This is a genomic window from Chelatococcus sp. CO-6 (assembly GCF_001271345.1).
In the GTDB taxonomy this organism is placed as follows: domain Bacteria; phylum Pseudomonadota; class Alphaproteobacteria; order Rhizobiales; family Beijerinckiaceae; genus Chelatococcus_A; species Chelatococcus_A caeni.
This window is the reverse complement of sequence record NZ_CP012398.1, coordinates 2763976-2874000: the sequence shown is the minus strand read 5'-3', so window position 1 is coordinate 2874000 and position 110025 is coordinate 2763976. Positions and strand designations below refer to the sequence as shown.

The window sequence follows — 110025 nt, the reverse complement described above, 5'->3', positions numbered from 1 at the left end:
GCAATGGACGCTGCAGGCCCTCGCGACGCCCGGCCACACGGCCAATCACCTCGCCTTCGCCCTGCCGGAGGAGAACACCCTGTTCTCGGGCGACCACGTCATGGCGTGGTCCACGACCATCGTCGCGCCGCCGGACGGGTCGATGCAGGCCTACATGGCCTCGCTCGCGAAGCTGAGGGGGCGCGAGGAGGCGATCTACCGGCCCGGCCACGGCGGCCCCGTGCGCGAGCCGCAGCGTTTCCTGCGCGCGCTCGTCCACCACCGCCGCCAGCGCGAGGCGGCGATCCTCAACCGGCTCGCTGCCGGGGACGAGACCATCGCCGAGATCGTCCCGCCGCTCTACGAGGGGCTGGCGCCGGCGCTCTACGGCGCCGCGGGCCTCTCCGTCTTCGCCCATCTCGAAGACCTCGTGGCGCGCGGGCTCGTCGTCTCAGACAGCGCGCCGACGCTCACGGCCCGTTACAGGCCGGCCTGACGATCAGAACTGGGCCGCCCGCGCCTGCAGCTCGAACTCGGCGATGAAACGGGCGATGCGCTCGGCGTTGACGCCGAAATCGTGCACGCCGTAGCGCGAGACCGAGCGCACATCGACCTTCGTCCCCTCCGCGCGCGGCGTCACCCGGATCGCGATGTCGTCGGGAAAGCGCAGCAGCAGGGTGTGGTCGACGGCGTCGATCTGGCCGCGGCCGGTGCGCCCACCGGGCTGGCGCACCTCCGCGATCTCCCAGCCGAGCGTGCGCGCCGTCCTCTCGGCGACGGACAGCGCATCCTCGGGCGACAGTTCGGCATAGATCGGCACGACATCCGCATAGGCGTCGCGCTGCGGCAGGCGCTCGTCCGTCGCGATCTCGCGGGGCACGTGGCCCGCGCGGGCCGCGAGCACCTGCGCCGAGCGCGAGAAGGCCGGCGGGTCGACGACATCGGTGCTGATGTCGTTCATCCGCGGCAGGACGACGGCCTTGAAGCCGAGGAATGCCGGCCAGCCGAGCACGACGAGGGCGAGGACGCCGCCCCGCACGGCGAGCGCGAGCCCCTGCTGTCCCTCCTGCCAGATGAAGACGAGGGCCGTGACCGACAGGGCGAGGGCAAGGAGCGCCAGCGCGACGGCACTCGCGATGACCGACAGGCCGGCGAACCATTCGACGAGCTGAAGGCGCGTCAGCAGCACGCCCGCCGCCGCCACGAGCAGGGCGAACCATCCGAGCCTGCGGCTCCAGACGGCCGCTTGCGACAAAGGCTCCTCGACGATCAGGCGGCGCATGGGAAGGCTCGCGGCAGGGGAGACGACGGCGGGAACGGTCGGGACGACCGCGATGCCATGGATGGCATCGCACGGCGGCGGGCGCAACGGCATCGGCGCCGCGGCGGCATCATCGGCAGCCGCACGCCCGCGGTGTTTCCATTGCCGCGCAGATGGTTTAAGGCCTTGGTGCAAGCAAGGGGACGGGCCGACACTGATGACTGAAGGCGTTCAGCAGGGCGACGCGCTGATGCGAACCTGGCTGCGCTTCGTCCGCATGAACCAGCGGCTCTATGCGGCCATGAACCAGGAGCTGCGCCGGCTCGACCTGTCGATTCCCCAGTTCGACGTGCTGTCCACGCTGACCGAGCGCGAGGGCATCACGCAGCAGGAGCTGGCGGAGCGTCTCTACGTGACGAAGGGCAACGTCTCGGGCCTCGTCGACAGGCTCACGGCGAGCGGCCTCGTCGTGCGCCAGCCCATCGCCGGCGATCGCCGCTCCTATGCGCTCCACCTGACGGAGAAGGGGCGCGCGCTCGCCGAGCGCGGCATCGCCGCCCAGCGCGCCTATGTGGAGCGGACCCTGGGCGTTCTTCCGCACACCGATATCGCGGAATTGGAACGTGTGCTCCTCGCCTGGCGCGATATCCTGCGCCGTGACGAGGAGGACCGGAGCGGCCCTGCCGGCAGGCCGGGGCGCATCCGCTCGCCCGCGGCCGAATGAACGGACCGCAAGACAAGAACGCATGAACCCTGGGAGGGGCCGTGGATCTCCTGACGCAACCCGCGCATGCCATCCTCGCCTCCCTCCAGCGCGGCGAATTGTCGAGTGTCGCGCTGCTCGACATGACGCTCGCGCGCATCGCCGCCGAGAACCCGGCGCTGAACGCCATCGTGACGCTCGACACGATCGCGGCACGCGGCGCCGCCGAAGAAAGCGACGCCCGCAGGGCCGCGGGCGAGGCCCGCGCGCTCGACGGGCTCGTCATCACCATCAAGGATGCCTTCGACGTCGCCGGCATGGTCTCGACAGCGGGGGCGCCGAGCTTCCGCGACCGGATGCCCGAGACGGATGCGGCAGCCGTCGCCCGGCTGCGCGACGCGGGTTGCGTCATCCTCGGCAAGTCGAACGTGCCGCTGTTCTCCGGCGATTTCCAGACCTACAACCCGGTCCACGGCACCACCAACAATCCCTGGGACGTCACGCGCTCCACGGGAGGCTCGTCGGGCGGGGCGGCGGCCGCCGTCGCGACCGGCATGAGCGCCTTCGAGCTCGGGTCGGACCTCGGCGGCTCGCTGCGCTGGCCGGCGCATGCCTGCGGCGTCTTCGCCCTCAAGCCGACGTGGTCTCTCGTCTCGACGCTCGGCCACGTGCCGCCGGCGCCCGGCACGCCGAAGGAGGGCGACCTCGTCGTCGCCGGCCCCCTCGCCCGCTCGGCGGAAGACCTCGCGCTGATCCTGCCCGTCATCGCGCGCGACGGCCGGCCGATCGACGTGCCGCGTCTCGACGGGCGCGGCCTCAGGGTCGCCGTCTGGCTCGATGAGCCCCTGGCGCCGGTCGATGCCGAGGTGGCGGCCGGGGTCGCCCATGCCGCATCCCTGCTGGCCGAGGCCGGAGCCATCGTCGACGAGCGGGCACGGCCGGGCTTTTCCTTCGCCGAAGCCTTCGAGGTCTATGCGCTCCTCAACCACGCCATCGTGGCGGCCGGCCTGCCGCAGAAGGTGCGCGACAGGCTGGCGGCCGATGCCGCCAACTACGCTCCCGGCGACCTGTCGCACCGGGCCCTGCAGGCGCGCGGCGCGCGGCTCGACGTCGCCACCTGGCAGCGGCTGCTGGAGCGCCGGCGTGCCCTCAAGGAGCACTGGGCCGCTTTCTTCAGGGACTGGGACGTGGTGCTGATGCCGCCAGCGCCGGTGGCGGCCATCCCGCACGATCAGGCGCCGGACATCCATGCCCGCACGATCGCCGTCAACGGTACGGAGCGCCCCTACTTCGACTTCCTCCTGTGGTCCTCGCTCGCGAGCGCCGCGCACCTGCCGGCGGCGGTGGCGCCCGTCATGCGCACGGCCGCCGGCCTGCCGACCGGGGTGCAGATCATGGCGGCGGAATGGGCCGATGCGACGGCCATCGCGGTGGCGCGCCTCCTGGAGGAGCGCGGCTGCCGCTTCGTGCCGCCGGGGCGGACCGCCTGAAGGCAAGTTCCGGCCCGTCGGAGCGCCAGCGCACATCGCGCGAGGCGACGGTTCACTACCGTCCCAACCCGCACGGCTGTTAACCCTGTCGCGGAGTCGAGCGCGATATAACACGCCTTTGCCGCAGTGCCGCCAAGCGCCCGACGCGATCGGGCGCGATGGTGACGAACGTCGCGCCGCACGGCAGGCGGCGCACCCAGCCGGCCGGCCGCCGGCAGAGCCATGAGACCGAGCAGATGACCGAGATCCCTTCACGTTCCGAAGACAAGGCCGAGAAGACGGCCGTGGCCACCGCCCGGATCACCCCCGCTTGCCAAGGCAAGGCGGATGCGCCAACGTTTCGTGCCATCGGGATTCCGGCGGTGGCGGCCGCGGTGGAGCAATTCCGCCGTGGCAGGCAGAGGAAGGCCGAGCGGCTGCCCGACTATCTGCGCGACGGACCATTCGCCAGCTGACCGACAGGACCCTCCTGAAATATGCCGACCCGGCGAACTCTTCTCAAAGCATTCGCCGGGACGGTCCTTGCAGGTGCAGGGTTCGCCTCCTACGCCTTCGCGGTCGAGCCGGGCATGCGGCTCATCGTCAAGCGCTACTGGATCACGCCGCGCGGCTGGCCGTCCGACATGGAGCTGACGCTGGCCGCCCTCGCCGACCTGCACGTCTGCGAGCCGCACATGCCGGCCGCCCGCGTCGCCGAGATCGTCGCCGCGACCAATGCGCTCAAGCCGGACGTGACGGTGCTGCTCGGGGACTATATCGGCACGCACCGCTTCGTCACGCGGCGTCTCGCACCGCAGGAATGGGCCGAGCCCCTCGGCCGGCTCACGGCGCCGCTCGGCGTCTATTCCATCCTCGGCAACCACGACTGGTGGCACGCGATCGCGCCCGGCATACCGGCGGACGGGGCGCGTACCATGCGGCGCACGCTCCAGGGCGTCGGCATCCCGGTGCTGGAGAACGACGCCGTCAGGCTGAAGAAGGACGGCCGCGGCTTCTGGCTGATCGGCCTCGGCGACCAGATCGCCCACATCCTCGGGCCGGACAGGTTCCGCGGGGTCGACGACCTGCCGGCGGCCCTCGCCCAGGTCGACGACGCCGCGCCCGTGATCCTGCTGGCGCACGAGCCGGACATCTTCCCCACGGTGCCGGCACGCGTCAGCCTGACGCTGGCCGGCCATACCCATGGCGGCCAGGTGCGTATGATGGGCTATTCACCGGTGGTGCCGTCGGCCTACGGCAACCGCTACGCCTACGGCCTCGTGGCCGAGCGCGGCCGCACGATGATCGTCTCCGGCGGGCTCGGCACGAGCATCGTGCCCGTGCGCCTCGGCGTGCCGCCGGAGATCGTGCTCGTCCACCTCGGCGGCCAGCCGGGGCCGCTCACATGAGCGCCGTTACTTGACGACGACGCGCGCGCCGACCTTGGTGCGGTTGTAGAGGTCGATCACGTCGATGTTGCGCATGCGGATGCAGCCGGAGGACACCGCCTGGCCGATCTTCTCCGGCTCGTTGGTGCCGTGGATGCGGTAGAGCGTGTCGCGGCCGTTCTCGTAGAGATAGAGCGCGCGGGCGCCGAGCGGGTTGTTCGGGCCGCCTTCGGTGAAGCGCACGTGCGGCCAGCGTGCCTGCATCTCGGCCGGCGGGTGCCAGTTGGGCCACTCGGCCTTGCGGGCGACCTCGGCCGTCCCGGTCCAGCCATAGGCCTCGTCGCCGACGGCGACGCCGTAGCGGATCGCCTTGCGGTCGGGCAAAACGAAGTAAAGCAGGCGCGACTTCTGGTCGACGACGATGGTGCCGGGCGCTTCGCCGGTCGGATCGTCGATCATGTAGCGGCCGTATTGGGGATCGACATCCGCCTGGGGAACGAGGGACATCCACTCGCGGTCGCGCGTCGAGACGTCCGGGTCGGGCACACCCTTGAAATTGCAGCCGGCCAGCGAAAGGCCGATCACCACCACGGCCCCCAACATCCTCAAGAACATGCCAATCGCCCCCAAAACGATCATCAATCGGGCGTAAAATGCGACTCAATGGCCCGATTCGCCGTGCTGTATGGCACATGAGAATGGCGGAGCAACAGCCGCCGACAAGAAAACCGCCTCGCGTGGCAAATACTCGCCAAGCGTGACATAGACACAACGCCCGCCGCCTGCAAAGCTGCATCCTCTCCTGGGATATCGCCGTGACGACGCTCCTCATCTCCCACCCTTCCTCGATCGCCCACGCGACGCCACCGGGCCATCCGGAACGGCCCGAGCGCCTGCGCGCCATCGAGCAGGCGCTGGAGCAGGAGAAGTTCGCCGATCTCGTGCGCCTTCGCGACGCGCCGGCTGCCGATCGGGATGCCATCTGCCGCGCGCATCCGCCGGCGCACGTGGATGCGCTGATCGCCGCCGCGCCGCGCGAGGGGCTGGTCATGATCGACGCCGACACGACGATGTCGGCGGGCACGCTGGAGGCGGCCGTGCATGCCGCCGGCGCGGCCATCCTCGCGGTGGACGAGGTGGTGGGCGGCTCGGCCGCCAATGCCTTCTGCGCCGTGCGCCCGCCCGGCCATCACGCCGAGAAGGCGACGGCGATGGGCTTCTGCTTCTTCAACAATGCGGCCATCGCCGCGCGGCACGCGCAGAAGCGGCACGGCCTCGGGCGCATCGCCATCCTCGACTGGGACGTGCACCACGGCAACGGCACGCAGGACATCTTCTGGGACGACGCGAGCGTGCTCTACTGCTCCACGCACGAGATGCCGCTTTATCCGGGCACCGGCGCCGCCTCCGAGCGCGGGGCGCACGACAACATCGTCAATGCGGTGCTGCACGCGGGCGACGGCGGCGAGAGCTTCCGCGAGGCGCTCGAAGTCGCCATCTTCCCGCGCATCTCCGCCTTCCGGCCGGACCTCATCATCATCTCCGCCGGCTTCGACGCCCACTGGCGCGACCCGCTCGCCAACATCAACCTGACGGAAAACGACTTCGCCTGGGCGACGCGCGAGCTCATGGACATCGCCGACCGGCAATGCGGCGGGCGCATCGTCTCGCTGCTCGAGGGCGGCTACGACCTGCAGGGCCTCGCCGCCTCCGTGGCCGCCCACGTGCAGTGCCTGATGCGGGGGTGAGTTTCGCGATCGCAGGGGACGGCTGTCGGAGCGAGCTGCCTCCCCTCCCCCTCGTGGCGGGGAGGGAGAAGAGCGGTGCCAGGCCCCTTCCCGACGGTCACAGAAAGCAGGCCCGTCATGAGGCAGGCCCGTCATGCCCGCGCCTGTCGCGGGCATCCACGCGCTGACGTTACGCAAGGCGGAAAAGCGTGGATGGCCGGGACGAGCCCGGCCATGACGTAGGGGAACGGTGTGCCGTTATCGCCAATTCACGAGGATGGCGCGACGGAGCCCTGCCAGGCCCCTCACCCCTCCAGGATCACCGTATCCGCGATCTCGATGCCGAAGCCGCTGAGGCCGACGTAGGCGCGCGAGCTGGAAGCAAGGTTGCGGATCGACGTGACGCCGAGGTCGCGCAGGATCTGCGCGCCGAGGCCGACCTCCCGCCACTGCTGGGTGCGGGTGAATTCGGAGCCGGTCGCATCCTCGCTGACGACGGTGAGGGGCACGCCGGCCGTGCCGTCGCGCAGGTAGACGATCACGCCCCGCCCCTCCTGCGCAAACTGGCCGAGCACCTTGTTCAGCGTCTTGCCGCCGCCGAAGACATCGGCCACCACATTGGCCCGGTGCAGGCGCGCCGGCACGCCGCGACCGTCGCCGATGTTGCCGTAGACGAAGGCGAAGTGGTTCACCGTGTCGAACGGCGTCACATAGGCATGGCCGGTCAGCTCGCCGATCTCGGTCGACACGGGGAAGGTGGCGACGCGCTCGACAAGCTTTTCACGAGCCTGGCGATAGGCGATGAGGTCGGCCACCGAAATGCGCTTCAGGCCGTGCGCCTTGGCGAAATCGTCGATCTGCGGGCCCTTCATCACCGTGCCGTCGTCGTTGGCGAGCTCGCAGATGACGCCGACCTCGGGCAGCCCGGCGAGGCGGCAGAGATCCACCGCCGCCTCGGTATGGCCCGAGCGGATGAGCACGCCGCCGTCCTTGGCGATGAGCGGGAAGACATGGCCGGGGCGCACGAAATCGCCCGCTCCCATGTTGTTGTTGGCGAGGGCACGCACCGTGTTGCTGCGCTGCTCGGCCGAGATGCCGGTGGTGAGGCCGTGGCGCACGTCGACCGAGACCGTGAAGGCCGTGCCGAGCGGCGCGTCGTTGGCCGCGACCATGGGGTCGAGCCTGAGGCGCCGTGCGTCGGACCCGGTCAGCGGCGCGCAGACGATGCCGCAGGTGTGGCGGATGATGAAGGCCATCTTCTCCGGCGTGCAGAGCGAGGCGGCGACGACGAGGTCGCCCTCGTTCTCCCGGTCGTCGTCATCCGTCACGATGACGATCTCGCCGCGGGCGAAGGCCTCGATCGCCTCGGTCACCGTCTGGGTCATGAAAGCCTCCTCGCGCCCAGTCCGGGCGTCGATGAAATCGTTGGGGGTGACGGCGCCGCGGGTCACCTCGAGGATGAGGCGCGCCGTCTCGCGCGACAGCCAGGCGCCATCGTCGCGGCACAGCTGCGTGACCGCACCGGGCGTGACGCCGATGCGGCGCGCAAAATCCACGCGCGTCATGTTCTCGCGGATAAGCCAGTCGGCCAGTCTCATGAGGGCGACGCTAAACCCGGCGGGATTTTAGTTCAACTAAAATCGCCGAGTTGCAGGGTGGCGCCGACTTGGCTCCCGCCCCTGCTCGCCGTCCTGTCGGTTCTCGTCGCACGGCTGTTCGAGTACCGCGGAGCGCAACCTTCCCGCGTCATGGCCGGGCTTGTCCCGGCCATCCACGCCTTTCACCCCTGCGCGAGCGTCACGGCGTGGATGCCCGCGACGAGCGGGGGCATGACGTCGGGAAACGGGCCCGAACTATTTAGTTTCACTCAACCGCCCATCGGCCAGGGCGTCGTCTCGCCCACCTGGCCGCGGTGGCGCAGGAAATGGTCGGCGATGACGCAGGCGACCATGGCCTCGCCCACGGGGACGGCGCGGATGCCGACGCAGGGATCGTGCCGGCCCTTGGTCACCACATCCGTCTCCGCGCCGAAGCGGTCGACCGACAGGCGCGGCTGCAGGATCGAGGAGGTCGGCTTGACGGCGAAGCGCGCCACCACCGCCTGGCCCGTCGAGATGCCGCCGACGACGCCGCCGGCATGGTTGGAGAGGAAGAGCGGCTTGCCGTCATTGCCGAGGCGCATCTCGTCGGCGTTCTCCTCGCCCGTGAGGGAGGCCGCCTCGAAGCCGGCGCCGATCTCGACGCCCTTGACCGCGTTGATGCTCATCAGCGCCGCGGCGAGGTCGGCATCGAGCTTGCCGTAGATCGGCGCGCCGAGGCCGGGCGGCACGCCCTCGGCCACGATCTCGATGACGGCGCCGATGGAGGAGCCCTTCTTGCGGATGCCGTCGAGATAGTCGGCGAAGAAGGCCGCCGCCTCGGCGTCGGGGCAGAAGAAGGGATTGCGGCCGATCTCGTCCCAGTCCCAGCGGGACCGGTCGATCCTGTGCGGGCCCATCTGCACGAGCGCGCCGCGCACGACGAGCCCCGGCACGACCTTGCGGGCAACGGCGCCGGCGGCGACGCGCATCGCCGTCTCGCGCGCCGAGGAGCGGCCGCCGCCGCGATAGTCGCGGATGCCGTATTTCACGTCATAGGTGTAGTCGGCGTGGCCCGGTCGATACTTGTTCCGGATCTCGCCGTAATCCTTCGAGCGCTGGTCGACGTTCTCGATGAGGAGGCCGATGGGCGTGCCCGTCGTCATCTGCACGCCGGTCTTCTCGTCGGTGAAGACGCCGGAGAGGATGCGCACCTGGTCCGGCTCCTGCCGCTGCGTCGTATAGCGGGACTGGCCCGGCCGGCGGCGGTCGAGGTCGTGCTGGATATCGGTCTCGGTCAGCGGAATGCGCGGCGGGCAGCCGTCGACGACGCAGCCGATGGCAGGCCCGTGGCTCTCGCCGAAGGTGGTGACACGGAAGAGGTGGCCAAAGCTGTTGTGGGACATGATCTCGCCGCGCTGATGCTCGCCGCGTCTTACGCGCGCGGGGACGCATCGTCAAACGGCCCGGTCCGGACCACCGGCGCGGCCGGGCCTCCCCTCCCCCCGCCTGCGGCGGGGAGGGGTTGGGGGTGGGAGGCCTCGCCACGCTCGATGGCGTTTTGGATCTTTCGGCGGGCAACGCCTGAACGCCTGCCTGCGGCACCGCCCCCCACCCCTGCCCCTCCCCGCCACTTCGTGGGGGGAGGGAGAAGAGGGAGCCGACGGTTCATCGTTTCGCGGCTCATCGTTTCGCGACATGCCTAACCATCAGCAAGGCTTCAGACGCGTTGGCCTAGATGCCAGCCCGCTCAGACCGGCTCCCAGCGGTGGGCGCCGGCGTCGAAGACGAGGATGCGGCCCTGCCAGATGTCGATGTGCGGCGCCTCGTGGGTCGCGACGCGGGAGAGGAGCGTCAGCACGGCGCGGGCGACGCCGCCGTGCGAGACGACGAGCGTGTCGCGGGTCAGGCCCTCGAGGAGCGGGCGCACGCGCGCCGCGACCGCGGCGTAGCTCTCGCCGCCCGGGGGCGTGAAGTGCCAGCAGTCGCGCTTGCGGGCGGCATAGAGGTCGGGCTCGCTCGTGCGCAGCTCCTTCCACGTCCGCCCTTCCCATTCGCCGAAGGAGATCTCGGCGAGGCGCGGCTCGAGGTGGTAGCCCTGCCGCGGCAGGCCGATGGCGTGGCGCAGCAGCTCCATCGTCTCGCGCGTGCGGGCGAGCGGGCTCGCGATGAAGTCGAGGCCCTCGCAACCGGGCACGAGATCGCGCAGGAGGCGCCCCACCGTCTGCGCCTGGCCGCGGCCGGTGTCGTTGAGCGCCGTGTCGCGCTTGCCCTGCAGGCGCCCCTCGGCGTTCCAGTCCGTCTCGCCGTGGCGGACGAAGAAGAGACGCGGCCTTGCCGTCATTCCTTGCCGAGCACGATGTCGGGCGCGTCGGGGTTCTTCATGCCGACGACATGGTAGCCGGCGTCGACATGGTGGATCTCGCCGGTCACGCCGCGCGACATGTCGGACAGGAGATAGGCGGCCGTCTCGCCCACTTCCTCGATGGTCACCGTGCGGCGCAGCGGCGAGTTGTACTCGTTCCACTTGAGGATGTAGCGGAAGTCGCCGATGCCGGAGGCCGCGAGCGTCTTGATCGGCCCGGCCGAGATGGCGTTGACGCGGATGCCCTGCGGGCCGAGGTCGGCCGCGAGATAGCGCACGCTCGCCTCGAGCGCAGCCTTGGCGACGCCCATGACGTTGTAGTGCGGCATCCACTTCTCGGCGCCGTAATAGGTGAGCGTCAGCAGCGAGCCGCCGTCCTTCATCAGCTTCTCGGCGCGCTGGGCGATGGCCGTCAGCGAGTAGCAGGAGATGAGCAGGCTCTTGGAGAAGTTCTCCGGCGTCGTGTCGACATAGCGGCCGGTGAGCTCGTCCTTGTCCGAGAAGGCGATGGCGTGGACGAGGAAGTCGAGCTTGCCCCAGCGCTTCTCCACCTCGGCGAAGACGGCGTCGATGGTCGCCCCGTCGGTGACGTCGCAATGCCCGACGACCCCGGCGCCGAGTTCCGCCGCCAGCGGCTCGACGCGCTTCTTCAGCGCATCGCCCTGATAGGTGAAGGCGAGTTCGGCCCCATGGGCGTGCGCGGCCTTGGCGATGCCCCAGGCAATGGAGCGGTTGTTGGCCACTCCCATGATGAGCCCGCGCTTGCCGGACATGATGGACGGGCGTGTCGCTGAGTTGTCTGCCATGGCCGTTCGAAATCTGATCTGTCTGAAAGCCGGATGGTCCGGAGCGGACGCGCATCATTAGCCGAGAGCGACGGCGGACGGAAGCCTCGGCGCGCGACTTCGATGTGGCAAGCCTTTCGCCTGGGCATAAGCGGCAGAGCGACGGGCAGCGCGCGCCGGGCTGATTCGGGTGGGCAGGAGAAGTGGCGATGCCCTACGGGCATCGGGGTCTTGCGCTGGGTCCCGGCTCGCATTCCGCTTCGCTGCACGCGTCCGGGGAACGAGTTTCTTTCGACGAACACCCTCGTTTCCCGGCCCGCATGCGCGAAGCGCAGGCGAGAGCCGGGAACCAGCACAAGAAGCCGAGCCGCAGGCTCGCCCGTGCCGCTCAGCTCTTGGCCGAGGCCGCCTCGCGCCACTTGCGCATGAGCGCGTCGAGCGCCGGGTCGGCGGCATCCGGCAGGACGATGTCGAGCGTGACGATGATGTCGCCCGGCCCGTCCTTCTCCGGGATGCCCTTGCCGCGCAGGCGGAAGCTCTTGCCACCACTCGACATCGGCGGGATCGTCATGTTGACGGCGCCGTCGAGGGTCGGCACGCGCACCTTGGCGCCGAGCACCGCATCGGCCAGCGGCACCGGCAGGCGCAGGCGCAGGTTCTTGCCCTCCACCCGGAACTGCGGGTGCGGCGCCACGTGCACCGTGAGCAGGACGTCGCCCGGCTCGCCGCCGAAGGGGCTCGGCTCGCCGAGGCCGCGCAGGCGGATGGTCTTGCCGTCGCTGACGCCCTTGGGCAGGTTGACCTCGACCTCGCGGCCGGTGGTGAAGTTGATGCGCCGCTTGCCGCCGTGCACCGCCTCCTCGAGCGTGACGGTGATGTCGGCCTTCACGTCCTCGCCGCGCGGATGGTGGGCGCGGCCGCGACCGGTGTCCCCTGCCCGGCCGGCGTTGCGCATCGCCTCGCCGAAGAGATCCGAGAAGAAGTCCTGCGGGTCGAAGCCGGCGCCTGCGCCCGGCCCGGAGCGGCGGAAGTCGAAGCCGCCGTGCTGGCCACGCCCGGCGCCGGCGCCTGCACCCGAGAACCCGTCGAAGCCGTGGAAGCGCGGCTTGCCCTCGGCGTCGATCTCGCCGCGGTCGAACTGGGCGCGCTTCTCCTTGTCGCCGAGGATCTCGTAGGCGGCATTGACCTCGGCGAACTTCTCCTGGGCCTTGGGGTCATCCTTGTTCTGGTCGGGATGATAGGCCTTGGCGAGCTTGCGGAACGCCTTCTTGACGTCCGTGTCGCTCGCCGATCTGGCAATACCGAGAATGCTGTATGGATCGCGCATGGATATCCTGTCAGGGAGCGGGGTACCGCAACCAATCCCCTCCCATATGGGGCAACTGTTGCACGGCTGCAACGGTTATTGCGCGCTTCCGGGCAGCCTCAGGCAGGCTTGCGCCAGGGCTTCACCTCGGTGATGGACCAGCCGCCGCCGGACGGCCGGCAGGCGGTGCCCTGCATGGCCTGGGCCCCGACCTGCAGCGACAGGTCGGCGAGGAAGGCGCGGCACACGTCGCCGTCCTTCACATAGGGCTGTCCGAGCGGCAGGAAAGCGCCCTTGGCGCCGGTCTCCGGGTTGTCCCACGAGGCGCTCGTGCCGTTGCCGAACGGGTCGAGCGCGACCTCGAGGGCGCTCCTGGCGCGCCGCCAGTCCTCCGTCGTCAGCTCGGGCGACAGGGGCGAGGGAGCGGGCGAGACCGAACTCGTCGTCGCCACGTCGTCGCCGACGAGGGAGCCGAGCGGAAAGGAGATGCTGCAGCCGCCCGCAGCCAGCGCCGCCGCGAGCGCGGCAGCGAGTGCGACGCCACGACCTGCGTGAATGCCTTCGCACAACGACGCTGTTCTCTTATAAGAGCTGCGCATATCGCCCCGGGTCACGAGCCGCCTCGCCGATCCATCCGAATCCGTCAGGAATTTAAGCCGTGGAAGCGTTAACGAGCGGTGACTTCTCCAACGAAACCGATCCCTTCGGGCTCTTCGCCCGCTGGCTGGAGGACGCGACGGCGAGCGAGCCGAACGATCCCAACGCCATGGCGCTCGCCACGGTGGACGCGGACGGCCTGCCGGACGCGCGCATGGTGCTGCTGAAGGGCTTCGACGGGCAGGGCTTCGTCTTCTACACCAATGCCGAGAGCGCCAAGGGGCGCGAGCTCGCCGCCGTGCCGAAGGCCGCCCTCCTCTTCCACTGGAAGAGCCTGCGCCGGCAGGTGCGCGTGCGCGGCCCGGTGGAGAACGTCACCGATGCCGAGGCGGACGCCTATTTCGCCTCGCGCCCGCGCGGCAGCCGCATCGGCGCCTGGGCCTCGCAGCAGTCGCGGCCGCTCGAGAGCCGCTTCGCCCTCGAGAAGGCGGTTGCCGTCTATACGGCGAAGTTCGGCGTCAGCGAGATCCCGCGCCCCGCCTACTGGCGCGGCTTCCGGGTGCGGCCGGTCGCCATCGAGTTCTGGCACGACCGGCCGTTCCGCCTGCACGACCGCATCCGCTTCCACCGCCCGGCGCCGGATGGCGCGTGGCAGCGCGAGCGCCTATATCCCTGAGGGCCGAACCCCTTCGACGCCCCGATCATCACCAGGACGAACCGCCATGCCCCCATCCACCAATGCGACCCGGCGCGTGATGCTCCTGACCGGGGCGAGCCGCGGCATCGGCCATGCGACGGTCAAGCGCTTCTCGGCCGCCGGCTGGCGGGTCATCACCTGCTCGCGCCATTCCTTCCCGGAGGAATGCCCCTGGGAGATGGGCCCGGAAGACCACATCCAGGTCGATCTCGCCGATCCCGAGAACACCACGGAGGCGATCGAGGAGATCAAGCGCCGCCTCGAGCCCGAGGGCGCCGTGCTGCACGCGCTCGTCAACAATGCCGGCATCTCGCCGAAGGGCCCGGGCGGCTCGCGCCTCGGCACCATGGACACGCGCATCGAGGACTGGAAACAGGTCTTCCAGGTGAATTTCTTCGCCCCGATCATGCTCGCGCGGGGACTGGTGGAAGAACTCGCCCGCACGCGTGGCTCCGTCGTCAACGTCACCTCCATCGCCGGCTCGCGCGTCCACCCCTTCGCGGGCGCGGCCTACGCCACCTCCAAATCCGCGCTCGCCGGGCTGACGCGCGAGATGGCGGCGGATTTCGGCCAGCGCGGCATCCGCGTCAACGCCATCTCGCCGGGCGAGATCGACACCGCCATCCTGTCGCCGGGCACGGAGAAGCTCGTCGAGCAGATCCCGCTGCGCCGGCTCGGCACGCCCGACGAGGTGGCCAAGGCCATCTACTTCCTGTGCACGGAGGCCTCCTCCTACGTGAACGGCGCCGAGCTGCACATCAACGGCGGCCAGCACGTGTAGAGCGCTCGGCCATGTCCGACGACCGCCGCTATCCGGCCCGCCCCTTCCTCGCCGCGAGCGTCGCGACCTTCCGCGACGGGCGGGTGCTGATCGCGACGCGGGGCCGCCCGCCGATGGAGGCGTGCTGGAGCCTGCCGGGCGGGCTCGTCGAGCCGGGGGAGAACCTCCGCGAGGCCGCCCTCCGGGAACTGCGCGAGGAGGTGGGCGTCGAGGCCGAGATCGCCGCCTTCGTCGACCATGTCGAGATCATCGAGCGGGACGCGACCGGCGTCGTGCATCATTTCGTCATCGCCGCCTTCGCCGCCCGCTGGCGCGGCGGCGAGCCGGCCCCCGGTCCCGAAGCGATGGCCGTGCAATGGGCCCTGCCGGACGAGGTGGCGCAGTTGCGCACGACGCCGGGCCTTGCCGCCATCGTCGCCCGCGCCGCCGCCATGCTCGACGAGGGGCCACCATGAGACCGCTCCTCCTCGCTGCCTGCCTCGCCGCTGCGGCGGCCCTTGCCCCGGCCGCCCTCGCCCAGCCGCGCCCGCCCGCGGAGGCGCCGGAGAGCGGCGTGGAGGCACCGCCGCCCTACGAGGCCGACATGCAGCGCCTCGCCCGCGTGCTCGGCGTGCTCACCTTCATCGACGGGCTGTGCGAAGAGGCCGATGCGCAGCAATGGCGCGAGCGCATGGCGGACCTGCTCGATGCCGAAGGCGCGAGCCCGCAGCGGCGCGAGCGCCTCGCCGGCGCCTACAACCGCGGCTATCGCAGCTATGCCCTGACCTACCGGCGCTGCACCGATGCGGCGCGGGCGGCGCGCGCCCTGCACGTGGCCGAGGGCCAGCGCCTGACGCGCACCCTGGCGACCCGCTTCGGGCAGTGACGGCACCGTCCTGCGGCCGCGGCCAGGCGCCAATCGGGCGCCCCAGCCATGTGCCCTGTGGATTGCAGGCATTTTCCCCGCGCTGTTAACCTCGCGTAAAGAAGCCGCTAGAGTGCCGGCCCGGGGCTGCTAGAGTGAGTGGACCGGCGGCAGCGCGCCACGGGTTGCGTAACGGCAGGAACATGGACGAATTCAACCAGCACGACGACGACTTCCTCGGGGCCGCCGAGGAGAAGCGCGCTGCGCTCACCTATCTGAGCGAGGCCTTCGCCGAGGCGCAGCTCGACGGCCTCGACGGTGACTGCGTGGCCCATGCCGCGCTGTTCGCCGCCTTCCAGGAGCTCGTCAGCACCTATGGCGAGGAAGCGGTGGCGGATTTTGCGGAGCGCCTGCCGGAGCGCATCCGCGGCGGTGCCTTTTCCACCGCCAGCAAGCACTGACACATCCGGCCGGACGGACATCTCCTAGAAACCGGGTTGAGCGGCGCACGCCCTCCCCCTATCTCTCCAGCGAGATCGGACGGAGGGCTGAATGCCGAGGACTTTTCTGCCGGACAGGGGCGTCGTCAGGGTGGCGGGCGAGGACGCCCGCACCTTCCTCGACGGCATCGTCACCAGTGCCGTCGCGGAGCTTGCGCCCGGAACGGCCCGGTGGGCGGCGCTGCTGACGCCGCAGGGCAAGATCCTCTTCGACTTCCTCGTCCTCGCCGTGCCGGAGGGCGACGGCGGCGGCTATCTCCTCGAAGCGCCGCGAGCGCTCACGCAGGATCTCGTCAAGCGCCTCGCCTTCTACAAGCTGCGCGCCAAGGTGACGATCGCCGACGAGAGCGAGGCGCTCGCCGTCGCCGCCCTGTGGGGCGACGAGACGGCGGCGCCCGGCCAGGTCTACGAAGACCCGCGCCTCGCCGCCCTCGGCCGGCGTGTCATCGGCCCGCGGGCGGAAATCGAGGCCTTCGGCGAGACGGCGCTCGCCGACTACCACGCCATGCGCATCGCGGCGGGCGTGCCGGAGGGCGGCAAGGATTTCACCTATGGCGAAGCCTTCCCGCACGAGGTGCTGATGGACCAGCTCGGCGGCGTGTCCTTCGACAAGGGCTGCTACGTCGGCCAGGAGGTGGTGTCGCGCATGCAGCACCGCGGCACCGCCCGCACGCGCATCGTGCCTGTCGTCTTCACCGAGGGATTCGTGCCGGAGGACGGAGCGGCGGTCGTCGCGGGCGAGAAGACGCTCGGCCATGTCGGCTCCTGCGCCCGCGGGCGCGGCCTCGCCATGCTGCGGCTCGACCGCGTGGCGGATGCGCTCGCCGCGGGCCTGACGCCGACCGCCGGCGGCCTCGCCCTCACCCTCGAGAAGCCGGGATTCGCCACCTTCGCCTTCCCCGGCGAATCGGCTCCTGACACGGCGCGGGGATGACGGTGACGGAGGGGGCCATGAACGACGTGGTGAAGGCGGATCTCATCCTGCACGAGGACGGAAAATGGCGCTGCCGCTGGCCGGGCGTCGACCCGCTCTACGTCACCTACCACGACACCGAGTGGGGCGTGCCGGAGTATGACGACCGCGCGCTCTTCGAAAAGCTGATCCTCGACGGCTTCCAGGCCGGCCTGTCGTGGATCACCATCCTGCGCAAGCGTGACAATTTCCGCAGAGCCTTCGACGGCTTCGATCCCGCGGCCATCGTGCGCTACGACGAGGCGAAGCTCGCGGCGCTGATGCAGGACGCCGGCATCGTGCGCAACCGGGCCAAGATCGCCGGCACCGTGCAGAGCGCCCGCGCCTGGCTCACCATCATGGAGCACGACGGCTTCAGCAATTTCCTGTGGGGCTTCCTCGACGGACGGGCGCGGCAGAACAGCTTCTCCGCCATGGCGCAGGTGCCGGCCGAGACGGCGGAATCGCGCGCGATGTCGAAGGCGCTGAAACAGGCCGGCTTCAACTTCTGCGGCCCCACCATCGTCTATGCCTTCATGCAGGCGGTGGGCATGGTGAACGACCATCTCGTCGGCTGCTATCGTCGCGACGAATGCGCCGCGCTCGCCCGCGACACGCGGTGAACGGCCTGCCCGGCGCGCCGCGGGGACGGATCCCGGGCGCGCCGGGCGGCCTTTCCGCCTAGAATTCCCCCTGCAGGCCGACGCGCGCGGCGTGGGACTTGCCGCCGCCATAGGCATAGCCGGCGGTCAGGGCGATGGGGATCGGCGCATCGAAGCGATAGGCCAGCGAGCCGCCGAAGGCATATTCGCCCTTGAAGGTGGCGAGGTTCATCGCCCAGCTCATGCGCCCGGGCGCCGACGGCATGGGCGCGGTCGTCATGGCGATGGCGGCGGCGACGCCCTGGCGGGCTTCCTTGCGCGTCTCGAGCACGGTCCCCTGCAGGATGTTCATGCGCTCGTTCAGCGCACTTTCCACATCCCGCAACTGGCCGACATTGACGGCATCGGTGCGGTCGACGCCCGCGGCGACATTGACGATCCGCCGCTCGTTGCCGACAGAGCCGACCGACACGGTATTGGCCTGGTTGGCCACCGAGTTGGTCCCCAGCGCAACCGCCCCTGTCGCCGTCGCTTGCGCTCCGGAGCCCAGAGCCGTGCTTTCCGCCGCTGTCGCCGACGAATGATCACCAACGGCGACCGTGGCGTTGTGATCCGTGACCGCACCGGCACCTATCGCCGTCTGCCAGGAATATCCCCACCTCGTCTTGGCGTCCTGGCCGATCGCGACCATCCCGACGGCCCCGCCCTGGCCCCCGGCTGCAGCTCCCTGGCCGATGGCGATATTGCCGTTGCCGGGGCTGCTATCAGCTGTCGCCCCATTGCCGATGACGACATTCTGCGCATAGGCCGGGGTGGCGACGCACAAGCCGACGCCCACCAGCAGGGCGGCAGCAGAAGAATACCTCCGGTAAAAATTATCCGTTACTGCCCCACGAATTCCATGAAACATAACCACCCCCATAGCAATTCACTTGATTATGAAATCATCGGCCGCTTACACGCGCTTCATTTATGAAATATATCTCAGTACCGCGCAGAATGTTATGAACGCTGCGCTCCAATATTTCTGATTGACTTGGAAATATATACTTATGAAGTGAAATACTATGGATGGTTAACTATGCTTGTCGCTGCATTCAATGCACGCGGCGTCCGATGGCGTGCAATCGTGACGAAGCCCGGGAAGCCCCGCCCCTGGCACCCAACGCTGCCGAGCGGCAGTCCGACGGATCAATCCCTGATCATATTTCGCTCCCTGAAGCCGCAACGGCCGGGAGCGAACGGATCCTGTCGTGGCGAACCGGGGGATTGGCCCTCTCGCGGCGCATGCCCTGCGCTTGCCCGCGACACGCCGTGAACGGCCGACCGGCGCACCACGGGAGGACGGCCCCCGGGGCGCGCCGAGCGGCCTTTTCGCCTAGAACTCCCCCTGCAGGCCGACGCGTGCGGCGTGGGACTTGCCGCCGCCATAGGCGTAGCCGGCGGTCAGGGCGATGGGGGCGGGCGTGTCGAAGCGATAGGCCAGCGAGCCGCCGAAGGCATATTCGCCCTTGAAGCTGGCGAGGTTCATCGCCCAGCTCATGCGCCCCGGCGCCGACGGCATGGGCGCGGTCGTCATGGCGATGGCGGCCGCGACGCCCTGGCGGGCTTCCCTGCGCGTCTCGAGCACGGTCCCCTGCAGGATGGTCATGCGCTCGTTCAATGCACTTTCCACGTCCCGCAACTGGCCGACATTGACCGCGTCGGTGCGGTCGACGCCCGGAGCGACATTGACGACGCGCCGCTCGTCCCCGACCGCACCGACCGACACGGTATTGGCCTGGTCGGCCACCGAGCCGGCGCCGAGCGCGACCGCTCCTTCCGCCGTCGCTTGCGAGCCGGCGCCGAATGCCAGCGCATCGGCCTCGCTCGCCACCGCGCCCGGCCCGATGGCCGCCGCATTGGCGCCGGAGGCCGAGGTCGTGCTGTCACCGACAGCGAAGTGGTTGGCATAGATCGTCGTGGTCGAATCGGTGTGGCCGGCATCGCCGATCCAGACGTTCGACTGGTTGGCGTTGTCGGCATTGCCGACGAAATAGTTGCGCACCGGCTGACCCGCCACGCCACCGCCGCGCAATACCATGTTCTCATCGGCCACGATGGAATCGGGATTCGCCGTGAGCGTGAGGCCGTTCTTGGATGGCGGCTCGCATGAATAGTTTGCGCCGTTGGTGCAGGCGAGTTGCGCGCGGGATTCTCCTGGGCTCAAGCAAGATAAAACTGCGACCGACGCGACAAGATACCTGAGCGCGATAGCCGGAATCCCTATTCCCTCCCTTCTCGGCAGGAGCACCTGCATCGTCGGGACGAATTCGATCGTCCGCGGCGACGAGCCACGGAAACGCATCTCTGAAAGTTTCATTATGTTTCTCGCCTGATCGCTGCTTCTTCGCGCGACCCCGCTCTCCCCGAGAAGAGAAGAAAGGCACCATTGCTTATGGGAATTGAAGCATAGGCGCCACATCGAGCGGCCTTGACCGCCCTGATATATCAATTCTCGGGTTGATCAGGTTCATACGCAAAGTAGTGTCGCGACGATTACAATAATTTTCTATTCGCGCCTCGCAATGTGCGTCACGGTCGGTGGCAAACGGCGCCCTCTCGTTCGTCTTCAAGGCCGAGCGCCGCCGCCATGCCGCCGCCGGCGTCTTGCCCGCATGCTTCATGGTGCTAGGTAGGGAGCGAGCCGAGCGGCACCGCGTGTTTCGGCGGACCTGACGGGAACGAAGAGGAGAGCCCTGTTGCACGGATTGTCGCGAGCGTTCCCTCCGGCCGGCCCGACCGCGGAATGCGCACCCGCAGCACGTGGTGGGCGATGAGCGGCAAGCCAGCCAAGCCCCCGCGCGCCTGGCAGCGCATGCTGTCCGGGCGGCGGCTCGACCTGCTCGACCCCTCCCCGCTCGATGTCGAGATCGAGGACATCGCCCACGGCCTTGCCCGCGTCGCGCGCTGGAACGGGCAGACCGTCGGCCCGCACATCTTCTCGGTCGCGCAGCATTCGCTGCTGGTCGATGCGATCGCCGAGCACGTGCATCCGGAACTCGACGCCCGAGCGCGCCTCGTCGTGCTGCTGCACGACGCGGCGGAATATGTCATCGGCGACATGATCTCGCCGTTCAAGGCGGTGCTCGGCGGCAATTACAAGGACGTCGAGCACCGGCTGGCAGCGGCGATCCACCTGCGCTTCGGCCTGCCGGCGACCACGCCGGCCGCGCTCGTCAGGGCAACGAAGCGCGCCGACAGGATCGCCGCCTTCCTCGAGGCGACGCGGCTTGCCGGCTTTGCCCGCGAGGAAGCGCTGGCGTTCTTCGGCCGCCCGGCGCCGCTGCCGCCGACCATCGACCGGTTCCTCGCGCCCTGGTCGGCCGATGAGGCGCAGACGCGGTTTCTCGCCCGCTTCAACGCGCTCGCCGCCCGGCCCTGATCGGCCGCGCCGATCCACAGCTCAGAATCGCCGCCGTCATCGAATCGCCCCACTATCGTCATCGAGATCAGGGAGCGTTTGCGGAGGTTCGACGACGATGCCGGCCCTTCACGTGTGTCCCCTCTCGCGCCTTGCCGAAACGGTGGCTGCCGTGCGCGCGAGCCACGTGCTGACGCTGATCAATGCGGCCACGCCCGTGCCGCGGCCCGACGGAATCGGGCCGGAGCAGCACCTCTTCATCGGCGTCAGCGACATCATCGAGGCGATGGACGGACACATCCTGCCCGGCGAGGAGCACGCCCGGCAGGTCATCGGCTTCGTGCGCGGCTGGGACCGGGCAAGGCCCATGGTCGTGCACTGCTACGCGGGCATCAGCCGCTCCACCGCCGCGGCCTATATCGGCCTGTGCGCGCTGCGGCCCGACCTCGACGAGCTCCTCCTCGCCGAGCGCCTGCGCCAGGCGGCACCGAGCGCGACCCCCAATGCCCGGCTCGTGGCGGCGGCCGACAAGCTGCTCGGCCGGCGCGGCCGCATGAGCGAGGCCGTCGCCGCCATCGGCCGCGGCGTGGACGCCTTCGAGGGCACGCCCTTCGCCCTCCCTCTCGACCGCTGAACGGCCATGACGGAGGCCAGCCCGCCCCTCCCGCGGCCTGCCATCGAGATCGGCCTTGCCGCGGCCATCGTGGCCGTCGAGGGCGAGACGCCGCAGATCCTGGTCGCGCATCATCCGGACGCGGAGGTGCCGGCCCTGCCGGCGGGGCCGTTCGATCCGCTCGCCCACCGCACCTTCGAGGTCGGCCTGCGCGCCTGGGTGCGGGAGCAGACGGGCCTGGCGCTGGGCTATGTCGAGCAGCTCTACACCTTCGGCGACCGAGGGCGCGGCGCCGCCGCCGGCGACATCGGCCCGCACGTCGTCTCCGTCGGCTATCTCGCGCTCACGCGCGGGCTCGCCGGCGCGGCAGCCCCTGCAGGCGATGCCGGCTTCCTGCCGTGGTACGACTTCTTCCCCTGGGAGGACTGGCGCACGGGCCAGCCCGCCATCCTGCCGGCGCACATCCTGCCGCAGCTGAAGGAATGGGCCCGGACGCCGCATGCCGATGACGGCCAGCAGATTCGCGCGCTCACGCGCGAGGAGCGGCTGCGCCTGTGCTTCGGCTGCGACGGCAGCCCGTGGGACGAGGAAAAGGCGCTGGAGCGCTACGAACTCCTCTACGAGGCCGGGCTCGTCGCCGAGGCGGCGCGCGACGGCCGGCCGGCGGCGCTGGCGCGCGCCAGCCTGCCGCCGCTCGGCAAGCCGCTCGCCTACGACCACCGGCGCATCCTCGCGACGGCCATCAGCCGCCTCAGGGCCAAGCTCAAGTACCGCCCCGTCGTCTTCGAGCTGATGCCCGAGCGCTTCACCCTGACGGCCCTGCAGACGAGCGTCGAGGCCATCACCGGCCGCCACCTGCACAAGCAGAACTTCCGCCGCCTCGTCGAGGCGACCTCCCTCGTCGAGCCGACCGGGGAGATGATGCCGACGGCGGGGCGCCCCGCCGCGCTCTTCCGCTTCCGCCGGGAGGTGCTGCAGGAGCGGCCGGCGCCGGGCCTGCGCCTCGGCACGCGGGCCTGACCCAGGATCGGGGAGTACGCGCCGCGAGGCCTGAGGTGCGCCTGCGCACAGCGGGCGCCGCTTTGCATCGACGACCATCCCGCGGCAAAGTGCACCGATCTTTCTGGGGGGAACCGCCGTGGGCGACGATTCGGTCATTGCGCTCATCGTTCTGATCGCGCTCGCAGTGCCTGTCGCGGCGATAGCAGGCTTCTTCATGGCGCTCGGGCTGCGTGGCCGCACGTCGGCGCTCGAGGCGCGGCTCGGGGTGCTGGAACTGAAGCTCGCCGAAGCCGGCATCGTGGTGCCGGTTGTCTCCGGCGACGCCTTCTCCGGCGTGGAGCGGCCGGCCGCCGCCCCGGAAGAAGAGGCGCAAGCCGCGCCGCCTCCCGGGCCGGCGACCGAACCCGAAGGCCCGCTCCCGCCGGACGAGCCTGCGGAAGAGCCCGCACCCGACCTGGTGCCCGCGGCGGCTGCAACGGCTGCGCCGCAGGCCGGGCTCGAGGAGCGGCTCGGCTCGCGCTGGGCCGTGTGGGTCGGCGGCGTCGCCCTGGCGCTCGGCGGCGTCCTGCTCGTGCGCTATTCCATCGAGGAAGGCTATTTCGGCCCGGCCGCGCGCATCTTCGCCGGCCTCGCCACGGCGCTGGCGCTGATCGCCGGCGGCGAGTGGCTGCGGCGGCGCGAGCGGGGCGAGGAGGCGTCCGCCCTTTCCACCGCCGGCGTCTCCACCGCGCATGTGCCGAGCGTGCTGACGGCCGCCGGCACCATGACGGCCTTCGCCAGCGTCTACGCCGCCCATGCGCTCTACGGCTTCATCGGCCCGGCCTTCGCCTTCGTGCTGCTCGGCCTCATCGGCGTCGCGACCATGGTCGCGGCGGCCCTGCACGGGCCGGCGCTCGCCGCCCTCGGCCTTCTCGGCGCGCTCGCGGCGCCGCTCCTCGTCACGAGCGACGATCCGCAGCCATGGCCGGTGGTGATCTATCTCGTCGCCGTGGTCGCGGCGGCCTATGGCCTCGCGCGGCTGCGCCTGTGGCGGTGGCTGGCCTATTCGGCAGCCGGCGGCGCCCTGCTGTGGGGCTGGCTCGTGGTGACGAGCGTCGGGAGCGCCGACGCCCTGCCCGCCATGGTGCTGGTGCTGGCGCAGACGGTGCTCGCGGTCGTGTTCCTCGTCGCGCTGCCGCACGGCGGCGCTCTGCCCGTCACGGCGGACATGGCCGCGGCCGAGGCGGCGGGAGAGCCTACGGCCGAAACCGGCGAGGACGGCGGCGATGCCGAAGCGGCCGTGCCGGCCGAACCCAAGGCGGAGCCGCCCTTCTGGACCTGGCCGCTCGACATTCCGGCCCTCGCCGTGCTGAGCGCCTTCGGCGCGCTCGCCATCCTCGCGGGTGATCTCGCCGGCGGCGGCGGGCGGGCGACCTTCTCGGGTGCGATGGTCGCCATCCTCCTCGTCACCGGCTTCGCCTATGCCGCAGCGGCCGGCGCGGGCCTGATCGCGGCCCTCGTCGCGACGGGCTGCCTCGCCTTCTGGCCCGTCGCGCGCCTCGCCATGCTCGACCCGGGCGGCGCCTCCCTGCCCGGCGGCCCGGCGTTCGCGCCGGGCGAGCAGCCGGCGGCCCTCAGCCTCTATCTCGTTTTCGCCGTCGCGGCGGGGCTGGCGCTCCTCGCGGCAGCCGTGCGACGCCTGATGCGCGGCGAAGACCTGCCGCTCGTCTCGGCGGCGTGCCATGCGGCCGCCGGCACGACCGGCGTCCTCGCCCTGCTCGTCATCGCCTATTGGCGCGTCACCGCCTTCGATACGAGCGTGCCCTTCGCGCTTGCCGCGGCCGTCCTCGCGCTTCTCTTCACGGGTGCCGCCCGGCTGCTGCACGGGGATGACGGCGAAGCCCGGCCGGTCGCGGCGCTCGGCACGGGGGCGATGGCGGCGGCCGCGCTCGCGGCCCTCGCGCTCGGCCTCACCTTCGCGCTCGAAAAGGGCATGCTCACCGTCGCCTTCGCCCTGTCGGCGCTCGGCACGGCCTTCGTCTCCCAGCGCATCGCGGTGCCGGTGCTGCGCTATGCCGTCGGCGCCACCGGCCTCCTCGTCCTTGGGCGTATCGTCTGGGATCCGGCCATCGCGGGCGACGCCCTCGGCACCACGCCGATCTTCAACTGGCTGCTGTGGGGCTACGGCGTGCCCGCGCTCGCCTTCGCGCTGGCCGCCCGGGTGCTCGCCATGAGCGGGCGGGACCGGGTGACGCAGCTGTGCGAGAGCCTCGCCATCCTGTTCTCCGCCTTGCTGGTCTTCTTCGAGATCCGCCACGCGCTGCACGGCGGCGATCCCTTCGTGCCCGATTCCGGCTTCGTCGAGATGGGGCTGATGGCGACGGCGGGCCTTGCCTTCTCGATCGTGCTGATGCGGCTCGAGCTGCACCGTGCCGATCCGGTCTACCACTTCGCCGGGCTCGCCTTCGGCGTGCTGACGCTCATCGTCGCCGGCATCGGCCTCCTCCTCGGCGAAAATCCGCTGTTCACGGACGAGCCCATCCTCGGCGGCGCCGTCTTCAACACGCTCGTCCTCGCCTATCTCGTGCCGGCCGTCATGGCCGCCGGCCTCGCCTGGCTCGCGCGGGCGCACCGGCCGACCTGGTACGTGCGCAGCGCGCTGGCGCTGGCGCTGCTCCTGCACCTCGCCTTCACCGTCAACGTCATCCGCTTCCTCTTCCAGGGGCCGCAAATCGCGCTCTGGCGGCAGACGGGCGAGGCCGAGCTGTGGACCTATTCCGCCGCGCTCGTCGTCATCGGCGTCGCCATCCTCGCCGTCGGGCTGTGGCGCAACTGGCGCTTCGCGCGCCTCGCCTCGGCGCCCTACATCCTCATCGCGGTCGTCAAGGTCTTCGTCGTCGACCTGTCGAGCCTGGAGGGCGTGCTCCGGGCCCTGTCGTTCATCGGCCTCGGCCTCGTGCTCGTCGGCATCGGCCTCGCCTACCAGAAGCTGCTGCGCCGGAGCGGAGGCACGGCGCCGGCAGCCGACGGCACGGTTTCGTGACGCGCGCCGCAGGAGGAGCACCCACCTTCGACGTGCAACCTGCGGCTGCTTCAACCATGATGGGGTTGCCTCGCGCCGAAGGGAACGCGATAACCCTCATCTGGAGCACATGTCCCTTGAGGAATGCATGATGAGCGACCACGCGCCGTCCGATATCGCGTCCCTGCCTTTCGAGCGCGCGCTCAAGGAACTCGAGGAGATCGTCGACCGGCTCGAGAAGGGCAACGTGCCGCTCGACGAATCGATCGCGATCTACGAACGGGGCGAAGCGCTGAAGAAGCACTGCGAGGCGCTCCTGAAGAAGGCCGAGGCGCGCATCGACAAGATCACCATGGGGCCCGACGGCAAGCCCAGCAGCGAGCCGCTCGACGTCGAGGGCTGAGCCTTCAGGACAGGAGGGTGCGATGAGCTGGCTTCGTGGCAAGGACCCCGTGGCCGGCGACGCGCCGTCCTGCGATGCGGTGGACCTCGTGGTCGTGCCGCGGGTCTCCGACATCGGCGGCTTTGCCGTGCGCCGCGCCCTGCCGACCGTGCGGCGGCGCATGGTCGGCCCCTTCATCTTCTGGGACGAGATGGGGCCGGCCGATTTCGCCGTCGGCGACGGGCTCGACGTGCGGCCGCATCCGCACATCGGCCTCGCCACCCTCACCTATCTCTTCGAGGGGGCGATCGTGCACCGCGACAGCCTCGGCAGCGAGGAGATCATCCGCCCCGGCGCCGTCAACCTGATGTCGGCCGGCCGCGGCATCGTCCATTCCGAACGCACCGGCCTCGAGGAGCGCGTCCGCGGCGGGCGCCTCGCCGGCATCCAGAGCTGGGTCGCCCTGCCCGCCGAGCGGGAGGAGGATACCCCCGCCTTCAGCCATTACGACGAGAACGCCCTGCCCGACATCGTCGGCGAGGGCAAGCACGTGCGCATCGTCGCCGGCACGCTGTTCGGCTCCAGCTCGCCCGTCGCCACGGCGAGCGAGGCGGTCTATGCCGATGTCGCCCTCGCCGTGGGCGCGAGCATTCCCTTCGATCCGGTCGCCGAGGAGCGGGCGATCTACACCGTCTCCGGCGAGATCGACATCGCCGGCGACCGTTTCGAGGCGCACCGCCTGCTCGTCTTCAAGCCGGGCGACGCCATCACCATCAACGCGCTGACGCCGGCCCGCTTCCTCATGCTGGGCGGGGCGCCGATGGACGGCAAGCGCTACATCTGGTGGAACTTCGTCTCCTCGCGCAAGGAGCGCATCGAGGAGGCGAAGGAGGACTGGAAGCTGGGCCGCTTCGCCGGCGTGCCGGGCGACGACGAGTTCATTCCCCTGCCCGAGATGTGAGCGGCGCGGCAACGGCGCCTTTGACCCACGCCGGACAAGGCCCTATGTCCGGTTGCAGCCAACCCGCACCACCCGCGCGCGAGGACGATTGCCGTGCCCGTCGATACGCCGCTGCTCGATACCATCAAGACGCCCGCGGACCTGCGCCGCCTGTCCGAGGCGGACCTCTACCAGGTGGCGGACGAGTTGCGCGCCGAGACGATCGACGCCGTCTCGGTCACCGGCGGGCATCTCGGCGCCGGGCTCGGCGTGGTCGAGCTGACGGTGGCGCTGCACCACGTCTTCGACACGCCGCACGACCGGCTGATCTGGGACGTCGGCCACCAGGCCTATCCGCACAAGATCCTGACCGGGCGGCGCGAGCGCATCCGCACGCTGCGCAAGGGCGGCGGCCTCTCCGGCTTCACCAAGCGCGCCGAGAGCGAGTACGACCCCTTCGGCGCGGCCCATTCCTCCACCTCCATCTCCGCCGGGCTCGGCATGGCGGTGGCGCGCGACCTCAAGGGCGAGCGGCGCAATGTCGTCGCCGTCATCGGCGACGGGGCGATGTCGGCCGGCATGGCCTACGAGGCCATGAACAACGCCGGGGCGATGAACGAGCGGCTCATCGTCATCCTCAACGACAACGACATGTCCATCGCCCCGCCGGTCGGCGCCATGTCGGCCTATCTCGCCCGGCTCGTCTCGGGCGGCGCCTACCGCACGCTGCGCGAGGCGGGCAAGCAGCTCGCCAAGCGGCTGCCGAAGTTCTTCTACGAGAAGGCGCAGCGCGCCGAGGAATTCGCCCGCGGCTTCTGGACGGGCGGCACGCTCTTCGAGGAGCTCGGCTTCTACTATGTCGGGCCCATCGACGGCCACAACCTCGACCATCTGCTGCCGGTGCTGAAGAACGCGCGCGATGCCGAGGCGGGGCCGATCCTCGTCCATGTCGTGACGCAGAAGGGCAAGGGCTATGCCCCGGCCGAGGCCGCCGCCGACAAGTACCACGGCGTCGTCACCTTCGACGTCGTCACCGGCGCGCAGGCGAAGCCGAAGGCCAATGCACCGAGCTATACGAAGGTCTTCGCCGAGAGCCTCGTGCGCGAGGCCGAGGAGGACGAGCGCATCGTCGCCGTCACCGCGGCGATGCCCTCGGGCACGGGTCTCGACCTCTTCGGCAAGGCCTTTCCGCAACGCACCTTCGACGTCGGCATCGCCGAGCAGCACGCGGTGACCTTCGCGGCGGGGCTCGCGGCCGAGGGCTACAAGCCCTTCTGCGCCATCTATTCCACCTTCCTGCAGCGCGCCTACGACCAGATCGTGCACGACGTCGCCATCCAGAACCTGCCGGTGCGCTTCGCGCTCGACCGGGCCGGGCTCGTCGGCGCCGACGGCCCGACCCACGCCGGCTCCTTCGACATCGCCTTCCTCGGCTGCGTGCCGAACATGGTCATGATGGCCGCGGCGGACGAGGCCGAGCTCGTGCACATGGTGGCGACGGCCGCGGCCCATGACGAGGGCCCCATCGCCTTCCGCTACCCGCGCGGCGAGGGCGTCGGCACCGACATGCCCGAGCGCGGGGTGCCGCTCGCCATCGGCCGGGGCCGGATCCTGCGCGAGGGCGGGCGCGTCGCCCTGCTCTCCCTCGGCACGCGGCTCGCGGAATGCCTCAAGGCGGCGGAACAGCTCGAGGCACGGGGCCTTGCCACCACCGTGGCGGATGCGCGCTTCGCCAAGCCGATCGACACCGAACTCGTGCTGCGCCTCGCGCGCGAGCACGAATGCCTCGTCACGGTGGAGGAAGGCTCCATCGGCGGCTTCGGCACGCAGGTGCTGCATCTGCTCGCCCGCGCCGGCGCGCTCGACCACGGCCTCAAGGTGCGCCCGATGGTGCTGCCGGACAGCTTCATCGACCACGACAAGCCCGAGCGGATGTATGCCGAGGCCGGCCTCGACGCCGCCGGCATCGTGGCGACGGTCTTTTCCGCGCTCGGGACCGATGCGGCGGCGCTGAGGGCGTAAGACCGGGACGGCAGGAGCAGCCTCGTTCGCCGGACGCCTGAAGTGAAGCGAAAGGCGATCCGGCGTCCAGCGCAAGATGGCGCCGAAGGCGGCCGTCTGGCCGGGCTTGCCTGTGGCGACGGCGCCCGACCATGCGGGAGCACGCCCGACTTCCTTTCGCGTCCTGGCCGGGCTTGTCCCGGTCATCCACGTCTTCAATCTCGCGCGGGCGTCGCGGCGTGGGTGCCCGCGACGAGCGCGGGCAGGACGGTGAGGCGTCGGTGCGCATACGACGCGCGGGCATGACGCGCCGGCGTCGGTGCGCTCCCAAGGCGCAAGCCGGTCCTTGATCGCAAGCCGGTCCTTTTTCGCAAGCGCCGCTCGCCCTGCCGCGAAGGAAGAACCCTTGTAGCGTCTTCCTTGTGCGCCTATTCTTCCTATCCTGAGACAGGAAGAAACGGCCATGGCCCTCAACATCAAATCCGCCGAGACGGAGCGTCTCGCCCGCGAGGTCGCGGCGCTCACCGGCGAGACGATCACCGAAGCCGTGCGCAAGGCGCTCGAAATGCGCCTCGAACAGGCGCGGGAGGAGCGGGAGAAGGAAATCGCGCGCCAGATGGCCGCTTTGCGCGTGATTCAGGAGGATGTCCGGCGCCTCGGTCCGCTGCCGAAGATCACGAAACGTGATTTCGACGAGTTGTGGGGCGAACTTGACGACGGCGAGCAGGAATGATCGTCGTCGATACGTCGGCCTTCATCGCCATGCTCACCAATGAGCCGGAAGCCGAAGCGCTCGCTCTGGCGCTCTATGGCGCCGGCGCCCGCTACGTCTCGGCTGTAACGGTCTATGAAACACGGGTCGTCCTGCTGCGGCGAGGCGATGCTCGCTATTTCATCCCCTTCGGCAATCTGCTCACCAGCGCCAATCTCGTCCTGCACACCTTCGATACGGCTCAGTCCAATCTCGCGAGCGACGCCTACCGTCGCTTCGGCCGCGGCTCCGGCCATCCGGCACGGCTCAACCTCGGCGACTGTGCGTCCTATGCGCTCGCCATGTCGCTCGACGCGCCGCTGCTCTATAAGGGCAACGACTTCTCGCAGACGGACGTGCGCTCCGCGCTCGCCGCATAAGCTCAGCCCATGCGTAAACGCGCCGATCTTCTTCTCGTCGAACGTGGCTTCTTCGACAGCCGCGCCAAGGCGCAGGCGGCCATCGCCGCCGGGGGCGTGACGGCCGACGGGCGCCCCGTGCGCAAGGCGTCCGATGCCCTGCCGGTCGATGCGGCGATCGCGGCGGAGGCGCCGCACCCCTGGGTGTCGCGGGCCGGCGTCAAGCTCGCGGCGGCGCTCGATGCCTTCGCCATCGATCCCGCCGGGCTCGTCTGCCTCGACATCGGCGCCTCGACCGGCGGCTTCACCGAGGTGCTCGTCGCCCGCGGCGCAGCGAAGGTCTATGCGGTCGACGTGGGCCACGGCCAGTTGCACCCGCGCCTTGCCGCCGATCCGCGCGTCGTCTCGCTCGAAGGGGTCGATGCGCGGGCCCTGACGGCGGCCGAGGTGCCGGAAGCGGCCGGCCTCATGGTGGCTGATGTCAGCTTCATCTCGCTGAAGCTCGTCCTGCCGGCAGTGACGGGCCGTCTCGCCGACGGTGGGCATCTCGTCGCGCTCGTCAAGCCGCAGTTCGAGGCGGGCCGGGCGCATCTCAAGAAGGGCATCGTGCGCGAAGAGGCGGTGCGCCAGGCGGTGGTGGAGGATATCGCCACGCTCGTGCGCGATCTCGGGCTCACCGTCCTCGGCACCATGCCCTCCCCCATCGCCGGGGGAGACGGCAACGTGGAATATCTGATCGGGGCACGCCGTGGCTGAAACCTTGACCATCACCCGCCTCGGCGCCCGCGGCGACGGCGTCGCCGAGGGGCCGCACGGCCCGGTCTATGTGCCCTTCGCGCTGCCCGGAGAGGTCGTCACGGCTGAAGTGGACGGCGAGCGCGGCCGGCTCGTCAGCGTCGAGACCGCATCGCCCGACCGGCAGACGGCCGAATGCCCGCTCTTCGGCCATTGCGGCGGCTGCGCGGCGCAGCACGTGGCGCCGCAGCTCTATGGGGCGTGGAAGCGCGACATCGTCGTGCAGGCCCTCGCCCATGCCGGCATCGAGACCGACGTTTCGCCACTCGTCGATGCGCATGGCGCCGGGCGGCGGCGCGTGACCTTCCATGCCCGCCTGATCGAGGGGAAGGCCGCCGTCGGCTTCATGGCGGCGCGCAGCCATGCGCTCGTTCCCATCGCCCAATGCCCGGTGCTGGCGCCCGGCCTCGCCGCGGCGCCGGACAAGGCCCGGGCGCTCGCCGCCCTCATCCTGCCGCGCGGCAAGCCGCTCGACATCCAGGCCACCGAGACGCTCGGCGGGCTCGACATGGACATCCGCGGTCTCGGCAAGGCCGACGACAGGCTGCGCATGGCGCTCGTCGAGGCGGCCCGCACGCTCGACCTCGCGCGCCTTTCGCTGCACGGCGAGATCCTCATCGAGCGCCGCCCGCCCGCCGTCGCGATGGGGCCGGCCGCCGTGGTGCCGCCGCCGGGCGGCTTCCTGCAGGCGACAGCCGCCGGCGAGGAGGCGCTCGCCGCCCTCGTGACGGAGGCCTGTGCCGGCGCGCGCCATGTGGCCGACCTTTTCGCGGGCTGCGGCCCCTTCGCCCTGCGCCTCGCGCGGCAGGCCAAGGTGCACGCCGTGGAGAACGGCGCCGAGGCCCTTGCCGCGCTGCAGCGCGCCGCGCGCAACACGCAGGGGCTGAAGCCGGTCACCACGGAGGTGCGCGACCTCTTCCGCCGCCCGCTGCTGCCGCTGGAGCTCGAGCGCTTCGACGCCGTCGTCCTCGATCCGCCCCGCGCGGGGGCGGAGGCGCAGGCGCGGCAGATCGCGCTCGCCAAGGTGCCGCTCGCCGTCTCCGTCTCGTGCGATCCCGGCACCTTCGCGCGCGATGCCCGCATCCTGGTCGAGGCGGGCATGCAGCTGACCCGGGTCGTGCCGGTCGACCAGTTCCGCTACACCCATCATGTGGAGGTCGTCGGCGTCTTCACGCGCCCGGCGAAGCACAAGAACAAAGGCAAGGGAGGGCGTCCGTGAGCAAGGGGACCAACGAGGATTTTCTGGCGGGGCTCGCCGCCGTCACCGGCCCGGGCAACGTGCTCACCGCCCCTGACGACATCCTGCCCTTCCTGCGCGAGCCGCGCGACCTCTTCCGCGGCGAGGCGCTCGCCGTCGTCCGGCCCGGCACGACGCAGGAGGTGGCCGAGGTGGTGCGCCACGCCCGCGCGGCCGGCATCGCGGTGGTGCCGCAGGGCGGCAACACCGGCCTCGTCGGCGGGCAGATCCCGGATGCGAGCCGGCCGATGGTGGTGCTCAACCTGCAGAAGCTCGACCGGATCCGCGAGGTCGACGCGCTGACCGACACGATGACGGTGGAGGCGGGCGTCACCCTGCTCAGGGCGCAGGAGGCGGCGGAGGCTGCCGACCGGCTCTTTCCCCTGTCGCTCGCCTCGGAAGGCTCCTGCACGATCGGCGGCAACATCGCCAGCAATGCCGGCGGCACCGCCGTCATCGCCTATGGCAACACGCGCGACCTCGTCATCGGGCTTGAGGTGGTGCTGGCGGACGGCCGCATCTGGAACGGCCTCGGCAAGCTGCGCAAGGACAACACCGGCTACGACCTGAAGAACCTCTTCATCGGGTCCGAAGGCACGCTCGGCATCGTCACCGCCGCGGTGCTCAAGCTCTTTCCCCGCCCGCAGGGGCGGGCCACCGCCTTCTGCGGACTTTCTTCGCCGCAGGCGGCGCTCGATCTCCTCGCCCTCGCCAAGGCGGAGGCCGGCGGCGCCGTGACCACTTTCGAGTTCCTGCCCCGCCTCGGGCTCGAATTCGTGCTGCGGCACGCGCCCGGCACGCGCGACCCGCTCGGCGAGCCGCACGCCTGGTATGTGCTGATGGAATTGTCCTCGGCCGCCGAAGCCGGGCTCGACGACGCGATGGAGCGCATCCTGACGGCGGCGCTCGAGCGCGGCCTCGTCGACGACGCGGCGATCGCGGCGAGCCTCGACCAGCGCAACGCCTTCTGGAAGCTGCGCGAGGCGCTCTCCGAGGTGCAGCGGCACGAGGGCGGCTCGATCAAGCACGACATCTCCGTGCCGGTGGCCCTGGTGCCGCAGTTCCTCGAGGAAGCGGCGGCGGCCGCCGAGGCGCTGGTGCCGGGCTGCCGCCCCCTGCCCTTCGGCCATCTCGGCGACGGCAACGTGCATTTCAACGTCAGCCAGCCGGTCGGCGCCGACAAGCAGGCCTTCCTCGCCCGCTGGGAAGCGATGAACGAGGCCGTGCACGCCATCGTGCTCCAGCACGGCGGCTCGATCTCGGCCGAGCACGGCGTCGGCCGCCTCAAGCGCGACCTGCTGCCCGCCGTCAAGGATCCCGTCGCGCTCGATCTCATGCGCAAGCTCAAGGCCGCGCTCGACCCCGAAAGCCTGCTCAATCCCGGAGCGATGCTGTGACGACCCCGCTCGCGGCCGGCCCGATGGCCGAGGCGGAGCTGCCGGCCGTCGTCGCCCTGTGGCAGGCGGCCGGCCTGACGCGGCCTTGGAACGACCCGGCCGAGGACATCGCCTTCTGCCGCTCCTCGGGCCATGGCGAGGTGCTGGTGCTGCGCAAGGCGGACGGCGCCATCGTCGCGGCCTGCATGGTGGGCCACGACGGGCACCGGGGCGTCGTCTACTATGTCGCGGTCGACCCGGCCGAGCGGGGCGCCGGCCATGGCCGCGCCATCATGGCGGCCGCGGAGGCGTGGCTCAAGGCGCGGGGCATATGGAAGCTCAACCTCCTCGTGCGGGCTGGCAACGAGGCCGTACAGCGCTTCTACGAGCAGCTCGGCTTCGAGGCCCAGCCGCGCCTCTACATGGAGAAATGGCTCGACCCGGGCCGCCAGCCGGGAATGCGGCAGGAACGATAGGAAAAGAGGCCGGCGTACATCTTCCGTTCATCTTGCCCGATGTTTCATGGGCCCCGGCGACAGGCAGAAATGCCCCATGATTCGCGATGCGGAGATTTGTGATGCCGTCTGTTTCTTTCCAGCCCTTTTCCCTGAAACGAGCCATGCCCTTCGTCCTCGGCGCTGCGGCGGCGGCCTTCGTCAGCTTTTCCGGCCCGGCCGTGACATCGGCGGAAGCGCGGACCGTCTGCCGGTCGGAGCGCGTGTGCACGCAGCCGAAGCCGGTGCGCGAGGTCGTCACCAACTGCCGCATGGTGCACCGCCCGGGCGTCGGCCCGCGCCGCGTCTGCGAGAAGGAGGTGCGCTGGGTGCGCCGTGGCCCGCCGCGCTGCACGGTGGAGCGTGTCTGCCGGCGCGTCTGACGCGCCTCACGCATCCTCGTCGAACAGCGACAGCTGAGCTTCAGGCGGGCGCTTGCGCCCGCCTTTTTCATGGCCGCGTGCGGGGGCCGGCACGGCCTCGCCCGCCGGGCCCTGCACGGTCGCGTCGTCGCGGCGGGCATCGTTGAGGTTCTGCGATACGGGGCGCATGGTCAGGAGGTCGTCCGGGGCCGGGCGCACGAGGCCGAGCGCGGCGAGGCCCGGCTGGGTGCAGTCGAGCCACAATTCGGCGTCGTCCGGCGCGACGATCACCGGCATGCGTGGGTGCAGCGCCGCGAGCGTGCCGTTGGCGTCGGTGGTCACGATGGCGACGGTGTCGATCTCGCTGCCGTTCGGGCTCGCATAGGTCTCCCAGATGCCGGCGAAGAGCATCAAGCCGCCATCGGCCCGCTCGATCATGAAGGGCGTGCTCTTCGCGCCGTCGCGGCGCCATTCGTAGAAGGCGCTCGCCGGCACGAGGCAGCGGCGATGGCGGGCGGCGGTGCGGAAGGCGGCCTTCTCGCCGATCGTCTCGCCGCGGGCGTTGAAGAGGAGCGGCATCGCCGCCGGGTCCTTCGTCCAGGCCGGCACGAAGCCCCAGCGCATCAGGGAAAAATGCCGCCGGCCCGCGGCATCGGCCGTGACGACGGCGATCGGCTGCGTGGGGGCGATGTTGTAGCGCGGCGGAAATTCGACCTCTTCCTCATAGCCGCACTGCGACTGCACCTGTTCGGGAAAGAGCGTCAGCGCGAAGCGACCGCACATGATCCTGACCGTTACGAATTTATTTGCCTGATGCTGCCACAGTCACGTGGCGGCACCGGCAAGGGCAAGACGGCCGCAGGCACGACGAGGCGTTGTGCACATCGAAGACGGGGGTCGGGAGTGGCAGCGGGCATGTCCATGGGCAAAGGGAACGTCGACGGCGGCATGCCCTTCGCGGCGGAGCCCGCGCCGTCGCTCTCCACCGATTTCCTCAACCAGTACAACGAAGTGCTGATGATCATCGAGCTCGCGGCCGACGATGCGGAGCTGATGGAGACGCTCGACGAATGGCAGCCGCGCAGCTACCGGCAGCATTTCGCCAAGCACGCGCAGCTGCGTTTCGCGGATGATGCGCTCAGGGCCTACGAGGCGCTGGCGCCGGAGCGCCGGCTCGCCTTCGAGAACCTGCGCCTTGCCATGGACGACGTGGTGACGAGCGCCATCCGCGCGCTGAAACAGGCGGGCGAGGCCGAGGAGCGCGCTGCGATCGCCGCCGCCTCGTCCTCGCTGCTGCGGCGCATGATCGAGGCCGCCGCCAGCTTCATCCGCACCGAGGGTCGCGACTGGCGCAGCTTCAGCCACGCCGAGATGCAGGGCACCATCGACCGACTCATGGCCCATTGGGGCCGGCACTGAGCGGGAAGAGACGCCTCACAGCCACCGCTTCCAGCGGAAGAACAGGTAGGGCGCGATGGCCGCCGCCACCATGGCGAGGAGCGCGGCGGGATAGCCGAACCACAGGTCGAGCTCCGGCATGTCCTTGAAGTTCATGCCGTAGATCGAGGCGATGAGCGTCGGCGGCATGAAGACGACGGCCATGACCGAGAACAGCTTGATGATGTTGTTCTGCTCGAGGTTGACGAGGCCGAGCGTCGCATCGAGCAGGAACTGGATCTTGCCCGACTGGAAGGTGGCGTGCTCCTCCAGCGACTGCAGGTCGCGCAGGGTGGTGCGCACCTGCTCGCGCAGCTCCACCGGTACCCGCGTCGCGCGATAGACGACCGAGAGGAACAGCAGCAGCCGCTCGATGGAGACGAGGCTCTCCCGGCTCATGGAGATGAGCGTGCCGTAGCGGCCGAGGTCGCGCAGGGTCTTCTGGTATTCGCCATGGCGGCCGGTCATCTTGTCGGCCACGTCGAAGACGGCGCGGGAGATCCTGTCGATGCTGCTGCCCGTCGCCTGCAGCACCTCGGCCAGCCGGTCGATGATGGTCTCGATGAGGCCGGCGAAGACCTCCTCGGCGCTCGCGCCGCAGCCGCCCTGCTTGCCGGCCCGGTTGGCGAACATGCCGAAGGCACGCGGCTCGTCGTAGCGCACGGTGACGAGGGCCGAACCCTTGAGGATGAAGGTGACCGCCGTGATGTCCGGATCATCGCTGTCGGCGGCGAAGAGCAGGCGCACCGTCATGTAACGCGCGCCGTTCTCGCTGTAGAGCAGCTCGGAGGGCTCGATGTCCTCCATGTCCTCGCGGGTCGGGATCTCGATGCCGAGGTGCTGCTCGACGAGGCGATCCTCCTCGCGGGTCGGCGCCACGAGATCGATCCAGACCGCATCGGCCGGAAGGGCCTCGCCCGGCGGCAGCACCTGCCGCTCGAGCCGGCAGACATTGGTGTCGTCCCGCTTCATCGGATCGACCATGCGGTAGACGACGATCATGCCCTGCGCTCCGAAAGCCTGTTACGGGCGCTCTCTATCGCATTTCGGGGCGGAGGCGAAATCCGGCGCGCGCCACTCCTCCCCTTCCCCTTGCGGGGAGGGGCCGGGGGTGGGGGTCGTGACAAACGATGGGCGGGCTTCCAGGCTGTACCCCCCTCCCTACCCTCCCCCACAAGGGGGGAGGGAATGACGAATCGCGTGCTCAATGGCAGGAGCGCCGCTGTGCGCTCAATGCGCCGAGCCCGGCACCGGGGGCGTGTCGTCCGGCACGAAGAAATCCGGCATCAGGGGCTTCGAGGGATCGACGCGGTACTGCTCGAAATCGGTGACGCCCTCGGCGGCGAGCACGAGGTCGTCGATGAGGAACTGGCCCGAGAAGCTGCGCGCGGGCTTGCTGAAGACGGCATAGGCCGCGTCGGCCATGATCTCGGGCGTGCGGCTCGCCTCCACCATCGCCTCGCCGCCGAGGAGGTTGCGGATGGCGCTCGTCGCGATGGTCGTGCGCGGCCACAGCGCGTTGACGGCGATGCCCTTCGACCGCAATTCGCCGGCAAGGCCGAGCACGCACAGGCTCATGCCGTATTTGGCGATGGAATAGGCAAGATGCGGGGCGAACCACTTCTCGTTCATGTCGAGCGGCGGCGACAGCATGAGGATGTGCGGGTTGTCCGCCTTCTCGAGATGGGGAATGGCGTATTTCGACACCATGAAGGTGCCGCGCGTGTTGACCTGGTGCATCAGGTCGAAACGCTTCATGTCGGTGTCGCGCGTGCCGGTGAGCTGGATGGCGCTCGCGTTGTTGACGACGATGTCGAGGCCGCCGAAGGTCTCAGCCGTCCGGGTGATGGCGGCCGCCACCTCCTCCTCGTTGCGCACGTCGACGACGAGCGGCAGCGCCCGCCCGCCCGCCGCCTCGATCTCGGCGGCGGCGGTGAAGATGGTGCCGGGGAGCTTGGGGTGGGGTGCGGCCGTCTTGGCGGCGATGGCGACATTGGCGCCGTCCCGCGCGGCCTTGAGCGCAATGGCGAGCCCGATGCCGCGCGAGGCGCCGGTGATGAACAAGGTCTTGCCCGACAATGACATGGCTCAGGTCTCCCCGTCTTCGGCTGTCTCTTTGATGGAATAGCGCGGCGGGCGGCGGCCGTCCGCATCGGTGAAGCCATAGAGGCCGGCGAGATCCCCGACATGGAGAACCCTGCCCGCGTGACGGGCAACGCCGGCATCGCATGCGAGCGCCGCCACTGCACGGCCGGCATAGAGCGGGGTCTCGCCCGCCTCCGCCGCCAGGGGTGAGCCCGCGACGCGCTCCGTGCGCACGAAGCCGGGCGACAGGGCGAGCGCAGTGACGCCATGGGGGGCGAGCTCGCTCGCCATGGCGAGCGTCAGCCGCGCCATCGATGCCTTGGCGAGGTCGTAGAAGACATCGCCGAGATAGGCACCGCCGTCGTCGAAGAGCACGGTGACGAGAAGGCCGGAGCCGGCGCCCACCATGGCCGGGGCGAAGGCCTTCGCCAGGAGGAGCTGTGCATAGACGCCGGTCTCGAACACGGTGCCGAGGCGCGCCGCCGGCCGGCGCCAGAAAGGCGTGCCCCAGGCCGAGCCGTCGGAATAGCGCTCGCCGTCGTAGCCCTCGTTGCCGCCCCAGACCGCATCGACGACGAGATCGACGCGGCCGAAGCGGCGCAGCGTCCACGCCGCGAGGCCGTCCACCTCACGCTCGACCGTATGGTCGCATTGATAGGGGTGGCCCCGGCCGCCGAGCGCCTCGACGAGGCGCGCCGTCTCCTCGACGGTCTCGGGCCGCCCGTCGGTGCGCGGGCCGGCCTCGCTCGAGCGGCCGGTCACGATCACCGTCGCCCCGGCCTCCGCGAGCCCGCGGGCGATGCCGCGCCCGACGCCGCGGGACGCGCCGGCGACGACGCAGATGCGGTCCGAGAGGGGCCCGCCCGCCATGCCGATCAGCCCGCGAGGGCTGCTTCGGCGTCGGCGAGCGCGGATGCGCCCGTCATCACGGTCTGCGCCAGGCCGCGGGCGCCGGTGGCGATGTTCTCGGCGAAGAAACGGGCGAGCGCGATGCGGCCAGCGTGGGCCGGGTTGGTGTCGCCGGCGGCGCGCGCCTCGCTTGCGGCGAGCGCGGCCCTCGCGAGCGCCGTGCCGCCCTGGGCGATGCCGAAGAGGCGCAGATAGGGCGTCGCCGCGGCGAGTGCGTCGGCCGGGCTGTTGCCGGAAAGCGCCTTGAGGAGGAAGGAGGTGGCATCGTCGAGCGCCTCCACCGCCTCGCGCAGCCGTGCCGCCGTGGCGCCGAAGGCCTCGTCGCGGCTCGCGACGAGCCGGGCGCCGACCTTGCGCATCTCGGCGATGGCGCCGCGCACGGTGGTGCCGTCGGACAGGGGCAGCTTGCGCAGGACGAGGTCGATGGCCTGGATGCCGTTGGTGCCCTCGTAGATCGGCGCGATACGCGCATCACGCAGGTGCTGGGCGGCACCCGTCTCCTCGATGAAGCCCATGCCGCCGTGCACCTGCACGCCGAGCGACGCGACCTCACAGCCGATGTCGGTGGAAAAGGCTTTCGCGACGGGCGTCAGCAGGGAGGCGAGCTCGTGCGCCTTGCGCCGGGCCTCGGCATCCGGCGCGAGGCGGCTGCGGTCGATGGCGGCCGCCGTCATCAGGCAGATGCCGCGCGCGGCGTGGGTCGTCGCCTTCATGGTGAGCAGCATGCGCTGCACGTCCGGATGGTCGGCGATGGGGCTCATGCCCTCCCCCGCGCCGGGCGCCCGGCCCTGCCGGCGCTCGCGGGCATAGGACAAGGCCTGCTGATAGGCCCGGTCGGCGATGGCGACGCCCTGGGCGCCGACCGCGAGGCGGGCGTTGTTCATCATGGTGAACATGCAGGCGAGGCCGCGGTTCTCTTCGCCGACGAGCCAGCCGACGGCACCGCCGGCATCGCCGTAGACCATGGTGCAGGTGGGCGAGGCGTGGATGCCGAGCTTGTGCTCGATGGAATGGCAGCGCACGTCGTTGCGCGCGCCGAGCGAGCCGTCGTCGTTGACGAAGAACTTCGGCACGAGGAACAGCGAGATGCCGCGCGTGCCGGGCGGCGCATCCGGCAGGCGGGCGAGCACCAGATGCACGATATTGTCGGTGAGGTCGTGCTCGCCATAGGTGATGAAGATCTTCGATCCGGTGATGCGATAGGTGCCGTCGCCCGCCCGCTCGGCGCGCGTCCTGACGGCGTTGAGATCGGAGCCCGCCTGCGGCTCCGTGAGGTTCATGGTGCCCATCCACTCGCCGGAGACGAGCTTTTCGAGATAGCGCCGCTTCAGGTCCTCGCTGGCGTGGGCCGTCAGGGCCTCGACGGCGCCGGCCGTGAGCAGCGGGCCGAGGGCGAAGGACATGCAGGAGGCGTTCCAGAATTCGACGCAGGCGGTCTGCACCAGGGTCGGCAGGCCCTGGCCGCCCCATTCGGGATCGCAGGGCAGCGCGTTCCAGCCCGCCTCGGCCCAGGCCGTATAGACCTCCTTCCAGCCCGGGGCGGTCGTCACCTGCCCGTCGGCGAAGCGGGCACCCGTCCGGTCCGCCGGCGCGTTGAGCGGCGCGATGCGCTCGGAGGCGAATCGCCCGGCCTCCTCCAGCACCTGCTCCACGAGTTCCACGGAGAGGTCGGGATAGAGCCCCTCGGCGATGCTCTCCTCGAGCCCGGCCACGTGCCGCATGGTGAAGGCCAGATCCTCGACCGGTGCCCGATAGGTCATCGCCGCTCCCTCATCTTGTCTGTGCGGCCATTTGAGGCCGTGCATTTAGTGCGTGCCACGCGGCCCGTTGACGCGCATCATAAGCCGCGTCAAAGGCAGGCAGGCAAGACCAGAGATAGTTTAAACGTGAACGATGATCGATCAACGCCCGTCGCGTCCCAAGACGGGCATGGGCAACGCGTCACCGAGCTGCTGACGGCCGACGTCGGCGGCCTGTCGCGCGCCGCCGACCTGCTGCGGCTCGGCGGCCTCGTGGCCTTCCCGACGGAGACGGTCTACGGCCTCGGCGCGGACGCGACAAACCCGCGGGCGGTGGCCGGCATCTACGCCGCCAAGGAGCGCCCCTCCTTCAACCCGCTCATATCGCACCTGCCGGATATCGCGGCGGCCGAGCGGGAGGGGGTGTTCGAACAGGATGCGGCGCGGCTCGCCGAGGCCTTCTGGCCCGGGCCATTGACGCTGGTAGTGCCGCGGGCGGAGACGTCGCGCATCTGCGACCTTGCGACGGCCGGGCTCGATTCGGTCGCGCTGCGCGTGCCGGGCCTGCCGCTGGCGCGGGACCTGCTCACGCTCGTCGGCCGGCCGGTGGCGGCGCCCTCGGCCAACCGTTCGGGCCGCATCAGCCCCACGCGGGCGGACCATGTGCTCGCCGACCTCATCGACCGCATCGACGCGGTGATCGACGGCGGCGGCACCAATGTCGGGCTCGAATCGACCATCATCTCCTGCCTCGATGGCGAGATGCGCCTGCTGCGCCCGGGCGGCGTGCCGCGCGAGGCCATCGAAGAGGTGCTGGGACGCAAGCTCCTCGACGGCGCCGCCCCGACGGAGGAGGAGGCGCCGCTCGCGCCGGGCATGCTCGAATCCCACTACGCCCCGCGGGCGGAGGTGCGCCTCGATGCCGAGGAGGTGCGGCCGGGAGAAGGCGCCCTCCTCTTCGGCCGCAAGCGGCCGCCGGGAATCGAGACGGCGGGCGCCATCCGCAACCTCAGCGAGAGCGGCGACCTCGTGGAGGCCGCCGCCAATCTTTTCGCCCACCTGCGCGGGCTCGACGATGCCCGCGTGCCGGCCATCGCGGTCGTCCCCATCCCCGCGCACGGCCTCGGCGAGGCCATCAACGACCGGCTGCGGCGGGCGGCGGCGCCGCGATGACAAAGGCCCGGCCGAGCCGGGCCTTTTCACGCAGCTTCTGCGAAACGCTCAGCCCTTGAGCTTGGCCGCGATCCCGGCGACGTGGCGGCCCTGGAAGCGGGCTCCCTCCAGCTCCACGGCGGAGGGCTGGCGGCTGCCGTCGGCGGCGGCGATGGTGGAGGCGCCGTAGGGCGAGCCACCCTTGATCTCGTCGAGGCCGCTCTGCCCGGCGAAGGAATAGGGCAGGCCGACGACGACCATGCCGTGGTGCATCAGCGTGGGAATGAAGGTCAGGATGGTCGATTCCTGGCCGCCGTGCTGGGTGGCGGAGGAGGTGAAGACCGAGCCGACTTTGCCGATGAGCGCGCCCTTGGCCCACAGGCCGCCGGTCTGGTCGAGGAAGTTCCGCATCTGCGCCGTCATGTTGCCGAAGCGGGTCGGCGTGCCGAAGACGATGGCGTCATACTCCGCCAGCTCCTCCACCGTGGCGACCGGCGCCGCCTGGTCGAGCTTGAAGCCGGCCTTCTCGGCCACCTCCGCCGGCACCAGCTCGGGCACGCGCTTGACGACGGCCTCGGCGCCGGCCGCGCGGGCGCCCTCGGCCACGGCCTGCGCCATCGCCTCGATGTGGCCGTAGGACGAATAATAGAGAACGAGAACCTTGGTCATGGCGACATACCTCTCAAAATTGCCGGGTGGGTTTGAACGCGGGGCGGATCAGCGTGCCGCAACGGGCCGCGCCGCGATCGGGGAAGGCGAGGCCTTGAGGGCGAAGGCACCATCACCCGCAAGGGCCTGGACGGCAGCGGCGACGACGAGGAAGGCAGGATATTCCCAGCCGCCGTTCGGCGCCGTGAACAACCAGCCGTTCGGCACGTGCACCATCAGCGCGCCGAGCAGGACCGGCACGAGCGCAGCCGAGACATAGCGGGCATAAAGGCCGAGAATGAGGGCGATGCCGCCGAGGAGCTCGGCGAGGAAGACCGGCCAGGCGAAGAAGGCGGGAAAGCCGACCTGGCCGAGAAAGCCGGCGAAGCCGGGGATGGTGAAGACGACATACTTCAGGAGCGCGTGGGCGATGAACATAAGGCCGAGGGAAACGCGCAAAAGGAACAGCCCATAGGGCGCGGTGCGGGGATCGATCACGGAAGGGCTCCAGGTCACGGGGTTTTCGCATAAGTGCAACGTGAGGGGGATTTTGGGTTTCCCGCCGCGCAAAGCCAGCAGTATGATCGCAAGCTGAAGATTGCACAGGCGCAAGGATGTCGACCGAAACCACCCTCGTCTCCACGGCCGCCGTCCATCAGATCGCCTGGGACGACATCCGCCTCGTGAAGGCCATCGCCGAGGCGAAAGGCATGGCGGGGGCCGCCGAACGGCTCGGCATCAACCATTCGACGGTGTTCCGCCGCCTCGGCCAGCTGGAGGACCTGCTCGGCGTCAAGCTCTTCGAGCGGCACCGGGCCGGCTATGCGCCGACGCCGCCGGGCGAGGAGATCACGGCGCTCGCCGAGCGCATCGAGGAGGATCTCGCCGGCGTCTCCATGCGCCTTGCCGGCTGCGCCGTCTCGCCGGCCGGCGAATTGCGCGTCACCACCAACGACACGCTGCTGATGCACCTGCTGACACCGGTCTTCGCCGCCTTCCGCGAGGCCTATCCCAACATCCGGCTCGACATCGTCATCGGCAACCAGGCGCTCAACCTCTCCAAGCGCGATGCCGACATCGCCATCCGCGCCACGGACAACCCGCCGGAGACGCTCGTCGGCCGGCGCCTCGCCACGATCCACTGGGCGCTCTACGGCCGGCGCGAAGCCTTTCCCGACGGCGGGCGCGATCTCGACCTCCTTTCCCTCTTCGAGCAGCCGTGGGTGGCGCTCGGCGACAACTTCTCCACAATGCACGTCGCGCGCTACGTGCGCGACAAGGTGCCGGCGGACAGGATCGTCTACAAGCTCAACACGGTGCTCGGCCTCGCCGAAGCGGTCGAGGCCGGCATCGGCATCGGCCACCTGCCCTGCTTCATCGCCGATACGCGCCCGGCCCTCGTGCGGCTGACGGCCCCGGCGCCGGAATTCGCCGCCGGGCTGTGGCTGCTGACCCATCCGGACCTGCGCCATTCGCCGCGCGTGCGCGCCTTCCTCGATTTCTGCGGCGCCGAGATCGCCCGCCGCCGCATCGTCATCGAGGGCGAGAAGCTGCTGCCGGCCGAGTAGCCGAGAGGCCGGGCGCCACCCTGTTCCCCTCCCCCCACGCAGTGGCGGGGAGGGGCTAGGGGTGGGGGCGGCTCCGCAGGCAGGCGGCGGTCAAATAAGAGCTTAGCGGCGTTTCGCGTCGCGCGGGCGGCACCGCCCCCCACCCCAGCCCTCCCCACCGCAAGCGGGGGAGGGAGCGTGTCGCGCTTCGCCCTACCCGACGAGAAGACCTGCTGCCCCTACCCCATCTCCACCACCAGGCGGCCGCGCACCTTGCCGGCGAGGATCTCCGGGGCGACGCGCATGAGGTCGTCGAAGCCGATGGTCTCGGTCATCGCCGCGAGCTTCGCCTTGTCGAGATCGCGGGCGATGCGGTCCCAGACGGCGATGCGGCGCTCGCGGGTTGCCAGCACGCAATCGACCCCGAGGAGCGCCACCCCGCGCAGGATGAACGGCGCCACCGTGGTGGGCAGGTCCATGCCGCCGGCAAGGCCGCAGGCGGCGATGGCACCGCCGTAGCGCGTCATGGACAGGACATTGGCGAGCGTGGTGGAACCGACCGAATCGATGCCCGCCGCCCAGCGCTCCCTGGCGAGCGGCTTGACCGGCCCGGCCAGTTCCGCCCGCTCGACGATCTCGCTCGCGCCGAGGCCCTTGAGATAGTCCGCCTCCTCGGGCCGGCCGGTAGAGGCAATGACGTGCCAGCCGGCCCGCGCGAGAAAGCTGATGGCCGTGGAGCCGACGCCGCCCGCCGCGCCCGTCACGATGGCCGGTCCGTCGGCCGGCGTCGCGCCGTGCTTCTCCAGCGCCATCAGGCACAGCATGGCGGTGAAGCCGGCCGTGCCGACGGCCATGACCTCGGCGGCGGAGAGGCCGGCGGGCAGCGGGATGAGCCAGTCGCCCTTCACCCGCGCCTTGTCGGCATAGGCGCCGTAATGCGTCTCGCCGCAGCCCCAGCCGTTGAGGAGCACGGCATCGCCCGGCTTGAGCGCCGGGTGCTCGGACCTTTCCACGACGCCGGCGAAATCGACGCCGGGGATCATGGGGAAGCGCCGCACCACCGGCGCGCGGCCGGTGATGGCGAGGCCGTCCTTGTAGTTGACCGTGGAATGGGTGATGCGGACGGTGACGTCCCCCTCCATCAGATCGGCCTCGTCGAGCCGCGTCACTGCCGCCCGGTAGCCGCCGGCGGCATCCTTGTCGACGAGGATCGCCCTGATCTCACCCATGGTCGCTTCTCCTCCTTGGAACCCGGTCGCCACCAGTCTCGCGGCGGCGGCCGCAAGGGGCAAGTGTGCGGCGCCTCAGCCCTTGGGCTAAGGGGGCCGGACGCGCGAAGTGGCGGAGCCAGCGAGCACGCTCACCGCCATGCTCATGCTGTTGAGACAAACCGAAAACAAGAAACCATGGAGCACAACCTCCCCACCCGTCATGGCCGGGCTGCCCCGGCCATCCACGCCTAGAGCCAGCGTCGCGGCGTGGATGCCCGCGACAAGCGCGGGCATGACGCGGGAGGTGTTGCCCCTTTGTCACGCCGGCTGCGGCACCGGGCGTTCCACCGGCCGCTCCTTGATGGGCAGGTTGATGATCGCCGAGGCGATGCCGAGCGCGACGGACAGCCACCAGACGAAGGTGTAGGAGCCCATGCTCTCGTAGAGGATGCCGCCGAGCCACACGCCGAGGAAGCCGCCGACCTGGTGGGAGAAGAAGGCGAAGCCGTAGAGCATGGCCATGTAGCGCGTGCCGAACATCAGCATCACGAGGGCCGAGGTGGGCGGCACCGTCGACAGCCACAGGAGGCCGATGGTGATGCCGAAGGCGATCGCCGTCACCGGCGTCGCCGGCAGGAGGATGAAGGCGGCGATGGCGACCGAGCGGCCGAGATAGATGAAGGAGAGGAGCCAGCGCTTCGACATGCGCGAGGACAGGAAGCCCGAATAGAGCGAGCCCACCGCATTGGCGAGGCCGATCACGGCGAGCGTCCAGCCGCCGACCCACACCGGGAGCCCCGTATCCTTCAGATAGGCCGGCATATGCGCCGTGACGAAGGCGAGCTGGAAGCCGCAGGTGAAGAAGCCGAGCACCAGGAAGACATAGCTCGGGTGACGGAAGGCCTCAGCCAGCGCCTGGGCGATGGACTGGGAAGGACCGGCGTTGACCGCCGTCGTCGCCGCCGCGCCCCGGGTCGCCAGCGCCAGCGACAGGGGCAGCACGAGCAGCACGCTCGCCGCGAAGACAAGGAGCGCCATCTCGAAGCCGAAGGACTGGATGAGCGCATTGCCGATGGGCGGGAAGAGGAACTGACCGAAGGAGCCGGCGGCCGTGCCCGCACCGAAGGCGAGCGGGCGCCAGCGCTCCGGCAGGAGCTTGCCGAAGGCGCCGAGGACGAGGTTGAACGAGCAGCCCGACAGGCCGAAGCCGATCATGATGCCGGCGCCGAGGTTGAGAAGGCCCGCCGAGGTCGCATAGGCCATCACCACGAGGCCGGCGGCATAGAGCAGCGCGCCGATGCAGATGACGCGCACGGCGCCGAACTTGTCGGCGATGGCGCCGGCGAACGGCTGGCCGAGGCCCCAGAGCAGGTTCTGCACGGCGATCGCCAGGCTGAAGACGTCGCGGCCCCAGCCGAAGGTCTCCGTCATCGGGATCTGGAACAGGCCCGCCGCCGCGCGCGGCCCGAAGGTGATGAGGGCGATGAGACAGCCGGCGACAACGATGATTTCCGGCGGAATGGCACGCTGCGCTTCGCGCGACTCGGCAACCGTTTGCGTCATGGAGAGCTCCGGGAGGCGGACGGCGCGATGCGCCGCGATTTGCGCGGCAGCCTAGCCTTTCAAGGATGATAATGATATTGAATGTTTATCATCATAGACATGACGAAAAGACATGAATCTCGAGGACCTGCGCGCCCTCATCGCTGTCGCTGAAACGGGTTCCCTCGCCCGCGCGGCGGGCCGCCTCAACATCACCCAGCCGGCCGTGACGCGGCGCCTGCAGCGGCTGGAGGCGGAGCTCGACGCCGTGCTGCTCGACCGGGAGCAGAAGCCGGCCCGGCTGACGGCTGCAGGCGAGCACGCGTACCGCGAGGGCGTCAAGGTGCTGAGCGCGGCCGACCAGTTCGCCAGCGAGCTGCGCTCGAGCCGCATCAAGCCGCCCCTGCGCATCGGCATCAGCAGCGGCATCGCCGATTCGGTGCTGTCCCTCGGCATCGATGCCGTGCGGCGGACGGTGCCGCAGGCGAAGCTGGTCGTCGTGGTCGACTGGACGGAGCGGCTCATCGGCAAGCTCGCCGCCCAGGAGCTCGACGCCGTCATCGGCATGCGGCGCGGCAGCGCTGGCGACCTGCCGGAATTGTCGCTGCGGCACATCGCATCCGAGGAAGTGGTTGTCGTGGCGCGGGCCGACCATCCGGCCAGCGGGCGCATTCCCATCGCCGCCCTCGCCGGGGATCCCTGGGTCATCAATCCGGACGGCTGCGGCTTCCGCCATCTGCTCGACCGGGCGCTCGGCGCGACCGGCCACACGCTCGATGTCGCCGTCGAGCTGTGGGGCGTCGAGGTGCAGCTGTCGCTCGTCGCCCGCGGCATCGGCCTCGGCCTCGTCCCGGCCCGGCTCGTCACCGCGAGCCCCTGGCGCGACCAGCTCAAGGTGCTCGACGTCTGCGACTTCAACGCCCGCCTCGCCGTCTGGCTGATCGCCCGGCGCAACATCGCCCCCTGCACGGCCCATGTCCTCGCCCGCCTGGAAGAAGCCATCGTCGGCGACCTCGGCCCGGTGGTCGCGGCGGCTGAGTAGAGCGGCGGGAGGTGATCGGGGGCGGCGGTCGGGCCGATCGCGCACCCTCGCATTCAAACGGAACCTCTTTCCCCGGACGCATGCAGCGAAGCGGAATGCGATCCGGGGTCCAGCACAACAGCTTGCCGCAGGCACTCTATGGCTGGGCCCCGGCTCGGCACCGCATCATTGCATGCTGCGGTGCGTCCGGGGCACGAGGCTGCGCAGGGACTGAAGCGGGCGACATGCCTTTGACCGGCCAAGGACGTTTCCGAACGCAGGAAAGACCTGATCCCGCGCTTCGAGCGACCTTCCACGAGAAGCCCTCCCTAGCCAGTCCAAACCAGTTCTGCTAAGATAGTTATGCTCATGATGAGCAAATAAAGAACCGCTTCGGCGGTCATTTGTGTACCATCAATATGCTCAACTTGAGCATATAAGGAGACCTGCCATGCACGCGGAAGTCGCGATCCGGGAGACCATCCGCCACGGCGCGCCGCTTGCCTTCACGCCCGAGGTCGAGCGCGCCACGGCCCATCTCTACGAGCGCGTGCGCCACATCGTCACGCCGGCCGAGTGGCCGCTGCATGCGCCCTATGTCAAGGCGATCAACGACCTGAAGCGGGAGCGCGGCGCCGTTATCCTCGCCCACAACTACCAGTCGGCCGAGATCTACAACTGCGTCGCCGACATCGTGGGCGATTCCCTGCAGCTCGCGCGCGAGGCAGCCCGCGTCGAGGCCCGCGTGATCGTGCAGTGCGGCGTGCATTTCATGGCCGAGACCGCGAAGCTGCTGAACCCGGACAAGACGGTGCTGATCCCCGACCGGGAGGCGGGCTGCTCGCTGGCGGAATCGATCACGGCCGCCGACATCCGCCTGCTGCGCCAGCGCTATCCCGGCGTGCCGGTGGTCGCCTATGTCAACACCTCGGCCGAGGTGAAGGCGGAGGTCGACATCTGCTGCACCTCGTCCAACGCCGTTCAGGTGGTCGAGAGCCTCGGCGCGCCGCGCGTCATTTTCCTGCCCGACCGCTACCTCGCCGCCAACGTGGCGGCGCAGACGAAGGTCGAGATCATCGCCTGGCACGGGGCCTGCGAGGTGCACGAGCGCTTCACCGCCGAGGACATCGGCGCCCTGCGCGAGATCCACGAGGGCGTGCGCATCATCGCCCATCCCGAATGCCCGCCCGACGTGGTCGCGGCCTCGGACTTCGCCGGCTCGACGGCGCACATGATCGACTGGGTCAAGCGCGAGCGCCCGCGCCGCGTCGTGCTCGTCACCGAATGCTCGATGGCCGGCAATGTCGAGGCCGAGGTGCCTGACGTCGAATTCGTGCGGCCCTGCCACTTCTGCCCGCACATGCAGCGCATCACCCTGCCGAAGATCCACGCCTGCCTGCGCGATCTGACGGGCGAGATCACGGTCGATCCCGATATCGCCGCACGGGCACGCCGAGCAGTGGAGCGCATGGTGGCGCTCAGCTCAAAGCCCGCGGCGGTGGCGCAGTGAGCGCGCCCGTTCTCATCGTCGGCGCAGGCCTTGCCGGGCTCTTCACCGCGCTCAGGCTGGCGCCGCGGCCGGTCATCCTCGTCTCGCCCGGCCCGCTCGGGGAAGGCGCGGCCTCGGCCTGGGCGCAAGGCGGCATCGCCGCGGCCGTCGGTGCGGACGACAGGCCGGATCTGCACGCCGAGGACACCATCGCCGCCGGGGCCGGGCTCGTCGTCGACGAGGCGGCCCGCCTCCTCTGCGCGGAGGCCCCGGCGCGCATCGCCGATCTCGTCGCGCTCGGGGTGCCCTTCACCCGTTCCGGCGACGGCCGGCTGAAGCCCTCGCGCGAGGCCGCGCACAGCCGCGCGCGCGTGCTCGCCGTCGATGGCGACCGCAGCGGCTTCGCCGTCATGCAGGCGCTCGCCGCCGCCATCCGCCGCACGCCGTCAGTCACGATCATCGAGGGGCAGCTGCTCGATGACCTGATCATCACGGGCGGGCGCGTGCGCGGGGCGATCGTTCGCGCCTGCGACGGCGGGCCCGGCCTTGCCATCACCGCACCGGCGACCGTGCTCGCCACCGGCGGCATCGGCGGCCTCTTTGCGGTCACCACCAATCCGCCCGGCGCCATCGGCGCCGGTCTTGCCATCGCAGCGCGGCACGGGGCGGTGATCGCGGATCCGGAGTTCGTGCAGTTCCATCCCACCGCCCTCGCCATCGGCCGCGATCCCGCGCCGCTCGCGACCGAAGCGCTGCGCGGCGAGGGTGCCGTGCTCGTCACCCGGGACGGGCGCCGGCTGATGCAGGGCGTGCACCCGGCCCTCGACCTGGCGCCGCGCGACGTCGTGGCGCGCGCCGTCCAGGCCGCCATCCTCGCCGGCGAGGGCGCCTTCCTCGACGGCCGCGCGGCGCCCGGCCCGGGCTTTGCAACGCATTTCCCCACCGTCCATGCCGCCGCTGCCGCCGCCGGGCTCGACCCCGCGCGCGACCTCCTGCCGGTCGCGCCAGCCGCCCATTTCCACATGGGCGGCATCGCCACCGACCTTTCGGGCCGCACCAGCCTGCCCGGCCTGTGGGCCGTCGGCGAGGTGGCGGCGACGGGCGTGCACGGCGCCAACCGCCTCGCCTCCAACTCCCTGCTCGAAGCCGTCGTCTTCGGCGCCCGCGCGGCGGAGGCCATCGGTCACGCGCTGCACGACACAGGGCCGGCCGATGGCGCTATCACCACATTGCCGCCAGGCCCGCCGGCAGCGTCCGATCCAGTCGCCATCGCCGCCTTGCGCCGGACGATGCAGGAGCGTGTCGGCGTCGTGCGCGACGGCGAAGGCCTTGCGGCGGCCCTCGCCGAGATCGGCCCCATGCGCACCGGAGCGGACCCCGTCCTTGCGGCCATGGCCGATTGCGCCTTCCTGATCGCCGCTGCGGCGCTGCTGCGCGAGGAAAGCCGGGGCGGCCACTACCGCGCCGACCGGCCGCTGGCCGGTCCTGCCCGGCGCACCCTGACGACGATGACCGCGCTCGAAGACGCCCTGCTGCCCCGGCAGCGGCGGGCCGGCTGACACGCCAACGAGGACACCTCCATGCAATTCGGCAATCCTCTCCTTCTCGCCGACATCGTGCGCGCCGCGCTCGTCGAGGATCTCGGCCGGGCCGGCGATATCACCAGCGCCGCCTGCATTCCCGCGCAGCGCGCCGCCACGGCGCGGCTCATGGCGCGCAAGGCCGGCCGCCTCGCCGGGCTCGCGGCAGCCGAGGCCGCCTTCCGGCTGACGGACGAGCGCATCCGCTTCACGGCGCATCGCCATGACGGAGACGACCTCGCCGCCGGCGAGGCGATCGCCACCGTCGCCGGGCCCGCCCGCGCCGTACTCGCGGCCGAGCGGGTGGCGCTCAACTTTCTCGGCCGCCTCTCGGGGATCGCCACGCTGACGGCGGCCTATGCGGCCGAGGTGGCGCACACGCGTACCCGCATCTGCGATACGCGCAAGACGACGCCGGGGCTGAGGGCGCTGGAAAAACATGCCGTCGCCTGCGGCGGCGGGCTCAACCACCGCTTCGGCCTCGACGACGCCATCCTCATCAAGGACAACCATATCGCCGTTGCCGGCGGCGTGCGGCCGGCGCTCCGGGCGGCAAAGGCCGCCGCCGGCCATCTCGTCAAGATCGAGATCGAGGTCGACACGCTCGACCAGCTCGCCGAGGTGATCGCGGAGGGCGCGGATGTCGTCATGCTCGACAACATGGCGCCCGGCATGCTGGCCGAGGCGGTCGCCATGGTCGGCGGGCGCATGCGCACCGAAGCCTCGGGCGGCGTCGACCTCACGACCGTCCGCGCCATCGCCGAGACCGGCGTCGACGCCATCTCCGTCGGCGCCCTCACCCATTCGGCGCCGGTGCTGGATATCGGGCTCGATATCGCCGTGGACGCTGCGGGTTGAGGTTTCCCCTCCCCCTTGCGGGGAGGGGCCAGGGGTGCGGGGCGGTGACGCAAGAGCACAGCCTCGGGGTTTTTGCGCCCCCCTCCCTACCCTCCCCCACAAGGGGGGAGGGAATGCCGCCGCGGCGCACGCACCGGGCAGCGAAGGCAAAAAGCTATCGCGGGCCGTAGATGACCCGCGGCGGTGCCGATTTGGAGACGATGCGGTGCCGGTGATGCGCGCGGCGCGCCGGCCAATAGTCCTGAGCATAGACCACCCCGCCCGAATAATGGACATTGGCGCCACCGCCGCGCCAGGCGGCGATGGGCCATTCCTCGTCGATCACCCCGCAGTGGCGGCAGCCGTCCTCATAGAAGCCGCCGGCGAGGGCCGCACCGGGCGCGGCAAGGCAGGCGGCGAGTGCCGCAATTCTCAAATGCACGATCATCGACGCCTCCGGCCGGGCCTGGCGCCCGTTGCGCGTTCCTGTTCCCGCAACGAAAGGCCGAAAGCCGCGCCGGTGCAACGATAACGCGTCGTTAAGGTAAAGCCGGCGGCTCAGCGCTGGCCGGGCCGGAGCTGGTAGAAGACGTGGCGCCCGATGACGTCCTTCTTCTTCAGGCGCTTGGCCCAGTAGGGCCGCACGTAGTCAGCGTGGTAGTGCGTCGCGCCGCCGACGTCGGCGAGATAGGTCGTGCCCTCCGTGACCTCGCGGGCGACGCGCACGGCCCGCCGCCACGGGCCCGCCTCGGTGATGCGCAGGGAGCGGCCCTCGCAGGCGAAGGAGAACTGGCAGGCCTTGTAGCGGTGGCGGTTCTGGTAGACGACGCCGCAGACGGTGGACGGGTAGAGGCCCGACCGCACGCGGTTGAGCACCACCTGGGCCACGGCCGCCTGGCCCGCCTCGCTCTCGCTCCGCGCCTCGAAATAGATGGCCTCGGCGAGGCAGCGCTGCTCGCCCGACATCCGCTCGGGATCGATGAGGTCGGCATATTGCGGGCGCTCGTCGTTCTTCTCGACGACCGACAGGCCGTCGCCGACACGCACGGCGGCATAGGACACCGGCGCCCCGGCGATCTCCATGGGCGTCGCATCCGCCGGCGCCGGCGTCGCGGAGGCGAGGCTCTCGGCGCGGGCGACGGCGGGGGTCGCACCGTCGACGACGGTGATGCCGGTGCCGGCGCTTGCCGCGACCGCGGGCGAGCGGGGCGCGAAGGAGCGCTCGGTCATCGTGTCGCTCTCGCTCGACCACGGTTCGAAGGCCGCCATCTCGTCCGGCGAGGGAATGTCGAGCGCGCCCGGCATGAGGATGGTGGCAGGCAGCAGGCGCTCGTCGCGCGACAGCAGCATGCGCGACAGCATGGCGGCGCGCCCTTCCCGCTCGCTGCGGCCGAGGCGGCTGAGGCTCGGCCGCAGGGCGACCGGCGGATCGCCCTTGAGGTTGCGGTCCACTTCGGGGAAGCCGGGTGGCTCCGCCTTCATCTCCTCGCGCGGCGGTGCCTCGAGCGGAGCGGCATCCGGCTGCGGATCCGACAGATCGAGGGCCGCGATGTCGAAAAGATTGCCGGCGTCGCCGGCCGGCCCGCGCATCAGCGCCTCGCCGAGCGAGGCGGAGGACGGCACGAGGTTGCCGAGCCTGGGGGCGAGGACGGGCGCGAGCGGAGCGGCGCTGATGCCGCTCGACAGGTCCTGCCCGGCGCTCGCGGTGAAGGAGACGAGCATGCCGCCGGCCAGCGCCCACGGCGCCACCGTGCCGCAGATCCACGCCATTCTCGACCGTCGCCAACGCACACGACGCAAACGCATGTCACCCAACGCCGCTCATGACCACCAGGCAAGGACGGACAAGCGTTGCGGCTCCGCCACAGGCAAATGCCCGCCCCTCTCCCGCAAAGTTATCGCGTCGTAACGTTGAGAGACGGTTAAGCGGCGCCGGGGCGGCCTGTGCCAAAGCGGACGGTCAGTCGGAAAAGCCCTCCGAGGCGATGTTCAGGACGCGCCCGCAGTGCTTGCAATGCACCGCGTCGGCATCGTGCCGCTCGAGCCCGCAGGAGGGACAGGCATGATAGACCTTCGTCGGCCGGAAGAGCGCCCGCGCGAGGTTCACGAACATGGCGACGCCGACGACCATCGTGATCACGGTCAGCATCCGCCCGACCGTATCGGTCATGATGATGTCGCCGAAGCCGGTCGTCGTCAGCGTGGTGACGGTGAAATAGAGGGCATCGAGATAATTGTTGATGCCCGGATTGCGGCCGTATTCCCACACGAAGACGACCGAGGTGATCATCAGGATGAAGACGGCGAGGTTGACGCCGGCCCTCACCGCCTCCTCGTTCTCGCGGTAGGCGGGGAAGATCTCGGTGATCTCGCGCGACATGTAGGGCGACTGCAGGAAGCGCGAGATGCGCAGGAGGCGCAGGAAGGCGAAGTTGTTGGCGAGCACCGGCACCACGAGCGAAAAGATGACGAGCGCATCGACGAGCGAGGCCCCGCGCAGCGGAAAGCGCCAGAGCGTCGGCGCGATCGCCATGCGCGCCGCATAGTCGACGGTCAGCACCGCCGCCACGAGATAATCGATCCAGTGGCGGTCCCCCTCCGGATAGATGACCGTGGAGATCAGGAAATAGAGGATGGTGACGGCGTCGAAGCCGATGAGGACGAGCCGGAACCAGAAGCTCGGCCGGCTGTCGCCGAAATAGAGGATGGCGAGGCGACGGCGCCATCTCGCCCGCGCGGGCGAGACGGTCTCGGCCAGGGGGCGCCGCCGGGCCGCTCCATGCGTCCCGCCTGCGCCCTTCCTGCCCGCCGCGCCTTGCATGGCACCTCAGGCCTGGCTCGCCGCCCTCTTGCCGAGCGCCGCCTGCGCCGCCGCGAGGCGGGCGATCGGCACGCGGTAGGGCGAGCAGGAGACGTAGTCGAGCCCGGCGCCCTCGCAGAAGCGGATCGAATCGGGATCGCCGCCATGCTCGCCGCAGATGCCGAGCTTGAGGTCGGAGCGCGTCGCCCGGCCGCGCTCGGCGGCGAGCTTCACGAGCTCGCCGACACCCTCCTGGTCCAGCGTCACAAAGGGATCGGCGGGCAGGATGCCGCCGGCCGTGTAGGTGCCGAGGAAGGAGGCGGCGTCGTCGCGGCTGATGCCGAGCGTCGTCTGGGTGAGGTCGTTGGTGCCGAAGGAGAAGAAGGCCGCCGCTTCGGCGATCTCGCCGGCGCGCAGCGCGGCCCGCGGCAGCTCGATCATGGTGCCGACCTGATAGGGCACGGCAACGCCGGTCTCGGCCTTCACCGCCTCGGCCATGGCGTCGATGCGGCCCTTGACGAGGTCGAGCTCGGCCCGCGTCATGACGAGCGGCACCATGACCTCGACGGCGACGGGCTCGTCCGTGCCCTTGCCGGCTTCCACCGCCGCCTCGAAGATGGCCCGCGCCTGCATCTCGGCGATCTCGGGATAGCGCACGGCAAGCCGGCAGCCGCGGAAGCCGAGCATCGGGTTGAACTCGGAGAGCTCGCCGGCGCGGCGGCGCAGCTTGTCCTCATCCACCTTGAGGCTCGCGGCCACCTCGGCGATTTCGGCGTCCGTGTGCGGCAGGAATTCGTGCAGCGGCGGATCGAGCAGCCGGATCGTCACCGGCAGGCCCTGCATGATGGTGAAGAGCTCGACGAAATCGGCCCGCTGCATGGGCAGGAGCTTGGCAAGGGCGGCGCGGCGGCCGGCCTCGTCATCCGCGAGGATCATCTCGCGCACGGCGACGATGCGGTCGCCGTCGAAGAACATGTGCTCGGTGCGGCAGAGGCCGATGCCCTCGGCGCCGAAGTTGCGTGCCGTCTTCGCATCGAGCGGCGTCTCGGCATTCGCCCGCACCTTCATGCGACGCACGCCGTCCGCCCAGCCCATGAGGGTGGCGAACTCGCCGGAGAGCTCGGGCTCGAGCATCTTCACCTCGCCCGCGAGCACCTGGCCGGTGGAGCCGTCGACGGTGACGACGTCGCCCTTCTTGAAGGTCTGGCCGGCGGCGAGCATCACGCCCGCGCGGTAGTCGACGCGGATGGAGCCGGCGCCCGAGACGCAGGGCTTGCCCATGCCGCGGGCAACGACGGCCGCATGCGAGGTCATGCCGCCGCGGGTCGTCAGAATGCCCTCGGCCGCGTGCATGCCGTGGATGTCCTCCGGGCTCGTCTCGACGCGCACGAGGATCACCTTGCGGCCGGCCTTCTTCGCCTCTTCCGCGTCTTCCGACGAGAAGACGATCTCGCCGCAGGCCGCGCCGGGCGAGGCCGGCAGGCCGCTCGCGATGACGCGCCGGTCAGCCTTGGGATCGATGGTCGGATGCAGCAGCTGGTCGAGCGCGAGCGGGTCGATGCGCGTGATCGCCTCCTCGCGCGAGACGAGGCCCTCGCTGGCGAGATCGACCGCGATCTTGAGCGCGGCTTTCGCCGTGCGCTTGCCGGAGCGCGTCTGCAGCATCCACAACTTGCCTTCCTCGACGGTGAATTCGAGGTCCTGCATGTCGCGGTAGTGGCGCTCGAGCAGTTCGTAGATGCGCACGAGCTCCGCATAGGCGGCGGGCATCGCCTGTTCCATCGACGGCTTGTCGGAGCCGGAGGCGAGGCGCGCCTTCTCGGTGATGTCCTGCGGCGTGCGGATGCCCGCCACCACGTCCTCGCCCTGGGCGTTGATGAGGAACTCGCCATAGAGCTCCTTCTCGCCCGTCGAGGGGTTGCGGGTGAAGGCGACGCCGGTCGCCGAGGTCTCGCCGCGGTTGCCGAAGACCATCGCCTGCACGTTGACGGCCGTGCCCCAGGAGGCGGGGATGGCGTGCAGCTCGCGGTACTTGATGGCGCGGTTGTTCATCCAGGAGCCGAAGACGGCGCCGATGGCGCCCCACAGCTGCTCCTTCGGGTCCTGCGGGAAGGGCTTGCCGAGTTCCTTCGCCACGATCTCCTTGTAGCGGGCGACGAGCACCTGCCAGTCCTCGGCGAGGAGATCCGTGTCGAGGTCATAGCCCTTGCGGGCCTTGTAGTCCTCCAGCGCCTCCTCGAAATGGTGGTGCTCCACGCCGAGGACCACGTCCGAATACATGGTGATGAAGCGCCTGTAGCTGTCCCAGGCGAAGCGCGCATCGCCGGCCGCAGCGGCGACGGCAGCGACCGTCACGTCGTTGAGGCCGAGGTTGAGCACGGTGTCCATCATGCCCGGCATCGAGGCGCGGGCGCCGGAGCGGACCGAGACGAGCAGCGGGTTGCGCGCATCGCCGAAGGTCTTGCCGGTCAGGCGGCCGACATGGGCGAGCGCCTCCTCGACCTGCGCCGCGAGGTCGCCGGGATAGCTGCGCTCGTGATCGTAGTAATAGGTGCAGACTTCGGTGGTGATGGTGAAGCCGGGCGGCACCGGCAGCCCGAGGTTCGACATTTCCGCAAGGTTGGCGCCCTTGCCGCCGAGGAGGTTGCGCATCCCCGCCTCGCCTTCGGCCGTGCCATCGCCGAAGGTGTAGACCCATTTCGTCATCACCGACCCCGTTCGTGGTCACTCTTCGCGCCTGCAGCACAGGCGCTGAAGGCTTGGCCCATCCGGGCGCAAAAGGCAATGCGCCGAAGGACGGGTGAGTTCCTGCCGCTGCCGCTCAAATCGATTTTGACGGCGGCTCCGCATTGCGCGCTTTCGCCGCAGGCGCGCCCTCCTCCGCCTGGCCCAGCGCGGCGATGAGGCGGGCGAGCAACTCGGACAGTTGCTCGACCTCGCCGGGCGAGAAGGCGGAAAGGATGCGCCGCTCGTTGGCGACATGGTCGACCACGGCCGCGTCGACCGTGGCGAGCCCTTTGTCCGTCAGGCGGACGATCACGGCACGCCGGTCCTCCGGCGACGGCTCGCGCGTGATGAAGCCGTTCTTCTCCAGCCGGTCGAGGCGGCTCGTCATGGTGCCGGAGGTGAGCATGAGCTGCGACCACAACGCCGTCGGCGTCAGCGCATAGGGCGCCCCGGAACGGCGCAGCGAGGCGAGCACGTCGAAATCGCCCCGGCCGAGGCCGTGATCGCGGAAGACCGCCGCCAGCCGCTCGGAGAGCAGCTGCGCCGCCTGCGACAGCCGGCCGAGCGGCACCATCGGCGAAGGGTCGATATCCGGCCGCTCCCGCCGCCACTGTTCCGCGATGCGCTCCGCACGCTCCGGGCCGATCGCCTCGTCCATCCCGATTCACCCGCTTGACAGTTATCTTGAATTCAAGATTATTGGTTCAAAGATATTCTGCCGTCCGTGGCCGCCCTGCGCAAGGGCGCCCGACGACGCATCCGACGAGGAACCCGCATGTCCACCGCACTCGCGCTGCTCGTCAGCGTCGGCTTTCTCATCGCCCTGACGGTCAACCTCGCCAAGGGCGCCGCGGCCATTGGCATCGCCGGGCCGGAATTCGCCTTCTGGATGGCGCTCGGCGCGGGCGTCGTGCTGCTCGCGCTCGCTGCCGGCCGTGGCGAACGGCCGGCCCTGACGCGCGAACATCTCGTCTATTACGCGCTCGCCGGCCTCCTCGCCGTCGCGGCGCCCAACTACATCGGCTTCGAGGTGGCGGCCCGGGCGGGCGCCGCCTATGCCTCGGTGCCCTATGCCCTGTCGCCGCTGATCACCTACGCCCTCGCCGTGTCGGTCAGGATCGACGCGCCCTCGGGCAGGCGCATCGCGGGGCTGGTGCTCGGCTGCGTCGGCACGGCGCTCGTCGTGGCCAACATGATCGCGCGGGCCGACGGCACCTCGCCGGCCTGGCTGCTCGCCGCCCTGCTCGTGCCGCTCTCCGTCGCCTTCGGCAACGTGCACCGCACGCTCTACTGGCCGAAGGGCTCCGCGCCGCTGGCGCTCGCCGCCGCCATGCTGCTCGCCGGCGCGCTGTGGCTCTCGCCCTTCATGGCCGTCAACGGCACGCAGCTCCTTGACCTTGGGCCGGCGAGCGGCGCCGGCGCCATCATCGCGGCGCAGGTCGGCGTCTCGGCGCTGATGTACGTGCTCTATTTCCAGCTGCAGCGCGTCGCGGGGCCCGTCTATCTCAGCCAGATCGGCTATGTCGCGGCCGGTTTCGGCGTCGCCATCGCGGTCGCGGTCTTCGCCGAGACGGTGACGCTCGCGATGCTCGCCGGCCTCGCCCTCATCGCCGGCGGGGTCTTCCTCGTCACGCCCCGGCGCAGCCCGGCCTGATCAGAGGCGGCCGCCGAAGAGCCCGAGGATGCCGACGAGGATGAGGTAGAGCGCGACGATATAGTTGAGCAGGCGCGGCACGATGAGGATCAGCACGCCGGCGATGAGGGCGACCAGCGGCTGGATGACGATGAGGTTGGCGGTCATGGCGCTCTCCTGTCGGGCGTGATGTCACGTCCCGACAGGCAACGCCGCACAATCGCCGGTTGTTCCGGGGGGAGCTTCGTCCAGTCCGCCGAACCACCCTCCCACGTCATGCCCGCGCTCGTCGCGGGCATCCAGCACCAGGCATAAGGCGTGGATGGCAACAGCAACGCGCATGCGCGTTGCGTCTCTTGGAAGGGACGCAAGTCGGACAAGCCCGGCCATGACGGCGGTGGAACGTCGTTCTGCACGCTCGGCCAGCCAATTGGGGCATGGCGCTCACGCCCGGCCATGACGGGCAACCAAGGCCCCTTTCGCCGTCAACCCTCGATCCTGGAGAAATCCGCCACCTCGCGGGTCGCCTCGCGGATGGCGTTGAGCAGCTTCAGCCGGTTCTCGCGCTGGGCGGGATCCTCGGCATTGACCGTCACCTTGTCGAAGAAGGCATCGACCGCAGGGCGCAGCGCCGCGAGCGCCCGCATGGCGCCCTCGAAATCCTCGCGCGCGACGGCCGTCGAGGCGTCGCGCCGTGCCGCATCGAGCGCGACCGCAAGGCCCTTCTCCTCGATCTGCCCGGCCTGGGCGATGAGCGCGAGGTCGGGCGTCCCGTCATAGCTGCGCCCGTCCTTCTTTTCCTCGATGCGCAGGATGTTGGCGGCGCGCTTGTAGCCGGCGAGCAGGTTCCTGCCGTCCCCGGTGTCGAGGAAGCGGCCGAGCGCCTCCACGCGCCGGACGATGAGCACGAGGTCGTCCTGGCCCTCGAGCGCGAAGACGGCATCGATGAGGTCGTGCCGCGCACCCTTATCGCGCAGGTAGACCTTGAGGCGGTCGGCGAAGAAGGCGAGGAGGTCCTCGAGCGTCGAGACCTTCGGCGTGCCGGCCGGCAATTCGTAGCTCGACGTCAGCCGGCCGACGACGACGAGATCATCGAGGAACTGCACGAGCTTCAGCCGGACGCCATTCTCCAGCACCAGCCGGATGACGCCGAGCGCCGCGCGCCTGAGCGCATACGGGTCCTTCGAGCCGGTCGGCTTCTCGTCGATGGACCAGAAGCCGACGAGGGTGTCGAGCTTGTCGGCGAGGGCCACCGCGATGCTGACCGGCGCATCCGGCACCCGGTCCGACGGGCCCTGCGGCTTGTAATGGTCCTCGACGGCCGCGGCGACGGCCGCGTCCTCGCCCTGCTCGGCAGCGTAGTAGCGGCCCATGAGGCCCTGCAGCTCGGGGAACTCGCCGACCATCTCGCTGACGAGGTCGGCCTTGGCGAGGCGTGCGGCCCGCTCGGCCTTGTCCGCATCGGCCCCGACGATCGGGGCGAGCTCGCGCGCCAGCGCGGCGAGGCGCGCGACGCGCTCGCCCTGGGTGCCGAGCTTCTCGTGGAAGACGATCGAATCGAGCTTCGGCAGCCGGTCTTCCAGCCTCGTGCGCTTGTCCGTCTCCCAGAAGAACTTGGCGTCCGACAGGCGGGCGCGCACCACGCGGCCGTTGCCGGCGACGATGGCCGCGCCGCCGTCCTTGGCCTCGATGTTGGAGACGAGGATGAAGCGGTTGGCGAGCTTGCCCGTCTGGCCGTCGCGCAGCACGAAGCACTTCTGGTTGGCGCGGATGGTGGCGCGGATCACCTCCGGCGGCACGGCGAGGAAGGCTTCCTCGAAGGAGCCCATCAGCACCACCGGCCACTCGACGAGCCCGGCCACCTCTTCCAGCAGCGCCTCGTCCTCGACGAGCTCGAGCCCCTGCGCGAAGGCGAGGTTCTTCGCCTCGTTGAGGATGATGTCCTTGCGGCGGTCGAGGTCGAGCACGACCTTGGCCTGTTCCAGCGATGTGACGTAGTCGTCGTAGCGGCGCACGAGGATGAGGCCCGGCGCCATGAAGCGGTGGCCGAAGGTCACGTCCGAGGAGGCGATGCCGCCCACCTCGAAGCGCACCACGTCCGGCATCTCGGTCTCGGGGCCGAAGGTGCACAGGATGGAGTGCAGCGGCCGCACCCAGCGCAGCGCGCCCGGCTCCGCGGAGGCCTTGCCCCAGCGCATCGACTTCGGCCAGGGGAAGCTGCGGATGACGTCGGGCACGATCTCGGCGACGACCTCGGGCGTGTCGCGGCCCGGACGCTCGATGACGGCGACGTAGAACTCGCCCTTCTTCGGGTCGGCGACGACCTTCGCCTCGTCGAGCGAGGCAAGGCCGGCGCTCTTCAGAAAGCCCTGCACGGCGCCCTCGGGCGCGCCGACGCGCGGGCCCTTCTTCTCCTCGCGCACGTCCGGCTGGCGGGCCGGCAGGCCGACGACCTGCAGGGCGAGCCGGCGCGGCGTCACATAGGCCCTGGCGCCCTCATAGACGAGGCCACGCTCGACGAGCGCGTCGGTGACGAGCTTCTTCAGGTCCTCCGCCGCCTTGCGCTGCATGCGGGCAGGGATTTCTTCGCAGAAGAGTTCGAGGAGAAGATCGGGCATAGAACGAGCGCCTGTCACTCCCCTCCCCCTTGCGGGGAGGGGCCGGGGTTTCAGTGCTTGGTATGCTGGGCGTGAAGGATGGTGTCCAGCATCACGGCGAAAGATGTCACGACGCGAACCCTTCAGGCGGCCCCGCCGCCTTCCGTCGCCAGCCATGCCGCGCCGCAGGCCTTGGCGAGCTCGCGCACGCGCAGGATGTAGCTCTGGCGCTCGGTGACCGAGATGACGCCGCGGGCGTCGAGCAGGTTGAAGACGTGGCTCGCCTTGATGCACTGGTCGTAGGCCGGCAGGGCGAGCTTGTGGCGCCGGTCGTTGTCGCCGTCGCCCGCCGCGCCGGCCGCGATCAGGCGACGGCACTCCTCCTCCGCGTCCTTGAAGTGGCGGAAGAGCATCTCGGTGTCGGCGTGCTCGAAGTTATGGCGCGAATATTCCTGCTCGGCCTGCAGGAAGACCTCGCCGTAGGTGACCTTCTCCGCCCCCTCGCCGCCGTTGAAGTTGAGGTCGTAGACGTTCTCGACGCCCTGGACATACATGGCGAGGCGCTCGAGCCCGTAGGTCAATTCACCCGCCACCGGCGCGCATTCGAAGCCCGCCACCTGCTGAAAGTAGGTGAACTGGCTCACCTCCATGCCGTCGCACCAGCACTCCCAGCCGAGGCCCCAGGCGCCGAGCGTCGGGCTTTCCCAGTCGTCCTCGACGAAGCGGATGTCGTGCAGCGCCGGATCGATGCCGATGGCATAGAGCGACTGCAGGTAGAGGTCCTGCAGGTCCTTCGGGCTCGGCTTCAGGATGACCTGGAACTGATAGTAATGCTGCAGGCGGTTGGGGTTCTCGCCGTAGCGCCCGTCCTTCGGCCGGCGCGAGGGCTGCACATAGGCCGCCCGCCAGGGCCTGGGGCCGAGCGCCCTCAGCGTCGTCGCAGGATGGAAGGTGCCGGCCCCGACCTCCATGTCGTAGGGCTGCAGGATGACACAGCCGCGCTCCGCCCAGAAGCGCTGCAGAGTGAGGATCAGCCCCTGGAAGGACCGCGCGGGGCTCATGTGGCTATCAGTCATCCGTTCGGCCGCGCTCATCGCCGCCCCTTCATCGAGAACATCCGTCCGCCCGCAGGCGGGATCGCGGCAACCTAGCCGCCGGGCCTTTCAAGTCAACGGCTTCCTCTGCGCATGAAGGCACCATCCCCGGCTCGCCCGGTGGTTGCAGGCCAGGTGCAGCGGCGCACATCGCCAGGAAGAGGCGCAGGGCATGCTCCTGTCGTCGGCGGAACGAACCGCCCACGGAACAGGAGAACGGCCATGATGACCATGACGAAGACCACGCGGGCCACCATGCTCGCCCTCGCCCTCGCCACCGGCGCCGCCGGAGCGCTCGCCCTCACCGCCGCTTCCCCCGCCTTCGCCCAGTCCGCCGGCGGCGGACAAGGCGGCGGTGGCGGCGGTAGCAGCGGTGGTGGTGGCGGTGGTGGTGGCGGCATCGGTGGCGGTGCCGGCGGCCCGGGCAGCTCCGGCGAGGGCGGCGACGACCACGGGGTCTACCGCCGCATCCTGGAGCGGGATCGCATCACCCACGCCAGCAGCTCCAACTGCCAGCCGGGCGCGGCCTGCAACAAGCGCGTGCCGCCGCGTCGACCGCCGCAGCCGCAGCTGCAGCCTGCAAGCGTCGACGAAACCTGCGGCATGCCGCTGCGCGTCGTCTACGACCGCAACGGCCATGCCCTCTGGTACGCCTGCCAACCTCTCCCGCAGCGCTGAACGATGTGAAATCGGGGCTCCCGCCATGCGCACCTTGCTCGCCATCACCGCCCTTGCCGCGCTCTCGGCGGCCCTGACGCCCCTCGCCGTCAGCGCCATGGGCAGAGGCCCGATCGTGACGGAGGCAGCCGGCCCGCCGGCTGTCTCCCGGGCGGGCCGGCCGCAGGCCGCGCCGTGCCTCAAGCCGATCCGGGTGGTCTATGCCGGCTACGGCGAGCCGGTGGTCTGCCGGGACCGCTGAGGGGCCTCTAGAGGCCGAAGCGCCCCCATCGCGCCCGCTCCTCGAGCGCGGCGACGACTTCGGCGGGATCGACGAGGGCGGAGGCCTCGGCCTTGCCCAGGAGCCCGCGCGAGAAGAGCGAGCGCCGCTCGGCCACCAGCGGCAGGCGCACGTTGTCGCCGAAGCGCTGGCGCATCACCGAGCGCAGGTCGCCGATGCCGTCGATGATGCCGAGGTCCAGGGCTTCCTGCGCCGACCAGAAGGCCCCCGAAAAGAGCTCGTCGTCGCCGCCATGGAGGCGGGCGCCGCGCCGCTCGCGCACGATGGCGATGAACTTGCGGTGGATCTCGGCCTGGATGTCCTTGAGGCGCGCCACGTCCTCGGGCCGCTCCGGCCGGAAGGGGTCGAGGATCATCTTGCGGTCGCCCGCCGTGTAGACGCGCCGCTCGATGCCGAAGCGCTCGATGAGCTTGTCGAAGCCGAAGCCGGCCGAGACGACGCCGATGGAGCCGACGAGCGAGAAGGAATCGGCGAAGATCTCGTCGGCCGCGAGCAGCAGCATGTAGCCCCCGGAGGCGGCGATATCCTCGGCGAAGGCGAAGACCGGCACCTCCTTCTCGTCGGCCAGGGCGCGCACGCGCTGCATGATGAGATGCGACTGCACCGGCGAACCGCCGGGCGAATTGACGATGACGGCCACCGCCGCGACATCGCCGAAGCCGAACGCCGTCTCCAGCGATCGCGCCACGGATTCGAGGGTGATGTTGGAGCGCAGCGGCATGGGCATGCCGATGGTGCCCTGCAGGCGCACCACCGGCACCAGCGGCTGGCGGGCGCGGAAGCGCGCGGGAAGGAAGCGTCTCAGGAACAGGGGCGCTGAAAACATGGCACCTTGCGGGATAGGCGATGCAGGGCCCGCCAGCATAGCCGGCCCCAAGGGGGAAACAAGGCAGGGACGCCGCGCGTTTCCATACATCGCCGGTTCATCTGCCATGCCGGATGATGTCCCGGATTTCGCCAGAAGGCTCCGCCTGGAGCCGGCGAGAAAGGAGGAAGTGATGTTCCGCATGAGCAGGATCTGTGCAGCGGCACTGTTCGCCGGCCTCTTCGGCCTCGCGATCGCCCAGCCGGCAGCGGCAAGCCCCTTCGCCGCCTCGCAGGACGCCGTCCGGCTGGCCAGCACGCCGACCGACATCGAGAGGGCGCAGTACTACGGCCCGCCGCGCCGCCATTGGGGTCCGCCGCCGCGCGGCTACGGCCGCGGATGGGGCCGCGACCGGCGTGGCCGCTACTGGGGACCGCCGCCGCGGTCGCGCGTGGTCTGCCGCACCGTCTACACGGATTGGGGACCGCGCCGCGTTTGTCGCCCGCGCTGGTAATCAGCCCATCGCGACGGACGCCGTGCCACGGTGCACGGCGTCCGCTTCCGGCGTGAAGCGTCCGTCCGCGCCGCTGAGCACGAAGCCGGGCAGAAGCCGCATGGGGGCCCGGCTGCCCCTGCGGGCGGCGACGAGCAGCCGTACCGCCGGCCTGTCGGGAGCTGAATAGACCGGACGCACCGCGATGTCGCCGAACCGCCCGGCAAGCGCGGCAAGAAGCCAGGCCAGCCCATCCACCCGATGGATGAGGACGAGGCGTCCGTCCGGCGCGAGCATGTCGGCAGCGGCGCGCAACCACCCCTCCAGCGCCTCGTCGGCCATGACATGCGCCGCCCGGCGCCCGGCATCGGGAGAGGTGCGCACCCTGCCCGCCGGCCAGAAGGGCGGATTGGTCACGACGAGGCCGGCCGAGCCCGCAGCGAGCCCGGCCTTCCGGCGCACGGTGGCCGGCGCGAGAATGTCGGCCTCGCACACCTCCATGCGGTCTTCGAACCCGTTGAGCGCGACATTGCGGCGGGCCAGCGCCGCGAGGCCGGGATCGTTCTCGACGAGCACGACCCGGCAGGCGGGATGCCGCGCAGCGACCATCAGCCCGACGGCGCCGACGCCGGCACCGAAATCGGCCACCGTCTCAGCGGCGACCTCACCGCAAGCCGCCGCCAGCAGCACGGCGTCCGACCCCGCCCGGTGGCCCTTGCGGGGCTGCACGAGCCGCAGACGGCCGTCCAGCATGGCGTCCTCGGTCACTTCACCGTGAGCGGCCGGCTCTCCGTCACGCATCGCGCAGCTCTGCCGCAAACCCCGCATCGCCGAGAAGGCGGCGCGCCCGGGCCTCCTCGTCGTCCGCGACGAGCAGCCGCCGCTGGAAGGCGCCGATCGATCCCTCGAGGATGCTCATATGCGCATCGGCGACGAAACAGGGGATGTCCGCCGCCTTGAGGAGCGCCTCGGCGGCCCCCAGAAGCACGATGTCGTTGGTGCGCATGAGTTCCTTCATTCCCCGCCTTCCTGCGCCCGAGGGCATGGCCGCCCCCGCCTTGCGGCAATGGGGCCCGTTGCGGCCCGTCATTGGTGCGTGCAAGGTGCAGCAAATATCGCTATTTGTCGCGGCTGCTGGTGGCGTCAAGTTGGAGGAAGAGAGCGTGGGTGTCGTCGTCCCCATGGAGGAGCGCGCGCGGGAGCAGACCGGTATAGACAGGCTCGTGGCGCTGGTCTCCCCCGGCATGGCCCGCGTCAACCAGATGATCCTGTCGCGGACAGGCTCGGACGTGGCGATGATTCCCGAGGTCGCCAACCATCTCATCTCCTCCGGCGGCAAGCGCCTGCGGCCCATGCTGACGCTCGCCACCGCCCAGCTCTGCGGCTACGAGGGCGACGGCGACGTCAAGCTCGCCGCGAGCGTCGAATTCATGCATACCGCGACCCTGCTGCACGACGACGTGGTGGACGAGAGCGACATGCGCCGCGGCAAGCTCGCCGCCCGCATGCTGTGGGGCAACGAGGCGAGCGTGCTCGTCGGCGATTTCCTGCTCGGCCAGGCCTTCAAGATGATGGTCGAGGTCGGCTCGCTCGACGCCCTCGCCGTGCTCGCCGATGCGGCGGCCGTCATCGCCGAGGGCGAGGTGTGGCAGTTGTCGGCGGCCAAGAACCTCGCCACCACCGAGCAGGGCTATCTCGCCGTGGTGGAGGCGAAGACCGCTGCGCTCTTCGCCGCGGCCTGCGAGGTCGGGCCCATTCTCGCCGCCCGCCCCGCCCATGAGCGGGCCGCCTGCCGCAGCTACGGCACCAGCCTCGGCATCGCCTTCCAGCTCATCGACGACGCGCTCGACTACGGCGGCTCCAGCGCCAGCCTCGGCAAGAACGTCGGCGACGACTTCCGCGAGGGCAAGATCACCCTGCCCGTCGTGCTCTCGCTCGCGCGGGGGGACGAGGCGGAGCGCGCCTTCTGGCACCGCACGCTGGAGAAGGGCGAGGTGCGCGACGAGGACCTCGCCGAGGCGCAGCGCATCATGCGCCGCCACGGCGCCATCGAGGACACCATCGCGCGGGCCCGCACCTATGGCGATGCCGCCTGCGAGGCGCTGTCCGCGTTCCCCGACAGCCCCATGAAGACGGCGCTCCTCGACGCCGTCGCCTTCTGCATCGCACGCGCCTACTGACCGGCCAGAGTCCGTTTTGCCGATCAGGTTGATTCAACCTGATCGGATCCGGCTCTAGCGCAGAACGGTCGCGCGCGCCCACCACGCCGGGCGCGCGGCGGCCACCGCCCGGCGCCCGCGCGCCGCGGCACGGCAGTCGTCGAACAAGGCAAAGACAGTCGCGCCCGAGCCGGACATGCGGGCGAGCCGGCACGCCGGCAGGCTGCGCAGCAGGGCGAGCGCTTCCGCGACCGCCGGGGACAGCGCTCTTGCCGGCGCCTCAAGATCGTTGCGGACGCCGGACAGTGCGGCGAGGAAGGCGGCACGGCCGTTCACGACCGGGGGCGCGGCGGGCAATGGCGAATCATCGGCCATCGCGCCGGGCGCGAGCCCGAGGCCGCGGAAGACATCGGCGGTCGCCAGCGGCACGCGCGGATTGACGAGAACGGCGAAGAGCGGCGGCAGGCCGAGCGGCGGCGCCAGGACATCGCCGATGCCGGCCATGACCCGCGCCCGGCCGTCGAGGCAGACGGGCACGTCCGCGCCCGTCGCAACGGCGGCGGCGCGGATGGCCGGGTCGTCGAGGCCGAGGCCGTTGAGTCGCGCCATGAGGCGCAGCGCCGCCGCCGCGTCGGACGAGCCGCCGCCGAGGCCGGCCGCAACCGGCAGGCGCTTGTCGAGGTGGAAGTGGCCGGCCACGAGGCCCGGCCGCCGGGCCATGAGATGGTGCACGGCCCGCAGCACGAGGTTGTCCTGCCCTCCACCCGCGGCCTCCGCGCCCGGCCCGGAGACGGTGAGGCCGAGCGGCCGGGCCGGATCGAGCGACAGGCGGTCGCCGCAGCCGGCGAAGGCGACGAGGCTTTCGAGCAGGTGGTAGCCATCCGCCCGCCGGCCGGTGATGTGCAGAAAGAGGTTCACCTTGGCCGGCGCACGCTCGACGAGGAGACGGCCGGCGGTGGCGGAGGGCAGATTGGGCTGCACGGTCATGGGCGGCTATCTGGCTGCAGCCGGTTCTCGTTTCCCGGGGAGGTGCGGACGGTGACCTCCCACTCTCTCCGCCTCGAAGGAGACGGAAAGGCATCAGGGCGCCGTCATCCGGAAGCGCGTCCCCTCACCCGCCGTTCTTCGGCTTCTCGACGGCCTCGGCCGCCGCCGGCTTGTCCTCGTCCGGCAAGCCTTTCTCGATCTTCTCGAGGATCTTGACGAGGTCCTCGGGCTCGGGATCGAGGTCGCGCGCGTGGTTCCACTGGAACTTCGCCTCGAGCTTGCGGCCCGTGCGCCAGTAGGCGTCGCCAAGGTGGTCGTTGATCGTGGGATCGGACGGGCGCAGCTCGATGGCGCGTTCCAGCTCGCGCACCGCATCGTCATAGCGGCCGAGGCGGTAGTAGGCCCAGCCGAGGCTGTCGACGATGTAGCCGTCCCGCGGCCTCAGCTCGACGGCCCGCTTCAGCATCTCGAAGGCCTCGTCGACATTCATGTGCCGGTCGACCCACGAATAGCCGAGATAGTTGAGCACGAGCGCCCGGTCGCTGCCAACGCTCTCGGGGGCGAGTTCGAGCGCCTTCTTGAAGTCGGCCTCGGCCTTCGGCCATTCCTTCGAGCGCTCGTAGGCGATGCCGCGGAAGTAGAACAACGTCCAGCGCGACTGGTCGGGCGTGCCGATCGCCTCGACCGCCCGGGTGTAGATCTCGGCCGCCTCGGCGAAGTCCTTGCGCGAGCGCAGGAGGTTGCCGAGCGCGATCAGGCCCTCGACATCGTCCGGGTTGGCGGCGATCAGCTCCTCGAGGTGCTTCTGGGCCCTGTCCTTCTCGCCCATCAGCTCCAGCGAGACGGCGATCTGGATGTCGATGCTCGACCTGAGCGGCGAGTTCGCCGGCATCGCCTCGAAGACCTCGATGGCCGAGGCATATTGCTTGAGCCGCTCCAGCATGTCGCCGAGGGTGACGATGGCGAGCTCGTGCTTCGGCGCCAGGAACGTCGCGAGGCGCAGATAGATGAGCGCCGCGATCTCGTCGCCCTGGCTGTTGCCCGCCGCGCCGAGGCCGTAGAGCACCTCGGCCGCTCCCTCCTGGGTATTGGCGATGAGCGACGACAGGCGCTCCCCGGCGTCGAGGCGCGTCAGGGCATCCTGCACGATGGGGTTGCGCGGCAGCAGCCGGTCGAAGGCCGCATAGACGCGCCGGGCCTCCTCCGCCTCGCCGCGCACGGACAGGAGCCGCCCGTAGGCGTCGACGACGCGCAGCGTCGTGCGCTCGACGTCGTAGGCCGCCTTCAGCCGGTTCTCCGCCTCGCGGCGATTGCCGCCGACGGCGGCGATGAGACCCGCGTGATAGTCGCGGAAGACGTTGTAGGAATTCTCGCCCTTGAGCCGCTCGACCGTGTCGAGCGCGCGGCGCAGGTTGCCCGAGCCGACCCAGGACCAGGCCGACAGCAGGGTCGCCGTCAGGTCCGCCGCGCGGCCGCGGCCGCCGCTGCCGAGATATTTGCGTGCCGTGACATAGCGCCGCGCCTTCATCGCCTCGACGCCGAGAGCGAGGCGGGCAAGGCCGTTGTTGGCGTCACGCTGCAGCAGCTGGCGCGCGGCCGAGAAGGCCTCCTCCATGTCGCCGTTGGCGAGCAGCGCGACGAAGGCGCGCTCCAGGAGCTCCGGATTGCGGGGATCGTCCCGCAGCGCCTCGCGGAAGTAGAGCGCGGCCGCCCGCGTGTCGCGCGCCGATCCGGCGACCACGGCGGCGAGATAGTTGCCCTCGACGCTCTCGGCCGGCCCGGGCAGGCTGTCGATGGCGAGGTCCACGTCCTGCGCCTTGGCCGAGAGCGTGCCCGGCTGCCCGAAGGCCATGACGGAAAAGATGCAGCAAGCCGAAATGGCGATGCGCGAGAAGCGCCTGAAGGTCATGTGGATCACGTGTCTCTTGCCGCTCTTGCGCCGCTTCGCCGATGGGCGCGGCGCCCTCTTCTATTACCGCGCAACATGACCTTTTTGCGGTGCATCGGCAATAGCGGCGGGGGAAGGAACAGCCGCCGGCGGTCAGGCCGGCCGCGATGGCCCCGCCTGACCGCCGGATGGCTCACATGTTCGGATAGTTCGGCCCGCCGCCGCCTTCCGGCGTCACCCAGTTGATGTTCTGGGCCGGATCCTTGATGTCGCACGTCTTGCAGTGCACGCAGTTCTGGGCGTTGATCACGAAGCGGGGATTGGTCCGCGCCGCCGCGTCGTCATACACCACCTCGTAGACCGCCGCCGGGCAGTAGAGGCGCGCCGGCTCGCCGTAGAGCGGCAGGTTCCGCTCCACCGGGATCGAGGGATCGGCGAGCTTGAGGTGGACCGGCTGGTCCTCCTCGTGATTGGTGTTGGACAGGAAGACGGACGAGAGCTTGTCGAAGGACACGATGCCGTCGGGCTTCGGATAGGCGATCGGCTTGACCTCGTCGATTCGCTTCAAGGTGGCGTGATCGGGCTTGCCGTGGCCGAGCGTGCCGAAGAGCGAGAAGCCGAGGAGCTCGTTCGTCCACATGTCGAGGCCGCCGATGGCGACGCCCGCCATGGTTCCGAAGCGCGACCACAGCGGCTTGACGTTGCGCACCTTGTGCAGGTCGCGGCCGATGTCGGAGCCGCGCCAGCCGGCCTCGTAGCCGGCCAGCTCGTCATGCTCGCGCCCCTCACCGAGGGCCGCGAAGACGTTCTCGGCTGAGAGCATGCCGGACAGGATGGCGTTGTGCGAGCCCTTGATGCGCGGCACGTTGACGAAGCCGGCGGCACAGCCGATCAGCGCCCCGCCGGGGAAGACGAGCTTCGGCACCGACTGGAAGCCCCCTTCCGTGATGGCGCGCGCGCCGTAGGAGATGCGCTTGCCGCCCTCCAGCATGCCCCGGATCATCGGGTGGGTCTTGAAGCGCTGGAACTCGTCGAACGGCGACAGGGTCGGGTTCGAATAGTTGAGGTGCACGACGAATCCGACCGACACCAGGTTGTCGTCGAAATGGTAGAGGAATGAGCCGCCGCCGGTGCCGTTGTCGAGCGGCCAGCCGAAGGAGTGCTGGACGAGACCGGGCTCGAACTTCTCAGGCGGGATCTGCCACAATTCCTTGAGCCCGATGCCGAATTTCTGCGGCTCGCGGCCCTCGTCGAGCGAGAAGCGCTTGATGACCTGCTTCGACAGCGAGCCGCGCGCGCCCTCGCCGAGGAGGGTATACTTGCCGCGCAGCTCCATGCCGCGGGTGAACTCGGCCTTGGGCTCGCCGTCGCGGCCGACACCCATGTCGCCGGTGGCGATGCCCACGACCTCGCCTTTGTCGCCGTAGAGCACCTCGGCCGCGGCGAAGCCCGGATAGATCTCGACGCCGAGCGCCTCGGCGCGCGCCGCGAGATAGCGCGCCACATTGCCGAGCGAGCCGACGAAGTTGCCGTGGTTGTTCATGAGCCGCGGCATCAGGGCATTGGGCAGCCTGACGCCGCCGGCGGGGCCGAGATAGAGGAAGCGGTCGGCTGTAACCTGCGTCTTCAGCGGCCGCTCGGGATCCTCGCGCCAGTCGGGCAGCAGCCGGTCGAGGCCGACGGGGTCGATCACCGCGCCCGAGAGGATGTGGGCGCCGACCTCGGAGCCTTTCTCCACGACGACGACCGATACGTCCCGGCCCGTCTCGGCAGCGAGCTGCTTGAGGCGAATCGCGGCGGCGAGGCCGGCCGGGCCCGCGCCGACGATCACGACGTCGTAGTCCATTCGCTCCCGTTCGGGCAGATCCATCAGGCCCCTCCTCGGCTTATCAGCACCCCGGCAGATTTTTATTTGTATACAAACAATTCCATATCCGCTGCAATCATCGATACGCGAAGTCTTCGACCCGTTCCAGACTGCATGTTGCACTGCGGGCGCGACCTCTCGAAGCGGAGGACGGCGGCGATCCGGTACTGGCAAGGTGCCGGTAGCGCCTCTAGAATGCCGGCATGTCGCATCCCCCCGCCGAGTTCGGAGCTCGCGAGGCAGCGCTCGAAGCGCTCCTTGCCTTCTATGTCGATGCCGGCGTCGACCTGGCGCTCGACGAGGCACCGCACGACCGCTTCGCCGAGCCGGACCGGCCGCGGCCGCGCGGGGAACAGGCGCGCCCGGCCCCCGCGCCGTCGGACCCGCGGCAGCCGGCCCCGGCCGCAGCCTCGCCTGCCGCTCCGGCCTTTGCCGCTGCGGCCTCGGCGGACGAGACGGCGCTTGCCGCCCGCGCCACGGCGCGCGGGGCGATGAGCCTCGAAGAGCTGCGCGAGGCGCTCGCCGCCTTCGACGGCTGCGCCCTGAAGGCGACGGCGAAGAACCTCGTCTTCGCCGACGGCACGCCGGGCGCCCGCGTCATGCTGGTCGGCGAGGCGCCGGGGCGCGAGGAGGATATCCAGGGCAAGCCCTTCGTCGGCCGCTCGGGACAGTTGCTCGACAGGATGCTTTCGGCGATCGGCCTCGACCGCGGCAGCGTCTACATCGCCAACATCGTGCCGTGGCGCCCGCCCGGCAACCGCACGCCGACGCCGCAGGAGGCGGCGATATGCCGCCCCTTCATCGAGCGCCAGATCGAGCTGTGTGACCCGGACGTGCTCGTGTGCCTCGGCGGCCCGTCGGCCCAGGCGCTGCTCGGGGTGCGCGAAGGCATCCTGCGCACGCGCGGCAAATGGTTCGACTACGAGACGGGCCGGCGCACCATCCGTGCCCTCGCGACGCTCCATCCCGCCTATCTGCTGCGCCAGCCGGCGCAGAAGAGGCTCGCGTGGCGCGACCTGCGCGCGCTGAGGAAGGTGCTCGACGAAACGGCCGGCGCCCCGCAGGGCTGAAACCGCCTGCCGCGGCGGCCGGCGGCGTTGCGTGGCGAAACCTCCACACTTGTGATGTAGTATCCGGCGTCGTTCCGAATCGAGGCACGATCCCCGGAGGTGACGATATGGATCTCGACGCGACGATGCTGGCGCGCATCCAGTTCGCTTTTACGGTCACCTTCCACATCATTTTCCCCGCCTTCACCATCGGCCTTTCCGCCTTCATCACCACTTTGCTCGGCCGCTGGCTCTATACGGGCGACGAGCATTACCGCACCCTCGCCCGCTTCTGGACGAAGATCTTCGCCGTGTCCTTCGCCATGGGCGTCGTGTCCGGCATCGTGCTGTCCTACCAGTTCGGCACCAACTGGAGCCGCTTCTCGGTGGTGGTCGGCAACACCATCGGCCCGCTCATCGGCTACGAGGTGCTGACGGCCTTCTTCCTCGAGGCGACCTTCCTCGGCATCATGCTCTTCGGCTGGAACCGCGTGCCACCGGCGCTGCACTTCTTCGCCGCGCTCATGGTGGCGGTCGGCACCTGCATGTCGGCCTTCTGGATCATCTCGGCCAACAGCTGGATGCAGTACCCGACGGGGCACGAGGTACGCGACGGCATCGCCTATCCGGTCGACTGGCTCGCCATCGTCTTCAGCCCCACCTTCCCGCTGCGCCTCGCGCATATGGTGGCCGCGGCCTATCTCACGACGGCCATCGTCGTCCTCGCCGTCGGCGCGCGCTACCTGCTCGCCGGGGTGCACGAGCGTCACGGCCGCACCATGATCGGCATGGGCCTCGGCATGGCCCTGATCCTCGCGCCGCTGCAGGCCTTCATCGGCGATGCGCACGGCCTCAAGACGGCCGAATACCAGCCGGTGAAGCTCGCCGCCATGGAGGGCCACTGGCCGGAGAACGAGGTGGCCCCGCTCGTCCTCTTCGCCTGGCCGAACGAACGGACCGAATCGAACGACTTCGAGATCGCCATTCCCCACCTCGGCAGCCTCATCATCACGCACGACTGGAACGGCATCTACCCCGGCCTGAAGGCCTTCCCGCCGGAGGACCGACCGCCGGTGGTGCCGGTGTTCTTCTCCTTCCGCGTCATGGTCGGCATCGGCTTCCTCATGATCGGGCTCGCCTTCTGGGGCGGCTATCTCTGGCTGCGCGGCCGGCTGTTCACCTCGCGGGCCTTCCTATGGGCCGCCTCGTGGGCCTGGCCGATGGGCTTCATCGCCATCGTCTCGGGCTGGTTCGTGGCCGAGATCGGCCGCCAGCCGTGGGTCGCGACGGGCATCCTGCGCACGGCCGACGCGCGCTCGCCGGTCGCCATGGAGACCGTGGCCTTCACGCTGGCGCTCTTCGTGGTCGTCTACGGCATCGTCTTCACCATGGGCATCCGCTACATCAACCGGCTCATCGTGAAGGGGCCGGCACCGGACGTCGCCGCCGAGCCGAAGGGCCTGCCCAACCGGCCGCTGTCGGCGGCCGAGGAAGCGGCCCGCGCCGCCATGCAACCCGGACAATGAGGAGCGCGCCATGGAGTGGTATCTGCCGATCATCTGGGCCGGGCTGATCGCCACGGCCGTCGCGCTCTACGTCATCCTCGACGGCTTCGACCTCGGCATGGGCATCCTCTTTCCCACGACGCAGGAGGAGGCGCGCCGCGACGAGATGATGAACTCCGTCGCCCCCTTCTGGGACGGCAACGAGACGTGGCTCGTCCTGGGCGGCGGCGGCCTGTGGGTCGCCTTCCCGCAGGCCTATGCCGTCATCATGCCGGCGCTCTACCTGCCGGTCATCGTGATGCTGCTCGCCCTCATCTTCCGCGGGGTGTCGTTCGAGTTCCGCTGGGTGTCGAAGCCCCGGCACCGCATGTGGGATCTCGCCTTCTCCGGCGGCTCCATCGTCGCGGCCTTCGCCCAGGGCGTCATCCTCGGCGGCCTCCTGCAGGGCATCAGGGTGGAGAACGGGGAATTCGCCGGCGGCTCCTTCGACTGGCTGGCGCCCTTCCCGCTGCTGTGCGGCGTCGGCGTCGTCGCCGGCTACGGCCTCATCGGCTGCTGCTGGCTGATGATGAAGACGGAGGGACCGACCGCCGACCATGCCCGCCGGCTGGCGCCCGTCTTCCTCATCGCCGTCGGCATCTGCGCGGCGCTCGTCAGCATCTGGACGCCGGCCTCCTTCGAGCGCATCGCCGACCGCTGGTTCGCGGCGCCGAACATCTACTTCCTCTGGCTCCTGCCGGCGGGGACGGTCGTCCTCGGCTTGCTCGCCTGGCGCGGCATGCGCCAGGGGCGCACGGCGCTGCCGTTCTTCAGCACGATCGGCATCTTCCTCCTGTGCTACGCCGGGCTCGCGATCTCCAACTTCCCCTATCTCGTGCCGCCGACGCTGACGGTGTGGGACACGGCGGCGGTGCCGGCGGCGCAGATCTTCCTCCTCATCGGGACCCTGCCGCTCCTGCCCATGATCCTCGGCTACACGGTCTTCGTATACTGGACCTTCCGCGGCAAGCTGAAGGAGGGCGAGGGCTACCACTAGCCCGGCGTGTACTGCTGCCACGGCATGCCGCGGCCGGTCGTTGGCCGGCGCGGCGCGGCGGGCTATGCTGGTCGGCCTGCCGCTGCAGGCAGGTGAGGCGTCGACGGAAGGCAAGACATGCGCTGGGGTGATTTCCGCCGGTCCGAGAATGTCGAGGACCGGCGCGGCGGCGGTGGAGGCTTCCACATCCCCGGCGGGGGACGCGGCGGCGGCATCGGCATCGGCACCATCCTCGTGCTCGGCCTCATCGGCTGGGCGCTCGGCATCGATCCGCGCATCCTCATCGGCGGGGCCGAGATGCTGTCGGGCGGCGGCTCCTCCTACGAGCAGTCGCAGCCGGGCACGCGCGGCGCGCCGCAGGACGAGGCCGGCCAGTTCGCTGCCGCCATCCTCGGCAACACGGAGGACGTCTGGACGACCGTCCTGCCGCAGCAGGTGAACGTCGCCTACAAGAACCCGCGCATGGTGCTCTTCTCCGGCGCCACCCGGTCTAACTGCGGCTTCGCCCAGGCGGCCATGGGGCCGTTCTATTGCCCCGTCGACCAGACGGTCTACATCGACCTCAGCTTCTTCGACGACATGCGCCGGCGCTTCCGCGCGGGCGGCGATTTCGCCTATGCCTATGTCATCGCCCACGAGGTCGGGCACCATGTGGAGAACCTGCTCGGCATCCTGCCCAAGGTGCAGCAGGCGCAGCGCCAGGCCTCGCAGCGGCAGGCGAACGAATTGTCCGTGCGCGTCGAATTGATGGCCGACTGCCTCGCCGGCGTGTGGGCCAACCACAGCGAGCAGCGGTGGAAGGCGCTGGAGCCCGGCGACGTCGAGGAGGCGATGAACGCGGCCGAGGCCATCGGCGACGACCGCCTGCAGAAGGCCGGCCAGGGCTATGCCGTGCCCGAGACCTTCACCCACGGCTCGTCCGAGCAGCGCGTGCGCTGGTTCATGACGGGGCTCAAGGAAGGCCGCGTGCAGGCGTGCGATACTTTCGGCGCAAGCAGGCCCTGACGGTCCGGCACCACCTCATCAGGCAGACCCCATGTCCCGTATCGACGAAACGCGCCCCTTCATCCCGCTCTCCATCGCCGTGCTGACCGTGTCGGACACGCGCAGCCTCGCCGACGACAGGTCCGGCGACACGCTGGTTCAGCGCCTCGAGGCGGCCGGCCATCGCCTCGCCGCCCGCGCCATCGTGCCGGACGAGGTCGACGAGATCCGCGCTACCGTCAAGGGATGGATCGCCGATCCCGGCATCGATGCCGTCATCACCACGGGCGGCACGGGATTCACCGGCCGGGACGTGACGCCCGAGGCCATCGAGCCCCTGTTCGAGAAGCGCATGGACGGCTTTTCCGCCGTCTTCCACCGCATCTCCTACGACAAGATCGGCACCTCGACCCTGCAGTCACGGGCGACCGCGGGCGTCGCGGGCGCAACCTACATCTTCGTGCTGCCGGGCTCCCCCGGCGCCTGCAAGGACGCCTGGGACGGCATCCTCGCCGCGCAGCTCGATTATCGCCAACGGCCGTGCAATTTCGTCGAGATCATGCCGCGGCTCGACGAGCACCTGAGGCGTGGAACCGGCAACTGAACGGACGGGGATCACACCCCGGTCTCAACCGGCCGCCTCGAAGGCGACCGGCAGCGCCGGCAGCATCATCGGCCGGCGATGGCCGGCGACCACGTGGGCCTTCGACAGCAGCATGCGCGGGCCGAGCGGCGCGCGGCCGAAGAGCCCCTGGGCCACGTGCCTCAAGCGGCCGAGCGGCACGATGCACGAGCCACCGAGCCACAATCCCGTCGTCCGGCCGGCCTGGCGGCGCAGGAAGCGCTCCATCACGGCGATCCAGTTCGCCGTCGGCACGTCGCCGGCCTTGAGCAGCATGAGCCAGGGGCCCCGCGCCTCGCGCACCCCCTCGCGCCAGCCGGCTTCGCCACCCCCGGCCCGCACGAGCGAGGCGCCCACGGCCTCGGCGACGCGCGCGGCATCCCTGTCCTCGCCGCAATCGATGATGATGGCCTCGCGCACGACCGCCGCCGCGACGCCGGGCACGAGAGCCGCCAGCGTCGCGCCGAGGCCTTCCGTATCGCCATTGGCCATGATCAGGACGGAAATCATGCCGGAAGCCTAGCGCAGGCACCTCGCCATGACGCTGCGGCACGCTGTCTTAGCGGCAGGACCATGGACGGCCCGAATCCTCGGTGGCAGGTGCGAGCCCGCCGCCGCCAGCCGCGCCCAACATCCCGATGTATGCGGCTTGCCCGCCGGGCGAGCGGCCGATACGCTCGCATCGTGCTGTGTGACTGGCGGCATGAGATGGGGAACCATCGGGGAGCGCAGCACTGTTCCGCCGTCCGCCTGGGCCAACTCCAAGATCGCGAGTGGAGGCCCTATGGACGCCGTACCCCTGTTTCTTCTGACATCGCTCGCCCTCGTCGGGAGCCCCGGCCCCAACACGTTCAGCCTGGCGGCGCTCGGAGCGGCCTTCGGCGTGCGGCGGGGGCTGGCCTACATGGCCGGGCTCAATCTCGGAATGGTCGCCGTCGTGGCCCTGGTCGGCTCGGGCCTCTGGGCGGCGGTGCTTTCCTATCCCCGGATCGCGCCGGTCGTGACCTTTGCCGCGAGCGCCTATCTCATCTTCCTGGCATACAGGATCGCCACGGCGCCGCCGCTCGGGACGGCCGCCGCGGAAGCGCCCGGCCGCGCCCCGCGCTGGTATGCGGGCGTGACCCTCTCGCTGGCCAACCCCAAGGCCTATGTCGCCGTGGCGGCGGTGTTCTCACGCTATTCCCTATGGCCGAACAGCGCCGTCGCCGACCAGTTTGCGAAAGGAGCGTTGCTGCTCGCCACCATCGTTCTCGTGAACTTGCTTTGGCTCGCCGCCGGCGCGCTGCTTGCGCGCAGCGTGGTGAACCCCAGGGTGGGGCGCGCCGTGAACATGTCCTTCGCGGGCCTGCTCATTCTTTCCGTCGCCGTGGCATCGTTTCTGTAGCCATCCCGGCAAGCTGCGTCGGAAAACGTAGCGGCACCGCCCCCGCAAAGGCCTTCGTTCCAGCCCCGTTTCGGGCCGCCGGATGCGACGCCGGCTGCCCCCTTCGCCACGCCTCCGCCGCGGCGACCACTGGACAGGGGAACAATTTTGTTCTCTATATGTTCTCGTTCAACGATCGCTGCTGGAAATCGGAGGCGCCCATGCGGGCCCGAGCCGTCTCTCATTCACCTGCCCCTGCCACCCCGCCGCGCGCCAGCCGGGGGCGCGATCCGCTGAAGGAGGTGCCGCAGGTCGGCCCGGCGGATCCGCTCGCCCTTGTCGGCCACCGCATCGACCCGGAGCGGCGGCGCGGACGCGGGGCCGTCAGCAACCCCGTGGCGCGCTACGAGCCGACCCATAGGGAGGATGTCGACGACGGCTGGGAGGGTCTTGCCGAGCTGCCCCCGTTCAAGACGGAGGTGCAGACGGAGAAGGCGCGCACGATCATCACGCGCAACGATTCGCCCGACATCTCCTTCGACCGTTCGGTGAACCCCTATCGCGGCTGCGAGCACGGCTGCGTCTACTGCTTCGCCCGGCCGACCCACGCCTATATGGGCCTGTCACCGGGGCTCGACTTCGAATCGAAGCTCTTCGCCAAGCCGGATGCACCGGCGCTGCTCGAGAAGGAGCTGTCGGCCTCCGGCTACGTGCCGCGCACGCTCGCCATCGGCACCAACACCGATCCCTACCAGCCCATCGAGCGCAAGTTCCGCCTCATGCGCGGCATCCTGGAGGTGCTGGACAGGGCCGGCCATCCGGTCGGCATCGTCACCAAGTCGGCCCTGGTGACGCGCGACATCGACCTCCTCGCGCCGATGGCGGCGCGGGGCCTCGCCAAGGTGGCGATCTCCGTCACGACGCTCGACGCCAAGCTCGCCCGCACGATGGAGCCGCGGGCGGCCACGCCGCAGCGCCGGCTCGACACCATCCGCCGGCTCAGCGAGGCCGGCATTCCCGTCACCGTGCTCGTCGCCCCCATCGTGCCGGCCATCAACGATGCCGAGATCGAGGACATCCTCGCCGCGACGCATGCCGCAGGCGCGCGCGAGGCGGGCTATGTCATGCTGCGCCTGCCGCTCGAGGTGCGCGACATCGTGCGCGACTGGCTAATGAGCAACTATCCCGACAAGGCCCGGCACGTGCTGTCGCTCATCCGCTCGACGCGCGGCGGCAAGGACTATGATTCGAGCTGGGGGCAGCGCATGGTGGGCTCCGGTCCTTATGCCTGGATGATCGGCCGGCGCTTCGAGATGGCGGCCGAGCGCCTCGGCTTCAACAAGCGCCGCACGCGGCTCAGGACGGACCTCTTCTCCCCGCCCCGCCGCGGCGCCGAGCAGCTCAGCCTCTTCTGAAAGACCCAAGACCGAAAGGAAAGACCGATGACCGCTGCCGTTCCTGCCCGCGTCAACCTCATCACCCTCGGCGTCACGGACCGCGCCGCGAGCCAGCGCTTCTACGAGAAGCTCGGCTGGCAGCCGAAGGCGCGCGCCTACGAGGCATCCATCACCTTCCTCGGCCTCGACAATCTCGCGCTCGCCCTGTGGGACCGGGACAAGCTCGCCGAGGACGCGAAGCTCCCGCTGACGCCACCGGGCTTCGGCGGCTTCACCCTCGCCATCAACCTGCCGGACGAGAAGGCGGTGGATGCTGCGCTCGATGCCGCGGTCGCCGCCGGCGGGCGCCTGCTGAAGCCCGGCACCAAAGCCGATTGGGGCGGCTATTCGGGCTATTTCGCCGATCCCGACGGCCACCCGTGGGAGGTGGCCTTCAATCCCTTCGTGCCGCTCGACGCGCGCGGGCTGATGGTCCTGCCGGACTGACGGCGGCTTTCGCACCCCCCGCGGGCGAGCCTTCTCGAATCGGGCCTTGAGCCTGCGCGCATGCGCGCCATGATGGCCGCATGAAGCGCATCGACGTCACTGATTCGCCGGCGGTCCCCGACCTCGCGTCAGCATCCTTCACGCGGGAGGCGGACTGCCGCGGGCGCGGTATCTGGCCCGTCGCCGGCGTGGACGAGGTGGGCCGCGGCCCCCTCGCCGGCCCGGTGGTGGCGGCAGCCGTGGTGCTCGACCCGGAGCGCATTCCCGAGGGGCTGACGGATTCGAAGAGGCTCACCCCCGCCCGGCGCGAGATGCTCTATGCCTTCATCCTCGACAGCGCGGCCGTGTCGGTGGCGAGCGTGCCCGCCCGCATCATCGACAGCGTCAATATCCGCCAGGCGACGCTCGCGGCCATGGCGCGGGCCCTGCGCGGCCTGCCGGTGCGGCCACTACACGCCTTCATCGACGGCAACGACTGCCCGCCCGATGCGCCCTGCGCGACGGAAGCGGTCATCAAGGGCGACCTCACGGTGGCATCGATCGCGGCGGCCTCGATCGTCGCCAAGGTGACGCGCGACCGGCTGATGGCGCGGCTGTGCCGGCAGTTCCCCGCCTACGGCTTCTCGTCGCACGTTGGCTACGCCACGGCGGCGCATCTCGAGGCCATCGCCGCGCACGGGCCTTCGCCCTTCCACCGCATGAGCTTTGCGCCGATGCGGTTGGAGTGAGCCGGGCGCCTCACGAGGAAGCGCCCGGCCTCACGTCAGAGCTGCGCGAGGAGGTGCGCCGCGCCGGAGACATCCGCCTTGCCGGGCGCGTCCTCGACGTTGAGCTGCGTGACGACGCCATCCTCGACGACCATCGAGTAGCGCTGCGAGCGCGTGCCGAGGCCGAAGCCCGAACCGTCGAAGGCGAGCCCGACTGCCTTGGCGAAATCGCCGTTGCCGTCGGCCAGGAACTCGATAACGCCCTCAGCGCCCGAGGCCTTGCCCCAGGCATCCATGACGAAGACGTCGTTGGCCGCCGTCACCGCGATGGCGTCGATGCCGCGGGCCTTGATCTCGTCGGCCTTGGCGAGGAAGCCCGGCAGGTGGTTCTTGTGGCAGGTGGGCGTGAAGGCGCCGGGCACGGCGAAGAGCACGACCTTGCGGCCCTTGAAGATGTCGTCCGTGGTGCGCGCTGCCGGCCCGTCGGGCGTCATGACGCGAAAGGTTACGGACGGCAGGCGATCACCAACTGCAATGGCCATGACAACGCTCCTTCCAGGGAAAGTCAGCCGAGAGGCTCCCTCCTGAGTTAGCGTGCCTTGGCCACCGCGTCGAGCCTCGCCGAGACGGATATCGCGCCGGCCTTGCCGACGACCGTGAGCTTCGCCGCCGTCGGGCCCGCGGCCGCCTTCGGCCGGTCGGCGACCGGGACGCGGGCAAGAGTGCGGGCGTCGTCCTGGCGCGTCAGCTCGGCCTTGTCGAAGTACCAGCCGCTCTCGCCCTCGACGAAGACGTCCTCCAGCCCTCCGCCCGCGATGCGGGCGACGACGGCGATGTCGTCCCCCTTCCGCTCGATGGCCGCGGTCTCGACCGCAAGGCCGGCGGCCTCCTCACCCAGCTCGACCTCCCGCGGGACGCGGGCGACGAAGGGAGCGAGCGCCGCCGCGTCCTCAGCCGATTCGGTGAGTTCCCGTGCTACATGGCCGCCGGTCGGGATGCAGAGCTTCTCGCAGATCGCATAGTCGAGCTTGAGATCGAGCACGACGGGTGCGCCGGCATCCTGCGCGACGACGCGCAGCGGCAGCACGACATCCTCCTTGTAGCCGATCGACCAGCCGACGCCGTCGAAGAAGCGGCGCGGCGCCGGCCATTCCACCTCGACCCGGGCGACATTGCGCGAGCCCGACCAGTCGAAGACCGGCGGCACACCCGAATCGCCCGGATCGCGCCAGTAGGTCTTGAAGCCCGGCTCGAGGGCGATGCTGAGGCCGGCCCGCCAGGCCCCGTCCGGCATGCGCCCGGCGGAGAGGAGCGCAATGGAGGACCGCTCGCCCTGTGCTTTCGCCGAAGGCGCGGGTTCGGCGACGGCAGGCGCCGTCGGGACCGCGGTGCCGAGCCATAGGGTGGCCAGTGCCAGCACGCCGCAGATGGCTGCGGCCCGCCCGGCCGTCCCGTCCCTGAAACATCCGATCGACATGGCGCCGGAATACCCTCCTGCCGCTGTCATGGCGAGCCACGAAGCCGTGAAGCGCAACAAGGAGGCATCAAAAAGCATTGAAAAGCTATGGGCGCGCCGTAGCATATTCTTGAGAGAAGGAGAGCTGATGTCGCTCGTGCGAAAGTCGGCCGAAGCCGACAAGGACTATCTGGACGGCCAGTTGCTGCTCGCCATGCCGGGCATGCAGGACGAGCGGTTTGCGCGTTCGGTGATCTATGTCTGCGCCCATTCGGAAGAAGGCGCGATGGGCATCGTCGTCAACAAGCGCGCGACGGAGCTCAATTTCCCCGATCTCCTCGTCCAGCTCGACATCATCAATGCCGAGGAAGCGATCCGCCTGCCGCAGCGCGACCGCGTGCTCGTGCTGCGCGGCGGGCCGGTGGAGACGGGACGCGGCTTCGTGCTGCACTCGCCCGACTTCTTCATCGACAATTCGACCCTGCCGATCGACGACGAGATCTGCCTGACGGCGACGATCGACATCCTGCGCGCCATCGCCCGCGGCCAGGGCCCGCACAGTGCCCTCTTGGCCCTCGGCTATGCCGGCTGGGGCGCCGGGCAGCTCGAAAGCGAGATCCAGGCCAACGGCTGGCTGAACTGCCCGGCCGATCCGGAGCTGATCTTCAACGTGCCGCTGGAAGCCAAATACGACCGCGCCCTGCGCATGCTCGGCATCGATCCGGGGATGCTCTCCGGCGAGGCCGGGCACGCCTGAGGCGCCCTTCCGGACCGGCTGGCCAGGCCGGGATTGCCTCACTCCCGCTCAGACGCCGGAACGCGTGCTCCACCCGTCCTGGCCGGGCTTGGCCCGGCCATCCACGCCTCTGACGTTGCAGTACCGCGCGTGGATGCCCGCGACAGGCGCGGGCATGACGGAGAGCGTTGCGCACCGGGCCTTGCGCTGCACACCGCGCAGACCTTGGCGGGCGAGCCGCATCTACGCCAGCGGGCTATCCCGAAGCGTGCTCGCCAACGCTGAATGTTACGCCGCCTCGTGCGCCGCGCCGACGAGCTTGCGCGCTTCGAGCGCGCTCATCGGCTCGCCGAAAGCATAGCCCTGGGCGTATTCGCAGCCGAGCTGCAGCAGCGCCACGGCGTCCGATTCGTCCTCCACCCCCTCGGCGACGACATCCATGCCGAGGTCGTGCGCGAGGGTGACGATGGAGCGCAGGATGACCGGGCGGCCGCCGTTCGCCATCTGCCGCACGAAGGACTGGTCGATCTTGATGGTGTCGAAGGGGAAGCGCTGCAGGTAGGACAGCGCCGAATAGCCGGTGCCGAAATCGTCGAGCGACAGGCCCGCCCCGAGGTCGCGGATGCGCGCCAGCATCTGCGCCGCGTATTCCGGGTTCTCCATCACGAGGCTCTCGGTCAGCTCCAGCTTGAGCGAGCCCGGATGGACGGCGAAGCGGGCGAGGACGGTCTTCACGTCGTGCAGGAGGTCGTGCCGCAGGAGCTGGCGGCTCGAGATGTTGACGCTGGCGAAGATCGGCGGCTCGACGTCGAGCGCCCGCTGCCAGGCGGCGAGCTCGCGCGCCGTGCGCTCCAGCGCGAAGAGGCCGAGGTCGACGATGAGCCCCGTCTCCTCGGCGATGGGGATGAAGTCGTGCGGGCCGAGCCGGCCGTGGCGCGGGTGGTCCCAGCGCAGCAGCGCCTCGAAGCCGGCGACCGTGCGGTCGTCCAGCCGCACGATGGGCTGGAAGAAGACCTTCATCTCGCCGCGGTCGAGCGCCCGGCGCAGGTCGCTCTCGATGGTGAGCTTGTCGGAACGCTCGGCACGCATCGTCGGGCGGAACACCTCGATGCGATCCCCGCCCTGCTTCTTGGCGTGGATCATGGCGATCTCGGCGTTCTTCAGCATCTCCTCGCCGCGCGCCTCGGCCTGCGGATCGTGCAGGGCGATGCCGATGGAGGCGGTGAGGAAGATCTCGCGCTCGGCGAAGGTCACGGGCGTCGTGACCGCCCGGCGGATCATGCCGGCAAACGAGATGATGCGATCGGGCTCGCGCTCGGAGACGAGGATGATGGCGAGCTCGTCGCCGGAGATGCGGGCGAGCGTGTCCTGCGGGCGCAGGAGGCGCCCGAGCCGCCGCGAGATGGTGAGCAGGATGGAATCGCCGGCCGACAGGCCGACCGATTCGTTGACCTGCTTGAAGCGGTCGAGATCGACCACGATCACCGTCGGGCGGATGCTGTCGTCGCCCTGGGCGTAGACGAGCGCCGCCTCGAGCCGGTCGTAGAACAATTCGCGGTTGGGCAGGCCGGTGAGGTTGTCGTGCACCGCATCGTGCAGCAGCCGCTCCTCGGCCGTGCGCGCATCCGTCACGTCCGCCAGGGTGCCGACGACGCGGATGACCTCGCCGTCGGAGCCGACGACGGGCCGCGCCTTGAGGTTGAACCAGTGGTACTGGCCGCTCGCCGAACGCAGGCGGAAGTCCTGCACCACCCGGCCGCGCCGTTGCTCCAGCACGGCATCGAGGGTGGCGCGATAGCGGTCGCGGTCGAAGGCGTGCATCACATCGAGCCAGGCCGAGGCCGGCCCCTCGAGGGAGCCGCGCTTCAGCCCCAGCTGCAGCTCGACCTCGGGGCTGACGTAGATCTTGTCGCCCATCACGTCCCAGTCGAAGACGATGTCGCCGGCCCCGGCGAGCGCCAGCGCCTTGCGCTCGGTGTCGCTGACGAGGCCCTGCGCGATGGCGCCGCCCGAGAAGGCGTGCTGCATCACCGTGAAGCCGATGAGCATGACGATGAGCACCAGCCCGCCGATGAGCGCCGGCGGCACGAGGTCGCGCGAGATCTGGCCGAGCACGGTGAAGGCCGCCGCCGTCACCCAGACCAGCAGCAGCAGCCAGGTGGGGATGAGCATCACCGCCCGGTCGTAGCGGTGGCTGGCGAGATGGATGACGAGCGCGAAACCGATGGCCGCCACCGCCGCGATGGAAATGCGCGCAACGCCGGCCGCGACCGGCGCATCGAAGACGGCGAGCCCCACGAGCGCGGCGAGGAAGACGAGCCAGCCGGCCGTCACGTGGCTGTAGCGCACGTGCCATCGGTTGAGGTTCAGATAGGCGAAGAGGAAGACGAGCAGCGTCGCGGCGAGCACGGCCTCCGCCGCCGCGCGATAGATGCGGTCCGCCGAGGAGGTCGCCGGGAAGATCTGCTGCAGGAAGCCGAAATCGATGCAGGCATAGGCGAGCACCGCCCAGGCGAGCGCCGCCGCCGCGGGGAAGATCACCGCCCCCTTCACCACGAAGACGATGGTGAGGAACAGGGCGAGCAGCCCGGCGATGCCGATGATGATGCCCTTGTAGAGGGTGAGGCCGTTGATCTTCTTCTTGTAGGCCTCCGGCTCCCACAGATAGAGCTGCGGCAGGTTCGGCGTGCGCAGCTCGGCGACGAAGGTGACGGTCGTGCCGGGGTCGAGCGTCAGCGTGAAGATGTCGGCGTCGGGGCTCTCCTCGCGCTCCGGGCGGATGCCCTGGCTCGCCGTGATGGCGGTGATGCGCGAGGCGCCGAGGTCGGGCCAGATGACGCCGGAGCCGACGAGGCGGTAGTGCGGCGCGACGAGCAGCCGGTCGATCTGCTCGTCCGTATCGTTGGTGAGCGCGAAGACCATCCAGTCCGGCCGTGTGCCGCCGTCGCGCGCCTTCACCGCGATGCGGCGGACGATGCCGTCCGGCCCCGGCGCGATGGGAATCTGGATGAGGTCGCCTTCCGACTTGTAGAACTCGACGGCCGGCATGAGGTCGATGGCCTGGGCATCGAGCGTCACGCGCACCGACTCCACCGCCCCCGCCGGTACCGCGAGGGCGGCAAGGGCGACGAGGGCCGACAGGAGAAGCGTCAGTCTACGCAGGAGATGCAACGCGGGGATCTCGCGGGTGGGCGCATCGGAAGGCTGCCCAGTCGTATCGGGCCGGCCGGGCGAGGGCAAGAGGCGGGGCAAAGCCCACAGGACCGCCCACAGCGGGGCCGCGCCCCGACGCCGCCCGCTCCCCGGCCGGGCTCTGTCGCACTCACGAGACGATGTCATCACTCAACAGGGCATAGAGGAGATGGTCCTGCCACGTGCCCGCAATGCACAGGTAGCGGCGGGCGTAGCCTTCGCGGCTGAATCCGACCTTTTCGAGGAGACGGATGGAGGCGGCGTTGGACGGCAGGCAGGCCGCCTCCACCCGGCGCAGGGCGAGGTTGCGGAAGGCGAAGCCGACGGCGGCCCGCACCGCCCGCGTCATATGCCCCTGGCGGGCATAGCGCTCGCCGACCCAGTAGCCGAGCGTGCAGGTCTGGGCGACGCCGCGCCGCACGAAGCCGAGCGTCAGCCCCCCCAGCAGAACGTCGTCGTCCTGCCGGAAGATGAGGAAGGGATAGGCCGTGTCGCTGGCGATCTCCTGGGCGTAGCGGCGCACGCGGCGGCGGAAGGAGCTGCGCGTCAGGTCGTCGGCCGGCCAGAGCGGCTCCCACGGCTCCAGGAAGCGCCGGCTTTCCGCCCTCAGGGCGGCCCACTGGGAAAAATCGGCCATCTGCGGTGCCCTGAGGTACAGCCCCTCGCCACGCACGGCCGGCAGGGCCTCGTTGTGGGGCGTGAAGCGGAACAGCACCATGGCGTTCACTTTCCAGCGAGCATCGTCTGGACATCGGCAGGCGCCGGCAGATGCGCGACCGGCCCGAGCCCCACGACGACGGGAGGGCATTCTAGCAGGGTGCGGCCCGCTGCACGTATATCCTCGACCGTCAGGGCATCGAGCCGGGCGACGATTTCCGCGCGCGGGACGATGCGCCCGAAGGCGAGCATCTGCCGCGCCAGCTGGTCGGCCCGGCCCATGGCCGATTCGCTCGTCGTGAGCAGCGCCACCTTCATCTGCGCCCGCGCGCGGCCGAGCTCCTCGGGCGTCGCGGCGAGCGCCGCATCACGCAGGCAGGCGAGCGCCACCGGCACGAGCTCGGCGACATCCTCCGGCGCCGTACCGGCAGCGAGACCGAAGACGCCCGTGTCCAGGAAGGGCCAGTGGAAGGCATCGACCGCATAGGCGAGGCCGCGCTCCTCGCGCACCTCCTGGAAGAGGCGCGAGGACATGCCCCCGCCGAGCAGGTTGGCGAAGACCTGCAGGGCATAATGCCCGTCGTCTCCGAGCGCCCTGCCCGGCCAGCCGAGCATGAGCTGCACCTGCTCGATGTCGCGCTCGACCCGCAACTCGCCCGGCGTGAAGCGCGCCGGCTCGGCCGGGGAGCCCGCGCCGGCGCCGATGCCGGCAAAATGCCGCTCGACGCCCGCGACGAGCCGGCCATGGTCGACGGCCCCCGCCGCGGCGACGACGATCCGGGAGGCGAGATATTCCCGCGCGAGAAAGCCGACGAGGCGCTCGCGGGTGAGGCCGCGCACGCTCGTCGCGGTGCCGAGGATGGGACGGCCGAGCGGCTGGCCGGCGAAGGCGCAGCTCATGAACAGGTCGTTGACGAGGTCCTCGGGCGTGTCCTCGACGGCGCTGATCTCCTGCAGGATCACCGACTTCTCGCGGGCGATCTCATCCGGCGAGAAACGCGAGCGGGTCAGGATGTCGGCGAGGATGTCGAGCGCAAGGTCGAGATCCTCCGGCAAGAGGCGCACCGTATAGGAGGTGTGCTCGATGCCCGTCTCGGCATTGAAGTCGCCGCCCACCGCCTCGACGGCCTCGGCGATGGCGCGGGCCGAGCGGCGCTCGGTGCCCTTGAAGGCCATGTGCTCGATGAAATGCGAGAGGCCGTGCTCCTGCGGCCGCTCGTTGCGCACGCCTGCGCCCACCCATACGCCCACCGCCACGGTGGCGACCTGCGGCATGCGCTCGCTCACCACGGTAAGGCCGTTGGCGAGCGTCGAAACCTCCAGTCCGTTCTCCCCGGCCGCTTCGGCGGCTGCCTTCATGCGGCGGCTCCCCGCGCGGCACGGGCCCGCGCACGCACGAATGTCTCGACGGCGGCGATGTCGTTGGCGACCACGTCGAACCGCTCCGGCCGGTCATAGAGATCGGCGAGATGGGGCGGCAGCGGCGGGCGCACGCCGCTCGCAGCCTCGACCGCATCGGGGAACTTGGCCGGATGCGCCGTCGACAGCACCACCATCGGCGTCGCGGCATCCTCCTTCAGTGCCCGCCGGGCCGCCACCATGCCGACGGCGGTATGCGGATCGAGGAGATAGCCGGCCTCGCGCCACGTCGTGCCGATCTCGGCCGCGACCTCGGCCTCGTCCGCCCGCCCGGCGAAGAAATCGCGGCGGATGGCGGCGAGCAGCGGCTCTTCCACGGTGAAGGCGCCAGACTGGGCGAGCGCCGTCATCATGCGCCGGACAGCGGCAGCGTCGCGCCCGCCGGCCTCGAACAGCAGGCGCTCGAAATTCGACGACACCTGGATGTCCATGGACGGCGAGGTGGTGGCCGCGACCCCGGCCGTCTCGTAGCGACCCGTGGCGAGGGTGCGCACGAGGATGTCGTTGACGTTGGTGGCGACGCCGAGCCGGCCGACCGGCAGGCCCATGCGCTTCGCCACGTAGCCCGCGAGGATATCGCCGAAGTTACCCGTCGGCACGGTGAAGGAGACGGGACGGTGCGGCGCGCCGAGCGAGACGGCGGCGGTGAAGTAATAGACCACCTGCGCCGCGATGCGCGCCCAGTTGATGGAATTGACGCCCGACAGCGCCAGCTCGTCGCGGAAGCGGTGGTTGTTGAACAGGCCCTTGAGGATGCCCTGGCAGTCGTCGAACGTGCCCTCGAGCGCGATGGCGTGCACGTTGGGTGAGGCGACGGTGGTCATCTGGCGGCGCTGCACCTCCGACACCCGCCCGTGCGGATAGAGGATGAAGACGTCGACCTGGTCGAGCCCGGCGAAGGCCTCGATGGCCGCCGAGCCGGTGTCGCCGGAGGTCGCCCCGACGATGGTCGCCCGGGCGCCGCGCTGCTTCAGCACGTGGTCCATGAGCCGCGCGAGCAGCTGCATGGCGACGTCCTTGAAGGCGAGCGTCGGCCCGTGGAACAGCTCGAGCACGAAGAGATTGTCGCCCACCTGGTTCAGCGGGCACACCGCCGGATGGCGGAAGGTGGCATAGGCCTCGGCGACCATCGCCGAAAGGGCATCGGCCGGCACGTCGCCGTCGACGAGGGCGCCGACGATCTCGTTCGCCGCGGCGGCATAGGACTTGCCGGCCAAGGCGGCGATCGCCTCGCGCGTCAGCTGCGGCCAGGTCTCGGGCACATAGAGCCCGCCATCCCGGGCAAGGCCCGCCAGAAGCGCTTCGTTGAAGGCAATCGCGGGCGCCTCCCCGCGGGTCGAGACGTGCAGCACCGAACCTATCTCCTCATGGGACGGCGGACAGTAAGCCCCGAAGGATGGCGAGACAAGGACGACGCTCGCGGGGCCGGGGCTGCGCGTTTCGTCTCCCCTCCCCCTTGTGGGGAGGGGTTGGGGGTGGGGGTCGAGACGGGAGAGGACAGCCTCCTGCATGCGGAGCCACCCCCACCCCTGCCCCTCCCCGCAAGGGGGAGGGGATATTCCGCGCTCCCCAATCTACGCCGCCCCCTTCAGCCGCCTTGTGGCGAAGGCCGCGAAGACGCCGAGAAGCCCGATGGCGAGGCCGAGCCATGTCAGCGCATATTCGAGGTGGTTGTTGGGAAAGCTGACGCGCGTCAGCCCGCCGCGCGGCAGGCCGCCGGGGTTGGATGCCCCGTCCGCCTCGATGATGAAGGGGGCGACGCGCGCGAGGCCGAAGGCGGCGGCGATCGCGGCCGGATCGCGCGTGAACCACTCGCCCTTGGCGGGGTCGTCGGCAGGCAGGAACCAGCCCCGCTCCTGCGGCGCGCGCATGACGCCGCTCACCACCACCTCGCCCTCGACCTGGCCGGGGGCGCGGGTCGCCGGATCGCGGTTCTCGAGGGGCACGAAGCCGCGGTTCACCACGACGATCGAGCCGTCCGGGCGGGCGAGCGGGGTGAGCACGTAATAGCCGGCGAAGACGCGGCCGCGCTCGTCGCGCGGGGTATTGCCGTGGACGAGCACCTCCCTGTCGTGCAGGAAGCGGCCCTCCACCGTGACGCGGCGGTATTCGTCCTCGTCCGCCCGCCAGGCCGGCCAGTCCGCCTCCGGCGGGACAGGGACCGGCGCCGCATCGATGCGGGCCTCGATACGGGCGAGCAGCGCCTCCTTCCAGCCCATGCGCGAGAACTGCCACGCGCTCAGCGACAGGAGCACCGCGAGCACGAGGAGCGTCAGGACACCGGGAAGGATGAGGCCACGCCAGCGTGCCGCCACGGTCATTTCTCCAGCCGGCCCTCCTCGGCCTTGTGATGGTATTGCAGGGCGATGAGCACGCCCTTGAGCGGGCGCAGCATGCCGAGGCAAACGACGAGCGCCAGCGGCAGCGACACGACGAGATGGACCCAGAACGGCGGCTCGTAGGTGAGCTCCAGCCACAGCGCGAAGCCGCAGACGATGAAGCCGCCGACGAGCATCACGAAGACGGCCGGCCCGTCGGCCGCGTCGGCGAAGGAGAAGTCGAGCCCGCAGGCGTTGCACTTCGGCGCCACGGTGAGGAAGCCGTCGAACATGCGCCCCTGCCCGCACCGGGGGCAACGGCCGGCAAGGCCCGTCGAGACGGGCGACTGGGGCGCGTGGTCTTCGTGGGCCATGTCTCATCCTCCATGATCCGCGCCTTTCGGCGCGCAGACGCCCTTCTAACGCAAAAGGGGCGGCTGCGGCCGCCCCTTTGTGTCGCATCATCGGCTGCGTGCGCCGACGGCAGGTCAGTGAGCCGCAGGCGTGCCCGCACCCCAGACGTAGATGGCGGCGAAGAGGAAGAGCCACACCACGTCGACGAAGTGCCAGTACCAGGCGGCGAACTCGAAGCCGAGATGCTGCTTCGGCGTGAAATGGCCGAGGTAGACGCGCAGCAGGCAGACGCCGAGGAAGATGGTGCCGACGATGACGTGGAAGCCGTGGAAGCCCGTCGCCATGAAGAAGGTGGCGCCGTAGATGTTGCCCGAGAAATCGAACGTGGCGTGCGAATATTCGTAGGCCTGCACGATCGAGAAGAGCACGCCGAGGGCCACCGTCAGCCACAGCGCCTGCTTCACGCCGGCGCGGTCGTTGTGCAGCAGCGCATGGTGCGCCCAGGTCACCGTCGTGCCCGAGGTGAGCAGGATCAGCGTGTTGAGCAGCGGCAGGTGCCAGGGGTCGAAGGTCTCGATGCCCTGCGGCGGCCAGTGCCCGCCGGTGAACTCCGCGCGCTGGAACTGGATGGCCTCGCCCGGGAACAGGCTGACGTCGAAATAGGCCCAGAACCAGGCGTAGAAGAACATCACCTCCGAGGCGATGAACAGCAGCATGCCGTAGCGGTGGTGCAGCTGCACGACGCGGGTGTGGTCGCCCCTCTGGGCCTCGCGCACCACGTCGGTCCACCAACTGAGCATGGTGTAGAGCACGCCGATGAGGCCGGCGCCGAAGACGTAGGGCCCCGCCTTGAGGCCTGCCATCGACAGGTCCTTCATCAGCATGATGGCGCCGCAGGCCATGACGAAGGCGCTGACCGAACCGAGGAGCGGCCAGGGACTCGGATCGACGAGATGGTAGTCGTGATTCTTGGCGTGAGCTTCGGCCATTTGTGTTGTCTCCGGGTCCCTCGGTCCTTGCTCGCGTGGGCAGGTTAAGCGTTCAGAGGCTTGGCTTGTCCGCCGCCTGGCTGGCCGCCGTCACCGGCGCGCCACCCTTGGCGGGAAAGACGGTGTAGGAGAGCGTGAGCGTGCGGATGTCCGCGATGTCACGCTCGTTGACGATGTCGGGATCGACATAGAAGACGACGGGCGCCTCCACCGTCTCACCCGGCTGGAGCGTCTGCTCGGTGAAGCAGAAGCACTGGATCTTGTTGAAATAGGCCCCGGCCAGTTCCGGCTGGACGTTGAAGGTGGCGATGCCGGTGGTCGGACGGTCGCTCGTGTTGGTGAACTTGTACATCACCGTCTTCGTCTCGCCGAGCTTGACGGTGACCTCGCGCGCCTCGGGCGTGAAGCGCCAGGAGATGCCCGGCGCGACATTCGAATCGAAGCGCACCGTGACCTCGCGCTCCGAGCGGCGCGCCGACGGCCCGTCGCTGACCTGGGGCGTACCGCCGTAGCCGGTGACGCGGCAGAAGAGGTCGTAGAGCGGCACGGACGCATAGGCGAGGCCGACCATGCCGAAGACGACGCCGGCGCAGATGACGGCCGTGCGGCGCACGGCCGCCTTCACCTTCGGGTCCTGTCCGTTGGTGCTCATGCCCCAGCCCTCACATCGGCCTGTTCATGACGTTCTCGCCGAGCCGCGCGATCGTCATCGCATAGAACAGGATGACGAGCAGCCCGAGAACGACGGCGATCGCGATGTTGCGCCCGCGGCGGCGCTTCGCCTCGTCGGGAGACATCTTGGGCGGGCCCCCTTCCACGGCGCGCTCCTTGTCGTCGGTGCGGTCCTTGTCGCTCATCAGCGCCCCCACCCGGCGAAAAGGCTGCCGAAGCCGAGCGACTGCTCGGCGAGCAGTGTCGCGAAAAGAAGGAAGAGGTAGAGGATGGAGAAGGCGAAGAGCTGCTGCGCCGCCTTGACGGCCGCCTCCCCCTCGCGCCGGCGCAGCACGCGCCAGGCGAGCGCCACCATGCCGAGCCCGGTGACGCCGGCGACCGTCGCATAGACCGCGCCGCCGAAGCCGAGCGCCACCGGCGCAAGGCCCGCCGGGGCGAGCAGCAGCGTGTAGAGCATGATCTGCCGGCGGGTCGCGTCGGGACCGGCGACGTTCGGCATCATGGGCACGCCGGCGCGGGCATAGTCGCCAGCCTTGACGAGGGCGAGCGCCCAGAAGTGCGGCGGCGTCCACAGGAAGATGATGGCGAACAGCACGAGCCCGTCGAGGCTGACGTGGCCGGTCACGGCCGCCTCGCCGATCATGGGCGGGAAGGCCCCGGCCGCGCCGCCGATGACGATGTTCTGCGGCGTCGCCCGCTTCAGCCACATCGTGTAGACGACGGCATAGAAGAAGATGGTGAAGGCAAGGAAGGCCGCCGCGAACCAGTTCGAGGCGAGGCCGAGCACCAGCACGGAGCCGACCGACAGCGTCATGCCGAAGGCGAGCGCCTCGCCCGGCGCGATGCGGCCCGCCGGGATCGGCCGCTTGGCGGTGCGCGTCATCACCGCGTCGATGTCGGCGTCCCACCACATGTTGAGGCAGCCGGACGCGCCGGCGCCGATGGCGATGGCGAGCAGCGAGGCGAAGCCGAGCACCGGGTTGACGTGGCCGGGCGCGATCACCATGCCGACGAGCGCGGTGAAGACGACGAGCGACATCACCCGCGGCTTGAGGAGCGCGATATAGTCGCCGACGCTGCCTCCGGAGACCGACGCCCCAACCGCGCCGGCCGCCTCGCGGCGGCCCGTCTCGGCCAGTCGGTCGCTGATCATCGCCATAACGCCCTACCCGTTCGGTTCGTCACTCAATGGCACTGTCGGTGCCTTCGCTTCTCGGCGAGGGGCCGCCCTTTACGGCCTCCGGCGGAGAAGCGGCGGCCGGGACCTGCCCGGCCGCACGCCTGTTTCATTGCCGGACGATCAGTGGCCGGAGCTCGTGATCTTCGGCAGCGTCTCGTACTGGTGGAACGGAGGCGGCGAGGACAGCGTCCATTCCAGCGTCGTCGCGCCCGCGCCCCACGGGTTGTCGCCGGCCTGCTGCTTGCGGACGAAGGCGAGCGCCACGCCGTAGAAGAAGATCAGGAGGCCGACGGCAAAGATGTAGGAGCCGATCGAGGAGATCAGGTTCCAGTGGGCATAGGCGTCCGGATAGTCCGCATAGCGGCGCGGCATGCCGGCGAGGCCCGAGAAGTGCATCGGGAAGAACAGGAGGTTCGCGCCGATGAACGAGATCCAGAAGTGCAGCTTGCCGATCCAGTCCGGGATCACGTAGCCCGACATCTTCGGGAACCAGTAGTACCAGCCCGCGAAGAGGGCGAAGACCGCGCCGAGCGACAGCACGTAGTGGAAGTGCGCCACCACGTAATAGGTGTCGTGCAGCGCGCGGTCGACGCCAGCGTTGGCGAGCACGACGCCCGTCACGCCGCCGACCGTGAACAGGAAGATGAAGCCGATCGCCCAGATCATCGGCGAGGTGAAGCGGATGGAGCCGCCCCACATCGTCGCGATCCAGGAGAAGATCTTCACGCCCGTCGGCACGGCGATGACCATCGTCGCGAAGACGAAGTAGCGCTGCGTGTCGAGCGACAGGCCGGCCGTGTACATGTGGTGCGCCCACACGATGAAGCCGACGACGCCGATCGCCACCATCGCGTAGGCCATGCCGAGGTAGCCGAAGATCGGCTTCTTGGCGAAGGTCGAGACGATGTGGCTGATGATGCCGAAGGCCGGCAGGATCATGATGTACACTTCGGGGTGGCCGAAGAACCAGAACAGGTGCTGGTAGAGGATCGGGTCACCGCCGCCGGCCGGATCGAAGAAGGTCGTGCCGAAGTTGCGGTCCGTCAGCAGCATGGTGATGGCGCCCGCCAGCACCGGCAGGGCCAGGAGCAGCAGGAAGGCCGTCACCAGCACGCCCCAGGCGAAGAGCGGCATCTTGTGCAGCGTCATGCCCGGCGCGCGCATGTTGAGGATCGTCGTGATGAAGTTGATGGCGCCGAGGATCGAGGCCGCGCCGGCGAGGTGCAGCGACAGGATGCCGAAGTCGAGCGCCGGGCCCGGATGGCCCTGCACGGCGAGCGGGGGATAGACCGTCCAGCCGCCGCCGAAGCCGGTCGAGCCGGGCGCCCCTTCCATGAACAGCGACAGGATCAGCAGGCAGAAGGCCGCTGCCGTGAGCCAGAAGGAGATGTTGTTCATGCGCGGGAAGGCCATGTCCGGCGCGCCGATCATGAGCGGGACGAACCAGTTGCCGAACCCGCCGATGAGCGCCGGCATCACCATGAAGAACACCATGATGAGGCCGTGGCCGGTGACGAAGACGTTGAACGTCTGCGGGTTGGAGAAGAACTGCATGCCCGGCTCCTGGAGCTCGAGCCGCATGCCGATGGACAGGGCACCGCCGACGAGACCCGCGAAGAGCGCGAAGATCAGGTAGAGGGTGCCGATGTCCTTGTGGTTCGTTGAATTCATCCAGCGCTGCCAGCCCCGCGGCAGGTCGTGTGCATGATCTTGGGCGTGGTCGTGCGCTTGATGGGATGTTGCCGGCGAAGCCATTTGCTCAGCTCCTCGTCAGGCCATTGCTTCTTGTTGTCGGCCGGAATGGGCCGGAACGGTTCGACGGATCACTCGGCCGCAGTTGCGCGGCTCGCCACCTTCACGGGGCGCACCTCGGTCGCGGCAAACCTCTGCCTGGCCTCGGCGAGCCAGGCGGCGTACTGCTCCTCGCTCACCACGCGGATGGCGATGGGCATGAAGGCGTGGTTCTGCCCGCACAGCTCGGAGCACTGGCCGTAGTACATGCCTTCGCGCTCGGCGCGGAACCAGGTCTCGTTGAGGCGGCCCGGCACGGCGTCGACCTTGATGCCGAAGGACGGCATGGCGAAGGCGTGGATGACGTCCGCCGCGGTGACCTGCACCAGGACGACCTTGTTCACCGGCACGACCACCTCGTTGTCGGTGGCGAGCAGCCGCGGCTGGCCGGGCTGCAGCTGGTCGTCCGGCACCATGTTGGCGTCGAAGGAGAAGGCCTCGCCCTCGTTGCCGGGATATTCGTAGGACCAGTACCAGGCGTGGCCGGTCGCCTTGATGACGACGTCGGCCTGCGGCGGCACGAGCTGCAGCTTGAGCAGGCGGAAGGACGGCACCGCGATGACGATGAGGATGAGGACCGGCACCACGGTCCAGGCCACCTCGATCAGCGTGTTGTGCGTCGTCTTCGAGGGGGTCGGGTTCGCCTTCTCGTTGAAGCGCACCATCACATAGATGAGCAGCGCCAGGACGAAGAGCACGACCGCGCCGATCAGCCACAGGAGACCGTTGTGGAACCAGTCGATGTAGCGGGCGACCTCGGTCACCGGCGTCTGGAAGGTCATCTGCCAGGGCGAGGGCTGGCCCGTGCCCGCAAGCGCCGGCTGCGCCAGCGCAGCGAAGGCGAGCGTCAGCGCAAACAAGGGCCGAAAACGAAGAAAATCGATCCGCATCGGTCGTCCGGAGCTCCCGTGATCGGCGGGGCGCGGTTCCCGGTCTCTCGCCTCGACGAACCGTCCGCCATCGTTCCGTAAGTACGCAAAACGACAGGCGGCGCATGGCGGCGCCCCCTGTCTTTGATCCAGAGCAAAGACCACAACCCGGCGTGCGGCGCAACGGTGTCGTTAAAATCATTCCATGCGGCATAAACGCGCGAGCCATGTTCTCCCCGCATTTTCGCGCCGCTTTCGCCAAAGTGGCGCCTCGCGTCACACCCGAAGGCCCACCGTTCTTGACAGCTGCGGGCAAGGCGTGTTCGGAACATCCCCCAGCGATTATCGCAGGCGCGGCCTCCGGCTGCGCGAATCGTTCGCATGCGGCCGCGATGTCCGGCCCGAACCGTTTCGAGAGAAAGCCACGCGAATGTTGCGCCGTTCACCCGCTCCGCGTCTCCTGCCCCGCGCCGCAGCCCTGGCCCTCGCGCTCGCGGGCGCCTTCTGCGGCGGTGGGGCCGCCCTCGCGCAGGGCGCCGTCAAGGAGACGACCGGCCATTGGCAGACGCGCTGCGAGACGCCGCCCGGCGCACAGAAGGAACAATGTGCCATCGTGCAGAGCGTCGCGGCCGAGGACCGGCCCAACGTGACGCTGGTCGTCATCGTCCTGAAGACGGCCGACGGCCAGAGCCGGCTGCTGCGGGTGGTCGCGCCGCTCGGCGTGCTGCTGCCGGCGGGCCTCGGCCTCAAGATCGACGACACGGACATCGGCCGGGCCGGATTCGTGCGCTGCCTCAACACGGGCTGCGTCGCCGAGGTGGTGATGGACGACAACCTGCTCGGCCAGTTGCGCGGCGGCAAGACGGCGACCTTCGTCGTCTTCCAGACGCCGGAGGAAGGCATCGGCATCCCGGTGTCGCTCGACGGCTTCGGCCCCGGCTTCGACAAGCTGCCCTGAACGGGAGCGGCAGCACGGACAGATGAATCAAGGACGGGTGGAAGCGATGCGGTCTTCGGTTTTGCTGGTCTCCCTCGCGGGTCTGCTTGCAGCGTGCAGTTCAACCTCCGGGGACGGCGGCTCCGCCCAGGGCGGCGGCTCCTCGCTCGGCAACCTGCTGCGCTACGGCAGCACCACCCTGCCGGAGCAGCGCGAGGCCCCGCCGGACGAGGTCATCTGCCCCTATGTCTTCGTCTCGGACGGCGGCTCGGCCGTGCGCGCGGGCGGCGAGAGCAATGCCGGCCTGCGCTACCAGCTCACCATCTCCGAGACGGCGCGCGAATGCGCCCCCCTGCCCGGCGGCGGCATGACGGTCAAGGTCGGCGTGCAGGGCCTCGCGCTGCTCGGCCCGGCCGGCGGGCCGGGCACCTTCTCCTCGCCCTTCCACGTGACGATTCGCGAGGGCAACCGCGTCTATGCCTCGCGGACGCGCACCGTCTCCGCCACCGTGGCGCGCGGCGAGACCCAGGGCGAGTTCCTGTTCGTGGAGGAAGGCTTCACCCTTCCGCCCGAGGCGACGGGCGACAACGTCATCATCGAGGTCGGCTTCGGCCGCGGCCAGGCCCAGGCGGCCCCGACGCGCGGCGCGCGCCGGCGCTGACCGCCCGAAGCGGCGGCGCGACGCTCCCTGTCGATCGCCACACGGCGCCCGTTGACAGGACGGGCGCCGCGCTTCATGACTGGCTGGTCAACGTCGATGATCCCCGCGGGAGAGTTCGCCGTGTGCCTGGCACGCGCGCGACGCCGAAGGCGCAACCGCCCCGGACACGCTCAGGCCCAAGGACCGCGCGGGAGCTGACACTCTGGAGAGCGGGCCTGCCCAGCGGCAGGCCCCACCGAAGGGGGTAACCCGGTCCTGCCGGGGAAATCTCTCAGGTTCCCGGACAGAGGGGGCGCGAGCGGGCATTTGCCCGATCGCGAACCCTGTCGCGCGAGGAACCGTCGATGGCGTCTTCACCCCCGGGCTCAGCCCCGCTCCGGCATACGCCGCTGCACAGCCGGCACGTGGCGCTCGGCGCCCGCATGGTGCCCTTCGCCGGCTACGACATGCCGGTGCAATATGCCAAGGGCATCATCGCCGAGCACCAGCACACGCGCAAAGCCGCCGGGCTGTTCGACGTGTCGCACATGGGCCAGGCCGCCCTCGCCGGCCCGGACCATGCGACCGTCGCGCGCGCGCTCGAGGCGCTCGTCCCGGCCGACATCCTCGGCCTGGTTCCCGGCCAGCAGCGCTACAGCCAGCTTCTAAACGACCAGGGCGGCATCATCGACGACCTGATGGTGACGCGGCCGGCGGACGGCGACGGCCGCCTGCTCCTCGTCGTCAACGCCGCCTGCAAGGACGCCGACATCCGCCACATCCGGCACCACCTGCCCGACGAGGTACGGCTCGAGGTCTTCGACGGTCGCGCGCTCCTTGCCCTGCAGGGCCCGGAGGCGGAGGCGGTGCTTGCCCGCCATGCGCCGGAGGCGAAGAGCCTCGCCTTCATGAGCGCCGCCGCGATGACGGTGGCCGGCATCCCCTGCCACGTCTCGCGCTCCGGCTACACGGGCGAGGACGGCTACGAGATCTCGGTGCCAGGCGACAGGGCCGGCGCCCTGTGGGACCTCCTCATGGCCGAGCCCGAGGTCGAGCCGATCGGGCTCGGCGCGCGCGATTCGCTGCGCCTCGAGGCGGGCCTGTGCCTCTACGGCCACGACATCAACGAGGAGACCTCTCCGGTCGAAGCGGCGCTCGCCTGGTCGATCCAGCGGCGCCGGCGGCAGGAGGGCGGCTTCCCCGGTTCGCACCGCATCATGGAGGAGCTCGCGGACGGGCCGCTGCGCAAGCGCGTCGGCCTCCTGCCCGAGGGCCGCATGCCGGCCCGCGAGGGCACCGAGATCAAGGACGCGGCGGGAGAACTCGTCGGCGAGGTGACGTCCGGCGGCTTCGGCCCGACGCTCGGCGCCCCCGTCGCCATGGGCTATGTGGCGAGCGACTTCGCGCGCGAGGGCACGGCACTCACCCTCGTCGTGCGCGGCAAGGAGATCCCGGCACGGGTCGTGCCGATGCCCTTCGTGGCGCACCGCTACAAGCGCTGAGTTGAGACATGGCCCGCAAGGGCCGCACCGGCTTTCAGGGGAACGAGAGATGACCACCTATTACACCAAGGACCACGAATATATCCGCGTCGAGGGCGACACCGGCACGGTGGGCATTTCCGACTATGCCCAGAGCCAGCTGGGCGACGTGGTCTTCGTCGAGCTGCCCAGCGTCGGCAAGGCGCTGACGAAAGGTGCCGAAGCGGCCGTCGTCGAGAGCGTCAAGGCGGCGAGCGAGGTCTATGCCCCGGTCTCCGGCGAGGTCGTCGCCGTCAACGGCGCCATCGAGGAAACGCCCGGCACGGTCAACGAGGATCCGCTCGGCAACGGCTGGTTCGTCCAGATCAAGCTGAGCGATGCCGGCGAGCTCGACGGGCTGATGACCGAAGAGCAGTACGAAGACTATCTGAAGTCGATTTCCTGACCCGAAACGGGCGATTGGGACGAAGCCGCATGCGCTATCTGCCGTTAACCGACGCCGACCGCAGCGAGATGCTCGCGCGCATCGGCGTCGCCACCGTCGACGAGCTCTTCACCGACATCCCCGAGCGGATGCGCATGGCGGCCCTCGCCGACCTGCCGCGCGCCAAGGGCGAGATGGAGGTGGAGCGCCACCTCGGCGCCATGGCGGCACGCAACGTGCCGGCCTCGTCCGTGCCCTTCTTCGTGGGGGCCGGCGCCTACAAGCACCATGTGCCGGCAACGGTGGACCATCTCATCCAGCGCTCGGAATTCCTGACGAGCTACACGCCCTACCAGCCCGAGATCGCGCAGGGCACGCTGCAGTACCTCTTCGAGTTCCAGACGCAGGTCGCCATGCTGACCGGCATGGAGGTGGCCAATGCCTCCATGTACGACGGCTCGACCGCCGCGGCGGAAGCCGTGCTGATGGCCCACCGCGTGACGCGGCGGCGCAAGGCCGTGCTCTCCGGCGGCCTCAACCCGCATTACGCCGAGGTGGTGAAGACGCTGTCCGACCTCGCGGGTGACGAGGTGGTGCGCCTGTCGCCGGACGTCACCGCCACCGAGAACCTTCTCGCCGCCATCGATGACAGCGTCTCCTGCATCGTCGTGCAGACGCCGGACGTCTTCGGCAACCTGCGCGACCTCAGGGCCGTCGCCGACAAGGCGCATGCCCACGGCGCGCTCCTCGTCGCCGTCGTCACCGAGGCCGTGTCGCTCGGGCTCGTCGAGGCGCCCGGCGCCATGGGCGCCGACATCGTCGTCGGCGAGGGCCAGTCGATCGGCAACGCCCTGTCCTTCGGCGGGCCCTACGTCGGCCTCTTCGCCACGCGGCAGAAGTTCGTGCGCCAGATGCCGGGCCGCCTCGCCGGCGAGACGGTGGACGCGGACGGGCGGCGCGGCTTCGTGCTGACGCTCTCGACGCGCGAGCAGCACATCCGCCGCGACAAGGCGACGTCGAACATCTGCACCAACTCGGGCCTGTGCTGCCTCGCCTTCACCATCCACATGTCGCTGCTCGGCGAAGCCGGGCTGACGCGCCTGGCCCGTGTCAACCACGCCAATGCGGTGAAGCTCGCCGAGGCGCTCGCCGCCGTGCCGGGCGTGAAGGTGCTCAACGAGACCTTCTTCAACGAGTTCACGCTGCGGCTGCCCAAGCCAGCCGCCGCCGTGGTCGAGGCGATGGCCGACCACCACGTGCTCGCCGGCGTGCCGGTGTCGCGCCTCCTGCCCGGTGCCGGCCTCGACGACCTCCTCCTCGTCGCCTCCACCGAAGTGAACACCGACGCCGACCGGGCCGCCTTCGTCGCCGCCCTTACGGAGGTGCTGTGACGTGCAGTTGAACGGTGAGGCTCCGATGGCGGCAATCCCCTCCCCCCGCTTGCGGTGGGGAGGGTTAGGGTGGGGGGCGCCGATGACACGAACCGAGCGTGACAGATCGGATCGGCGGACAAAGATTTCCCGTCGCCTGCGCCGCGAGGCCACGCCGTTCGAGCGCAGGCTGTGGTCGCGCCTGAAATTGCTCGATCTGCCTCAGGGACATTTCCGGCGGCAGGCGCCGATCGGCCCCTACTTTGCCGACTTCGCCCATCACGGCCTGCGGCTCGTTATCGAGATCGATGGCGAGCAGCATGGCTATGAGGCAGGCCTCAACCGCGACAGCGCCCGCACCGCCTATCTGAAGCTGAACGGCTATCGCGTGCTGCGCTTCTGGAACACCGACATCCGCGACAACCTCGACGGCGTCATGGAAACGATCCTCCATGCGGCAGCCGAGCCCCCCACCCCTAGCCCCTCCCCCGCCCATCTCGGGCCTGCCCGAGATGGTGTGACCGTCGCAAGTCGGGAACACCCGACTTGCGAAGCGGGGGGAGGGGAAGTGCCGCACCTGCGCCGCGACGATATCGATGGAGCCCATTCATGCTGAACCGCCAGGGACGTCCCACCACGCCGGGCGCGGGGGCTGAAAACGACCACCCGACCTTCACCGGCAACCGCGCCCTCCAGCAGGAGGAGCCGCTGATCTTCGAATTCGGCCGCACGGATGTGACCGGGGTCGATCTCGACGAGCCGGCGCCCGTGGCCGACCGCCTCGGCGGCCTGGCGCGCAAGGAGGCCATCGGCCTGCCCGGCCTCTCCGAGCCGGAGGCGATGCGCCACTACGTGCGCCTGTCGCAGAAGAACTATGGCATCGACACCGGCCTCTTCCCGCTCGGCTCGTGCACCATGAAGCACAACCCGCGCCTCAACGAGCGGATGGCGCGGCTGCCGGGCTTCGCCGACGTCCACCCGCTGCAGCCGGCCTCGACCGTGCAGGGGGCGCTGGCGCTCATGGACGAGCTCGCCCACTGGCTCAAGGAGCTGACCGGCATGCCGGCCGTGACGCTGTCGCCCAAGGCCGGCGCGCACGGCGAACTCGCCGGCATGGCGGCGATCAAGGCGGCCATCGCGGCCCAGGGCGAGACGGCCACGCGCAACGTCGTGCTGGTGCCCGATTCGGCCCACGGCACCAATCCCGCCACCGCCGCGCTCATCGGCTTCACGGTGAAGGCGGTGCCGGCGCGAGAGGACGGCACGGTCGATCCGGCCGAGGTGGCGAAGCTCGCGGGGCCCGACACCGCCGCCATCATGCTGACGAACCCGAACACCTGCGGGCTCTTCGAGCGCGACGTCGTCGAGATCGCTCGCGTCATCCACGAGGCGGGCGGCTATTTCTACTGCGACGGGGCGAACTTCAACGCCATCGTCGGCAAGGCGCGGCCCGGCGACCTCGGCGTCGATGCCATGCACATCAACCTGCACAAGACCTTCTCGACGCCGCACGGCGGCGGCGGGCCGGGCGCGGGGCCGGTGGTGCTGTCGGACAGGCTCGCGGCCTTCGCCCCCCTGCCCTATGTGAGACTCGACGACGGGCGCTTCTCGCTCGTCGAGCACGCGACCGCGTCGGACCAGTCACCGCTCGGGCGGCTCACGGCCTTCCACGGCCAGATGGGCATGTTCGTGCGCGCGCTCGCCTTCATGCTCTCGCACGGGGCGGACGGGCTGAAGCAGGCCTCGGAAGATGCGGTGCTCAACGCCAACTATGTGCGCGCATGCCTCGCGGACCTGATGTCGCTGCCCTTCGGCAACCGGGCCTGCATGCATGAGGTGCTGTTCGACGACGCCTGGCTCAAGGGCACGGGGGTGACGACGCTCGACTTCGCCAAGGCGATGATCGACGAGGGCTACCACCCGATGACGGTCTATTTCCCGCTCGTCGTGCACGGGGCCATGCTGATCGAGCCGACGGAGAGCGAATCGAAGGCCTCCCTCGACCTTTTCATCGCCACGCTGCGCGACCTCGCCTTCGCCGTGCGCGACGGGGACACGGCACGCTTCACCGGGGCCCCCTATCACGCCCCGCGCCGGCGCCTCGACGAGACGCGTGCGGCGCGCCAGCCGGTGCTGCGCTGGACGGCACCCGCGCCGGTCGCCGAAGCGGCGGAGTAGGCCGTCGGCGGCCTGTCACCTCGCCCCCGAGCCGGGCGCCTCTTCTCCCCTCCCCCTTGCGGGGAGGGGCGAGCGAGGCAGGGTCGTGACGCAGGAACACGGCCTCCTGCATGCTGCGCCACCCCCACCCCTCCCCGCAAGGGGGGAGGGGAAATGGCGGGCTCAGTTCCCGTTCACCGTGCCGCTGACATAGCCGCGCATGGGGCCGAGACCGGTCGGCACGCGCACGTCGAGCGTGGCGCGCCCGCCGGCCATGGTGCCGCTCGCCCCTTTGCGGGTCATCCCCTCGGCCCGCACCCGCCCGCCGAGGCGCACGCAGGTGTCCGATCCGGCGATCTGCACGAAGCCCGGACCATGGATGGCGCAATGGCCGACCGAATCGCCACGTGACGGCGGCGGCAGCCGCATGCGCTCGTCGGCACCGGCGGAGGTCGAGAGCCCTGCGGCGAAAGCGACGCCCGTGACGAGCAGTGCCGCGATGCGGCGAGCCGTGCGTGCCATGTCCGTCTCCCGAGCGATGGAGGCGCCATCAATCCACAGGGCGGCGGCGCGATCAAGGCATGCCCTCCTCAAGCCCTCGTGACGTCCTTCTCCCTGACCTGCACCGGCGGAAGTACGGCCCCAAAAGAAAACGGCCGCCCGAAGGCGGCCGCTCGATAGCTGATCGGTCCGTGGAAGGCTCAGTTGAGCTTGCCCTTCACCTCGCCGAGCCCCTTGGCGAAGATGTCCTCGGCGAGCTTGCCCTTGACCGTGTCGCGCAGGATCTGCTCGGCGGCCTTGACAGCAGCATCAGCCGCGGCGGCGCGGACTTCGGCGGCAGCCTGGGTCTCGGCCTGGGCGATCTTGGCCTCGGCGGCGGCCGTGCGGCGGGCGACGAATTCGGCGACGCGCTCGTGCGCCTCCTTGGCGACGCGCTCGGCTTCCTCGCGGGCGCTCGTCACGATGGCCGCAGCCTCGGCCTCGGCCGCCTGGCGCTTGGCCTCGTATTCCTTGAGGAGCGCCTCGGCCTCGCCGCGCAGGCGGGCCGCTTCCTCGAGCTCGGCCTTGATGCGCTGGCCGCGCTCGTCGAGCGCCTTGCCGGCGAACCTGTGGGCGCCGGCCCGCAGCACGATGGCGAAGAAGATGACGAAGGCGACGGCGACCCAGAAGGTGGTGTTCTCGAGCATCAGACCGCCCTCACTGCGCCATTGCCTTGCCGACCGCCGTCGACACCGCGTCCCCCGCCGGCGCCTGACCCGTCAGGCGCTCGACGATGGCCGTCGCGGCATCGCTGGCGATGGCTTCGACATTGCCCATGGCCTTGTCCTTGCCCGCGGTGATGCGGGCCTCGGCGTCGGCGAGGTTGCGCGCCAGCTCGGCCTCGAGCGCGGCGCGCTTTTCCGCCGTCTCGGCCGCGAGCTTGTCACGCGTCTCCTGCGCCAGGGCCTGGGCCCGGCCGCGCGCCTCGGCCAGCGCCTTCTCGTAGGCCTCACCGGCCTCCTCGGCCCGGGCCTTCGATTCGGCGGCGATCCTGAGGTCGCCGGCGATCCGGCTGCGACGGTCCTCCAGGATGCCGGAGAGCCGCGGCACGATCACCCGCGACATCAGCAGGTAGAGGACAGCGAAGGTGATCGCCAGCCAGAGGAGCTGTGAGCCGAAGGTGTTGACGTCGAAAGGCGGGAAGTTTGCACCCTCGCCCTCGATGCCTGGCACTTCGGCATGCGCGGTGATCGGTTGAGCCATGGCAGTTCAGTCTCTCAGCGAAGGGCGCGCGGGGCGCCCTTCCAACCCGTTGATCGGCAGGTCGGCTGCGCCGCGTTACGCGACGAAGAGCAGGACCAGCGCGACGACGAGCGCGAAGATGCCGAGACCTTCCGCGAGAGCGGCACCGATGAAGGTGCGGCCGAACTGCGAATCGGCGGCCGACGGGTTGCGCAGGGCGCCCGACAGGTAGTTGCCGAAAATGTTACCCACGCCCATGGCGGCAAGACCCATGCCAAGGCAGGCGAGGCCGGCGCCGATGTACTTCGCAGCAACGGGATCCATCACAAGGTCTCCTGAGGTTCGTATGAGGCTGGTTTCAAGACTACCGACGCGCCCTGTTAGTGCCCCGGGTGCAACGCGTCGTGAAGGTAGATGCAGGTCAGGATCGTGAAGACGTAGGCCTGCAGGAAAGCGACGAGGAACTCGAAAGCCGTGAGCGCCACCGCCATCGCGAGCGGCAGCGCCGCCCCCGCAACACCGAAGACACCCGTCATGCCGCCGCTGGCGGCCAGACCGCCGAGGCCGACGATGAAACCGGCGAAGACCTTGAGCGCCACGTGGCCGGCCAGCATGTTCGCGAACAGACGCAGCGACAGCGAGATCGGGCGCGACAGGAAGGAGATGAGCTCGATCACCACCATGAACGGCAGCAGCCAGCCGGGAACGCCGGAGGGCACGAAGAGCCTGAGGAAGTGGGCGCCGTGCTTGACGAAGCCGTAGACGATCACCGTGCCGATGACGAGGATCGCCAGGGAGAAGGTGACGATGACGTGGCTGGTGACCGTGAAGAAGCCCGGGATCATGCCGAGCAGGTTGCAGGTCAGCACGAACATGAAGAGCGAGAACACGAAGGGGAAGAACTTCATCCCCTTCTCGCCCGCCGATTGCCGCAGCGTGCCGGCGACGAACTCGTAGAGCACCTCGGCCGCCGCCTGGGCGCGGCCCGGCACTAGCGAACGGCCCGCCGTCGCGGCCGTGAAGCCGAGCGTGATCAGCGCCACCGCGCCGACCATGAAGAGCGCCGAGTTCGTGAAAGCGATCTCCTGCCCGCCGATATTGCCGAGGGGGATGAGATTCTTGATCTCGAACTGCTCGATCGGGTTCGCAGCCATCGCCGACCTTCTGTCCCTGCGCGGATCGCCCGGCGGCGGACGCCGACGGGCCTTGGAAACGTCACTTCTGTCCGCTCTTCCCGCCCCATCCGGGGAACGCGCCGGAGGCGCGCGCCAGATTGAGCATGCCGGCGCAGAAGCCGAGCAGGAGGCAGACAACGAGGCCCCACGGTGCCGTACCGGCCAGCCGATCGATGATCCAACCGAGCAGTCCGCCGGCCAAGACGCCCGACACGAACTCCGCGGACAGCCGGAAGGCCTGCCCGAGCGCGCTCTGGTTCGACATCGACCCCGACGCGGGCTCCGCATCCTTCGGCTGATTGGCGGAGACCCGCCGGAGCCCTTCGTCGAGATGCCTGAGCCTTGCCGAAAGATCGGCCGGTCCACCGTCGGCCGGCTTTCCGGCACCGTCCTTCCGCTCGTCGGGTTTCGCCATGCGATCCTCCCGTGCGGTTGAAAGTGCACCGAAAATCCGGCCTTGAAGCCGGGCGCACCATATTGTCGTGCCCCACCCCTGTCAAGAATGCGGCAGAAACAATCAATTAGTTGATATTTAAGGAGAATTCCGATTCCGACGGCAATGTGACGCCACTCATGAACAATTGGCTCGCCAATTGCCGCGTCAAACCGCCTCCAGAATTTGCTCGGCGGCCGCAAGATCGACCGACACGAGCTGCGAGACGCCGCGCTCGGCCATGGTCACGCCGAAGAGCCGGTTCATGCGCGCCATGGTGATGGGATTGTGGGTGATGACGAGGAAGCGCGTCTGCGTCTGGCGCACCATGTCCTGCAGGAGATCGCAGTAGCGCTCGACATTGGCGTCGTCGAGCGGGGCGTCGACCTCGTCGAGCACGCAGATGGGCGAGGGATTGGTGAGGAAGACGGCAAAGATGAGCGCGGTCGCGGTGAGGGCCTGCTCGCCGCCGGAGAGCAGCGTCATCACCTGCGGCTTCTTGCCCGGGGGACGGGCGAAGATCTCGAGCCCCGCCTCCAGCGGATCGTCGGAATCAACGAGCGACAATTCGGCCGAGCCGCCGCCGAAGAGCGTGGTGAACAGGCGCTGGAAATGGCCGTTGACCACGTCGAAGGCGGCGAGCAGGCGCTCCCGCCCCTCCTTGTTGAGGCTGGCGATGGCCTGGCGCAGGCGGCGGATCGCCTCCGTGAGGTCGTCGCGCTCCTTGACCAGCGCCTCGCGCTTGCCTTCCGCCTCCTCGAGCTCGATGTCGGCCCGCAGGTTGACGGCGCCGAGCCGCTCGCGGTCGGCCTTGAGCTGGGCGACGCGCCCCTCGACATCGCCGGCCGCCGGCAGGGCGGCATCGGCGGCGACGCCGGCGAGCTCGTGCAGCGCGGCGGGGCTCGAATCGAGGGTGTCGCCAATGTGACGCACGACATCGGCAAGGCGCGCCCGCGCCGCCTCGAGCCGCGCTTCCGTGCCGGCCCGCGCCTCGCGCACCGCCGACAGCTGCTCCAGCGCCGCCCGGGCCGCCTTGTCGGCCTCGGCGAGCTTCGTCTCGCCCTCGGCCAGTTGATCGCCCGCCTCGCGCCGGCGCTCCTCCGCCGCCTCGATCTCGGCGACGAGCGCGCGACGGCGCTGCTCGAAATCCTCCGGCGCCTCTTCCAGCGTCGCCTGCTCGATCACCGTCTCCTCGATCCGGTGCTCGATCTCGCCGATGGCGGACAGCGCGCGCGTGCGCCGCTCCTTCCAGGCCCGGACCTCGGCGGCGATAGCCTCGCGCCGGCGGGCACGCAGCTCGGCCTCGCGCTGCAGGGTCTGGGCGGCGGCGCGGGCCTCGGCGGCGGCGCTGCGCCGCTCGGCGACCCGGGTGCGCGCCTCCAGCACGTCCTTCTCGACCGCAGCGACATCGCCGCTGCGCGCCAAGGCCTCCCGCGCCTCCGCGATCCGGCGGCGCGCCTCCTCCTCGTCGGCGACGATGCGGCTCAGCGCCTCGTCGAGGGCGGAGCGGCGGGTCGCGACCTGTGCCGCCCGGCGCTCGGCGGCGGCGAGCTGCTCGCGCGCGCCGTCGAGGGCGCGCCGCGCGGCGCGCGCCGCTTCGAGCGCATCGCCCTCGCGCTGGGCCGCCTCGCGAATCGCCGCCTGGGCGCGGTCGAGCCCGGCGCGGTGCGCTTCAGCCTCCTCGCGCGCCGCAGCCGCGGCGGCGACAAGATCGTTGAGCCGGTTGCGCTCGGCGAGGCGACGCGTCGCCGCCGTCGGCGCGCCGGCCTCGGCGACGAGGCCGTCCCAGCGCCATACGGCGCCATCGGACGAGACCAGCGTCTGGCCCGGCTTCAGCTCCCGGCTGAGGCGCTCGCCGTCCGCTTCCGCGACGAGGCCGACCTGGGACAGACGGCGCGCAAGCTCGGGCACGCCACGCACATGCGCGGCAAGAGGCCGCGCCTCCGCCGGCAGGACCGGATCGTCCGGGGCCGCGGCGGGGGTCGTCCAGCGGGCCGGCGCGGCCGGATCCGTCGACAGGTCGAGATCATCGCCGAGCGCCGCGCCGAGCGCCGCCTCGAAGCCCTTGTCGACGGCAAGCGCGTCGACGACCGGGGCAAAGGTGCCTTCGGCGGGCGCGGCGAAGAGCTTGGCGAGCGTCGCCGCCTCCGCCTCCAGCCGGTCGGCCTGGCGGCCTGCCTCGCTCGCGGGACCGCGCAGGCGCGCCTCGGCCTCGCGGGCGGCGGCAAGAGCCTCGCGCGCCTCGGCGGCGGCGATCTCCGTCTCCTCCAGCCGCTCCTCGGCGATGGCGAGTTCCTCGGCAAGGCGGGCGATCGCCTCCGGGTCGGTGCCCTCGGCGTCGAGCGTAGTGCGCTCGGCCTCGATGCGCCGGCGCTCGCCGGCCAGGCGCTCGGCCCGGGCGGCTTCCTCGCGCTCGGCACGTTCGAGGCCGGCGCGATGGGCATTGAGGTCCGACACCTGCTGCTGCAGCGCGGCGAGCGTCGCCTCGGCCTCGACGAGATCGCTGTCGAGGTCGACGAGGGCGGCCTGCGCTTCCTCGACGAGAACGGCTCCGTCCTCGCCCTCCGCGGCGAGGGCCGCATCCTCCTCGCCGAGGCGCTCGGCAGAGGCGGCGGCATCGGCGGCGAGCGCCGTCTCGCGGGCAAGGTCACGGTCGAGCTCGGCCTTGCGGCGCACCAGCTCGGCGGCGCGGTCCTTCGCCCGGCGCTCCTCGTTGTCGAGTTCGGTGCGGGCATTGACGAGGCGCTGCAGCGCGGCGCCCGCCGCGGCGGCGGCCTCGCGCAGCTTCGGCATCTCGTGCGCGGCGATGGCCTGTAGCCGCGCCGTCTCGGCCTGCACGCGGGTCGCCTCGGCGACATCGCGCACCTGGCCCTCCAGCTCCCGCTCGGCGGCGGCGGCCTGGTCGCGCGCCTCGCGATAGGCGATCAGCGCCAGCATCGCCTCGAGCTTGCGGATGTCGGCCGAGAGCGCGCGATAGCGCTGCGCCTGCCGGCCCTGGCGGCGCAGGCCGTCGATCTGCCCGCCGATCTCGCCGAGCACGTCCTCGAGCCGCTGCAGGTTGTCTTCCGCGGCGCGCAGGCGCAGCTCGGCCTCGTGGCGGCGGGTGTGCAGGCCGGCGATGCCGGCCGCATCCTCCAGGATGCGCCGGCGCGCCTGGGGCTTGGCCGCGATCAGCTCGCCGATCTGGCCCTGGCGCACCATGGCCGGCGAGCGCGCGCCGGTCGCGGCATCCGCAAAGAGCAGCTGCACGTCGCGGGCGCGCACCTCGCGGCCGTTGATGCGATAGGTGGAGCCCGACTCGCGCACGATCTTGCGCGACACCTCGAGCGTGTCCGCGTCGTTGAAGGCGGCCGGCGCGATGCGCTCGCCGTTGTCGATGGTGAGCATGACCTCGGCGCTGTTGCGCGCCGGGCGGTTGCCGGAGCCGGCGAAGATGACGTCGTCCATGCC

General features: G+C 70.2%; 111 protein-coding genes, 1 pseudogene and 2 riboswitches (2 of these 114 cut by a window edge). Of the genes and pseudogenes, 57 read left to right on the top strand and 55 right to left on the bottom strand.

Annotated elements, in window-relative coordinates; genetic code table 11:
- Nucleotides 1-475 carry the 3' portion of an MBL fold metallo-hydrolase gene (locus tag AL346_RS13545; RefSeq protein WP_019400621.1) on the top strand. Its footprint begins 437 nt before the window's first position, so the window shows 475 of its 912 coding nt (coding positions 438-912); its start codon lies off the left edge, out of view; the stop codon is at nt 473-475.
- A 3-nt stretch (nt 476-478) separates the two neighbouring features.
- Here the strand turns inward: AL346_RS13545 and AL346_RS13540 are convergent, their stop codons facing one another.
- A complete protein-coding gene (locus AL346_RS13540; RefSeq protein WP_026014852.1) occupies nt 479-1261 on the bottom strand; it encodes a DUF1499 domain-containing protein in 783 nt (260 codons plus the stop codon).
- Nucleotides 1262-1457: 196 nt separating this feature from the next.
- Here AL346_RS13540 and AL346_RS13535 point away from each other — a divergent pair, with 196 nt between their 5' ends.
- From AL346_RS13535 to AL346_RS13520, 4 genes are all read left to right on the top strand, one after another.
- Nucleotides 1458-1964 (top strand): MarR family winged helix-turn-helix transcriptional regulator, encoded by a 507-nt coding sequence (locus tag AL346_RS13535; RefSeq protein ID WP_019400619.1) that lies wholly within the window; start codon nt 1458-1460, stop codon nt 1962-1964.
- A gap of 41 nt (nt 1965-2005) precedes the next feature.
- Nucleotides 2006-3433, top strand: a complete 1428-nt coding sequence (locus tag AL346_RS13530; RefSeq protein ID WP_019400618.1) for an amidase family protein — start codon at nt 2006-2008, stop codon at nt 3431-3433.
- 158 nt (nt 3434-3591) lie between these two features.
- Nucleotides 3592-3888: a hypothetical protein gene (locus AL346_RS13525; protein ID WP_019400617.1), complete on the top strand. Its 297-nt coding sequence runs from the start codon at nt 3592-3594 to the stop codon at nt 3886-3888.
- Between the two features lie 21 nt (nt 3889-3909).
- Nucleotides 3910-4821, top strand: coding sequence for a metallophosphoesterase (locus AL346_RS13520; protein ID WP_019400616.1), 912 nt, complete (start codon nt 3910-3912; stop codon nt 4819-4821).
- A 6-nt stretch (nt 4822-4827) separates the two neighbouring features.
- Here the strand turns inward: AL346_RS13520 and AL346_RS13515 are convergent, their stop codons facing one another.
- Nucleotides 4828-5415 (bottom strand): L,D-transpeptidase, encoded by a 588-nt coding sequence (locus tag AL346_RS13515; RefSeq protein ID WP_040403531.1) that lies wholly within the window; start codon nt 5413-5415, stop codon nt 4828-4830.
- 200 nt (nt 5416-5615) lie between these two features.
- Between AL346_RS13515 and AL346_RS13510 the strand changes: the two genes are divergently transcribed.
- Nucleotides 5616-6548 carry a histone deacetylase family protein gene (locus AL346_RS13510; RefSeq protein WP_019400614.1) on the top strand — a complete coding sequence of 311 codons (933 nt, stop codon included), beginning with the start codon at nt 5616-5618 and terminating at the stop codon, nt 6546-6548.
- A 284-nt stretch (nt 6549-6832) separates the two neighbouring features.
- Here the strand turns inward: AL346_RS13510 and ribB are convergent, their stop codons facing one another.
- The 6 genes from ribB to AL346_RS13480 form a co-directional block, all read right to left on the bottom strand.
- Nucleotides 6833-8125: a 3,4-dihydroxy-2-butanone-4-phosphate synthase gene (gene ribB, locus AL346_RS13505; protein ID WP_019400613.1), complete on the bottom strand. Its 1293-nt coding sequence runs from the start codon at nt 8123-8125 to the stop codon at nt 6833-6835.
- A gap of 269 nt (nt 8126-8394) precedes the next feature.
- Nucleotides 8395-9510, bottom strand: coding sequence for a chorismate synthase (gene aroC / locus AL346_RS13500; RefSeq protein WP_019404303.1), 1116 nt, complete (start codon nt 9508-9510; stop codon nt 8395-8397).
- A gap of 344 nt (nt 9511-9854) precedes the next feature.
- Nucleotides 9855-10448 carry a histidine phosphatase family protein gene (locus AL346_RS13495; protein ID WP_019401480.1) on the bottom strand — a complete coding sequence of 198 codons (594 nt, stop codon included), beginning with the start codon at nt 10446-10448 and terminating at the stop codon, nt 9855-9857.
- Nucleotides 10445-11242 carry an enoyl-ACP reductase FabI gene (gene fabI, locus AL346_RS13490; RefSeq protein ID WP_019401479.1) on the bottom strand — a complete coding sequence of 266 codons (798 nt, stop codon included), beginning with the start codon at nt 11240-11242 and terminating at the stop codon, nt 10445-10447. Before fabI ends, AL346_RS13495 begins: the two co-directional genes overlap by 4 nt.
- Before the next feature lie 400 nt (nt 11243-11642).
- Nucleotides 11643-12581, bottom strand: a complete 939-nt coding sequence (locus AL346_RS13485; protein ID WP_019401478.1) for a DnaJ C-terminal domain-containing protein — start codon at nt 12579-12581, stop codon at nt 11643-11645.
- A 98-nt stretch (nt 12582-12679) separates the two neighbouring features.
- The gene (locus AL346_RS13480) at nt 12680-13129 is read right to left on the bottom strand and encodes an RT0821/Lpp0805 family surface protein (protein WP_019401477.1); all 450 of its coding nucleotides are present in this window, start codon (nt 13127-13129) and stop codon (nt 12680-12682) included.
- 89 nt (nt 13130-13218) lie between these two features.
- Here AL346_RS13480 and pdxH point away from each other — a divergent pair, with 89 nt between their 5' ends.
- The 7 genes from pdxH to AL346_RS13445 all read left to right on the top strand — a co-directional run bounded on the left by pdxH (nt 13219) and on the right by AL346_RS13445 (nt 17554).
- Nucleotides 13219-13833 carry a pyridoxamine 5'-phosphate oxidase gene (gene pdxH / locus AL346_RS13475; RefSeq protein WP_019401476.1) on the top strand — a complete coding sequence of 205 codons (615 nt, stop codon included), beginning with the start codon at nt 13219-13221 and terminating at the stop codon, nt 13831-13833.
- Nucleotides 13834-13879: 46 nt separating this feature from the next.
- A complete protein-coding gene (locus AL346_RS13470; protein ID WP_019401475.1) occupies nt 13880-14635 on the top strand; it encodes an SDR family NAD(P)-dependent oxidoreductase in 756 nt (251 codons plus the stop codon).
- Nucleotides 14636-14646: 11 nt separating this feature from the next.
- Complete coding sequence (locus AL346_RS13465; RefSeq protein ID WP_019401474.1) at nt 14647-15090, top strand: NUDIX hydrolase; 444 nt, start codon at nt 14647-14649, stop codon at nt 15088-15090.
- The gene (locus tag AL346_RS13460) at nt 15087-15500 is read left to right on the top strand and encodes a TIGR02301 family protein (protein ID WP_019401473.1); all 414 of its coding nucleotides are present in this window, start codon (nt 15087-15089) and stop codon (nt 15498-15500) included. Before AL346_RS13465 ends, AL346_RS13460 begins: the two co-directional genes overlap by 4 nt.
- 182 nt (nt 15501-15682) lie before the next feature.
- Nucleotides 15683-15940 (top strand): hypothetical protein, encoded by a 258-nt coding sequence (locus AL346_RS13455; RefSeq protein WP_019401472.1) that lies wholly within the window; start codon nt 15683-15685, stop codon nt 15938-15940.
- 91 nt (nt 15941-16031) lie between these two features.
- On the top strand, nt 16032-16913 hold the full coding sequence (locus tag AL346_RS13450) for a folate-binding protein YgfZ (protein WP_019401471.1): 882 nt from the start codon (nt 16032-16034) through the stop codon (nt 16911-16913).
- Nucleotides 16914-16930: 17 nt separating this feature from the next.
- On the top strand, nt 16931-17554 hold the full coding sequence (locus AL346_RS13445; RefSeq protein WP_040403889.1) for a DNA-3-methyladenine glycosylase I: 624 nt from the start codon (nt 16931-16933) through the stop codon (nt 17552-17554).
- 58 nt (nt 17555-17612) lie between these two features.
- Here AL346_RS13445 and AL346_RS25900 read toward each other — a convergent pair whose 3' ends face one another.
- Entirely contained in the window at nt 17613-18224 is a 612-nt protein-coding gene (locus AL346_RS25900) for a YadA family autotransporter adhesin (protein ID WP_371179629.1), read from the bottom strand.
- On the opposite strand from AL346_RS25900, the gene AL346_RS25395 reads away from it, so the two are divergent.
- Entirely contained in the window at nt 18114-18509 is a 396-nt protein-coding gene (locus AL346_RS25395; protein WP_197286638.1) for a hypothetical protein, read from the top strand. The genes AL346_RS25900 and AL346_RS25395 overlap by 111 nt on opposite strands.
- 402 nt (nt 18510-18911) lie before the next feature.
- Here AL346_RS25395 and AL346_RS25825 read toward each other — a convergent pair whose 3' ends face one another.
- Nucleotides 18912-19631, bottom strand: a complete 720-nt coding sequence (locus AL346_RS25825; RefSeq protein ID WP_305728454.1) for a hypothetical protein — start codon at nt 19629-19631, stop codon at nt 18912-18914.
- Between the two features lie 717 nt (nt 19632-20348).
- Between AL346_RS25825 and AL346_RS13430 the strand changes: the two genes are divergently transcribed.
- The 14 genes and pseudogenes from AL346_RS13430 to AL346_RS13365 all read left to right on the top strand — a co-directional run bounded on the left by AL346_RS13430 (nt 20349) and on the right by AL346_RS13365 (nt 34270).
- Nucleotides 20349-20957 (top strand): YfbR-like 5'-deoxynucleotidase, encoded by a 609-nt coding sequence (locus tag AL346_RS13430; protein ID WP_019401467.1) that lies wholly within the window; start codon nt 20349-20351, stop codon nt 20955-20957.
- A 97-nt stretch (nt 20958-21054) separates the two neighbouring features.
- A complete protein-coding gene (locus AL346_RS13425) occupies nt 21055-21570 on the top strand; it encodes a tyrosine phosphatase family protein (protein WP_019401466.1) in 516 nt (171 codons plus the stop codon).
- Between the two features lie 6 nt (nt 21571-21576).
- On the top strand, nt 21577-22569 hold the full coding sequence (locus AL346_RS13420; RefSeq protein WP_019401465.1) for a hypothetical protein: 993 nt from the start codon (nt 21577-21579) through the stop codon (nt 22567-22569).
- A gap of 118 nt (nt 22570-22687) precedes the next feature.
- Nucleotides 22688-25573, top strand: coding sequence for a DUF2339 domain-containing protein (locus tag AL346_RS13415; protein ID WP_019401464.1), 2886 nt, complete (start codon nt 22688-22690; stop codon nt 25571-25573).
- A 127-nt stretch (nt 25574-25700) separates the two neighbouring features.
- Entirely contained in the window at nt 25701-25955 is a 255-nt protein-coding gene (locus AL346_RS13410) for an exodeoxyribonuclease VII small subunit (protein WP_019401463.1), read from the top strand.
- 22 nt (nt 25956-25977) lie between these two features.
- The gene (locus tag AL346_RS13405; protein WP_019401462.1) at nt 25978-26895 is read left to right on the top strand and encodes a pirin family protein; all 918 of its coding nucleotides are present in this window, start codon (nt 25978-25980) and stop codon (nt 26893-26895) included.
- 93 nt (nt 26896-26988) lie between these two features.
- Nucleotides 26989-28896, top strand: a complete 1908-nt coding sequence (gene dxs, locus AL346_RS13400) for a 1-deoxy-D-xylulose-5-phosphate synthase (RefSeq protein WP_019401461.1) — start codon at nt 26989-26991, stop codon at nt 28894-28896.
- A 442-nt stretch (nt 28897-29338) separates the two neighbouring features.
- The gene (locus AL346_RS13395) at nt 29339-29608 is read left to right on the top strand and encodes a type II toxin-antitoxin system VapB family antitoxin (RefSeq protein WP_019401460.1); all 270 of its coding nucleotides are present in this window, start codon (nt 29339-29341) and stop codon (nt 29606-29608) included.
- Nucleotides 29605-30006, top strand: coding sequence for a type II toxin-antitoxin system VapC family toxin (locus tag AL346_RS13390; protein ID WP_019401459.1), 402 nt, complete (start codon nt 29605-29607; stop codon nt 30004-30006). The genes AL346_RS13395 and AL346_RS13390 overlap by 4 nt, the downstream gene beginning before the upstream one ends.
- 9 nt (nt 30007-30015) lie before the next feature.
- Nucleotides 30016-30741 carry a TlyA family RNA methyltransferase gene (locus tag AL346_RS13385; RefSeq protein WP_019401458.1) on the top strand — a complete coding sequence of 242 codons (726 nt, stop codon included), beginning with the start codon at nt 30016-30018 and terminating at the stop codon, nt 30739-30741.
- Nucleotides 30734-31999 (top strand): class I SAM-dependent RNA methyltransferase, encoded by a 1266-nt coding sequence (locus tag AL346_RS13380; protein WP_040403875.1) that lies wholly within the window; start codon nt 30734-30736, stop codon nt 31997-31999. The genes AL346_RS13385 and AL346_RS13380 overlap by 8 nt, the downstream gene beginning before the upstream one ends.
- A complete protein-coding gene (locus AL346_RS25595; protein WP_019401456.1) occupies nt 31996-33414 on the top strand; it encodes an FAD-binding oxidoreductase in 1419 nt (472 codons plus the stop codon). Before AL346_RS13380 ends, AL346_RS25595 begins: the two co-directional genes overlap by 4 nt.
- Nucleotides 33381-33869: pseudogene (locus tag AL346_RS13370) on the top strand (GNAT family acetyltransferase); the annotation flags it as partial. The gene AL346_RS25595 and the pseudogene AL346_RS13370, both read left to right, overlap by 34 nt.
- A gap of 101 nt (nt 33870-33970) precedes the next feature.
- Entirely contained in the window at nt 33971-34270 is a 300-nt protein-coding gene (locus AL346_RS13365; RefSeq protein WP_156332755.1) for a hypothetical protein, read from the top strand.
- A gap of 6 nt (nt 34271-34276) precedes the next feature.
- Here the strand turns inward: AL346_RS13365 and AL346_RS13360 are convergent, their stop codons facing one another.
- Nucleotides 34277-35032 (bottom strand): SOS response-associated peptidase, encoded by a 756-nt coding sequence (locus tag AL346_RS13360; protein ID WP_019401453.1) that lies wholly within the window; start codon nt 35030-35032, stop codon nt 34277-34279.
- A 132-nt stretch (nt 35033-35164) separates the two neighbouring features.
- On the opposite strand from AL346_RS13360, the gene AL346_RS13355 reads away from it, so the two are divergent.
- On the top strand, nt 35165-35668 hold the full coding sequence (locus tag AL346_RS13355) for a hypothetical protein (protein WP_156332754.1): 504 nt from the start codon (nt 35165-35167) through the stop codon (nt 35666-35668).
- A gap of 15 nt (nt 35669-35683) precedes the next feature.
- Here AL346_RS13355 and AL346_RS13350 read toward each other — a convergent pair whose 3' ends face one another.
- The 4 genes from AL346_RS13350 to AL346_RS13335 form a co-directional block, all read right to left on the bottom strand.
- Nucleotides 35684-36688 (bottom strand): magnesium transporter CorA family protein, encoded by a 1005-nt coding sequence (locus AL346_RS13350; protein WP_019401451.1) that lies wholly within the window; start codon nt 36686-36688, stop codon nt 35684-35686.
- Between the two features lie 228 nt (nt 36689-36916).
- Nucleotides 36917-37771: an NAD(P)-dependent oxidoreductase gene (locus AL346_RS13345; protein ID WP_026015062.1), complete on the bottom strand. Its 855-nt coding sequence runs from the start codon at nt 37769-37771 to the stop codon at nt 36917-36919.
- 3 nt (nt 37772-37774) lie between these two features.
- On the bottom strand, nt 37775-38641 hold the full coding sequence (locus AL346_RS13340; protein ID WP_019401738.1) for an SDR family NAD(P)-dependent oxidoreductase: 867 nt from the start codon (nt 38639-38641) through the stop codon (nt 37775-37777).
- 5 nt (nt 38642-38646) lie between these two features.
- Nucleotides 38647-40440, bottom strand: coding sequence for an acyl-CoA dehydrogenase (locus AL346_RS13335; protein WP_019401739.1), 1794 nt, complete (start codon nt 40438-40440; stop codon nt 38647-38649).
- A 126-nt stretch (nt 40441-40566) separates the two neighbouring features.
- Here AL346_RS13335 and AL346_RS13330 point away from each other — a divergent pair, with 126 nt between their 5' ends.
- Nucleotides 40567-41592 carry an L-threonylcarbamoyladenylate synthase gene (locus tag AL346_RS13330; RefSeq protein ID WP_019401740.1) on the top strand — a complete coding sequence of 342 codons (1026 nt, stop codon included), beginning with the start codon at nt 40567-40569 and terminating at the stop codon, nt 41590-41592.
- Between the two features lie 48 nt (nt 41593-41640).
- On the opposite strand, the gene wrbA is transcribed toward AL346_RS13330, so the two are convergent.
- Both wrbA and AL346_RS13320 read right to left on the bottom strand, forming a co-directional pair.
- The gene (gene wrbA, locus AL346_RS13325; protein WP_019401741.1) at nt 41641-42240 is read right to left on the bottom strand and encodes an NAD(P)H:quinone oxidoreductase; all 600 of its coding nucleotides are present in this window, start codon (nt 42238-42240) and stop codon (nt 41641-41643) included.
- A 48-nt stretch (nt 42241-42288) separates the two neighbouring features.
- Entirely contained in the window at nt 42289-42717 is a 429-nt protein-coding gene (locus AL346_RS13320) for a DoxX family protein (RefSeq protein ID WP_019401742.1), read from the bottom strand.
- Between the two features lie 116 nt (nt 42718-42833).
- On the opposite strand from AL346_RS13320, the gene AL346_RS13315 reads away from it, so the two are divergent.
- Nucleotides 42834-43787 (top strand): LysR family transcriptional regulator, encoded by a 954-nt coding sequence (locus AL346_RS13315; RefSeq protein ID WP_053193767.1) that lies wholly within the window; start codon nt 42834-42836, stop codon nt 43785-43787.
- 218 nt (nt 43788-44005) lie between these two features.
- Here the strand turns inward: AL346_RS13315 and AL346_RS13310 are convergent, their stop codons facing one another.
- A complete protein-coding gene (locus tag AL346_RS13310; RefSeq protein ID WP_019401159.1) occupies nt 44006-44995 on the bottom strand; it encodes an MDR family oxidoreductase in 990 nt (329 codons plus the stop codon).
- 300 nt (nt 44996-45295) lie between these two features.
- Nucleotides 45296-46540 carry an MFS transporter gene (locus tag AL346_RS13300; RefSeq protein ID WP_019401158.1) on the bottom strand — a complete coding sequence of 415 codons (1245 nt, stop codon included), beginning with the start codon at nt 46538-46540 and terminating at the stop codon, nt 45296-45298.
- Nucleotides 46541-46652: 112 nt separating this feature from the next.
- On the opposite strand from AL346_RS13300, the gene AL346_RS13295 reads away from it, so the two are divergent.
- From AL346_RS13295 to nadC, 4 genes are all read left to right on the top strand, one after another.
- Nucleotides 46653-47561: a LysR family transcriptional regulator gene (locus tag AL346_RS13295; protein ID WP_019401157.1), complete on the top strand. Its 909-nt coding sequence runs from the start codon at nt 46653-46655 to the stop codon at nt 47559-47561.
- Nucleotides 47562-47991: 430 nt separating this feature from the next.
- Nucleotides 47992-49050: a quinolinate synthase NadA gene (gene nadA / locus AL346_RS13290; RefSeq protein ID WP_019401156.1), complete on the top strand. Its 1059-nt coding sequence runs from the start codon at nt 47992-47994 to the stop codon at nt 49048-49050.
- Nucleotides 49047-50588 (top strand): L-aspartate oxidase, encoded by a 1542-nt coding sequence (locus AL346_RS13285; RefSeq protein ID WP_053193761.1) that lies wholly within the window; start codon nt 49047-49049, stop codon nt 50586-50588. Before nadA ends, AL346_RS13285 begins: the two co-directional genes overlap by 4 nt.
- Before the next feature lie 21 nt (nt 50589-50609).
- Complete coding sequence (nadC, locus tag AL346_RS13280; protein WP_019401154.1) at nt 50610-51467, top strand: carboxylating nicotinate-nucleotide diphosphorylase; 858 nt, start codon at nt 50610-50612, stop codon at nt 51465-51467.
- A 154-nt stretch (nt 51468-51621) separates the two neighbouring features.
- On the opposite strand, the gene AL346_RS13275 is transcribed toward nadC, so the two are convergent.
- The 5 genes from AL346_RS13275 to AL346_RS13255 form a co-directional block, all read right to left on the bottom strand.
- Complete coding sequence (locus AL346_RS13275; protein ID WP_019401153.1) at nt 51622-51894, bottom strand: hypothetical protein; 273 nt, start codon at nt 51892-51894, stop codon at nt 51622-51624.
- 110 nt (nt 51895-52004) lie between these two features.
- Nucleotides 52005-53216 (bottom strand): cell wall hydrolase, encoded by a 1212-nt coding sequence (locus AL346_RS13270; protein ID WP_019401152.1) that lies wholly within the window; start codon nt 53214-53216, stop codon nt 52005-52007.
- 190 nt (nt 53217-53406) lie between these two features.
- Nucleotides 53407-54267, bottom strand: coding sequence for a potassium channel family protein (locus AL346_RS13265; RefSeq protein ID WP_019401151.1), 861 nt, complete (start codon nt 54265-54267; stop codon nt 53407-53409).
- A gap of 6 nt (nt 54268-54273) precedes the next feature.
- Entirely contained in the window at nt 54274-56952 is a 2679-nt protein-coding gene (ppdK, locus tag AL346_RS13260; protein WP_019401150.1) for a pyruvate, phosphate dikinase, read from the bottom strand.
- Nucleotides 56953-57067: 115 nt separating this feature from the next.
- Nucleotides 57068-57631 carry a MarR family winged helix-turn-helix transcriptional regulator gene (locus AL346_RS13255; RefSeq protein ID WP_019401149.1) on the bottom strand — a complete coding sequence of 188 codons (564 nt, stop codon included), beginning with the start codon at nt 57629-57631 and terminating at the stop codon, nt 57068-57070.
- Nucleotides 57632-57748: 117 nt separating this feature from the next.
- Between AL346_RS13255 and AL346_RS13250 the strand changes: the two genes are divergently transcribed.
- The gene (locus AL346_RS13250) at nt 57749-58627 is read left to right on the top strand and encodes a DMT family transporter (protein ID WP_019401148.1); all 879 of its coding nucleotides are present in this window, start codon (nt 57749-57751) and stop codon (nt 58625-58627) included.
- Here the strand turns inward: AL346_RS13250 and AL346_RS24680 are convergent, their stop codons facing one another.
- The 3 genes from AL346_RS24680 to AL346_RS13240 all read right to left on the bottom strand — a co-directional run bounded on the left by AL346_RS24680 (nt 58628) and on the right by AL346_RS13240 (nt 62264).
- Nucleotides 58628-58774: a DUF3096 domain-containing protein gene (locus AL346_RS24680; protein WP_019401147.1), complete on the bottom strand. Its 147-nt coding sequence runs from the start codon at nt 58772-58774 to the stop codon at nt 58628-58630. It abuts the gene before it with no gap.
- A gap of 317 nt (nt 58775-59091) precedes the next feature.
- The gene (glyS, locus tag AL346_RS13245) at nt 59092-61224 is read right to left on the bottom strand and encodes a glycine--tRNA ligase subunit beta (RefSeq protein ID WP_019401146.1); all 2133 of its coding nucleotides are present in this window, start codon (nt 61222-61224) and stop codon (nt 59092-59094) included.
- 122 nt (nt 61225-61346) lie between these two features.
- A complete protein-coding gene (locus tag AL346_RS13240; RefSeq protein ID WP_019401145.1) occupies nt 61347-62264 on the bottom strand; it encodes a glycine--tRNA ligase subunit alpha in 918 nt (305 codons plus the stop codon).
- 255 nt (nt 62265-62519) lie between these two features.
- On the opposite strand from AL346_RS13240, the gene AL346_RS25080 reads away from it, so the two are divergent.
- Together AL346_RS25080 and AL346_RS13230 are read left to right on the top strand one after the other, a co-directional pair.
- The gene (locus AL346_RS25080; protein WP_019401144.1) at nt 62520-62975 is read left to right on the top strand and encodes a hypothetical protein; all 456 of its coding nucleotides are present in this window, start codon (nt 62520-62522) and stop codon (nt 62973-62975) included.
- A gap of 25 nt (nt 62976-63000) precedes the next feature.
- Entirely contained in the window at nt 63001-63216 is a 216-nt protein-coding gene (locus tag AL346_RS13230) for a hypothetical protein (RefSeq protein WP_019401143.1), read from the top strand.
- 7 nt (nt 63217-63223) lie between these two features.
- Here the strand turns inward: AL346_RS13230 and AL346_RS13225 are convergent, their stop codons facing one another.
- Complete coding sequence (locus tag AL346_RS13225; protein WP_019401142.1) at nt 63224-64081, bottom strand: S49 family peptidase; 858 nt, start codon at nt 64079-64081, stop codon at nt 63224-63226.
- 181 nt (nt 64082-64262) lie between these two features.
- Here AL346_RS13225 and AL346_RS13220 point away from each other — a divergent pair, with 181 nt between their 5' ends.
- A complete protein-coding gene (locus tag AL346_RS13220; RefSeq protein WP_156332753.1) occupies nt 64263-64574 on the top strand; it encodes a hypothetical protein in 312 nt (103 codons plus the stop codon).
- Here the strand turns inward: AL346_RS13220 and AL346_RS13215 are convergent, their stop codons facing one another.
- Both AL346_RS13215 and AL346_RS13210 read right to left on the bottom strand, forming a co-directional pair.
- A complete protein-coding gene (locus AL346_RS13215) occupies nt 64575-65306 on the bottom strand; it encodes a tRNA1(Val) (adenine(37)-N6)-methyltransferase (protein ID WP_245303203.1) in 732 nt (243 codons plus the stop codon).
- 40 nt (nt 65307-65346) lie between these two features.
- Entirely contained in the window at nt 65347-65571 is a 225-nt protein-coding gene (locus AL346_RS13210) for a DUF2007 domain-containing protein (protein WP_019401139.1), read from the bottom strand.
- Nucleotides 65572-65716: 145 nt separating this feature from the next.
- Here AL346_RS13210 and AL346_RS13205 point away from each other — a divergent pair, with 145 nt between their 5' ends.
- The gene (locus AL346_RS13205) at nt 65717-66733 is read left to right on the top strand and encodes a polyprenyl synthetase family protein (RefSeq protein ID WP_026014959.1); all 1017 of its coding nucleotides are present in this window, start codon (nt 65717-65719) and stop codon (nt 66731-66733) included.
- Nucleotides 66734-66787: 54 nt separating this feature from the next.
- On the opposite strand, the gene AL346_RS13200 is transcribed toward AL346_RS13205, so the two are convergent.
- The 3 genes from AL346_RS13200 to AL346_RS13190 form a co-directional block, all read right to left on the bottom strand.
- Nucleotides 66788-67699 (bottom strand): 4-(cytidine 5'-diphospho)-2-C-methyl-D-erythritol kinase, encoded by a 912-nt coding sequence (locus AL346_RS13200; RefSeq protein WP_019401137.1) that lies wholly within the window; start codon nt 67697-67699, stop codon nt 66788-66790.
- Nucleotides 67700-67823: 124 nt separating this feature from the next.
- Nucleotides 67824-69608, bottom strand: a complete 1785-nt coding sequence (locus AL346_RS13195) for a tetratricopeptide repeat protein (RefSeq protein ID WP_019401136.1) — start codon at nt 69606-69608, stop codon at nt 67824-67826.
- 172 nt (nt 69609-69780) lie between these two features.
- Nucleotides 69781-71457 (bottom strand): electron transfer flavoprotein-ubiquinone oxidoreductase, encoded by a 1677-nt coding sequence (locus tag AL346_RS13190; RefSeq protein WP_026014957.1) that lies wholly within the window; start codon nt 71455-71457, stop codon nt 69781-69783.
- Between the two features lie 200 nt (nt 71458-71657).
- Here AL346_RS13190 and AL346_RS13185 point away from each other — a divergent pair, with 200 nt between their 5' ends.
- The 5 genes from AL346_RS13185 to moaB all read left to right on the top strand — a co-directional run bounded on the left by AL346_RS13185 (nt 71658) and on the right by moaB (nt 76632).
- Nucleotides 71658-72524, top strand: a complete 867-nt coding sequence (locus AL346_RS13185; RefSeq protein WP_019401133.1) for a uracil-DNA glycosylase family protein — start codon at nt 71658-71660, stop codon at nt 72522-72524.
- A gap of 107 nt (nt 72525-72631) precedes the next feature.
- Nucleotides 72632-74029 carry a cytochrome ubiquinol oxidase subunit I gene (locus AL346_RS13180; RefSeq protein WP_019401132.1) on the top strand — a complete coding sequence of 466 codons (1398 nt, stop codon included), beginning with the start codon at nt 72632-72634 and terminating at the stop codon, nt 74027-74029.
- A 10-nt stretch (nt 74030-74039) separates the two neighbouring features.
- Entirely contained in the window at nt 74040-75044 is a 1005-nt protein-coding gene (gene cydB, locus AL346_RS13175) for a cytochrome d ubiquinol oxidase subunit II (RefSeq protein WP_019401131.1), read from the top strand.
- A gap of 117 nt (nt 75045-75161) precedes the next feature.
- Nucleotides 75162-76049, top strand: coding sequence for a neutral zinc metallopeptidase (locus AL346_RS13170; RefSeq protein ID WP_019401130.1), 888 nt, complete (start codon nt 75162-75164; stop codon nt 76047-76049).
- A gap of 31 nt (nt 76050-76080) precedes the next feature.
- Nucleotides 76081-76632 (top strand): molybdenum cofactor biosynthesis protein B, encoded by a 552-nt coding sequence (moaB, locus tag AL346_RS13165; protein WP_019401129.1) that lies wholly within the window; start codon nt 76081-76083, stop codon nt 76630-76632.
- Nucleotides 76633-76656: 24 nt separating this feature from the next.
- Here the strand turns inward: moaB and AL346_RS13160 are convergent, their stop codons facing one another.
- The gene (locus AL346_RS13160; protein ID WP_019401128.1) at nt 76657-77160 is read right to left on the bottom strand and encodes a hypothetical protein; all 504 of its coding nucleotides are present in this window, start codon (nt 77158-77160) and stop codon (nt 76657-76659) included.
- A 171-nt stretch (nt 77161-77331) separates the two neighbouring features.
- Nucleotides 77332-77413: riboswitch (ZMP/ZTP riboswitch) on the top strand.
- Between the two features lie 21 nt (nt 77414-77434).
- On the opposite strand from AL346_RS13160, the gene AL346_RS13155 reads away from it, so the two are divergent.
- The 4 genes from AL346_RS13155 (at nt 77435) to AL346_RS13140 (ending at nt 80624) form a co-directional block, all read left to right on the top strand.
- Entirely contained in the window at nt 77435-78034 is a 600-nt protein-coding gene (locus tag AL346_RS13155; protein ID WP_019401127.1) for a LysE family translocator, read from the top strand.
- A 200-nt stretch (nt 78035-78234) separates the two neighbouring features.
- A complete protein-coding gene (locus AL346_RS13150) occupies nt 78235-79428 on the top strand; it encodes a PA0069 family radical SAM protein (RefSeq protein WP_082312628.1) in 1194 nt (397 codons plus the stop codon).
- 27 nt (nt 79429-79455) lie between these two features.
- Complete coding sequence (locus AL346_RS13145; RefSeq protein WP_019401125.1) at nt 79456-79896, top strand: VOC family protein; 441 nt, start codon at nt 79456-79458, stop codon at nt 79894-79896.
- An 80-nt stretch (nt 79897-79976) separates the two neighbouring features.
- Nucleotides 79977-80624 (top strand): ribonuclease HII, encoded by a 648-nt coding sequence (locus AL346_RS13140; protein WP_019401124.1) that lies wholly within the window; start codon nt 79977-79979, stop codon nt 80622-80624.
- A 35-nt stretch (nt 80625-80659) separates the two neighbouring features.
- Here AL346_RS13140 and AL346_RS13135 read toward each other — a convergent pair whose 3' ends face one another.
- Together AL346_RS13135 and AL346_RS13130 are read right to left on the bottom strand one after the other, a co-directional pair.
- On the bottom strand, nt 80660-81145 hold the full coding sequence (locus tag AL346_RS13135) for a peroxiredoxin (protein ID WP_026014955.1): 486 nt from the start codon (nt 81143-81145) through the stop codon (nt 80660-80662).
- A gap of 47 nt (nt 81146-81192) precedes the next feature.
- Nucleotides 81193-82080, bottom strand: a complete 888-nt coding sequence (locus AL346_RS13130; protein ID WP_019401122.1) for a protein-disulfide reductase DsbD domain-containing protein — start codon at nt 82078-82080, stop codon at nt 81193-81195.
- A 127-nt stretch (nt 82081-82207) separates the two neighbouring features.
- Between AL346_RS13130 and AL346_RS13125 the strand changes: the two genes are divergently transcribed.
- The gene (locus AL346_RS13125; protein ID WP_019401121.1) at nt 82208-82816 is read left to right on the top strand and encodes a YqgE/AlgH family protein; all 609 of its coding nucleotides are present in this window, start codon (nt 82208-82210) and stop codon (nt 82814-82816) included.
- 267 nt (nt 82817-83083) lie between these two features.
- On the opposite strand, the gene AL346_RS13120 is transcribed toward AL346_RS13125, so the two are convergent.
- The 12 genes from AL346_RS13120 to coxB form a co-directional block, all read right to left on the bottom strand.
- Nucleotides 83084-85957, bottom strand: coding sequence for an EAL domain-containing protein (locus tag AL346_RS13120; RefSeq protein ID WP_053194061.1), 2874 nt, complete (start codon nt 85955-85957; stop codon nt 83084-83086).
- A gap of 160 nt (nt 85958-86117) precedes the next feature.
- The gene (locus tag AL346_RS13115) at nt 86118-86705 is read right to left on the bottom strand and encodes a GNAT family N-acetyltransferase (protein ID WP_026014952.1); all 588 of its coding nucleotides are present in this window, start codon (nt 86703-86705) and stop codon (nt 86118-86120) included.
- Between the two features lie 5 nt (nt 86706-86710).
- A complete protein-coding gene (locus AL346_RS13110) occupies nt 86711-88003 on the bottom strand; it encodes a pitrilysin family protein (RefSeq protein ID WP_019401118.1) in 1293 nt (430 codons plus the stop codon).
- The gene (gene thrC, locus AL346_RS13105) at nt 88000-89415 is read right to left on the bottom strand and encodes a threonine synthase (RefSeq protein WP_053193756.1); all 1416 of its coding nucleotides are present in this window, start codon (nt 89413-89415) and stop codon (nt 88000-88002) included. The genes AL346_RS13110 and thrC overlap by 4 nt, the downstream gene beginning before the upstream one ends.
- A 222-nt stretch (nt 89416-89637) precedes the next feature.
- A complete protein-coding gene (locus AL346_RS13100) occupies nt 89638-90384 on the bottom strand; it encodes an SURF1 family protein (protein WP_019401112.1) in 747 nt (248 codons plus the stop codon).
- Nucleotides 90381-90755, bottom strand: coding sequence for a DUF983 domain-containing protein (locus AL346_RS13095; protein ID WP_019401111.1), 375 nt, complete (start codon nt 90753-90755; stop codon nt 90381-90383). Before AL346_RS13095 ends, AL346_RS13100 begins: the two co-directional genes overlap by 4 nt.
- A gap of 114 nt (nt 90756-90869) precedes the next feature.
- Nucleotides 90870-91724, bottom strand: coding sequence for a cytochrome c oxidase subunit 3 (locus AL346_RS13090; RefSeq protein WP_019401110.1), 855 nt, complete (start codon nt 91722-91724; stop codon nt 90870-90872).
- Between the two features lie 52 nt (nt 91725-91776).
- A complete protein-coding gene (locus tag AL346_RS13085) occupies nt 91777-92376 on the bottom strand; it encodes a cytochrome c oxidase assembly protein (protein WP_019401109.1) in 600 nt (199 codons plus the stop codon).
- Between the two features lie 10 nt (nt 92377-92386).
- Nucleotides 92387-92581 (bottom strand): hypothetical protein, encoded by a 195-nt coding sequence (locus AL346_RS13080; protein ID WP_050996499.1) that lies wholly within the window; start codon nt 92579-92581, stop codon nt 92387-92389.
- Nucleotides 92581-93549 carry a heme o synthase gene (locus tag AL346_RS13075; RefSeq protein WP_371179627.1) on the bottom strand — a complete coding sequence of 323 codons (969 nt, stop codon included), beginning with the start codon at nt 93547-93549 and terminating at the stop codon, nt 92581-92583. Before AL346_RS13075 ends, AL346_RS13080 begins: the two co-directional genes overlap by 1 nt.
- A 147-nt stretch (nt 93550-93696) precedes the next feature.
- The gene (gene ctaD / locus AL346_RS13070) at nt 93697-95331 is read right to left on the bottom strand and encodes a cytochrome c oxidase subunit I (RefSeq protein WP_026014950.1); all 1635 of its coding nucleotides are present in this window, start codon (nt 95329-95331) and stop codon (nt 93697-93699) included.
- A 68-nt stretch (nt 95332-95399) separates the two neighbouring features.
- A complete protein-coding gene (gene coxB / locus AL346_RS13065; protein ID WP_026014949.1) occupies nt 95400-96257 on the bottom strand; it encodes a cytochrome c oxidase subunit II in 858 nt (285 codons plus the stop codon).
- Between the two features lie 409 nt (nt 96258-96666).
- Between coxB and AL346_RS13060 the strand changes: the two genes are divergently transcribed.
- The 7 genes from AL346_RS13060 (at nt 96667) to gcvPB (ending at nt 103266) form a co-directional block, all read left to right on the top strand.
- Nucleotides 96667-97194, top strand: coding sequence for an invasion associated locus B family protein (locus AL346_RS13060; protein ID WP_019401104.1), 528 nt, complete (start codon nt 96667-96669; stop codon nt 97192-97194).
- Between the two features lie 46 nt (nt 97195-97240).
- Nucleotides 97241-97834 (top strand): hypothetical protein, encoded by a 594-nt coding sequence (locus AL346_RS13055; RefSeq protein ID WP_050996498.1) that lies wholly within the window; start codon nt 97241-97243, stop codon nt 97832-97834.
- A gap of 96 nt (nt 97835-97930) precedes the next feature.
- A riboswitch (glycine riboswitch) is annotated at nt 97931-98030 on the top strand.
- A gap of 148 nt (nt 98031-98178) precedes the next feature.
- Nucleotides 98179-99315 carry a glycine cleavage system aminomethyltransferase GcvT gene (gene gcvT, locus AL346_RS13050; protein WP_019401102.1) on the top strand — a complete coding sequence of 379 codons (1137 nt, stop codon included), beginning with the start codon at nt 98179-98181 and terminating at the stop codon, nt 99313-99315.
- 49 nt (nt 99316-99364) lie between these two features.
- Nucleotides 99365-99739 (top strand): glycine cleavage system protein GcvH, encoded by a 375-nt coding sequence (gene gcvH, locus AL346_RS13045; protein WP_019401101.1) that lies wholly within the window; start codon nt 99365-99367, stop codon nt 99737-99739.
- A gap of 29 nt (nt 99740-99768) precedes the next feature.
- A complete protein-coding gene (gene gcvPA / locus AL346_RS13040) occupies nt 99769-101109 on the top strand; it encodes an aminomethyl-transferring glycine dehydrogenase subunit GcvPA (protein WP_019401100.1) in 1341 nt (446 codons plus the stop codon).
- Nucleotides 101110-101191: 82 nt separating this feature from the next.
- Nucleotides 101192-101704: an endonuclease domain-containing protein gene (locus tag AL346_RS13035; RefSeq protein WP_082312510.1), complete on the top strand. Its 513-nt coding sequence runs from the start codon at nt 101192-101194 to the stop codon at nt 101702-101704.
- On the top strand, nt 101698-103266 hold the full coding sequence (gene gcvPB / locus AL346_RS13030; RefSeq protein WP_019403686.1) for an aminomethyl-transferring glycine dehydrogenase subunit GcvPB: 1569 nt from the start codon (nt 101698-101700) through the stop codon (nt 103264-103266). Before AL346_RS13035 ends, gcvPB begins: the two co-directional genes overlap by 7 nt.
- A 162-nt stretch (nt 103267-103428) precedes the next feature.
- Here gcvPB and AL346_RS13025 read toward each other — a convergent pair whose 3' ends face one another.
- The 7 genes from AL346_RS13025 to AL346_RS12995 form a co-directional block, all read right to left on the bottom strand.
- Nucleotides 103429-103767 (bottom strand): porin, encoded by a 339-nt coding sequence (locus AL346_RS13025; protein ID WP_019403687.1) that lies wholly within the window; start codon nt 103765-103767, stop codon nt 103429-103431.
- A 179-nt stretch (nt 103768-103946) separates the two neighbouring features.
- On the bottom strand, nt 103947-104432 hold the full coding sequence (locus AL346_RS13020) for a hypothetical protein (protein WP_019403688.1): 486 nt from the start codon (nt 104430-104432) through the stop codon (nt 103947-103949).
- Between the two features lie 10 nt (nt 104433-104442).
- Nucleotides 104443-104988 carry a hypothetical protein gene (locus tag AL346_RS13015; RefSeq protein WP_019403689.1) on the bottom strand — a complete coding sequence of 182 codons (546 nt, stop codon included), beginning with the start codon at nt 104986-104988 and terminating at the stop codon, nt 104443-104445.
- A gap of 75 nt (nt 104989-105063) precedes the next feature.
- Nucleotides 105064-105291, bottom strand: a complete 228-nt coding sequence (locus tag AL346_RS13010; protein ID WP_019403690.1) for a F0F1 ATP synthase subunit C — start codon at nt 105289-105291, stop codon at nt 105064-105066.
- Between the two features lie 56 nt (nt 105292-105347).
- The gene (locus AL346_RS13005; protein ID WP_019403691.1) at nt 105348-106121 is read right to left on the bottom strand and encodes a F0F1 ATP synthase subunit A; all 774 of its coding nucleotides are present in this window, start codon (nt 106119-106121) and stop codon (nt 105348-105350) included.
- 61 nt (nt 106122-106182) lie between these two features.
- Nucleotides 106183-106557 carry an AtpZ/AtpI family protein gene (locus AL346_RS13000; protein WP_019403692.1) on the bottom strand — a complete coding sequence of 125 codons (375 nt, stop codon included), beginning with the start codon at nt 106555-106557 and terminating at the stop codon, nt 106183-106185.
- Between the two features lie 186 nt (nt 106558-106743).
- Nucleotides 106744-110025, bottom strand: the 3' portion of a protein-coding gene (locus AL346_RS12995) for a chromosome segregation SMC family protein (protein ID WP_053193753.1). It continues 177 nt past the right edge of the window; the window shows 3282 of its 3459 coding nt (coding positions 178-3459); its start codon lies off the right edge, out of view; its stop codon occupies nt 106744-106746.

What these genes read in the sequence shown, in the direction of transcription:
- AL346_RS13540 (WP_026014852.1), bottom strand. Translation starts at nt 1,261, where the DNA reads ATGCGCCGCCTGATCGTCGAGGAGCCTTTGTCGCAAGCGGCCGTCTGG.
- AL346_RS13535 (WP_019400619.1), top strand. Translation starts at nt 1,458, where the DNA reads ATGACTGAAGGCGTTCAGCAGGGCGACGCGCTGATGCGAACCTGGCTG.
- AL346_RS13525 (WP_019400617.1), top strand. Translation starts at nt 3,592, where the DNA reads ATGGTGACGAACGTCGCGCCGCACGGCAGGCGGCGCACCCAGCCGGCC.
- AL346_RS13520 (WP_019400616.1), top strand. Translation starts at nt 3,910, where the DNA reads ATGCCGACCCGGCGAACTCTTCTCAAAGCATTCGCCGGGACGGTCCTT.
- AL346_RS13515 (WP_040403531.1), bottom strand. Translation starts at nt 5,415, where the DNA reads ATGTTCTTGAGGATGTTGGGGGCCGTGGTGGTGATCGGCCTTTCGCTG.
- ribB (WP_019400613.1), bottom strand. Translation starts at nt 8,125, where the DNA reads ATGAGACTGGCCGACTGGCTTATCCGCGAGAACATGACGCGCGTGGAT.
- aroC (WP_019404303.1), bottom strand. Translation starts at nt 9,510, where the DNA reads ATGTCCCACAACAGCTTTGGCCACCTCTTCCGTGTCACCACCTTCGGC.
- AL346_RS13495 (WP_019401480.1), bottom strand. Translation starts at nt 10,448, where the DNA reads ATGACGGCAAGGCCGCGTCTCTTCTTCGTCCGCCACGGCGAGACGGAC.
- fabI (WP_019401479.1), bottom strand. Translation starts at nt 11,242, where the DNA reads ATGTCCGGCAAGCGCGGGCTCATCATGGGAGTGGCCAACAACCGCTCC.
- AL346_RS13485 (WP_019401478.1), bottom strand. Translation starts at nt 12,581, where the DNA reads ATGCGCGATCCATACAGCATTCTCGGTATTGCCAGATCGGCGAGCGAC.
- AL346_RS13470 (WP_019401475.1), top strand. Translation starts at nt 13,880, where the DNA reads ATGCCCCCATCCACCAATGCGACCCGGCGCGTGATGCTCCTGACCGGG.
- AL346_RS13465 (WP_019401474.1), top strand. Translation starts at nt 14,647, where the DNA reads ATGTCCGACGACCGCCGCTATCCGGCCCGCCCCTTCCTCGCCGCGAGC.
- AL346_RS13460 (WP_019401473.1), top strand. Translation starts at nt 15,087, where the DNA reads ATGAGACCGCTCCTCCTCGCTGCCTGCCTCGCCGCTGCGGCGGCCCTT.
- AL346_RS13455 (WP_019401472.1), top strand. Translation starts at nt 15,683, where the DNA reads ATGGACGAATTCAACCAGCACGACGACGACTTCCTCGGGGCCGCCGAG.
- AL346_RS13450 (WP_019401471.1), top strand. Translation starts at nt 16,032, where the DNA reads ATGCCGAGGACTTTTCTGCCGGACAGGGGCGTCGTCAGGGTGGCGGGC.
- AL346_RS13445 (WP_040403889.1), top strand. Translation starts at nt 16,931, where the DNA reads ATGAACGACGTGGTGAAGGCGGATCTCATCCTGCACGAGGACGGAAAA.
- AL346_RS25395 (WP_197286638.1), top strand. Translation starts at nt 18,114, where the DNA reads ATGATCACCAACGGCGACCGTGGCGTTGTGATCCGTGACCGCACCGGC.
- AL346_RS25900 (WP_371179629.1), bottom strand. Translation starts at nt 18,224, where the DNA reads ATGGTCGCGATCGGCCAGGACGCCAAGACGAGGTGGGGATATTCCTGG.
- AL346_RS13430 (WP_019401467.1), top strand. Translation starts at nt 20,349, where the DNA reads ATGAGCGGCAAGCCAGCCAAGCCCCCGCGCGCCTGGCAGCGCATGCTG.
- AL346_RS13425 (WP_019401466.1), top strand. Translation starts at nt 21,055, where the DNA reads ATGCCGGCCCTTCACGTGTGTCCCCTCTCGCGCCTTGCCGAAACGGTG.
- AL346_RS13420 (WP_019401465.1), top strand. Translation starts at nt 21,577, where the DNA reads ATGACGGAGGCCAGCCCGCCCCTCCCGCGGCCTGCCATCGAGATCGGC.
- AL346_RS13410 (WP_019401463.1), top strand. Translation starts at nt 25,701, where the DNA reads ATGATGAGCGACCACGCGCCGTCCGATATCGCGTCCCTGCCTTTCGAG.
- AL346_RS13405 (WP_019401462.1), top strand. Translation starts at nt 25,978, where the DNA reads ATGAGCTGGCTTCGTGGCAAGGACCCCGTGGCCGGCGACGCGCCGTCC.
- AL346_RS13395 (WP_019401460.1), top strand. Translation starts at nt 29,339, where the DNA reads ATGGCCCTCAACATCAAATCCGCCGAGACGGAGCGTCTCGCCCGCGAG.
- AL346_RS13390 (WP_019401459.1), top strand. Translation starts at nt 29,605, where the DNA reads ATGATCGTCGTCGATACGTCGGCCTTCATCGCCATGCTCACCAATGAG.
- AL346_RS13385 (WP_019401458.1), top strand. Translation starts at nt 30,016, where the DNA reads ATGCGTAAACGCGCCGATCTTCTTCTCGTCGAACGTGGCTTCTTCGAC.
- AL346_RS13365 (WP_156332755.1), top strand. Translation starts at nt 33,971, where the DNA reads ATGCCGTCTGTTTCTTTCCAGCCCTTTTCCCTGAAACGAGCCATGCCC.
- AL346_RS13360 (WP_019401453.1), bottom strand. Translation starts at nt 35,032, where the DNA reads ATGTGCGGTCGCTTCGCGCTGACGCTCTTTCCCGAACAGGTGCAGTCG.
- AL346_RS13355 (WP_156332754.1), top strand. Translation starts at nt 35,165, where the DNA reads ATGTCCATGGGCAAAGGGAACGTCGACGGCGGCATGCCCTTCGCGGCG.
- AL346_RS13350 (WP_019401451.1), bottom strand. Translation starts at nt 36,688, where the DNA reads ATGATCGTCGTCTACCGCATGGTCGATCCGATGAAGCGGGACGACACC.
- AL346_RS13345 (WP_026015062.1), bottom strand. Translation starts at nt 37,771, where the DNA reads ATGTCATTGTCGGGCAAGACCTTGTTCATCACCGGCGCCTCGCGCGGC.
- AL346_RS13340 (WP_019401738.1), bottom strand. Translation starts at nt 38,641, where the DNA reads ATGGCGGGCGGGCCCCTCTCGGACCGCATCTGCGTCGTCGCCGGCGCG.
- AL346_RS13335 (WP_019401739.1), bottom strand. Translation starts at nt 40,440, where the DNA reads ATGACCTATCGGGCACCGGTCGAGGATCTGGCCTTCACCATGCGGCAC.
- wrbA (WP_019401741.1), bottom strand. Translation starts at nt 42,240, where the DNA reads ATGACCAAGGTTCTCGTTCTCTATTATTCGTCCTACGGCCACATCGAG.
- AL346_RS13315 (WP_053193767.1), top strand. Translation starts at nt 42,834, where the DNA reads ATGTCGACCGAAACCACCCTCGTCTCCACGGCCGCCGTCCATCAGATC.
- AL346_RS13310 (WP_019401159.1), bottom strand. Translation starts at nt 44,995, where the DNA reads ATGGGTGAGATCAGGGCGATCCTCGTCGACAAGGATGCCGCCGGCGGC.
- AL346_RS13300 (WP_019401158.1), bottom strand. Translation starts at nt 46,540, where the DNA reads ATGACGCAAACGGTTGCCGAGTCGCGCGAAGCGCAGCGTGCCATTCCG.
- AL346_RS13295 (WP_019401157.1), top strand. Translation starts at nt 46,653, where the DNA reads ATGAATCTCGAGGACCTGCGCGCCCTCATCGCTGTCGCTGAAACGGGT.
- nadA (WP_019401156.1), top strand. Translation starts at nt 47,992, where the DNA reads ATGCACGCGGAAGTCGCGATCCGGGAGACCATCCGCCACGGCGCGCCG.
- nadC (WP_019401154.1), top strand. Translation starts at nt 50,610, where the DNA reads ATGCAATTCGGCAATCCTCTCCTTCTCGCCGACATCGTGCGCGCCGCG.
- AL346_RS13275 (WP_019401153.1), bottom strand. Translation starts at nt 51,894, where the DNA reads ATGATCGTGCATTTGAGAATTGCGGCACTCGCCGCCTGCCTTGCCGCG.
- AL346_RS13270 (WP_019401152.1), bottom strand. Translation starts at nt 53,216, where the DNA reads ATGGCGTGGATCTGCGGCACGGTGGCGCCGTGGGCGCTGGCCGGCGGC.
- AL346_RS13265 (WP_019401151.1), bottom strand. Translation starts at nt 54,267, where the DNA reads ATGCAAGGCGCGGCGGGCAGGAAGGGCGCAGGCGGGACGCATGGAGCG.
- ppdK (WP_019401150.1), bottom strand. Translation starts at nt 56,952, where the DNA reads ATGACGAAATGGGTCTACACCTTCGGCGATGGCACGGCCGAAGGCGAG.
- AL346_RS13255 (WP_019401149.1), bottom strand. Translation starts at nt 57,631, where the DNA reads ATGGACGAGGCGATCGGCCCGGAGCGTGCGGAGCGCATCGCGGAACAG.
- AL346_RS13250 (WP_019401148.1), top strand. Translation starts at nt 57,749, where the DNA reads ATGTCCACCGCACTCGCGCTGCTCGTCAGCGTCGGCTTTCTCATCGCC.
- AL346_RS24680 (WP_019401147.1), bottom strand. Translation starts at nt 58,774, where the DNA reads ATGACCGCCAACCTCATCGTCATCCAGCCGCTGGTCGCCCTCATCGCC.
- glyS (WP_019401146.1), bottom strand. Translation starts at nt 61,224, where the DNA reads ATGCCCGATCTTCTCCTCGAACTCTTCTGCGAAGAAATCCCTGCCCGC.
- AL346_RS13240 (WP_019401145.1), bottom strand. Translation starts at nt 62,264, where the DNA reads ATGAGCCCCGCGCGGTCCTTCCAGGGGCTGATCCTCACTCTGCAGCGC.
- AL346_RS25080 (WP_019401144.1), top strand. Translation starts at nt 62,520, where the DNA reads ATGATGACCATGACGAAGACCACGCGGGCCACCATGCTCGCCCTCGCC.
- AL346_RS13230 (WP_019401143.1), top strand. Translation starts at nt 63,001, where the DNA reads ATGCGCACCTTGCTCGCCATCACCGCCCTTGCCGCGCTCTCGGCGGCC.
- AL346_RS13225 (WP_019401142.1), bottom strand. Translation starts at nt 64,081, where the DNA reads ATGTTTTCAGCGCCCCTGTTCCTGAGACGCTTCCTTCCCGCGCGCTTC.
- AL346_RS13220 (WP_156332753.1), top strand. Translation starts at nt 64,263, where the DNA reads ATGAGCAGGATCTGTGCAGCGGCACTGTTCGCCGGCCTCTTCGGCCTC.
- AL346_RS13215 (WP_245303203.1), bottom strand. Translation starts at nt 65,306, where the DNA reads ATGCTGGACGGCCGTCTGCGGCTCGTGCAGCCCCGCAAGGGCCACCGG.
- AL346_RS13210 (WP_019401139.1), bottom strand. Translation starts at nt 65,571, where the DNA reads ATGAAGGAACTCATGCGCACCAACGACATCGTGCTTCTGGGGGCCGCC.
- AL346_RS13200 (WP_019401137.1), bottom strand. Translation starts at nt 67,699, where the DNA reads ATGACCGTGCAGCCCAATCTGCCCTCCGCCACCGCCGGCCGTCTCCTC.
- AL346_RS13195 (WP_019401136.1), bottom strand. Translation starts at nt 69,608, where the DNA reads ATGACCTTCAGGCGCTTCTCGCGCATCGCCATTTCGGCTTGCTGCATC.
- AL346_RS13190 (WP_026014957.1), bottom strand. Translation starts at nt 71,457, where the DNA reads ATGGATCTGCCCGAACGGGAGCGAATGGACTACGACGTCGTGATCGTC.
- AL346_RS13185 (WP_019401133.1), top strand. Translation starts at nt 71,658, where the DNA reads ATGTCGCATCCCCCCGCCGAGTTCGGAGCTCGCGAGGCAGCGCTCGAA.
- AL346_RS13180 (WP_019401132.1), top strand. Translation starts at nt 72,632, where the DNA reads ATGGATCTCGACGCGACGATGCTGGCGCGCATCCAGTTCGCTTTTACG.
- cydB (WP_019401131.1), top strand. Translation starts at nt 74,040, where the DNA reads ATGGAGTGGTATCTGCCGATCATCTGGGCCGGGCTGATCGCCACGGCC.
- AL346_RS13170 (WP_019401130.1), top strand. Translation starts at nt 75,162, where the DNA reads ATGCGCTGGGGTGATTTCCGCCGGTCCGAGAATGTCGAGGACCGGCGC.
- moaB (WP_019401129.1), top strand. Translation starts at nt 76,081, where the DNA reads ATGTCCCGTATCGACGAAACGCGCCCCTTCATCCCGCTCTCCATCGCC.
- AL346_RS13160 (WP_019401128.1), bottom strand. Translation starts at nt 77,160, where the DNA reads ATGATTTCCGTCCTGATCATGGCCAATGGCGATACGGAAGGCCTCGGC.
- AL346_RS13155 (WP_019401127.1), top strand. Translation starts at nt 77,435, where the DNA reads ATGGACGCCGTACCCCTGTTTCTTCTGACATCGCTCGCCCTCGTCGGG.
- AL346_RS13150 (WP_082312628.1), top strand. Translation starts at nt 78,235, where the DNA reads ATGCGGGCCCGAGCCGTCTCTCATTCACCTGCCCCTGCCACCCCGCCG.
- AL346_RS13145 (WP_019401125.1), top strand. Translation starts at nt 79,456, where the DNA reads ATGACCGCTGCCGTTCCTGCCCGCGTCAACCTCATCACCCTCGGCGTC.
- AL346_RS13140 (WP_019401124.1), top strand. Translation starts at nt 79,977, where the DNA reads ATGAAGCGCATCGACGTCACTGATTCGCCGGCGGTCCCCGACCTCGCG.
- AL346_RS13135 (WP_026014955.1), bottom strand. Translation starts at nt 81,145, where the DNA reads ATGGCCATTGCAGTTGGTGATCGCCTGCCGTCCGTAACCTTTCGCGTC.
- AL346_RS13130 (WP_019401122.1), bottom strand. Translation starts at nt 82,080, where the DNA reads ATGTCGATCGGATGTTTCAGGGACGGGACGGCCGGGCGGGCCGCAGCC.
- AL346_RS13125 (WP_019401121.1), top strand. Translation starts at nt 82,208, where the DNA reads ATGTCGCTCGTGCGAAAGTCGGCCGAAGCCGACAAGGACTATCTGGAC.
- AL346_RS13115 (WP_026014952.1), bottom strand. Translation starts at nt 86,705, where the DNA reads ATGGTGCTGTTCCGCTTCACGCCCCACAACGAGGCCCTGCCGGCCGTG.
- AL346_RS13110 (WP_019401118.1), bottom strand. Translation starts at nt 88,003, where the DNA reads ATGAAGGCAGCCGCCGAAGCGGCCGGGGAGAACGGACTGGAGGTTTCG.
- AL346_RS13100 (WP_019401112.1), bottom strand. Translation starts at nt 90,384, where the DNA reads ATGACCGTGGCGGCACGCTGGCGTGGCCTCATCCTTCCCGGTGTCCTG.
- AL346_RS13095 (WP_019401111.1), bottom strand. Translation starts at nt 90,755, where the DNA reads ATGGCCCACGAAGACCACGCGCCCCAGTCGCCCGTCTCGACGGGCCTT.
- AL346_RS13090 (WP_019401110.1), bottom strand. Translation starts at nt 91,724, where the DNA reads ATGGCCGAAGCTCACGCCAAGAATCACGACTACCATCTCGTCGATCCG.
- AL346_RS13085 (WP_019401109.1), bottom strand. Translation starts at nt 92,376, where the DNA reads ATGAGCACCAACGGACAGGACCCGAAGGTGAAGGCGGCCGTGCGCCGC.
- AL346_RS13080 (WP_050996499.1), bottom strand. Translation starts at nt 92,581, where the DNA reads ATGAGCGACAAGGACCGCACCGACGACAAGGAGCGCGCCGTGGAAGGG.
- AL346_RS13075 (WP_371179627.1), bottom strand. Translation starts at nt 93,549, where the DNA reads ATGATCAGCGACCGACTGGCCGAGACGGGCCGCCGCGAGGCGGCCGGC.
- ctaD (WP_026014950.1), bottom strand. Translation starts at nt 95,331, where the DNA reads ATGGCTTCGCCGGCAACATCCCATCAAGCGCACGACCACGCCCAAGAT.
- coxB (WP_026014949.1), bottom strand. Translation starts at nt 96,257, where the DNA reads ATGCGGATCGATTTTCTTCGTTTTCGGCCCTTGTTTGCGCTGACGCTC.
- AL346_RS13060 (WP_019401104.1), top strand. Translation starts at nt 96,667, where the DNA reads ATGTTGCGCCGTTCACCCGCTCCGCGTCTCCTGCCCCGCGCCGCAGCC.
- AL346_RS13055 (WP_050996498.1), top strand. Translation starts at nt 97,241, where the DNA reads ATGCGGTCTTCGGTTTTGCTGGTCTCCCTCGCGGGTCTGCTTGCAGCG.
- gcvT (WP_019401102.1), top strand. Translation starts at nt 98,179, where the DNA reads ATGGCGTCTTCACCCCCGGGCTCAGCCCCGCTCCGGCATACGCCGCTG.
- gcvH (WP_019401101.1), top strand. Translation starts at nt 99,365, where the DNA reads ATGACCACCTATTACACCAAGGACCACGAATATATCCGCGTCGAGGGC.
- gcvPA (WP_019401100.1), top strand. Translation starts at nt 99,769, where the DNA reads ATGCGCTATCTGCCGTTAACCGACGCCGACCGCAGCGAGATGCTCGCG.
- AL346_RS13035 (WP_082312510.1), top strand. Translation starts at nt 101,192, where the DNA reads ATGACACGAACCGAGCGTGACAGATCGGATCGGCGGACAAAGATTTCC.
- gcvPB (WP_019403686.1), top strand. Translation starts at nt 101,698, where the DNA reads ATGCTGAACCGCCAGGGACGTCCCACCACGCCGGGCGCGGGGGCTGAA.
- AL346_RS13025 (WP_019403687.1), bottom strand. Translation starts at nt 103,767, where the DNA reads ATGGCACGCACGGCTCGCCGCATCGCGGCACTGCTCGTCACGGGCGTC.
- AL346_RS13020 (WP_019403688.1), bottom strand. Translation starts at nt 104,432, where the DNA reads ATGCTCGAGAACACCACCTTCTGGGTCGCCGTCGCCTTCGTCATCTTC.
- AL346_RS13015 (WP_019403689.1), bottom strand. Translation starts at nt 104,988, where the DNA reads ATGGCTCAACCGATCACCGCGCATGCCGAAGTGCCAGGCATCGAGGGC.
- AL346_RS13010 (WP_019403690.1), bottom strand. Translation starts at nt 105,291, where the DNA reads ATGGATCCCGTTGCTGCGAAGTACATCGGCGCCGGCCTCGCCTGCCTT.
- AL346_RS13005 (WP_019403691.1), bottom strand. Translation starts at nt 106,121, where the DNA reads ATGGCTGCGAACCCGATCGAGCAGTTCGAGATCAAGAATCTCATCCCC.
- AL346_RS13000 (WP_019403692.1), bottom strand. Translation starts at nt 106,557, where the DNA reads ATGGCGAAACCCGACGAGCGGAAGGACGGTGCCGGAAAGCCGGCCGAC.